At 71.6% G+C, this 112,605-nt stretch carries 107 protein-coding genes and 1 riboswitch (1 of these 108 only partly in view); of the genes, 53 read left to right on the top strand and 54 right to left on the bottom strand.

Annotated elements, in window-relative coordinates; all coding sequences use genetic code 11:
- Positions 1–591: 591 nt before the first annotated feature.
- A complete protein-coding gene (locus ACFVYF_RS00005) occupies positions 592–1,233 on the bottom strand; it encodes a DNA-3-methyladenine glycosylase (RefSeq protein ID WP_389448293.1) in 642 nt (213 codons plus the stop codon).
- A gap of 168 nt (positions 1,234–1,401) precedes the next feature.
- On the opposite strand from ACFVYF_RS00005, the gene ACFVYF_RS00010 reads away from it, so the two are divergent.
- The 3 genes from ACFVYF_RS00010 to ACFVYF_RS00020 all read left to right on the top strand — a co-directional run bounded on the left by ACFVYF_RS00010 (position 1,402) and on the right by ACFVYF_RS00020 (position 3,421).
- Positions 1,402–2,187, top strand: coding sequence for a sporulation protein (locus ACFVYF_RS00010; protein WP_389448296.1), 786 nt, complete (start codon positions 1,402–1,404; stop codon positions 2,185–2,187).
- 42 nt (positions 2,188–2,229) lie between these two features.
- The gene (locus tag ACFVYF_RS00015) at positions 2,230–2,769 is read left to right on the top strand and encodes a YbhB/YbcL family Raf kinase inhibitor-like protein (RefSeq protein ID WP_389448299.1); all 540 of its coding nucleotides are present in this window, start codon (positions 2,230–2,232) and stop codon (positions 2,767–2,769) included.
- Positions 2,770–2,914: 145 nt separating this feature from the next.
- Positions 2,915–3,421 carry an HNH endonuclease gene (locus ACFVYF_RS00020; protein ID WP_389448303.1) on the top strand — a complete coding sequence of 169 codons (507 nt, stop codon included), beginning with the start codon at positions 2,915–2,917 and terminating at the stop codon, positions 3,419–3,421.
- Between the two features lie 85 nt (positions 3,422–3,506).
- Here ACFVYF_RS00020 and ACFVYF_RS00025 read toward each other — a convergent pair whose 3' ends face one another.
- The 3 genes from ACFVYF_RS00025 to ACFVYF_RS00035 all read right to left on the bottom strand — a co-directional run bounded on the left by ACFVYF_RS00025 (position 3,507) and on the right by ACFVYF_RS00035 (position 5,943).
- Entirely contained in the window at positions 3,507–4,490 is a 984-nt protein-coding gene (locus tag ACFVYF_RS00025; protein WP_389448306.1) for an SPFH domain-containing protein, read from the bottom strand.
- Between the two features lie 129 nt (positions 4,491–4,619).
- Positions 4,620–5,051: an NfeD family protein gene (locus ACFVYF_RS00030; RefSeq protein ID WP_389448309.1), complete on the bottom strand. Its 432-nt coding sequence runs from the start codon at positions 5,049–5,051 to the stop codon at positions 4,620–4,622.
- 100 nt (positions 5,052–5,151) lie between these two features.
- The gene (locus ACFVYF_RS00035; RefSeq protein WP_383281036.1) at positions 5,152–5,943 is read right to left on the bottom strand and encodes an ABC transporter ATP-binding protein; all 792 of its coding nucleotides are present in this window, start codon (positions 5,941–5,943) and stop codon (positions 5,152–5,154) included.
- A gap of 121 nt (positions 5,944–6,064) precedes the next feature.
- Between ACFVYF_RS00035 and ACFVYF_RS00040 the strand changes: the two genes are divergently transcribed.
- Entirely contained in the window at positions 6,065–6,853 is a 789-nt protein-coding gene (locus tag ACFVYF_RS00040; protein WP_389448312.1) for a hypothetical protein, read from the top strand.
- 243 nt (positions 6,854–7,096) lie between these two features.
- On the opposite strand, the gene ACFVYF_RS00045 is transcribed toward ACFVYF_RS00040, so the two are convergent.
- The 4 genes from ACFVYF_RS00045 to ACFVYF_RS00060 form a co-directional block, all read right to left on the bottom strand.
- On the bottom strand, positions 7,097–7,336 hold the full coding sequence (locus ACFVYF_RS00045) for a chaplin (protein ID WP_389448315.1): 240 nt from the start codon (positions 7,334–7,336) through the stop codon (positions 7,097–7,099).
- Positions 7,337–7,532: 196 nt separating this feature from the next.
- The gene (gene chpE, locus ACFVYF_RS00050) at positions 7,533–7,781 is read right to left on the bottom strand and encodes a chaplin ChpE (RefSeq protein WP_389448318.1); all 249 of its coding nucleotides are present in this window, start codon (positions 7,779–7,781) and stop codon (positions 7,533–7,535) included.
- 206 nt (positions 7,782–7,987) lie between these two features.
- The gene (locus ACFVYF_RS00055; RefSeq protein ID WP_383281025.1) at positions 7,988–8,629 is read right to left on the bottom strand and encodes a response regulator; all 642 of its coding nucleotides are present in this window, start codon (positions 8,627–8,629) and stop codon (positions 7,988–7,990) included.
- Entirely contained in the window at positions 8,622–9,800 is a 1,179-nt protein-coding gene (locus ACFVYF_RS00060) for a GAF domain-containing sensor histidine kinase (protein WP_389448322.1), read from the bottom strand. Before ACFVYF_RS00060 ends, ACFVYF_RS00055 begins: the two co-directional genes overlap by 8 nt.
- 213 nt (positions 9,801–10,013) lie before the next feature.
- On the opposite strand from ACFVYF_RS00060, the gene ACFVYF_RS00065 reads away from it, so the two are divergent.
- The 3 genes from ACFVYF_RS00065 to ACFVYF_RS00075 all read left to right on the top strand — a co-directional run bounded on the left by ACFVYF_RS00065 (position 10,014) and on the right by ACFVYF_RS00075 (position 12,876).
- A complete protein-coding gene (locus tag ACFVYF_RS00065; protein ID WP_389448325.1) occupies positions 10,014–10,709 on the top strand; it encodes an SDR family NAD(P)-dependent oxidoreductase in 696 nt (231 codons plus the stop codon).
- Between the two features lie 8 nt (positions 10,710–10,717).
- Complete coding sequence (locus ACFVYF_RS00070) at positions 10,718–11,827, top strand: S-adenosylmethionine:tRNA ribosyltransferase-isomerase (protein WP_389450544.1); 1,110 nt, start codon at positions 10,718–10,720, stop codon at positions 11,825–11,827.
- A gap of 299 nt (positions 11,828–12,126) precedes the next feature.
- A complete protein-coding gene (locus ACFVYF_RS00075; protein ID WP_389448328.1) occupies positions 12,127–12,876 on the top strand; it encodes a transglycosylase SLT domain-containing protein in 750 nt (249 codons plus the stop codon).
- A gap of 95 nt (positions 12,877–12,971) precedes the next feature.
- On the opposite strand, the gene ACFVYF_RS00080 is transcribed toward ACFVYF_RS00075, so the two are convergent.
- The gene (locus tag ACFVYF_RS00080) at positions 12,972–15,503 is read right to left on the bottom strand and encodes an FHA domain-containing protein (protein WP_389448331.1); all 2,532 of its coding nucleotides are present in this window, start codon (positions 15,501–15,503) and stop codon (positions 12,972–12,974) included.
- Positions 15,504–15,743: 240 nt separating this feature from the next.
- Here ACFVYF_RS00080 and ACFVYF_RS00085 point away from each other — a divergent pair, with 240 nt between their 5' ends.
- Both ACFVYF_RS00085 and serB read left to right on the top strand, forming a co-directional pair.
- Positions 15,744–17,816 (top strand): streptophobe family protein, encoded by a 2,073-nt coding sequence (locus tag ACFVYF_RS00085; RefSeq protein WP_389448334.1) that lies wholly within the window; start codon positions 15,744–15,746, stop codon positions 17,814–17,816.
- 224 nt (positions 17,817–18,040) lie between these two features.
- A complete protein-coding gene (serB, locus tag ACFVYF_RS00090) occupies positions 18,041–19,252 on the top strand; it encodes a phosphoserine phosphatase SerB (RefSeq protein ID WP_389448337.1) in 1,212 nt (403 codons plus the stop codon).
- Between the two features lie 97 nt (positions 19,253–19,349).
- Here serB and ACFVYF_RS00095 read toward each other — a convergent pair whose 3' ends face one another.
- From ACFVYF_RS00095 to ACFVYF_RS00110, 4 genes are all read right to left on the bottom strand, one after another.
- Entirely contained in the window at positions 19,350–19,868 is a 519-nt protein-coding gene (locus ACFVYF_RS00095; RefSeq protein ID WP_389448340.1) for a SixA phosphatase family protein, read from the bottom strand.
- A gap of 348 nt (positions 19,869–20,216) precedes the next feature.
- A complete protein-coding gene (locus tag ACFVYF_RS00100; protein ID WP_389448342.1) occupies positions 20,217–20,429 on the bottom strand; it encodes a hypothetical protein in 213 nt (70 codons plus the stop codon).
- A 170-nt stretch (positions 20,430–20,599) separates the two neighbouring features.
- Complete coding sequence (locus tag ACFVYF_RS00105) at positions 20,600–20,716, bottom strand: SGM_5486 family transporter-associated protein (protein ID WP_358853437.1); 117 nt, start codon at positions 20,714–20,716, stop codon at positions 20,600–20,602.
- A 318-nt stretch (positions 20,717–21,034) separates the two neighbouring features.
- A complete protein-coding gene (locus ACFVYF_RS00110) occupies positions 21,035–22,372 on the bottom strand; it encodes a CynX/NimT family MFS transporter (RefSeq protein WP_389448345.1) in 1,338 nt (445 codons plus the stop codon).
- Between the two features lie 99 nt (positions 22,373–22,471).
- Between ACFVYF_RS00110 and ACFVYF_RS00115 the strand changes: the two genes are divergently transcribed.
- Entirely contained in the window at positions 22,472–23,179 is a 708-nt protein-coding gene (locus tag ACFVYF_RS00115; protein ID WP_389448348.1) for a FadR/GntR family transcriptional regulator, read from the top strand.
- A 64-nt stretch (positions 23,180–23,243) separates the two neighbouring features.
- Here ACFVYF_RS00115 and ACFVYF_RS00120 read toward each other — a convergent pair whose 3' ends face one another.
- The 3 genes from ACFVYF_RS00120 to fabG all read right to left on the bottom strand — a co-directional run bounded on the left by ACFVYF_RS00120 (position 23,244) and on the right by fabG (position 25,341).
- Complete coding sequence (locus tag ACFVYF_RS00120; protein WP_389448351.1) at positions 23,244–23,603, bottom strand: hypothetical protein; 360 nt, start codon at positions 23,601–23,603, stop codon at positions 23,244–23,246.
- Between the two features lie 245 nt (positions 23,604–23,848).
- On the bottom strand, positions 23,849–24,616 hold the full coding sequence (fabI, locus tag ACFVYF_RS00125) for an enoyl-ACP reductase FabI (protein WP_389448354.1): 768 nt from the start codon (positions 24,614–24,616) through the stop codon (positions 23,849–23,851).
- Positions 24,617–24,621: 5 nt separating this feature from the next.
- The gene (fabG, locus tag ACFVYF_RS00130) at positions 24,622–25,341 is read right to left on the bottom strand and encodes a 3-oxoacyl-[acyl-carrier-protein] reductase (RefSeq protein WP_389448357.1); all 720 of its coding nucleotides are present in this window, start codon (positions 25,339–25,341) and stop codon (positions 24,622–24,624) included.
- 227 nt (positions 25,342–25,568) lie between these two features.
- On the opposite strand from fabG, the gene ACFVYF_RS00135 reads away from it, so the two are divergent.
- Genes ACFVYF_RS00135 through tyrS form a run of 3 tightly spaced genes read left to right on the top strand, consistent with a single transcriptional unit; the run spans position 25,569 to position 29,809 of the window.
- The gene (locus ACFVYF_RS00135; protein ID WP_389448360.1) at positions 25,569–27,092 is read left to right on the top strand and encodes a TldD/PmbA family protein; all 1,524 of its coding nucleotides are present in this window, start codon (positions 25,569–25,571) and stop codon (positions 27,090–27,092) included.
- On the top strand, positions 27,089–28,483 hold the full coding sequence (locus tag ACFVYF_RS00140) for a metallopeptidase TldD-related protein (RefSeq protein WP_389448363.1): 1,395 nt from the start codon (positions 27,089–27,091) through the stop codon (positions 28,481–28,483). The genes ACFVYF_RS00135 and ACFVYF_RS00140 overlap by 4 nt, the downstream gene beginning before the upstream one ends.
- Before the next feature lie 57 nt (positions 28,484–28,540).
- Positions 28,541–29,809, top strand: coding sequence for a tyrosine--tRNA ligase (gene tyrS, locus ACFVYF_RS00145; protein WP_389448366.1), 1,269 nt, complete (start codon positions 28,541–28,543; stop codon positions 29,807–29,809).
- A gap of 171 nt (positions 29,810–29,980) precedes the next feature.
- On the opposite strand, the gene ACFVYF_RS00150 is transcribed toward tyrS, so the two are convergent.
- Positions 29,981–30,259 (bottom strand): GlsB/YeaQ/YmgE family stress response membrane protein, encoded by a 279-nt coding sequence (locus ACFVYF_RS00150; protein ID WP_389448368.1) that lies wholly within the window; start codon positions 30,257–30,259, stop codon positions 29,981–29,983.
- Positions 30,260–30,503: 244 nt separating this feature from the next.
- On the opposite strand from ACFVYF_RS00150, the gene ACFVYF_RS00155 reads away from it, so the two are divergent.
- Together ACFVYF_RS00155 and ACFVYF_RS00160 are read left to right on the top strand one after the other, a co-directional pair.
- Positions 30,504–30,902 carry a DUF3099 domain-containing protein gene (locus tag ACFVYF_RS00155; protein WP_389450547.1) on the top strand — a complete coding sequence of 133 codons (399 nt, stop codon included), beginning with the start codon at positions 30,504–30,506 and terminating at the stop codon, positions 30,900–30,902.
- 223 nt (positions 30,903–31,125) lie between these two features.
- Positions 31,126–31,362, top strand: coding sequence for a hypothetical protein (locus ACFVYF_RS00160; protein ID WP_389448371.1), 237 nt, complete (start codon positions 31,126–31,128; stop codon positions 31,360–31,362).
- 82 nt (positions 31,363–31,444) lie between these two features.
- On the opposite strand, the gene moaA is transcribed toward ACFVYF_RS00160, so the two are convergent.
- The 3 genes from moaA to ACFVYF_RS00175 form a co-directional block, all read right to left on the bottom strand.
- The gene (gene moaA, locus ACFVYF_RS00165) at positions 31,445–32,434 is read right to left on the bottom strand and encodes a GTP 3',8-cyclase MoaA (protein WP_389448374.1); all 990 of its coding nucleotides are present in this window, start codon (positions 32,432–32,434) and stop codon (positions 31,445–31,447) included.
- Between the two features lie 171 nt (positions 32,435–32,605).
- Positions 32,606–34,234, bottom strand: coding sequence for a cation acetate symporter (locus tag ACFVYF_RS00170; protein ID WP_389448377.1), 1,629 nt, complete (start codon positions 34,232–34,234; stop codon positions 32,606–32,608).
- Positions 34,231–34,587: a DUF485 domain-containing protein gene (locus tag ACFVYF_RS00175; RefSeq protein WP_389448380.1), complete on the bottom strand. Its 357-nt coding sequence runs from the start codon at positions 34,585–34,587 to the stop codon at positions 34,231–34,233. Before ACFVYF_RS00175 ends, ACFVYF_RS00170 begins: the two co-directional genes overlap by 4 nt.
- A 385-nt stretch (positions 34,588–34,972) precedes the next feature.
- Between ACFVYF_RS00175 and ACFVYF_RS00180 the strand changes: the two genes are divergently transcribed.
- From ACFVYF_RS00180 to ACFVYF_RS00190, 3 genes are all read left to right on the top strand, one after another.
- On the top strand, positions 34,973–36,496 hold the full coding sequence (locus tag ACFVYF_RS00180; RefSeq protein ID WP_389448383.1) for a S8 family serine peptidase: 1,524 nt from the start codon (positions 34,973–34,975) through the stop codon (positions 36,494–36,496).
- Between the two features lie 73 nt (positions 36,497–36,569).
- Positions 36,570–38,093, top strand: a complete 1,524-nt coding sequence (locus tag ACFVYF_RS00185) for a S8 family serine peptidase (RefSeq protein WP_389448386.1) — start codon at positions 36,570–36,572, stop codon at positions 38,091–38,093.
- A 698-nt stretch (positions 38,094–38,791) separates the two neighbouring features.
- The gene (locus ACFVYF_RS00190; RefSeq protein ID WP_389448388.1) at positions 38,792–39,802 is read left to right on the top strand and encodes a CopD family protein; all 1,011 of its coding nucleotides are present in this window, start codon (positions 38,792–38,794) and stop codon (positions 39,800–39,802) included.
- A 225-nt stretch (positions 39,803–40,027) separates the two neighbouring features.
- Here ACFVYF_RS00190 and ACFVYF_RS00195 read toward each other — a convergent pair whose 3' ends face one another.
- The 8 genes from ACFVYF_RS00195 to ACFVYF_RS00230 all read right to left on the bottom strand — a co-directional run bounded on the left by ACFVYF_RS00195 (position 40,028) and on the right by ACFVYF_RS00230 (position 47,997).
- The gene (locus ACFVYF_RS00195) at positions 40,028–41,071 is read right to left on the bottom strand and encodes a zinc-dependent alcohol dehydrogenase family protein (RefSeq protein ID WP_389448391.1); all 1,044 of its coding nucleotides are present in this window, start codon (positions 41,069–41,071) and stop codon (positions 40,028–40,030) included.
- 38 nt (positions 41,072–41,109) lie between these two features.
- A complete protein-coding gene (locus ACFVYF_RS00200) occupies positions 41,110–41,805 on the bottom strand; it encodes a lysoplasmalogenase (protein WP_389448394.1) in 696 nt (231 codons plus the stop codon).
- The gene (locus ACFVYF_RS00205) at positions 41,802–42,674 is read right to left on the bottom strand and encodes a sterol desaturase family protein (RefSeq protein ID WP_389448396.1); all 873 of its coding nucleotides are present in this window, start codon (positions 42,672–42,674) and stop codon (positions 41,802–41,804) included. Before ACFVYF_RS00205 ends, ACFVYF_RS00200 begins: the two co-directional genes overlap by 4 nt.
- Positions 42,675–42,819: 145 nt before the next feature.
- Positions 42,820–43,530 (bottom strand): VIT family protein, encoded by a 711-nt coding sequence (locus ACFVYF_RS00210; protein ID WP_389448399.1) that lies wholly within the window; start codon positions 43,528–43,530, stop codon positions 42,820–42,822.
- 46 nt (positions 43,531–43,576) lie between these two features.
- Positions 43,577–44,857, bottom strand: coding sequence for an amidohydrolase family protein (locus ACFVYF_RS00215; protein WP_389448402.1), 1,281 nt, complete (start codon positions 44,855–44,857; stop codon positions 43,577–43,579).
- Positions 44,854–46,137 carry an amidohydrolase family protein gene (locus ACFVYF_RS00220; RefSeq protein WP_389448404.1) on the bottom strand — a complete coding sequence of 428 codons (1,284 nt, stop codon included), beginning with the start codon at positions 46,135–46,137 and terminating at the stop codon, positions 44,854–44,856. Before ACFVYF_RS00220 ends, ACFVYF_RS00215 begins: the two co-directional genes overlap by 4 nt.
- Positions 46,138–46,315: 178 nt before the next feature.
- Positions 46,316–47,200, bottom strand: a complete 885-nt coding sequence (locus ACFVYF_RS00225; protein ID WP_389448407.1) for an SDR family NAD(P)-dependent oxidoreductase — start codon at positions 47,198–47,200, stop codon at positions 46,316–46,318.
- The gene (locus tag ACFVYF_RS00230) at positions 47,200–47,997 is read right to left on the bottom strand and encodes an acetoacetate decarboxylase family protein (RefSeq protein WP_389448410.1); all 798 of its coding nucleotides are present in this window, start codon (positions 47,995–47,997) and stop codon (positions 47,200–47,202) included. The genes ACFVYF_RS00225 and ACFVYF_RS00230 overlap by 1 nt, the downstream gene beginning before the upstream one ends.
- A gap of 142 nt (positions 47,998–48,139) precedes the next feature.
- On the opposite strand from ACFVYF_RS00230, the gene ACFVYF_RS00235 reads away from it, so the two are divergent.
- From ACFVYF_RS00235 to ACFVYF_RS00260, 6 genes are all read left to right on the top strand, one after another.
- Positions 48,140–48,760, top strand: coding sequence for a TetR/AcrR family transcriptional regulator (locus ACFVYF_RS00235; RefSeq protein ID WP_389448412.1), 621 nt, complete (start codon positions 48,140–48,142; stop codon positions 48,758–48,760).
- A 364-nt stretch (positions 48,761–49,124) separates the two neighbouring features.
- On the top strand, positions 49,125–50,117 hold the full coding sequence (locus ACFVYF_RS00240; RefSeq protein WP_389448415.1) for a DEDDh family exonuclease: 993 nt from the start codon (positions 49,125–49,127) through the stop codon (positions 50,115–50,117).
- Positions 50,118–50,326: 209 nt separating this feature from the next.
- Positions 50,327–50,560: a hypothetical protein gene (locus tag ACFVYF_RS00245; RefSeq protein WP_389448418.1), complete on the top strand. Its 234-nt coding sequence runs from the start codon at positions 50,327–50,329 to the stop codon at positions 50,558–50,560.
- Positions 50,561–50,637: 77 nt separating this feature from the next.
- Positions 50,638–51,429 carry an SURF1 family protein gene (locus ACFVYF_RS00250; protein ID WP_389448420.1) on the top strand — a complete coding sequence of 264 codons (792 nt, stop codon included), beginning with the start codon at positions 50,638–50,640 and terminating at the stop codon, positions 51,427–51,429.
- A gap of 252 nt (positions 51,430–51,681) precedes the next feature.
- On the top strand, positions 51,682–53,466 hold the full coding sequence (locus ACFVYF_RS00255) for a glycoside hydrolase family 15 protein (protein WP_389448423.1): 1,785 nt from the start codon (positions 51,682–51,684) through the stop codon (positions 53,464–53,466).
- Between the two features lie 4 nt (positions 53,467–53,470).
- A complete protein-coding gene (locus tag ACFVYF_RS00260) occupies positions 53,471–54,226 on the top strand; it encodes an SDR family oxidoreductase (protein ID WP_389448426.1) in 756 nt (251 codons plus the stop codon).
- Positions 54,227–54,277: 51 nt separating this feature from the next.
- Here the strand turns inward: ACFVYF_RS00260 and amaP are convergent, their stop codons facing one another.
- Genes amaP through ACFVYF_RS00285 form a run of 5 tightly spaced genes read right to left on the bottom strand, consistent with a single transcriptional unit; the run spans position 54,278 to position 56,679 of the window.
- On the bottom strand, positions 54,278–54,856 hold the full coding sequence (gene amaP, locus ACFVYF_RS00265) for an alkaline shock response membrane anchor protein AmaP (protein WP_389448429.1): 579 nt from the start codon (positions 54,854–54,856) through the stop codon (positions 54,278–54,280).
- Positions 54,857–54,867: 11 nt separating this feature from the next.
- Positions 54,868–55,578, bottom strand: a complete 711-nt coding sequence (locus ACFVYF_RS00270; RefSeq protein WP_389448432.1) for a DUF6286 domain-containing protein — start codon at positions 55,576–55,578, stop codon at positions 54,868–54,870.
- Positions 55,575–55,916: a hypothetical protein gene (locus tag ACFVYF_RS00275; protein WP_389448435.1), complete on the bottom strand. Its 342-nt coding sequence runs from the start codon at positions 55,914–55,916 to the stop codon at positions 55,575–55,577. The genes ACFVYF_RS00270 and ACFVYF_RS00275 overlap by 4 nt, the downstream gene beginning before the upstream one ends.
- 45 nt (positions 55,917–55,961) lie before the next feature.
- Positions 55,962–56,147, bottom strand: a complete 186-nt coding sequence (locus tag ACFVYF_RS00280) for a hypothetical protein (RefSeq protein ID WP_389448438.1) — start codon at positions 56,145–56,147, stop codon at positions 55,962–55,964.
- Between the two features lie 34 nt (positions 56,148–56,181).
- Complete coding sequence (locus ACFVYF_RS00285; RefSeq protein ID WP_389448441.1) at positions 56,182–56,679, bottom strand: Asp23/Gls24 family envelope stress response protein; 498 nt, start codon at positions 56,677–56,679, stop codon at positions 56,182–56,184.
- A gap of 87 nt (positions 56,680–56,766) precedes the next feature.
- Between ACFVYF_RS00285 and ACFVYF_RS00290 the strand changes: the two genes are divergently transcribed.
- Entirely contained in the window at positions 56,767–57,528 is a 762-nt protein-coding gene (locus ACFVYF_RS00290) for a nucleopolyhedrovirus P10 family protein (RefSeq protein WP_389448444.1), read from the top strand.
- Between the two features lie 16 nt (positions 57,529–57,544).
- Here ACFVYF_RS00290 and ACFVYF_RS00295 read toward each other — a convergent pair whose 3' ends face one another.
- The 4 genes from ACFVYF_RS00295 to ACFVYF_RS00310 form a co-directional block, all read right to left on the bottom strand.
- Positions 57,545–58,336 (bottom strand): enoyl-CoA hydratase/isomerase family protein, encoded by a 792-nt coding sequence (locus ACFVYF_RS00295; protein WP_389448447.1) that lies wholly within the window; start codon positions 58,334–58,336, stop codon positions 57,545–57,547.
- Between the two features lie 132 nt (positions 58,337–58,468).
- Positions 58,469–58,690 (bottom strand): helix-turn-helix domain-containing protein, encoded by a 222-nt coding sequence (locus ACFVYF_RS00300; RefSeq protein ID WP_006123601.1) that lies wholly within the window; start codon positions 58,688–58,690, stop codon positions 58,469–58,471.
- Positions 58,691–59,064: 374 nt separating this feature from the next.
- On the bottom strand, positions 59,065–60,663 hold the full coding sequence (locus ACFVYF_RS00305; RefSeq protein ID WP_389448449.1) for an ABC-F family ATP-binding cassette domain-containing protein: 1,599 nt from the start codon (positions 60,661–60,663) through the stop codon (positions 59,065–59,067).
- Positions 60,664–60,754: 91 nt separating this feature from the next.
- Positions 60,755–61,588 carry a hypothetical protein gene (locus tag ACFVYF_RS00310; protein ID WP_389448452.1) on the bottom strand — a complete coding sequence of 278 codons (834 nt, stop codon included), beginning with the start codon at positions 61,586–61,588 and terminating at the stop codon, positions 60,755–60,757.
- Between the two features lie 189 nt (positions 61,589–61,777).
- Here ACFVYF_RS00310 and ACFVYF_RS00315 point away from each other — a divergent pair, with 189 nt between their 5' ends.
- Positions 61,778–62,668, top strand: coding sequence for a neutral zinc metallopeptidase (locus tag ACFVYF_RS00315; RefSeq protein ID WP_389448455.1), 891 nt, complete (start codon positions 61,778–61,780; stop codon positions 62,666–62,668).
- Positions 62,669–62,815: 147 nt separating this feature from the next.
- The gene (locus tag ACFVYF_RS00320; RefSeq protein WP_389448458.1) at positions 62,816–63,229 is read left to right on the top strand and encodes a VOC family protein; all 414 of its coding nucleotides are present in this window, start codon (positions 62,816–62,818) and stop codon (positions 63,227–63,229) included.
- A gap of 8 nt (positions 63,230–63,237) precedes the next feature.
- On the opposite strand, the gene ACFVYF_RS00325 is transcribed toward ACFVYF_RS00320, so the two are convergent.
- From ACFVYF_RS00325 to ACFVYF_RS00335, 3 genes are all read right to left on the bottom strand, one after another.
- Positions 63,238–64,632 (bottom strand): hypothetical protein, encoded by a 1,395-nt coding sequence (locus tag ACFVYF_RS00325; RefSeq protein ID WP_389448461.1) that lies wholly within the window; start codon positions 64,630–64,632, stop codon positions 63,238–63,240.
- 348 nt (positions 64,633–64,980) lie between these two features.
- The gene (locus ACFVYF_RS00330; RefSeq protein WP_389448464.1) at positions 64,981–66,108 is read right to left on the bottom strand and encodes an alpha/beta hydrolase; all 1,128 of its coding nucleotides are present in this window, start codon (positions 66,106–66,108) and stop codon (positions 64,981–64,983) included.
- Positions 66,109–66,550: 442 nt separating this feature from the next.
- A complete protein-coding gene (locus tag ACFVYF_RS00335; protein ID WP_389448467.1) occupies positions 66,551–67,306 on the bottom strand; it encodes a class II aldolase/adducin family protein in 756 nt (251 codons plus the stop codon).
- Between the two features lie 199 nt (positions 67,307–67,505).
- On the opposite strand from ACFVYF_RS00335, the gene ACFVYF_RS00340 reads away from it, so the two are divergent.
- The 10 genes from ACFVYF_RS00340 (at position 67,506) to cobI (ending at position 81,157) form a co-directional block, all read left to right on the top strand.
- Positions 67,506–68,258, top strand: coding sequence for a lysozyme (locus ACFVYF_RS00340; RefSeq protein WP_389448470.1), 753 nt, complete (start codon positions 67,506–67,508; stop codon positions 68,256–68,258).
- Positions 68,259–68,434: 176 nt separating this feature from the next.
- Positions 68,435–69,700: an anion permease gene (locus ACFVYF_RS00345; RefSeq protein WP_389448473.1), complete on the top strand. Its 1,266-nt coding sequence runs from the start codon at positions 68,435–68,437 to the stop codon at positions 69,698–69,700.
- A 12-nt stretch (positions 69,701–69,712) separates the two neighbouring features.
- A complete protein-coding gene (locus ACFVYF_RS00350) occupies positions 69,713–69,934 on the top strand; it encodes a hypothetical protein (protein ID WP_389448476.1) in 222 nt (73 codons plus the stop codon).
- 147 nt (positions 69,935–70,081) lie between these two features.
- Positions 70,082–70,225: riboswitch (cobalamin riboswitch) on the top strand.
- Between the two features lie 99 nt (positions 70,226–70,324).
- Complete coding sequence (locus ACFVYF_RS00355; RefSeq protein WP_389448479.1) at positions 70,325–71,275, top strand: cobalamin biosynthesis protein; 951 nt, start codon at positions 70,325–70,327, stop codon at positions 71,273–71,275.
- The gene (locus ACFVYF_RS00360) at positions 71,272–72,804 is read left to right on the top strand and encodes a cobyric acid synthase (protein WP_389448481.1); all 1,533 of its coding nucleotides are present in this window, start codon (positions 71,272–71,274) and stop codon (positions 72,802–72,804) included. The genes ACFVYF_RS00355 and ACFVYF_RS00360 overlap by 4 nt, the downstream gene beginning before the upstream one ends.
- On the top strand, positions 72,801–76,454 hold the full coding sequence (gene cobN, locus ACFVYF_RS00365) for a cobaltochelatase subunit CobN (protein ID WP_389448484.1): 3,654 nt from the start codon (positions 72,801–72,803) through the stop codon (positions 76,452–76,454). Before ACFVYF_RS00360 ends, cobN begins: the two co-directional genes overlap by 4 nt.
- On the top strand, positions 76,451–78,472 hold the full coding sequence (locus ACFVYF_RS00370; RefSeq protein ID WP_389448487.1) for a putative cobaltochelatase: 2,022 nt from the start codon (positions 76,451–76,453) through the stop codon (positions 78,470–78,472). Before cobN ends, ACFVYF_RS00370 begins: the two co-directional genes overlap by 4 nt.
- Entirely contained in the window at positions 78,472–79,071 is a 600-nt protein-coding gene (cobO, locus tag ACFVYF_RS00375) for a cob(I)yrinic acid a,c-diamide adenosyltransferase (protein WP_389448490.1), read from the top strand. The genes ACFVYF_RS00370 and cobO overlap by 1 nt, the downstream gene beginning before the upstream one ends.
- Positions 79,071–80,429 carry a cobyrinate a,c-diamide synthase gene (locus tag ACFVYF_RS00380; RefSeq protein ID WP_389448493.1) on the top strand — a complete coding sequence of 453 codons (1,359 nt, stop codon included), beginning with the start codon at positions 79,071–79,073 and terminating at the stop codon, positions 80,427–80,429. Before cobO ends, ACFVYF_RS00380 begins: the two co-directional genes overlap by 1 nt.
- Positions 80,426–81,157, top strand: coding sequence for a precorrin-2 C(20)-methyltransferase (gene cobI, locus ACFVYF_RS00385; protein ID WP_389448496.1), 732 nt, complete (start codon positions 80,426–80,428; stop codon positions 81,155–81,157). Before ACFVYF_RS00380 ends, cobI begins: the two co-directional genes overlap by 4 nt.
- Positions 81,158–81,219: 62 nt before the next feature.
- Here the strand turns inward: cobI and ACFVYF_RS00390 are convergent, their stop codons facing one another.
- Positions 81,220–81,948 (bottom strand): ZIP family metal transporter, encoded by a 729-nt coding sequence (locus tag ACFVYF_RS00390; protein WP_389448499.1) that lies wholly within the window; start codon positions 81,946–81,948, stop codon positions 81,220–81,222.
- 169 nt (positions 81,949–82,117) lie between these two features.
- On the opposite strand from ACFVYF_RS00390, the gene cobM reads away from it, so the two are divergent.
- From cobM to cobC, 6 genes are read left to right on the top strand one after another with little or no spacing between them, the layout of a single operon-like run.
- Positions 82,118–82,936 (top strand): precorrin-4 C(11)-methyltransferase, encoded by an 819-nt coding sequence (gene cobM, locus ACFVYF_RS00395; RefSeq protein ID WP_389448502.1) that lies wholly within the window; start codon positions 82,118–82,120, stop codon positions 82,934–82,936.
- Positions 82,933–84,192 carry a precorrin-6y C5,15-methyltransferase (decarboxylating) subunit CbiE gene (cbiE, locus tag ACFVYF_RS00400; protein ID WP_389448505.1) on the top strand — a complete coding sequence of 420 codons (1,260 nt, stop codon included), beginning with the start codon at positions 82,933–82,935 and terminating at the stop codon, positions 84,190–84,192. The genes cobM and cbiE overlap by 4 nt, the downstream gene beginning before the upstream one ends.
- A complete protein-coding gene (gene cobJ, locus ACFVYF_RS00405; protein ID WP_389448509.1) occupies positions 84,189–85,880 on the top strand; it encodes a precorrin-3B C(17)-methyltransferase in 1,692 nt (563 codons plus the stop codon). Before cbiE ends, cobJ begins: the two co-directional genes overlap by 4 nt.
- Positions 85,877–86,515 (top strand): precorrin-8X methylmutase, encoded by a 639-nt coding sequence (locus ACFVYF_RS00410; protein WP_389448512.1) that lies wholly within the window; start codon positions 85,877–85,879, stop codon positions 86,513–86,515. Before cobJ ends, ACFVYF_RS00410 begins: the two co-directional genes overlap by 4 nt.
- Positions 86,512–87,444 carry a sirohydrochlorin chelatase gene (locus ACFVYF_RS00415; RefSeq protein ID WP_389448515.1) on the top strand — a complete coding sequence of 311 codons (933 nt, stop codon included), beginning with the start codon at positions 86,512–86,514 and terminating at the stop codon, positions 87,442–87,444. Before ACFVYF_RS00410 ends, ACFVYF_RS00415 begins: the two co-directional genes overlap by 4 nt.
- Positions 87,434–88,525, top strand: a complete 1,092-nt coding sequence (gene cobC / locus ACFVYF_RS00420) for an Rv2231c family pyridoxal phosphate-dependent protein CobC (protein ID WP_389448518.1) — start codon at positions 87,434–87,436, stop codon at positions 88,523–88,525. Before ACFVYF_RS00415 ends, cobC begins: the two co-directional genes overlap by 11 nt.
- Before the next feature lie 105 nt (positions 88,526–88,630).
- Here the strand turns inward: cobC and ACFVYF_RS00425 are convergent, their stop codons facing one another.
- From ACFVYF_RS00425 to ACFVYF_RS00445, 5 genes are all read right to left on the bottom strand, one after another.
- Positions 88,631–89,536: an SCO1860 family LAETG-anchored protein gene (locus tag ACFVYF_RS00425; RefSeq protein ID WP_389448521.1), complete on the bottom strand. Its 906-nt coding sequence runs from the start codon at positions 89,534–89,536 to the stop codon at positions 88,631–88,633.
- A 359-nt stretch (positions 89,537–89,895) separates the two neighbouring features.
- The gene (locus ACFVYF_RS00430) at positions 89,896–90,987 is read right to left on the bottom strand and encodes an amidohydrolase family protein (protein WP_389448524.1); all 1,092 of its coding nucleotides are present in this window, start codon (positions 90,985–90,987) and stop codon (positions 89,896–89,898) included.
- A gap of 159 nt (positions 90,988–91,146) precedes the next feature.
- A complete protein-coding gene (locus ACFVYF_RS00435) occupies positions 91,147–91,959 on the bottom strand; it encodes an amino acid ABC transporter ATP-binding protein (RefSeq protein WP_389448527.1) in 813 nt (270 codons plus the stop codon).
- A complete protein-coding gene (locus tag ACFVYF_RS00440) occupies positions 91,956–92,789 on the bottom strand; it encodes an amino acid ABC transporter permease (protein ID WP_389448530.1) in 834 nt (277 codons plus the stop codon). Before ACFVYF_RS00440 ends, ACFVYF_RS00435 begins: the two co-directional genes overlap by 4 nt.
- Entirely contained in the window at positions 92,786–93,634 is an 849-nt protein-coding gene (locus ACFVYF_RS00445; RefSeq protein WP_389448533.1) for a transporter substrate-binding domain-containing protein, read from the bottom strand. Before ACFVYF_RS00445 ends, ACFVYF_RS00440 begins: the two co-directional genes overlap by 4 nt.
- A gap of 345 nt (positions 93,635–93,979) precedes the next feature.
- Here ACFVYF_RS00445 and ACFVYF_RS00450 point away from each other — a divergent pair, with 345 nt between their 5' ends.
- From ACFVYF_RS00450 to thpD, 5 genes are all read left to right on the top strand, one after another.
- Complete coding sequence (locus tag ACFVYF_RS00450; protein WP_389450550.1) at positions 93,980–95,089, top strand: pyridoxal-phosphate-dependent aminotransferase family protein; 1,110 nt, start codon at positions 93,980–93,982, stop codon at positions 95,087–95,089.
- 470 nt (positions 95,090–95,559) lie between these two features.
- Positions 95,560–96,105: a diaminobutyrate acetyltransferase gene (gene ectA / locus ACFVYF_RS00455; protein WP_389448535.1), complete on the top strand. Its 546-nt coding sequence runs from the start codon at positions 95,560–95,562 to the stop codon at positions 96,103–96,105.
- A gap of 100 nt (positions 96,106–96,205) precedes the next feature.
- A complete protein-coding gene (ectB, locus tag ACFVYF_RS00460) occupies positions 96,206–97,480 on the top strand; it encodes a diaminobutyrate--2-oxoglutarate transaminase (protein WP_389448538.1) in 1,275 nt (424 codons plus the stop codon).
- 51 nt (positions 97,481–97,531) lie between these two features.
- Positions 97,532–97,936: an ectoine synthase gene (locus tag ACFVYF_RS00465; protein WP_383280807.1), complete on the top strand. Its 405-nt coding sequence runs from the start codon at positions 97,532–97,534 to the stop codon at positions 97,934–97,936.
- Positions 97,937–97,940: 4 nt separating this feature from the next.
- Positions 97,941–98,828 carry an ectoine hydroxylase gene (gene thpD, locus ACFVYF_RS00470; RefSeq protein ID WP_389448541.1) on the top strand — a complete coding sequence of 296 codons (888 nt, stop codon included), beginning with the start codon at positions 97,941–97,943 and terminating at the stop codon, positions 98,826–98,828.
- A gap of 211 nt (positions 98,829–99,039) precedes the next feature.
- On the opposite strand, the gene ACFVYF_RS00475 is transcribed toward thpD, so the two are convergent.
- From ACFVYF_RS00475 to ACFVYF_RS00490, 4 genes are all read right to left on the bottom strand, one after another.
- Positions 99,040–100,089: an aminotransferase class V-fold PLP-dependent enzyme gene (locus tag ACFVYF_RS00475; RefSeq protein WP_389448544.1), complete on the bottom strand. Its 1,050-nt coding sequence runs from the start codon at positions 100,087–100,089 to the stop codon at positions 99,040–99,042.
- Between the two features lie 123 nt (positions 100,090–100,212).
- Entirely contained in the window at positions 100,213–100,932 is a 720-nt protein-coding gene (locus tag ACFVYF_RS00480; RefSeq protein ID WP_389448547.1) for a DsbA family oxidoreductase, read from the bottom strand.
- A 96-nt stretch (positions 100,933–101,028) separates the two neighbouring features.
- Complete coding sequence (locus ACFVYF_RS00485) at positions 101,029–101,535, bottom strand: GNAT family N-acetyltransferase (protein ID WP_389448550.1); 507 nt, start codon at positions 101,533–101,535, stop codon at positions 101,029–101,031.
- Positions 101,532–102,527 (bottom strand): GlxA family transcriptional regulator, encoded by a 996-nt coding sequence (locus ACFVYF_RS00490; protein ID WP_389448553.1) that lies wholly within the window; start codon positions 102,525–102,527, stop codon positions 101,532–101,534. The genes ACFVYF_RS00485 and ACFVYF_RS00490 overlap by 4 nt, the downstream gene beginning before the upstream one ends.
- A 272-nt stretch (positions 102,528–102,799) precedes the next feature.
- Between ACFVYF_RS00490 and ACFVYF_RS00495 the strand changes: the two genes are divergently transcribed.
- Complete coding sequence (locus ACFVYF_RS00495; RefSeq protein WP_389448556.1) at positions 102,800–104,209, top strand: MFS transporter; 1,410 nt, start codon at positions 102,800–102,802, stop codon at positions 104,207–104,209.
- A gap of 121 nt (positions 104,210–104,330) precedes the next feature.
- Here ACFVYF_RS00495 and ACFVYF_RS00500 read toward each other — a convergent pair whose 3' ends face one another.
- A complete protein-coding gene (locus ACFVYF_RS00500; RefSeq protein ID WP_389448559.1) occupies positions 104,331–104,939 on the bottom strand; it encodes a DUF1349 domain-containing protein in 609 nt (202 codons plus the stop codon).
- Positions 104,940–104,965: 26 nt separating this feature from the next.
- Complete coding sequence (locus tag ACFVYF_RS00505) at positions 104,966–106,495, bottom strand: aldehyde dehydrogenase (NADP(+)) (RefSeq protein ID WP_389448561.1); 1,530 nt, start codon at positions 106,493–106,495, stop codon at positions 104,966–104,968.
- Between the two features lie 143 nt (positions 106,496–106,638).
- Here ACFVYF_RS00505 and ACFVYF_RS00510 point away from each other — a divergent pair, with 143 nt between their 5' ends.
- The 3 genes from ACFVYF_RS00510 (at position 106,639) to ACFVYF_RS00520 (ending at position 109,540) form a co-directional block, all read left to right on the top strand.
- The gene (locus ACFVYF_RS00510; protein ID WP_383280781.1) at positions 106,639–107,412 is read left to right on the top strand and encodes an IclR family transcriptional regulator; all 774 of its coding nucleotides are present in this window, start codon (positions 106,639–106,641) and stop codon (positions 107,410–107,412) included.
- Between the two features lies 1 nt (position 107,413).
- Positions 107,414–107,902 (top strand): GNAT family N-acetyltransferase, encoded by a 489-nt coding sequence (locus tag ACFVYF_RS00515; protein WP_389448564.1) that lies wholly within the window; start codon positions 107,414–107,416, stop codon positions 107,900–107,902.
- 186 nt (positions 107,903–108,088) lie between these two features.
- On the top strand, positions 108,089–109,540 hold the full coding sequence (locus tag ACFVYF_RS00520; protein ID WP_389448567.1) for a peptidoglycan D,D-transpeptidase FtsI family protein: 1,452 nt from the start codon (positions 108,089–108,091) through the stop codon (positions 109,538–109,540).
- A gap of 125 nt (positions 109,541–109,665) precedes the next feature.
- On the opposite strand, the gene ACFVYF_RS00525 is transcribed toward ACFVYF_RS00520, so the two are convergent.
- Both ACFVYF_RS00525 and ACFVYF_RS00530 read right to left on the bottom strand, forming a co-directional pair.
- A complete protein-coding gene (locus tag ACFVYF_RS00525; RefSeq protein ID WP_389448569.1) occupies positions 109,666–111,117 on the bottom strand; it encodes an NCS2 family permease in 1,452 nt (483 codons plus the stop codon).
- Between the two features lie 193 nt (positions 111,118–111,310).
- Positions 111,311–112,105: an HAD family acid phosphatase gene (locus ACFVYF_RS00530; RefSeq protein WP_389448572.1), complete on the bottom strand. Its 795-nt coding sequence runs from the start codon at positions 112,103–112,105 to the stop codon at positions 111,311–111,313.
- Between the two features lie 226 nt (positions 112,106–112,331).
- On the opposite strand from ACFVYF_RS00530, the gene ACFVYF_RS00535 reads away from it, so the two are divergent.
- Positions 112,332–112,605 carry the 5' portion of a hypothetical protein gene (locus ACFVYF_RS00535; protein ID WP_389448575.1) on the top strand. Its footprint extends 107 nt past the window's final position, so 274 of the gene's 381 nt are visible here — the first part of the coding sequence; the start codon lies at positions 112,332–112,334; the stop codon falls past the right edge of the window.

Here is a 112,605-nt window from a genome sequence, read left to right on the forward strand (position 1 = left end):
CAGCGTTCGTCCTGAGCCAGGATCAAACTCTCCGTGAATGTTGTCCCGTAATCGGGAAACCATCACGAGAGCGGAACCCCCCGAGGAATAATCGGGAGATTCACAGCGTCCTCGCTGATGTGCCCACCAGGCAGAACCTGATAGGACTTTTTCAAAGGAACCTCGCCCCAGTCCGTAATGGACTGGAGACGGGGTATCAACATATCTGGCGTTGATTTTTGGCACGCTGTTGAGTTCTCAAGGAACGGACGCTTCCTTTGTACTCACCCTCTCGGGCTTTCCTCCGGGCGCTTCCCTTCGGTCTTGCGTTTCCGACTCTATCAGACCGTTTCCGGCCCGATTCCCTGTCGGAGGGTTTGTCTTTGGCCTGAGACTTTCCGTCCCGCGGCCTTTCGACATTCACTACGTTAGCCGATTCCCAGCGCAACTCATAATCGAGTCCGCGAGTTCGAAATTCGGCATGCGAACATGACGAATTCGCCCCCGCTGAGGGGAAGTCGTAGGTAGTGGTTTGGCCGCTTCCGGCTGCTGGCTGAAGGCCGTACCCGGTTCAAGCGGCTTGGGCCACGTTACGGATCCAGTGCAAGCGAGTCAAGTTGAGCGGCGACGGGGAGTATGGGCCCGATAAGGGCTGACGGTCGGGTCGTTGGCGATCCAGAAGCGCCAGGGGTGGACGCCCCCTTCACCGGCCACGCCGGTCCGGGGACCACTGCGTAGCTGGTCGGGGGGTGCCGGTGTACCCGTCAGCACGCGGAACGGCCCGTCCTCGGGGCCGCAGGCGTCCGCTCCGTCCAGGGCTCGGTCCACCCCCAGGGCCGTGGCCAGCCGGGCAGGCCCTTTGGCCAGTTCCTTGTCATTTCGGGCCGAGAGTCGACGTTTGCGGGCGAGCTCGACCCCTTCGGTGATCTCGCCGGCCCGCAGCAGCACCCCGCTCGCGCTCCCCTCAGGGCCGCAGACGAAGTTCATGCAGTGCCACATGCCGTAGGTGAAGTAGACGTACACATGGCCGGGCGGACCGAACATCACGGTGTTGCGTGCCGTGCGGCCGCGGTAGGCGTGGGAGCCGGGGTCGCCCGGGCCGTCGTAGGCCTCGACCTCGGTGAGGCGCACTTCGATCGGCCCGTCCGGGGTCGCGCGCACAAGGGTGCGACCCAGGAGGTCCTGGGCGACGTCCAGGACAGGGCGGTCGAAGAAGTCCCGGCTGAGGGGCGTACGGTCAGGGGCCGCGATCATGGCGTACGAGCGTAGTCGAGACCCGCTGTCTGTCAGCGGGGTGGTCAGGGGGCGCCTCGCTTGGAAGGGTGAGGGCGCGGAACCGACCGCGGTCGGATCGCGTTTGTAGGGATCAAGGAATGCAGACGGCATCAGGACGTAACAGGCGTTGCCTGGGGAGGAAGTGACATGGGGTTCAAGCGGCTGCTTGCGAGCATGGGAGCCGGTGGGGCTTCGGTCGAGACGGTGCTGACGGAGGTCAACACCGTTCCGGGCGGCGTCGTCCAGGGCGAGGTGCGGATCCAGGGCGGATCCGTGAATCAGGCGATCGAGGGTCTGTCGGTCGGCCTGCAGGCCCGGGTCGAGGTCGAGGGCCACGACGACCAGGAGCACAAGCAGGACATCGAGTTCACCAAGGTGCGGCTCGGCGGGGCCTTCGAGCTGCAGGCCGGCGCGGTGCACGCGGTGCCGTTCGGGCTGGAGATCCCCTGGGAGACGCCGGTCACGACGATCGACGGACAGCCGCTGCGCGGGATGAACATCGGTGTGACCACCGAGCTGGAGATCGCGCGTGCGCTGGACTCCGGTGACCTGGACCCGATCAATGTGCACCCGCTGCCGGCGCAGCAGGCGATCCTGAACGCGTTCCTCCAGCTGGGCTTCCGCTTCAAGAGCGCCGACATGGAGCGCGGCCACATCCGGGGTACGCGGCAGAAGCTGCCGTTCTACCAGGAGATCGAGTTCTTCCCGCCGTCGCAGTACCGCGGGCTGAACCAGGTCGAGCTGAGCTTCGTCGCCGACGAGCGTGAGATGGACGTCATCCTGGAGATGGACAAGAAGCCGGGGCTGTTCAGCGAGGGCAGCGACTCGTTCCGCGCCTTCAAGGTGGGTCTGAACGACTACCAGGGCACGGACTGGGCCGCGTACCTGAATCAGTGGCTGTCGGAGGTCGGCAGCAAGCGCAGCTGGTTCTAGGCTCGGCCGGGAACCATCGCAGACAGATCAGGAGGTACTGAGGTGTCCGAGCTGAAAAGGCCGCCGCTCCCGCATGACTTCCATCCGCCCGTGCCGTCCTTCTCGGTGACGAGTGAGGACGTCGAGCCGGATGCGGTGCTGAAGGACGCTCAGGTCCAGGCGGCCGGGAACACCTCGCCTCAGCTGCGCTGGGAGGGGTTTCCGCCGGAGACCAAGAGCTTCGCCGTGACCTGCTTCGATCCGGACGCCCCCACGGGGAGCGGTTTCTGGCACTGGGTCGTGTTCGACATTCCGGCCACGGTGACGGAGCTGCCGACGGGCGCGGGCACCGGCAAGTTCGAGGGGCTGCCCGAGGGCGCCGTCCAGGCGCGTAACGACTACGGGTCCAAGGACTTCGGTGGGGCCGCGCCGCCACCCGGGGATCCGGCGCACCGCTATGTCTTCACGGTGTACGCGGTGGATCAGGAGAAGCTCGGTCCGGACTCGGACGCGTCGCCCGCGGTGGTGGGCTTCAACCTGCGGTTCCACACGCTCGCGCGGGCCCAGTTGCTCGGTGAGTACGCGGCTCCCGCGGGAGACTGACGTTCACTGAACGTTTGCCCGCCCCTGGTCTTGGAATTGATCAGGGGCGGGCACTTTTTTATTGCGTTGTCCATCTCGGCGTGCCCGGCCAGAGTTGATCCAAGCCCGCCAGGGAGTGGGCCGGTGCGCAGGGGAGGTGGGCTGGATGCGGGACACGCTGGTGCTGAACGCGAGCTTTGAGCCGCTGTCGACGGTGACGTTGAACCGAGCCGTCGTTCTGGTGCTGCAGGACAAGGCCGTCGTCGAGCAGGCCCACCCCGAACTGCGTATGCGCGGAGCCGCGCTCGACATACCCGTGCCCCGGGTGATCAGGCTCTGCCGCTATGTACGGGTGCCGTTCCGAAGACAAGCGCCGTGGTCGCGGCGGGGTGTCCTGGTGCGGGACCGGCACAGGTGCGCGTACTGCGGCAGGCGGGCGACGACCGTGGACCACGTGGTGCCCAGGGCGCAGGGCGGCCAGGACTCCTGGCTGAACACGGTCGCCTCGTGCGCGCAGGACAATCACCGCAAGGCCGCTCGTACGCCTGAGCAGGCGGGGATGCCGCTGCTCAGGCAGCCGTTCGAGCCGACGCCCGCGGACGCGATGCTGCTGGCCCTCGGCCAGGACGACTTCGAGGCGCTGCCGGAGTGGCTGGGACAGCCCGCCGCCTAGGCCTTACGTGACTGGGGCCCGCCTTCGTCGGAAGGCGGGCCCCAGTCACGTACACGGTCAGTCGGTTGGTCAGTCGGTCAGTCGGTCAGTCGGTGATGGACGGCTTCTCGCGGCGCTCGGTCCCGCCGGAGCCGGAGCCGGAGCCGCCGGAGGAACCGCCACCGCCCGAACCGCCACCGCCCGAACCGCCGCCGAGTCCGCCGAAGTTGCCGAAGGCTCCCGACAGGCCCTTGAGGGCGTCGCCGATCTCGCTGGGCACGATCCAGAGCTTGTTGGCGTCGCCCTCGGCGATCTTCGGGAGCATCTGGAGGTACTGGTAGGAGAGGAGCTTCTGGTCCGGGTCGCCGGCGTGGATCGCCTCGAAGACCGTACGGACGGCCTGGGCCTCGCCCTCGGCGCGCAGGGCAGCTGCCTTGGCCTCACCTTCGGCGCGCAGGATCGCGGACTGCTTCTCGCCCTCCGCGGTAAGGATCTGCGACTGGCGGATGCCCTCCGCGGTGAGGATGGCAGCGCGCTTGTCACGGTCGGCGCGCATCTGCTTCTCCATCGAGTCCTGGATGGAGGTGGGCGGTTCGATGGCCTTGAGCTCGACGCGGTTGACGCGGATGCCCCACTTGCCGGTGGCTTCGTCGAGGACGCCGCGCAGGGCCGCGTTGATCTCCTCACGGGAGGTGAGGGTCCGCTCCAGGTCCATGCCACCGATGATGTTGCGCAGCGTGGTGACGGTGAGCTGCTCGATCGCCTGGATGTAGCTGGCGACCTCGTACGTGGCGGCGCGGGCGTCGGTGACCTGGTAGTAGATGACCGTGTCGATGTTGACGACCAGGTTGTCCTGGGTGATCACCGGCTGCGGCGGGAACGGGACGACCTGTTCGCGCAGGTCGATGCGGTTGCGGATGGTGTCGATGAAGGGGACGACGATGTTCAGGCCCGCGTTGAGTGTCCGCGTGTAGCGGCCGAAGCGCTCGACGATGGCGGCACTGGCCTGCGGGATGACTTGGATGGTCTTGATCAGGGCGATGAAGACCAACACCACCAGAATGATCAGGACGATGATGATCGGTTCCATCGTTGCTCCCCGTACCCTTCTCGCCTCGGTGTTTCCGGAAGATCTTATGTATGTTGAAGATCTTGCTGGTGAGTCTGACAGACCGTCGTCTGCCGCGTAGGGCGTTCGGTTCACTTGCGTCGTACGAGGTCACATGACGATCGCGGTGGCTCCTTCGATCTCCACGACGTCCACTTCCTGGCCCACCTCGTAGGCCTGTCCGGCGTCGAGGGATCGGGCCGACCAGACTTCTCCGGCGAGCTTGATCCGGCCGCCCGCGCCGTCGACGCGTTCCAGAACGAGGGCCTGTTTGCCTCTCAGGGCGTCCACGCCCGTGGCCAGTTGGGGCCGCTGCGCGCGATGGCGGGCCGCGATGGGGCGTACGACACCGATGAGGGCGACCGAGACGGCGGCGAAGACGAGTACCTGGAGTACGACGTCGCCGCCGAGCCCCGCCGTGCCGGCCGCGGCGACGGCGCCCACGGCGAGCATTCCGAACTCCGGCATCGCCGTCACCACGAGCGGGATTCCGAGCCCGACCGCGGCGATCAGCCACCACACCCATGCGTCGATGTCGTCCACATGGTCATGGTAGGACCGCGGCTCACCGGCGGACAGGGCGCGATCACGTCCGTACGCGCGGCCGCGCACGGACCGGACGTCGGCGGAGGCGGATCGGGCGTCAGGAGAGCGGCAGGCCGTGCGCCGTCCAGCGCTCGCCGACCTGCTCGACGACGAGCGGCAGGCCGAAGCAGAGCGAGAGGTTGCGCGAGGTGAGTTCGAGTTCCAGGGGGCCGGCGGCGAGCACCTTGCCCTGCCGGATCATCAGGACATGGGTGAAGCCGGGGGCGATCTCCTCGACGTGGTGCGTGACCATGATCATGGAGGGGGCGATCGGGTCGCGGGCCAGCCGGCCGAGGCGGCGGACGAGGTCCTCGCGGCCGCCGAGGTCGAGGCCGGCGGCCGGCTCGTCCAGGAGGAGCAGCTCGGGGTCGGTCATCAGCGCGCGGGCGATGAGGGTGCGCTTGCGCTCGCCCTCGGAGAGGGTGCCGAACTTCCGCTCCAGGTAGTCGCTCATGCCGAGGCGGTCGAGGAAGGCGCGGGCGCGCTGCTCGTCGATGTCCTCGTACTCCTCCTGCCAGCCGGCTGTCATGCCGTACGCGGCGGTGAGCACGGTCTGCAGGACGGTCTGGCGCTTGGGGAGCTTCTCGGCCATCGCGATGCCGGCCATGCCGATGCGCGGGCGCAGCTCGAAGACGTCGACCTTGCCGAGGGTGTCGCCGAGGACGGTGGCGGTGCCCGAGCTGGGGAAGAGGTAGCTGGACGCGATGTTCAGGAGGGTCGTTTTTCCGGCGCCGTTGGGGCCGAGGATGACCCAGCGCTCGCCCTCCTTGACCGACCAGGAGACCTGGTCCACCAGAGCCCGGCCCTCTCGGACCACGGATACGTCCTCAAGCTCCAGAACATCGCTCATGAGCGCGCTGTCTCCCATTGCAGTCTCGGCCGTCGCTTACGTCTGTGGACGCAGCCCCCAGGGAAAACCTACGCCACCGGTCGGGCGGTCCCATCCATCGGTCGGTCCTTAGGCTGGGGGCATGCTCTCGGAACCACGCTCAGGACGCCTGGCCGCATGGGGAAATGCCCTTTTGGCCGGACTTGTTTCGCCGGACGACGCCGTACTCACCATCGTTGGTGAGGACGCCGTGCACCGGGTCGAGGGACTGCCCGGTGAGGCGGGGCCCGTCGGACTCACGCTCGCCCTCGGCCGGCTGCGCGCGCTCGGCGTGACCGGGCTGCGGGTGGCGCTGCCCGCGCCGGGCCATCCGCTCGGGCTGAGCGGGCCGCCCGAATTCAACGCGCGAGCCCTCGACGCCGAGGAGGCAGTGGTCTGCCACGGTGCCGGGCTCGGGCTGGTGCCGGAGGTGTACGAGGTGGGCCCGGACGGCGATCTGCATGTCGAGGTCCTCTGGCACTGCCTCGCCGTGCGGGAGGCGCCGCCCGCCGATGTGCCGTCCCTCGGCGAGGCCGAGCGGGAACTGGCGGAGGCGCTGCGGGAGGCGACGGAGGTGTTGTCCCGGCTGGACGTGGCCGGGTCGGGACCGGTCGCGGAGGCCGCCGTCGAGGCGTACCGGGCACGGGCCGAGGTGGGACGCGAGGTACTGGCGCCCGGCTATCCGCCGCGTGCGGTACGGGTGTTGGAGCTCGCCCAGCGGGTCGGGTTGCTGATCTCGGTCGCCTACGAGAACGGGCACGGCGGTGCGGTGAGCGCCTCGGAGATCGCCGCGAGGTCGCTGGCGCTGCGGCCGGTGGAGCGGACGGCCCGGCGGGCGCAGGTGGCCGCGTACAACGCGTTCGTGGAGGAGCGGGAGCGGGGCGTGCGGTGAGGCTCGCCACCTGGGCGCCGGGGTTGGGCCCGGGGTGACTCTTCGAGGTGGGGTGCGCCGAAGCTGAACGCGGGACAGCTGTCGGCCGGGGGTGCGGCGGTCCTCCCGCCCTCGGTCCGGGTGGGGCGCCTCACCTCCGGGTGCCTTGAGGGGCAGCTGCTGGCAGGCGCCCCTGCCGGAGCCGGGTACGGAAGCGCCCCCGCGAACCGGAGGGTTCACGGGGGCGTCGACCGGTCGAGCGTGTCAGTCGTTGGCGTTCAGGTTGCCGAACGTCGGGTTCAGCAGGCCGATGACATTGGCGCTGAGGCCCGAGACCGTGACCGGGACGTGGAGCGGGACCTGTGCGACGAGGCCCGAGCCGACGCCCGGCGACTTCACAGCAGCGCCGTCGGCTTCCGAGTCGGCTACAGCCGCGCCGGCGGAAGCGCCTGCGGCGATACCGGCAACGGTCAGGGCCACGGCGGCCTTCTTGGCGATGTTCATGAAAAGCGTTCCTCCTGGTATGGCGGGTCCGACCCGGCCGCGGGTCGTACGTAGAGGAACGCCTTGAAGATCGCTGATGGCACGGAGGGCCGCGGTGAAGGGCCCGTTCGGGCCATTGCGATGATCGGCCGACAACCTGACCGGCCCCCCAGGAGTGCCTGGGAGGCCGGTGGTCACCGCGAGGTCCGGACGGACGTCAGCGGTTGACGCCCAGGTTGCCGAAGGCGGGGTTCAGGACTCCGATGACGTTCACGCTGTTGCCCACCGCGTTCACCGGGATGTGGATCGGGGCCTGCACGAGGTTGCCCGAACCGACACCCGGGGAGCCCACGGCCTTGCCTCCGGCACCCGCGCCGCTGTCCGTGGCGGAGGCCATACCGGCACCGGCGGCGACGAGGCCGCCCGCCACCATCGCGACAGCCGTGGCCTTCTTCAGCTTCTTCACTTCTCAAGCCCTCCCTAGCGATCACCGCGGCAAATCGCCGCAGCACGCACTGAAGAACGGCCCGGGGTCGCGGAGGATGCGCCATCTGGGGGACATCCACACGACGGTATGAATCTCAGCCCGGAGCGGAACCCTCCGCATTGCCGTGCGCCGGCCACTCCCGAGGGGTGCGCCGGAGTGCGGATCAACAGGTAATCAGCTGGTGATCAGCCTGCCGCCCCATGCCGTACGGCCCACAGGGCGGCCTGGGTACGGTCGGCGAGGTCGAGCTTCATCAGGATGTTCGACACGTGCGTCTTGACGGTCTTTTCGGAGAGGACGAGCGCGCGTGCGATTTCCCGGTTGGAGCGGCCGTCGGCGATCAGGCCGAGCACCTCGCGCTCCCGCTCCGTGAGCGAACCACCCCTCCCCTGGCTCGAGTTGGCCTCCTCCTGGGACAGCAGGGCGCCCGCGACCTCGGGCTGGAGCAGGATGTGCCCGGCGTGTACCGAGCGGATGGCACCGGCCAGGGCGTCCGGGTCCACGTCCTTGTACACGTACCCGGCGGCGCCCGCGCGCAGGGCCGGGACCACCGTGCGCTGCTCGGTGAAGCTGGTGACGATCAGCACGCGTGCGGGGTTGGCCAGTTCGCGGAGCTTGCGCAGCGCCTCGACGCCGTCCATGCCCGGCATCTTGACGTCCATGAGCACGACGTCGGGTTTCAACTCCTCGGCGCGGGCGACTCCTTCGGCGCCGTCGGACGCCTCTCCCACCACTTCGATGTCGTCCTGCACTTCGAGGAAGGTGCGCAGGCCCCGGCGGACCACCTGGTGGTCGTCGACCAGCAGCACCTTGATTGCGTCAGCCACCAGGGACCTCCATCTCGATCGTCGTGCCCTTCCCGGGTGCCGATTCCACCGCGAGTGTGCCGCCGACGCCACTCGCCCGGTCCCGCATGGAGACCAGGCCGAGGTGGCGACCCGCGCTGCGTATCGCGTGCGGTTCGAAGCCGCCGCCGTCGTCGGTGATGCGCAGGACGGCGCCCGGGCCGCGCTTCAGCAGGATCACGTCGACCTGGACCGCTCCGGAGTGGCGCAGCGCGTTGTGCAGGGCTTCCTGGGCGACGCGCAGCAGGGCCTCCTCCTGCGCGGCCGGCAGGGCGCGGATCCCGCAGCTGGTGAAGGTCACGCGCGCGGAGTGGGCCCGGTCGAGGACCTGGACATGGGTGCGCAGCGTGGCGACCAGGCCGTCCTCGTCGAGTGCCGCGGGGCGCAACTCGACGACGGCGGCGCGCAGTTCGTCGGCGGCTTCCGCGGCGAGCGCGGCCACCTGCTGGAGCTCGCCCTTGGCGCGCGTGGGGTCACGGTCGACGAGGGCGGCGGCGGCCTGCGCGGTGAGGCGCAGCGAGAAGAGCTTCTGGCTCACCGCGTCGTGCAGTTCATGGGCGAGCCGGGAGCGCTCCTCGGCGATCGTGAGCTCGCGGCTGCGCTCGTAGAGGCGGGCGTTGGTCAGGGCGATCGCGGCGTGCTGGGCGAGGATCGTGAGCAGCTCCTCGTCCTCCTCGGTGAAACCGCAGCGGCCGCCCCCGCGCGAGCCCCCGGAGTCGGTGGCCTGTGCGCCGGCCGGCCGCACCTTGTTGGCGAGGAACAGGGCGCCCATGACCTCGTCGCCGTCCCGGATGGGCAGGCCCAGGAAGTCGGACATGTTGGGGTGAGCCGGGGGCCAGCCCTCGAAGCGGGGGTCCTTGCGCACGTCGGCCAGGCGCTCGGGGCGCGCCTCGTGCAGCATCGCGGCGAGGATGCCGTGCTGGCGCGGGAGCGGGCCGATGGCCTTCCACTGGGCATCGCTGACGCCGTCGACGACGAACTGCGCGAAGCCGCCGTGGTCGTCCGGGACGCCGAGCGCCGCGTACTCGGCGTCGAGCAGCTCGCGGGCCGAGGCGACGATCGTCTTGAGGACGTCGCGCACCTCCAGATGCCTGCTCATGGCCAGCAGCGCGGAGCTCACCGCGTACAGGCCGGACCTGGGGCCTTGACTCATGACCTCAAGGTACCGGCGGGGTGTGACAGTGCGTATCCGACCTGTGGGGGCGGCCGCCTAGGCCGCTGGCCCTAGGTCCTGCGGCGGTCGGCGGTCCTAGGGCGAAGGGCCCCGGGTCATTGCGGCCCGCGCACGACGCGGCCAGGGCGTCCCGGTCCCTACGTTGAGGACACCCGCCGGAATCGGCGGTGGCGCGACGAGGGGACGGATGTCATGCCGGTAGCGATCATCACAGGGGCTTCGAAGGGGCTGGGACGTGCGCTGGCGGCGGCCCTGGCGGAGCGCGGCTGGGATCTGGTGCTCGACGCCAGAACGGCGGAGGTACTGAAGGAGACGGCGAAGGACCTGTCCGCCTACGGGACGCGGGTGGAGGCACTGGCCGGGGATGTCACGAACGCCGGGCACCGCGCCGAGCTGGTGGCGGCGGCCCGGCGGCTCGGAGGCGTGGACCTGCTGGTGAACAACGCGAGCGCGCTGGGCGCCGAGCCGCTCGTGCGGCTCGAGGACCTGACGCTGGACGGGCTGCGGCGGGCCCTGGAGGTGAACGTGGTGGCCGCGCTGGGCCTGATCCAGCAGGCACTGCCGGCGCTGCGGGAGGCGGAGGCGGGAGCGGTCGTCGGCATCAGCTCGGACGCGGGGGCCGAGGCGTACGAGACCTGGGGTGGTTACGGGGCGTCCAAGGCGGCGCTGGACCAGCTGTCGGCGGTGCTCGGGGAGGAGGAACCCGGGCTGCGGGTCTGGGTGGTCGACCCCGGCGACATGGGCACGGACCTGTACGCGGCGGCCGTACCGGGCGACGACGATCCACGGCCGGCGCCCGCCGAGGTGGTCCCGGCGTTTCTGCGGCTGCTCGACGCGCGCCCGGCCAGTGGCCGCTATGGCGCTCAGGCCCTGCTGGAGGCGCGGTGACGACCGCGATGGGGGTGCCGCCGTTCGAGGGCAGCCGGGCGCGGGCAAAAGTTCCGCAGGAGCTGTCGGCCCGGGTGCCGGCCGAGCAGCGGGGGCCCGGTCTGGAGCGCGACGCGGTGCGCCTCCTCGTCTCGCACGGGACCCGGGTGTCGCATCACGACTTCGTCGAGCTGCCCGGGCAGCTCAGGGCCGGGGACCTGCTCGTCGTGAACACGTCTCCCACGCTGGCCGCCGCCGTCGACGGGCATCTCGGGCACGCGCGCGTGGTGGTGCATTTCTCCACGTGGGGCGATGACGGGCGGTGGGCCGTCGAGCTGCGGGATCCGGACGGGCGGGGCACCACGCGCGCGCGTGCGGGTGGGCCCGCGGGGACGGAGGTGCGCCTTCCCGGGGACGTACGCCTGGTGCTGGAGGAGCCGCTGGCGGCGCGGAGTGAGCGGCTGTGGTGGGGGCGGGTGTCGGATCCCGATGTGCCGGGGCTGCTGCGACGGCACGGGCGGCCCATTCGCTACTCCTATACAGAGAGGGATCAGCCCCTGTCGGCGTACCAGACGGTGTTCGCGCTGTCCTGCGGTGACGGTGCGGGCAGCGCGGAGATGCCGAGCGCGGCGCGGCCCTTCACCGCGCGCCTGGTGGCGGAGCTGGTGAGCCGGGGTGTGCAGTTCGCGCCGGTCACCCTGCACACGGGGGTGGCGTCGGTCGAGGCGCACGAGCCGCCGTATCCGGAGAGGTACGAGGTGCCGGCGACGTCGGCGCGTCTGGTCAACGCGGCGAAGGCGGCCGCCGGGCGGATCATCGCGGTCGGTACGACGGCGGTGCGGGCCGTCGAGTCGGCGGCCGGGCCGGACGGAGTGGTCCAGGCGCGGCGGGGCTGGACCGGTCTCGTGGTCACTCCGGAGCGCGGGACACGCGTGGTCGACGGGCTGCTGACCGGGCTGCACGAGCCGGAGGCCTCGCATCTGCTGATGCTGGAGGCGGTCGCCGGGCGGGCGGCGATCGACCGCGGCTACGACGCGGCGCTGCGCGGGCGCTACCTCTGGCACGAGTTCGGGGACGTGCACCTCATACTTCCGGACGACTCCCCTCACACAGAGCATTGCTCCAGCAACTGCTGGTGAGACCGTTACCCGGCCGATGTGAGCCCGCGCATAGGACGCACATCACGTACGAACGGGCATAGGAGATAAAGGGGACCTTGTGAGCGGGGCAGACGTAGTGTTCTGCCCCATTTTGCCCCTCTGTGCTCCACTACCTGGCTTCGTACGTCACACCTTTGCCTCAAGTTTTTGCTGCCGCTAAGAATGGCTGCCGTCGCTCAACGCCGCGGGTTCCGCCCCGCGGCGTTTGTTCCGGAAAAACACTCTGTCCCCACCGGACCGAGAGCGACCTCCGCGCTATTCGAAGAGGTCCATCAGTCATGCCCAAGAACATCAACACTCCTGGTCATAGTCCCGCGCTGACCAAGACCCACAAGCTTTCGATCGCCGGTGTCGCGGCCCTCGGTGCCGCCGCCCTCGCGTTCACCGTGGTGCCCGCCAACTCGCACACCACAACCACCGACGCCGCCGCCTCCTCCGCCTCCGTGGCCTACAGCGAGGGGCAGATCAAGGACGTCAAGGCCAGCGTCACCGACCAGCTGGCCGGCGCCAGCCTCAAGGCCGAGGCCGTCGCCGCGAAGAAGAAGGCCGCGGACGACGCGGCCAAGAAGAAGGCTGCCGACGCGGCAGCGAAGAAGAAGGCCGAGGACGCGGCCGCCAAGAAGAAGGCCGAGGACGCGCGCAAGGCGCAGGCCGCGAGCCGCTCCGCCGCGCGCCCCCAGGTCAAGGCCGTCGCCGCGAAGACGTACACGAACAACCTCGACGGCTGGATCCGTCAGTCGCTCGACATCATGAAGCAGAAGGGCATCCCGGGCTCTTACAACGGGCTGTACCGCAACATCATGCGTGAGTCCTCGGGCAACCCGAACGCCATCAACAACTGGGACGTCAACGCGATCAACGGCATCCCGTCCCAGGGTCTGCTCCAGGTCATCCCGCCGACCTTCAACGCGTACCACGTCTCCGGCACGTCGACGAAGATCACCGACCCGGTCGCGAACATCACGGCCGCCGCCAACTACGCGGCCGACAAGTACGGCTCGATCGACAACGTCAACAGCGCCTACTGAGTCTCGCGGGCATCGCGCGGACCTCTGAGGGTCTCGGTACAGACGCGGAAGGGCGGCACCCCGGTGGGGGTGCCGCCCTTCAGTCGCGCGTGCGGCTACTTGCGCATGACCTCGGGCTCATGGCGGCGCAGGAAGCGGGCCACGAAGAACCCGCAGAGCGCGCCGAGGGCGAGCAGGGCCACCATGTCGATGCCCCAGGCTCCGGCGTCGTGGTCCCAGAGCGGGTCCGTGCTGCCCGGGTCGTCCGCGTTCGGACTGATGTTGTTGAAGTCCAGCGTGGCACCGGCGGCGCCGACCGCCCAGCGGGACGGCATCAGATACGAGAACTCGTTGACGCCGACCGTGCCGTGCAGGATGAACAGACAGCCGGTGAACACGACCTGGATGATCGCGAACATGACCAGCAGCGGCATGGTCTTCTCGGCGGTCTTCACCAGCGAGGAGATGATCAGGCCGAACATCATCGAGGTGAAGCCGAGCGCCATGATCGGGATGGAGAGCTCGAGCAGCACCGCCGCCTTGCCCTCGCCCAGGATCAGGCCCTTTTCGGGGATGGTGCGGCTGGAGAAGCCGATCGCGCCGACCATGGCGCCCTGGAGCACCGTGACCGTGCCGAGCACGATCACCTTGGACATCAGATACGCGGAGCGTGACAGGCCGGTCGCCCGCTCCCGCTCGTAGATCACCCGTTCCTTGATCAGTTCGCGGACGGAATTGGCGGCGCCCGCGAAGCACGCTCCGACCGCGAGGATCAGCAGCACGGTGGTGGCCGTGCCGTTCGGGATGTGCGCGCCGGTCTTCGGGTTCACCGCCGGGTTCACCAGCAGGGTCTTGTCCGGGTCGATGAGCAGGCTCACCGCGCCGAGCACGGCCGGCAGGATCACCGTCAGGGCGAGGAAGCCCTTGTCGGACGCGATCACCGAGACATAGCGCCGGATCAGGGTCATCAGCTGCGAGCCCCAGCCCTGCGGCTTGGGCGGCTTCATCGCCTGCGGCGGCGGCATGTGCACCGATTGCGGAGCGACGGCGTCGATGTCCGCGGCGTACATCTGGTAGTGCTGCGAGCCCTTCCAGCGGCCCGCCCAGTCGTAGTCGCGGTAGTTCTCGAAGGCGGAGAAGACGTCGGCCCAGGTGTCGTAGCCGAAGAAGTTCAGCGCCTCCTCGGGGGGACCGAAGTAGGCCACCGAACCGCCGGGCGCCATCACCAGGAGCTTGTCGCAGATCGCCAGCTCGGCCACGGAGTGCGTGACGACGAGGACCGTACGGCCGTCGTCGGCGAGGCCGCGCAGCAGCTGCATGACATCGCGGTCCATGCCCGGGTCGAGACCGGAGGTCGGCTCGTCCAGGAAGATCAGCGACGGCTTGGTGAGCAGCTCCAGAGCCACCGAGACACGCTTGCGCTGGCCACCGGAGAGGGAGGTGACCTTCTTCTCCTTGTGGATGTCCAGCTTGAGCTCGCGCAGCACCTCGTTGATACGGGCCTCGCGCTCCTGCCCCGTGGTGTCCGCGGGGAAGCGCAGCTTGGCCGCGTACTTGAGGGCCTTCTTGACGGTCAGCTCCTTGTGCAGGATGTCGTCCTGCGGGACCAGACCGATGCGCTGGCGCAGCTCGGCGAACTGCTTGTACAGGTTCCGGTTGTCGTAGAGGACGTCACCCTGGTTGGCGGGGCGGTAGCCCGTGAGTGCCTTCAGGAGCGTCGACTTGCCGGAGCCGGACGGGCCGATGACCGCGATGAGCGACTTCTCCGGGACGCCGAACGAGACGTCCTTGAGGATCTGCTTGCCGCCGTCGACCGTGACGGTCAGGTGGCGGGCCGAGAAGGAGACCTCACCGGTGTCGACGAACTCTTCGAGGCGGTCCCCGATCAGGCGGAACGTCGAGTGACCGACACCGACGATGTCGTTCGCACCGAGCAGCGCCGAGCCGCCCTTGGTGATCGGCTGGCCGTTGACGTACGTGCCGTTGTGCGAGCCGAGGTCACGGATCTCGTAACGGCCGTCGGGGGTCGCGTGGAACTCTGCGTGGTGCCGCGAGACCTGGAGGTCGGAGACGACCAGTTCGTTCTCCAGCGCACGGCCGATGCGCATCACACGGCCGAGGGAGAACTGGTGGAACGTGGTCGGGCTGCGGTCGCCGTAGACCGGCGGCGCCCCCGCGCCACCACCGGGTCCCTGCTGCTGCGGAACGCTCGCGGCCGCCTGCGGCGACTGCGGCCAGCTCTGCTGCGGCGCCTGCTGCTGCGGCGGTGCCTGCTGGGCCCAGCCGGGTGCCGCGCCCTGTGACGCGTACGGCTGCTGCTGGGGCTGCGCCTGCTGCGGTGCCGCGACCGCCGCGGCGGAACCCGAGAGGTTCACGCGCGGGCCGTCGGTCGCGTTGCCGAGGTGTACCGCCGAGCCCGGACCGATCTCCATCTGATGGATCCGCTGGCCCTGCACGAAAGTGCCGTTGGTGCTGCCGTGGTCCTCGATGACCCAACTGCGGCCGCCCCAGCTGATCGTGGCGTGACGCCAGGACACCCTGGCGTCATCGAGCACGACGTCCCCCTGCGGATCACGTCCGAGGGTGTATGGCCTGGACGCGTCGAGCGTCCAGGTCCTTCCATTCAATTCCAGTACGAGTTCAGGCACTCCATGCCCCACTGAGTTGTCCCCCGAAGTTCCCCCATCACAGGGAGTCTAGGGATGTCGAACATCGTGGGGAACTATTTCAGTAGGAGCCCCCTGACCGAAAGTCGGGCCCTGTGAAGACTGGGTACGGGCGGCTTGTCCGTTCCCGTTGACGGGGTTGAAACCGGCCCGGAGAGTGGTAATCCCACGCGAGGGGGACATCCGCGGTGGATCGCCGCGGCGCGGACCGGGGGGCTGACGATGGGCATCGAGACCGCGTGGCACGGCAGGGGGGTGCCGTGGGGAGACGTTCTGTTGTCCGCGGTCGCCGCGGTGAGCTGGGCACTGATCGGGATGGCGGGTACGGCCGCGCTGGGCCTGCATCTGCTGGAGGCGGACTCGGCCGGCTCGCTCGGACCGATGACCGCGGCGGTGGTGGCCCTGGGGGCGGGCGGTTCGGTGACACCGTCCGGGGACGTCTCCGCCTTCGGACTGAAAGGGGCGGAGGCCACGACCGCCCTCCAGATCACGCCACTGGGCGTGGGTCTGGTGGGGGCGCTCCTGCTCTCCTGGTTCTTCCTGCGCTCCTTGCGCGGAGCGGGAGTTGTGATCGCGCCGTCCGAACTCCTCGCGCGCGGGGGCGCCGTGGTCGCCCTGTTCGTGGCGACCCTCGGCGGGCTCGCCTGGGCCGGTCACGACGTCATCACGATCGACGGCGGAAAGCTCGAGCTCGACAAGGTGCCGGACGGCGGCCTGGGTGACATCACGGACAAACTGCCCGGCGGACTCGGTGACATCGGCGGGCTGCTGCCCGACAGGATCGGCGATCTCGTGAACGCGGAGGCGGCCGTCGGCTTCACCGTCGACACGGCGCGCACGCTGCTCGGCGGTCTGATCTGGGCGGTCGGAGTACTGGTGATCGCCCTGCTCGCCTCCCGCCGCACTCCCCTGCCGCGCGGCTGGGAAGCGGTGCACCGGACGGTGCGGCCGGCCGCGTCCGCGCTGGTGGCGGTCCTGCTCATGGCGGTCGTGGCGGGGCTCGCGGCCGCGGCGTACGCGGCCGTCGGCGACGACCATCCGAAGCGGATCGCCGGCGCCGCGCTGCTCGGCGCGCCCAACGGAGTGTGGCTGGGCATTCCGGTCGGCCTCCTGGTGCCGTGGGACGGCAAGGCCACGGGCGAACTGGCGAAGCTGCTGCCCGACCCCCTCGACGAACTGCTGAGCGTGCGGTCGGACCAGCCCGTCACCCTGGGCCGGCTGGCCGAACTGGACGGCCGGGTCTGGCTGTTGGGCGTCGCGGCCGCGGTCATGATGCTGTTCGCGGGGGTGCTCGCGGCGACGCGTACGCCTCTTGTACGTCGTGTACGGGACGCGGGCGCCGGCGAGCCCGGGGTGCCGGTCGTACGCGGGCCGGGCGCCCTTCCCTTCGCTGGGCGCTGTGCCCTGCGGCTGGCAGTCGTCACGGCGTTGGCCCTGCCGCTGCTCGCCCGGCTGACCGACGTGTCGGTCGACGCCTCGCTGTCCGTCCTGGGGTTCGACGCCTTCGGCGCCGGGATAGAACTGCACGGGCACCTGGCCATGGCGCTGCTGCTCGGTGCCGCGTGGGGTGCGGGTGCGGGGGCGGCGGGGGCGCTGCTCGCGTACGTGAGTGGGGCCGCCGGTCGGCGGGTGGCACCCCTGGCACAGCCGGTGGCACTCGGTGACGCCGGCGTACTGGTCCCTGAGGCGTTCCCGGAACAATCCGCGGCGTTCCCGGAACAGTCCGGGGAGCCGGGGCCATACCACCCCGCCCAGCCTTTCCGCCCGGCCAACCCCGACACCAATCCCTATCTGCGGGTGCCCGACGAACTACGGGAGCCGGAGGACGCGCGTCCGGCGGAGGGGTCGGGGTGGAGCGGGAGGGGGCGGGGGCAGCCCGGGGGGTCCGGTGGTCGGACGGGGCCCACGCGAGGGTCGAGTTCACCGGAGGGCTCGGGGGCGGAGGGCGAGGCGAGGGCCGGACAGGGGTCCGGGAGCGGGCAGAGGTCCGGGAGCGGACAGGGGTCCGGGAGCGGGCAGAGGTCCGGGAGCGGGCAGGGGTCGGGGAGTGGGCAGGGGTCGGGGCCCGGCGCGCGGCCGCCGCTCGACGTGTACGGGGCGCCCACTGTGATCGGGCCGGTCTCCCCGGCGCCTCGGCCGCCGCGGCAGCGGCCCGGGGCACGAGGCGGGGACACACCTCCGCCTCCCCCACCGCCACCGCCACTGCCACCGCCACCGCCACCGCCACCGCCACCGCCACCGCCACCGCCGGAGGAGGGTCCGCCTCCGCCAAAGGGGCGCCGGGGGCGGGAGTGACCTTGGTGCAGGGCGCGGGGCGCGCGGCGCCGGGCGCGGGATGCGGGGCGCCGGGCGCGGGATGCGGGGCGTACCGAGCCCGGGCAAGTACCCGGCCTGCAGAACGCCCCGGCGCTTCGCCGGTGATCAAGGTGGGTGTCATACGCGCGTCACACAGAGTTCCCTGTCCGCCAGCCGGACCTCAGGGGCGAAAGGCACTGGGTGCCGGATACGGTGGGAGCACCATGAGCGCTTCGCAGACCTCTGACGTTCCCACTCTCCTCGTCAAGATCTTCGGCAAGGACCGGCCCGGAATCACGGCCGGACTCTTCGACACCCTCGCCGCCTTCTCCGTCGACGTGGTCGACATCGAGCAGGTCGTCACCCGTGGCCGGATCGTGCTGTGCGCGCTCGTCACCGAGCCGCCCCCCGGACTCGAAGGTGATCTGCGGGCCACCGTCCACAGCTGGGCGGAGTCGATGAAGATGCAGGCCGAGATCATCTCCGGCCACGGCGACAACCGGCCGCGTGGCCTGGGGCGTTCACTCGTCACGGTCCTCGGGCATCCGCTGACCGCGGAGTCGACGGCCGCGATCGCCGCCCGGATCACGGGCACCGGCGGCAACATCGACCGTATCTTCCGGCTCGCCAAGTACCCCGTGACGGCGGTCGAGTTCGCCGTGTCGGGTACGGAGACCGAGGCGCTGCGCACCGCTCTGGCCACCGAGTCCGCGGCGCTCGGCGTCGATGTCGCGGTGGTCGCGGCCGGGCTGCACCGGCGGGCCCAGCGGCTGGTGGTCATGGACGTGGACTCGACGCTCATCCAGGACGAGGTGATCGAGCTCTTCGCCGCGCACGCCGGGTGCGAGAAGGAGGTCGCCGAGGTGACGGCGGCCGCCATGCGCGGCGAGCTGGACTTCGAGCAGTCGCTCCACGCGCGCGTGGAGCTGCTCAAGGGCCTGGACGCCTCGGTGGTCGACAAGGTGCGCAGCGAGGTACGCCTTACCCCCGGAGCGCGCACCCTGATCCGTACGCTCAAGCGGCTCGGCTTCCAAGTCGGCGTCGTCTCGGGCGGGTTCACCCAGGTCACGGACGATCTGAAGGAACGGCTCGGGCTCGACTTCGCGCAGGCCAACACGCTGGAGATCGTCGACGGGAAGCTGACCGGCAAGGTCACCGGCGAGATCGTGGACCGCGCGGGCAAGGCGCGTCTGCTGCGCCGGTTCGCCGCCGAGGCGGGCGTCCCGCTGAGCCAGACCGTGGCGATCGGGGACGGCGCCAACGACCTCGACATGCTCAACGCCGCTGGTCTCGGGGTCGCGTTCAACGCCAAGCCGGTCGTCCGCCAGGCCGCGCACACGGCAGTGAACTTTCCGTTCCTGGACACCGTCCTGTATCTCCTCGGGGTCACCCGTGAAGAGGTCGAGGCGGCCGACACGCACGACGACGCCCGCTGACCGGTCCCCTGTACGACGCCCATCGGCTCGTGCCCCATACGTCGACGGGGGCCCAGCACCTCCGTGGTGCCGGGCCCCCGTCCTGGTCAGGGGTGGGTTACTCCGACGGCGCCCAGTAGTCGGCCAGGGTGGCGACACCGGGCTCCAGGGTTTTCCAGGAGCCGGTGAAGGTGAGGACCGCGAAGGCGGCGGTGGGGAAGCCCCGGCTGTTCATCCGGGCGCGGGCATCACCCTCGGAGGGGCCCGCCAGGATGTCGGCGAGGCCCTGGGCTCCGGGGTTGTGACCGATCAGGACCACGTTCTGCGCGTCGTCCGGCGTTTCGTTGAGCACGGCGATCAGCTCGCCCGGCGAGGCCTCGTAGAGCCGCTCCTCATAGACCGTTTTCGGCCGGTGAGGGAGCTCGTGGACGGCGAGCTTCCATGTCTCGCGGGTCCGGGTCGCGGTGGAGCAGAGGGCCAGGTCGAGGGCGATGCCCGTATCGGCCAGCTTGCGTCCGGTGGTGGCGGCGTCCAAGCGGCCCCGGTCAGCGAGCGGCCGCTCGTGGTCGGACACCTGGGGCCAGTCGGCTTTCGCATGCCGGAAGATGACAATCCTGCGGGGTTCTGCGACGCTCATACGTCCCAGCTTCGCATGAAACACGCCATGGGGCGCAGGGAGTTGACCCGCTCCGACGACAGGGTTGACGGGACCCCCGCAGGCCGCCGCCGAACCGCGCGGACGCCACGGGCGCGGAGTCCGTACGGGCCGCGTCCTCCCCGCTCCGGCTCAGTGCTTCCTTCCACGCTCGCCGACCGTCGCGCCTCGCGCCAGCCGGGGGACTCCGACCTCCACGGTCCGGCACCAGCCGCCACGGCCCGATCCCGGCAAGGCGGCTCTCCTCACCCAGGCCAGGTCGGCCCAGGCCGGACCAGGTCAGGTCAGGTCAGGTCAGGTCAGTTCAGGTCAGTTCAGATACAGCTCAGGTCAGATCCAGCTCAGCACCGTCTGCTGGATGTGCTCGACGACGCGGGAGATCAACGGGTCCCCGGCCGCGGCGTGCGCGTCCGAAGGGTTCGCTATCAGTGCCAGGAGCACGATGAAGGCGAGGGCGGGAAGGGCCAGGGCCCACCAGGGCAGTCGGCTGTCTACGCCGCCCGTGGTCGCCGGGAGGGGCGGGGTGTGCGTGGGGGCCGGCATGACGCCTCCGTGAGTCTCCGAGTGGTCCGTGGACCGCGTCCTCGCGACCACATCTCGAAGCTACGGAATCCGCGGCCCTCAACCCATCCGGAGATCCACCCACTTGACCCTGACACTCGCCCCCTAGGGGATGGGGGGCTAACCCCACCATCGACGGCGGCGGCCGGGGCCTACGGTGAGGCGATCGACGCGATGACGCCGATGATCACGGTGATGGCCAGCATCGCGCCGAGCACGAGCAGCAGCTTCTTCTGGCCGTTCTGGGGATTCGGATCGAGCACAGGCATGCGGCCAGTCTCGCACCCCCGGTACGCCCCACCGCCGCCGGGGCCGGGTACCGCCAGGCCTCGGCGGGCCACCGATCCATTGGCCTCAGGCCACGCTCCGCTCGGTCCGGCCCACCGGTCTCAGGCCGCGGTATCGGCCGTGGTCTGCTCGGGTCCGGCCCACCGGTCTCAGGCCGCGGTATCGGCCGTGGTCTCCTCGGTCCGCCCCACCGGCCTCAGGCCGCGGTCTCAGTCCGCCTGGTCTGGTCCGGTCGACCGTCGACCGGACCAGGCGCCCCGCCAAGTCCCCGGCTCCGGTCCCCGCCCGCCGGCCCGGCCTCAGGCCGCCGCCTCGTCCTCCACCGTGCGGTTGCGGCCCGCGAAGACGCCCACCACGATCTGCGGGACCATCAGCCCGGCCATGAGGGCGATCGGCAGTCCCCAGCCGCCGCTGTGCTGGTAGAGCACGCCCACCAGGAGCGGGCCGGGGATCGAGATCAGATAGCCGGTGCTCTGGGCGAAGGCCGACAGCTTGGCGACGCCCGCGCCGGTCCTGGCCCGCATGCCGACCATCGTGAGAGCCAGCGGGAAGGCGCAGTTGGCGACACCGAGGAGGACCGCCCAGGCCCAGGCGCCCCCCGCCGGCGCGAGGTACAGGCCGGCGTATCCGGCGAGGCCGCTGACGCCGAGCACGACCACGATCGGCCCCTGGTGCGGCAGCCGGGTGGCGAGGCGCGGAATGACGAACGCCAGCGGCACGCCCATCACCATCGTGACGGCTAGGAGCAGCCCCGCGGTGCCAGCCGGGACACCCGCGTCACGGAAGATCTGCGCCATCCAGCCCATCGTGATGTACGCGGCGGTCGCCTGGAGCCCGAAGAAGACGGCGAGCGCCCAGGCGGTACGGCTCCGGGTGATCCGCAGCCCGTCGGGCTCGGCACCCACGGCCGCACCGGCAGTCGTACCAACCGCCTTCCCTGCCCCACCAGCGGCACCGGCACCACCGAACGCACCGCTCACGTTCTCACCGCGCCGAGCACGCAGCAGCGCGATCCACGGCAGTACGGCGACCCCCGCGAGGGCCGCCCACACCGCGAGCCCGGACTGCCAGTTCCCGCCCAGGGCGTCGGTCATGGGCACGGTCACCGCGGCGGCGGCCGCGGTGCCGAGCGCGAGTGCCATCGAGTAGAGGCCGGTCATGGAACCGACCCGGTCCGGGAACCAGCGCTTGACGATCACCGGCATCAGTACGTTGCTGACCGCGATGCCCATGAGCGCCAGCGCGCTGGCGGCCAGGAAGCCGGCCGTGTTCCCCGCGTACGGCCGGATCAGCAGGCCCGCCGTGATGGCGACCATGCCGGCGCAGACGACCGCACCCGGACCGAACCGGCGGGCGAGGCGCGGTGCCATGACCCCGAAGACGGCGAAGCAGAGCGGGGGCACGGAGGTGAGCAGCCCGGCGACGCTGCCGCTCATCCCGAGCCCGGCACGCACCTCTTCGAGGAGGGCGCCGAGGCTGGTGATGGCCGGCCGCAGGTTGAGGGCCGTGAGGACGATGCCGGCGACCACCAGACGCGTCGTCCACGCGCGCGTGGGGGGCGTGACGCCCTCGGGCTCCGTGATCGCGGAGCTGCGTATCGGTGGGGACGACTTCGTTCGGGTCTCCTCGCTTGCCATGACGCCATCATAGAATCATGGGATGATTGGCTGTCCAATCCTGTTGCGTTAATCTCCGGAGCCTCCGGCCCCGCAGGAAGGCCCGTACGAAGGACCGTCATGCCGCTGAGCCACCCCCGCCGTTCGGCGCTGTCCGAGCAGGTCATCGCCGAGCTGCGGAACCAGATCACCTCGGGCGAGTGGCCGGTCGGCTCCCGCATCCCCACCGAACAGGAGCTGGTCGAGCTGCTGGGCGTCGCCCGCAACACGGTCCGCGAGGCGGTCCGCGCCCTCGCGCACAACGGCCTGCTCGACATCCGCCAGGGCTCGGGCACCTTTGTCGTGGCGACCAGTGAACTGGCGGGCGTGATGCACCGGCGGTTCGCGGACGCCGACCCGCGTCACATCGCCGAGCTGCGGTCCACGCTGGAGTCGAGCGCGGCCGAGCTGGCCGCGCGGCGCCGCACGGAGCGCGATCTGAAGCAGCTGGACGCCCTTCTCGTACGCCGCGAGGAGGCCTGGGAGTCGGGCGATGCGGAGGCCTTCGTGACCGCGGACGCGACCTTCCATCTGGCGGTCGTGGCCGCCTCCCACAACGACGCCATGACGGCGATGTACGCCGACCTGGGCGAGGTACTGCGCGACTGGCTGCGCGCGGACGTCGGCGAGAAGCTGACGCCGGAGACGTACATGGACCACGCCCGGCTGGTCGACGCGATCCGCGCGGGCGACGCGACGGCGTCCGCCAAGGAGGCCGCGAGCTATCCGTTCCAGTGCCGCCCGGGACGGTTCGAGGGGCGGACGCGCGAGGTCACGTCCGGCGACTGACGGGACGCGGCCGGATCACACGCACCCTGAGGCGGCTCCGGCGACCCGTCGCGGGCGCGCACCCTCACTTCTCGTGGCTGACCCAGACCGAGCGGATCTCCTTCCAGCACCGGCCCGTCAGCCGTACGGTCTCGGCGGGCCCGGCGCCGACGCGGGCGCCGTCGCTGTCCACGTCCCACCAGCGGTCGCACTCGACGTGCAGGCTGACGCGGTCGGTCTCCGGATACGGGTTGTGGCAGTAGGCGGTCACGTGCGATCCGTGGACCGCGGTACGGCAGGAGGCCCCGAACGGTCTCTTGTCGGGCACGCGCGCGTGGGGGCCCTTTACCGGATGGTGCGACGTCTGCGAGGCGGCGTCAGCGGGGAGCGCGACGAGGAGTACCAGCGCGGCCAGTACCGGGGCGGAGCGGGGGGACAGGCGCACAAGGGAGACCTCCTCGGCCGTGCTCGGGAGGGAAACGCGTCCTCAGTGCGGACTGAGTGCGTACGTGACGCGTACTCCAGAGTGCGCTCCCACCGGCCGCCTCCGCCCGGCCGGTGGGGCCGAACGGGTGACGCCCCGCTCACCGCGCGTGGCGGGAAACGGGGCGTCATCGGCGTACGGAGAGAACGCGTCGGCACGGCAGGAAGGCCGGGCCGGGCCGCCGGCGAAGGCGGGCCGGCCGGCGGCTACGCGCCGATCGCGTGCAGACCGCCGTCGACGTGGATGATCTCGCCGGTGGTCTTCGGGAACCAGTCGCTCAGCAGGGCGACGATGCCCTTGCCGGCCGGCTCCGGGTCCTTGAGGTCCCACTCCAGCGGGGAGCGGTTGTCCCACACGGAGGCCAGCTCGCTGAAGCCCGGGATGGACTTGGCGGCCATCGAACCGAGCGGGCCCGCGGAGATGAGGTTGCAGCGGATGTTCTGCTTGCCCAGGTCACGGGCGAGGTAGCGACTGGTCGCCTCCAGGGCCGCCTTGGCCGGGCCCATCCAGTCGTACTGCGGCCACGCGAACTGTGCGTCGAAGGTGAGGCCGACGACCGAGCCGCCGTTCTGCATCAGCGGCAGACAGGCCGTGGTCAGCGACTTCAGGGAGTACGCCGAGACGTGCATGGCGGTGGCGACCGACTCGAACGGCGTGTTGAGGAAATTGCCGCCGAGCGCGTCCGGCGGCGCGAACCCGATGGAGTGGACGACTCCGTCGAGGCCGCCGAGCTCCTCGCCGACGACCTCCGCAAGACGCCCGAGGTGCTCGTCGTTGGTGACGTCGAGCTCGATGACCTTGGTCGGCTTGGGGAGCTTCTTGGCGATGCGCTCGGTCAGCGTGGGCCGCGGGAACGCGGTCAGGATGATCTCGGCACCCTGCTCCTGGGCCTGCTTGGCGGCGTGGAAGGCGATGGAGGATTCCAGCAGCACACCGCTGATCAGGACGCGCTTGCCCTCGAGAATTCCGCTCATGGTGATCAGTGACCCATTCCCAGTCCGCCGTCAACCGGGATGACGGCTCCAGTGATGTACGAGGCGTCGTCGGAGGCGAGGAACCGCACCGTCGCGGCGATCTCCTCCGGCTGCGCGTACCGGCCCAGCGGGACCTGCGACACGATGTTCTCGCGCTGCTCGTCGTTGAGCGCCTTGGTCATGTCGGTGTCGACGAAGCCGGGCGCGACGACGTTGAAGGTGATGTTGCGCGACCCGAGCTCACGGGCGAGCGAGCGCGCGAAGCCGACCAGGGCTGCCTTGGAGGCGGCGTAGTTCGCCTGGCCCGCGGAGCCGAGCAGCCCGACGACCGACGAGATCAGGACGACGCGGCCCTTCTTGGCCCGCAGCATGCCGCGGTTGGCGCGCTTGACGACGCGGAAGGTGCCGGTGAGGTTGGTGTCGATGACCGAGGTGAAGTCCTCCTCGGACATCCGCAGCAGGAGCTGGTCCTTGGTGATGCCCGCGTTGGCGATCAGCACCTCGACCGGACCGTGCTCGGCCTCGATCTCCTTGTAGGCCTGCTCCACCTGCTCGCTGTCGGTGATGTCGCACTTGACGGCGAGGCAGCCCAGCTCCGTGAGGGCGGCCGGCGGCTCACCGGAGCGGTAGGTGATGGCGACCTTGTCGCCGGCGTCGGCGAACGCGCGGGCGATGGCGAGGCCGATGCCCCGGTTGCCTCCGGTGACGAGAACCGAGCGGCTCAACGGATCACCCTTTCGATAGCGGACTTGAACCCCTGCAAGACAGGCGCCTTCTTCGAAAACCTATCGGTCCTCTCCGCCTCCCGGAGAATCGGGCACCGACAGTGGCTCGCTGCGGCTCCTGTCGGATCCCTACAGAATGCCGTGGTCACCGACAGAAAGGTGTGGTCCCCGGGCCGGTCGGCGCGACATGATCGGTACCCACAGGCCACGACAGCAGGGAGACCTCGGTGCCTCATTCCATCGACGAAGCCTTTACGGCGCTACCACTGCGCGCCCTGGCCGACGCGGCGCTCGCGCGGGCGCGCGCGCTGGGTGCCGACCACGCGGACTTCCGGTTCGAGCGGGTGCGCAGCGCGTCCTGGCGGCTGCGCGACGCCAAGCCCGCCGGCTCGTCGGACACGACGGACCTCGGCTACGCGGTGCGGGTCGTGCATGGCGGCACGTGGGGCTTCGCGTCGGGGGTGGACCTGACGATGGACGCCGCCGCGAAGGTCGCGTCACAGGCCGTGGCCATGGCGAAGCTCTCGGCCCAGGTGATCAAGGCGGCCGGTTCGGACGAGCGCGTGGAGCTGGCCGACGAGCCGGTGCACGCCGAGCAGACCTGGATCTCCGCGTACGACATCGATCCCTTCTCGGTGCCGGCCGAGGAGAAGGCCGGGCTGCTGGCCGACTGGAGCGCCGGGCTGCTGGCGGCCGACGGCGTCAACCATGTCGATGCCTCGCTGCTGACGGTGCACGAGAACAAGTTCTACGCCGACACCGCCGGGACCGTCACCACGCAGCAGCGGGTACGGCTGCATCCGCAGCTGACCGCGGTCGCCGTCGACGAGTCCAGCGGCGAGTTCGATTCGATGCGGACCATCGCTCCGCCGGCCGGGCGGGGCTGGGAGTATCTGACGGGCACCGGCTGGGACTGGGAGTCCGAGCTCGCGCGGATCCCGGAGCTGCTGGCCGAGAAGATGCGGGCACCGAGCGTCGAGGCGGGCGCGTACGACCTCGTCGTCGACCCCTCCAACCTGTGGCTGACGATCCACGAGTCGATCGGACACGCCACCGAACTGGACCGCGCGCTGGGCTACGAGGCCGCGTACGCCGGGACCTCCTTCGCCACCTTCGACCAGCTGGGCAAGCTGAAGTACGGCTCCGAGCTGATGAACGTCACCGGGGACCGCACCGCCGAGCACGGGCTCGCGACCATCGGGTACGACGACGAGGGCGTGGCCGGGCAGTCCTGGGACCTCGTCAAGGACGGGACCCTCGTCGGCTACCAGCTGGACCGGCGCATCGCCAGGCTGACCGGCTTCGACCGGTCCAACGGATGCGCGTACGCCGACTCCCCCGGGCATGTGCCCGTGCAGCGCATGGCCAACGTCTCGCTGCAGCCGGACCCCGCCGGGCTGTCCACGGAGGACCTGATCGGCAGCGTCGACCGCGGGATCTACGTCGTCGGCGACCGCTCCTGGTCCATCGACATGCAGCGCTACAACTTCCAGTTCACCGGGCAGCGGTTCTTCAGGATCGAGAACGGCCGGATCACCGGTCAGCTGCGCGATGTCGCCTACCAGGCGACGACCACCGACTTCTGGGGTTCGATGGCCGCCGTGGGCGGCCCGCAGACGTACGTCCTGGGCGGTGCCTTCAACTGCGGCAAGGCCCAGCCGGGCCAGGTCGCGGCGGTCTCGCACGGCTGCCCGTCCGCCCTCTTCAAGGGTGTCAACATCCTCAACACCACCCAGGAGGCCGGTCGATGAGCGCCCGTACGAACAAGCCGCACGAGATCGTCGAGCGCGCCCTCGCCCTGTCCCGCGCCGACGGCTGCGTGGTGATCGCCGACGAGCACTCCACCGCCAACCTGCGCTGGGCGGGCAACGCGCTGACCACGAACGGCGTGACGCGCGGACGCACACTGACCGTCATCGCCACCGTGGACGGCCGCGAGGGCACCGCGTCCGGTGTCGTCTCGCGCTCCGCCGTGACCCCGGACGAGCTGGAGCCGCTGGTGCGGGCCGCGGAGGCGGCGGCGCGGGGTGCGGGTCCGGCCGAGGACGCCCAGCCGCTCGTCTCGGGCGTGCCGGAGTCCCCCGACTTCGCGGACGCGCCCGCCGAGACCTCGTCCGCGGTCTTCACCGACTTCGCGCCGGCGCTCGGTGAGTCCTTCGCACGCGCGCGTGCCGGCGGCCGCGAGCTGTACGGGTTCGCCAACCACGAGGTCGTATCCAGCTATCTGGGTTCGTCCACGGGGCTGCGCCTGCGGCACGACCAGCCCAACGGGACGCTGGAGCTCAACGCCAAGTCGCCGGACCGTACGCGCTCGGCGTGGGCGGGGCGCTCCACCCGGGACTTCAAGGACGTCGACCCGGCGGCGCTGGACGCCGAGCTGGCGACGCGGCTCGGCTGGGCGGAGCGGCACCTCGACCTGCCCGCCGGGCGCTACGAGACGCTGCTGCCGCCGACCGCCGTCGCGGACCTGCTGATCTACCAGATGTGGTCGGCGGCGGCCCGGGACGCGGCCGAGGGCCGCACGGTGTTCAGCAAGCCCGGCGGCGGGACCCGCGTCGGCGAGCGGCTCACCGAGCTGCCCCTGACGCTGCGCAGCGACCCGCACGAGCCGGGCCTGGAGAGCGCCCCCTTCGTCCTCGCGCACTCCTCGGGCGACGACGCCTCGGTGTTCGACAACGGACTGCCGCTGACCGCGACCGAGTGGATCGGGGCGGGCGAGCTCAAGCATCTGTCGACCACCCGGCACAGCGCGGCCCTGACCGGTCTGCCGTTGGCGCCTTCGATCGGCAATCTGATCCTGGACGGGGGTGCGGACCGCTCGCTGGAGGAGATGGTCGCGGACACCGGCCGCGGTCTGCTGCTGACGTCCCTCTGGTACATCCGCGAGGTCGACCCGGCGACGCTGCTGCTGACCGGGCTGACCCGGGACGGCGTGTACCTCGTCGAGAACGGCGAGGTGGTGGGCGAGGTGAACAACTTCCGGTTCAACGAGTCACCGGTCGGTCTGCTGGGGCGGGCCACGGAGGCCGGGCGCACGGAAAAGACGCTGCCCCGCGAGTGGAGCGACTGGTTCACCAGGGCTGCGGCGCCCGCCCTGCGAGTGCCCGACTTCAATATGAGCTCTGTCAGTCAGGGCGTATAACCTCGTAGCTGGTTGTCACCCGACTGCCCGGACATCATCCAAGGAGATACGAGAACCGTGACGGACATCGTCGACGAGCTGAAGTGGCGCGGGCTGATCGCCCTCTCCACCGACGAGGACGCATTGCGCAAGGCGTTCGCGGACGGTCCTGTCACGTTCTATTGCGGCTTCGACCCGACCGCGCCCAGCCTGCACCTCGGCAACCTCGTGCAGATCCTGACGATGCGCCGGATCCAGCAGGCGGGCAACCGCCCACTGGGCCTGGTCGGGGGCGCCACGGGCCTGATCGGCGACCCGAAGCCGAATTCGGAGCGCACGCTCAACGCCCCCGAGATCGTGGCCCAGTGGGTGGAGCGGCTGCGCGCGCAGATCGCGCCGCTGCTCGACTTCGAGGGGCCGCACGCGGCGGTCATGGTCAACAACCTGGACTGGACCCAGGGCATGTCGGCCATCGAGTTCCTGCGTGACGTGGGCAAGCACTTCCGGGTCAACAAGATGATCGCGAAGGAGGCCGTCTCCCGGCGGCTCAACTCCGACGCGGGCATCAGCTACACCGAGTTCAGCTACCAGATCCTGCAGGGCATGGACTTCCTGGAGCTCTACCGCAGGTACGGCTGCACGCTGCAGACCGGCGGCAGTGACCAGTGGGGCAACCTCACCTCGGGCACCGACCTGATCCACCGGGTCGACCCGGAGGCCGCGGTGCACGCCCTGGGCACCCCGCTGATCACCAAGGCGGACGGCACCAAGTTCGGCAAGACGGAGTCCGGCACGGTCTGGCTCGACCCCGAGATGACCACGCCGTACGCCTTCTACCAGTTCTGGATGAACGCGGACGACCGGGACGTCTCCAAGTTCCTGCGGATCTTCAGCTTCAGGTCCCGCGAGGAGATCGAGGAGCTGGAGCGGCAGACCGAGGAGCGCCCGCAGGCCCGGGCGGCGCACCGCGCGCTGGCCGAGGAGCTCACGACGCTGGTGCACGGCGCCGACCAGACGGCCGCCGTGGTCGCCGCGTCCAGGGCCCTCTTCGGCCAGGGCGAGCTCGACGGCCTGGACGGGGCGACGCTGGCCGCGGCCCTCTCCGAGGTGCCGCACATCCAGGTCGCCGAGCTCGGCCCTGTGGTGGACCTCTTCGCCGAGGTGGGCCTGGTCGCCAGCAAGTCGGCCGCGCGGCGCACGGTGAAGGAGGGCGGCGCGTACGTGAACAACGTCAAGGTCGCCGCCGAGGACGCCGTCCCCGCCAAGGAGGAACTGCTGCACGGTCGCTGGCTGGTGCTGCGCCGGGGCAAGAAGAACCTGGCAGCGGTGGAGGTCACCGGCGGCTGAGCGGGCCGGGTCCCAGCGGCCCTGCGTCCGGACGCACGAAGGGGGCGGCCCCGTCACGGGCCGCCCCCTTCGCCATGCGGTGCACCGTTTCGCCGGCGGTCTGCGCTGCGCGGGTACGGTGCCCTGCGACCGGCGGAGGCTTGGCCCCTGCGCCGGCCGGTCGGCTCAGCCTCAGGCTCGTTGCCGCTTGTTGCCCCGTACGGCCATGTACAGCATGTCGCCGAGGAAGACGATGACGATCGCGGCCGCGAGCTGGAGGCCATGCCTGCCCCAGTCGATGCCCTTGGTCTCCGCGATCCCGATCGCACGGGCGATGGCGTTGCCGACGATGGCTCCGAGAATGCCGAAGATCGTGGTCAGCCAGAGCGGGCTGTGCTGCTTGCCCGGAATGATCGCCTTGGCCAGCAGGCCCAGCACGAATCCCACGATGATCGCCCACAACCAGCCCATCGCTGCCTCCTAGTACGGCTCCCAGCGAGCATTACGCCCAGTCTCGGGCGGTCCGCCATACGGCGCATGTCGGGCAGAGCCATACGCGGTACGGCGCAGCCGGTCCCCCGGACCGGGGGTGCCCCCGGTCTCGTGGACGGCGCAGCCGCGGCGTAACGTGGAGCGTGTTCGGGCCCTGGTCCCTGACCGGGTTCGGGCGGGCGCGGGCCGGGGAGAGTCCGATACAGGCGGGCGGTGGAATGTGCTGCGGAAGCAGAGCAAGGGCGAGGTCTTCCGGATCACAGGAGCCAGACAGGGACTCGACGAGGACGTGCGCGGCCGGCAGCGCCGCTACATCATCTCGATGAGCGTGCGCACGGTCGCGGTGGTGCTCGGCGCCGCCCTCTGGAACGTCGAACGGCACGTCGCACTGGTCGCCCTGGTGCTCGGGATGCTCCTCCCGTATGTGGCGGTGGTGATCGCCAACGCCGGGCGGGAGAACGCCCCTTCACTGCCGTCCACGTTCGTCGCAGCCCCGGTGCGCCCGATGATCGCGCCGCCCCGGGCGGAGGAGTTCGCGGAACCCGTCCCGGGGTCCGTGCCGCACGACGTGTGGACCGGGCCGGAGGCGGGTCGTCGGGGCGAACCGCGCGAGCGGACCTGACCCCGGCGGATCAGCCGAATCCGGATCCGTACGAGGTGGCAAGCCGTGTACCAAGCTCAAGAAAAGCTCAGATCAATCATGTTGTTCCGGTGCCGGGCACCGGGTCCCCCGTGACATACTTCGTACGCGCTCCGCATCCCCCGTCGGAGCGACGGACCGACGCCGGGCAGCTCCCCCCGTGGCTGCTCGGCGTCGCCCATGAGGAGCCGTTTAGGGTTGAGGCGTGACCTTCCCCCTCCCCGATTCTTCCCCCGCCACCGCGCAGTGCTCCGCCAAGGGCTGCCGTACCGACGCGGTGTGGGTCCTCGCCTGGAACAACCCGAAACTGCACACGCCCGAGCGCCGCAAGACGTGGCTCGCGTGTGAGGAACACCGTGAGCATCTCTCCCAGTTCCTGGGTGTGCGCGGGTTCCTGAAGGACGTGGTGCCCCTGGCCGAGTGGGAGTCTGCGGAGCGCTGACCGCCCGGCGGAATCCGACCGCCGTACGACAGAGCGCCGGTCCCGCCCGTCGGCGTCGCCCGCTCCGGCCGCAGCAGCGGCGTCAGCCGCCGATCGCCGACATCGGCCGCTCCGGCTGGAGGAACGACGGGTCGTCGAGGCCCGAGCCCGCCTTCTTGCCCCACATCGCGAGCCGCCAGATACGGGCGATCTCCTCGTCCGGGGCGTCGGACCGCAGCGCGGCCCGCAGATCGGTCTCCTCGGTGGCGAACAGACAGGTGCGGACCTGGCCGTCGGCCGTCAGTCGCGTGCGGTCGCAGGCCGAGCAGAAGGGGCGGGTGACCGAGGCGATCACGCCGACGCGGTGCGGGCCGCCGTCGACGAGCCAGCGCTCCGCGGGGGCGGAGCCGCGCTCGGTGGTGCCCTCCTCGGTGAGCTCGAAGCGCGTACGCAGTGAGGCGAGGATGTCGCCCGCGGTGACCATGCCGTCGCGCTTCCAGCCGTGCTGGGCGTCCAGGGGCATCTGCTCGATGAACCGCAGTTCGTAGTCGTGCTCGACGGCCCAGGCGAGCAGGTCGGGGGCCTCGTCCTGATTGAGGCCCGGCATCAGGACCGTGTTGACCTTGACCGGGGTGAGGCCCGCGTCGCGCGCCGCAGCCAGGCCCTCGATGACGTCCTTGTGGCGGTCACGGCGGGTGAGGGTCTTGAAGACGTCCGGGCGGAGGGTGTCCAGCGAGACGTTGACCCGGTCGAGGCCGGCCGCCTTCAGGGCGGTCGCGGTGCGCTTGAGGCCGATGCCGTTGGTCGTCAGGGACATCTGGGGGCGCGGTGCCAGAGCGGCGACCCGCTCGACGATGCCGACGAGGCCGGGGCGGAGCAGGGGCTCGCCGCCGGTGAAGCGGACCTCGGTGATGCCGAGGCTGGTGACGGCTATCCCGATGAGGCGGACGATCTCGTCGTCCGTGAGCAGGTCCGGCTTGGCCAGCCACTGCAGGCCCTCTTCCGGCATGCAGTACGTACACCGGAGATTGCAGCGGTCGGTCAGCGAGACACGCAGGTCGGTGGCCACCCGGCCATAGGTGTCAATGAGCACGTGGGCCCCCTCCCTCGATACCGGATCACATTCGTCTGACACCAGCGAGCCTACGTGACAGGGCTGACAACGGCGGCGGCCCGATCCCACGAGGTACGGCGAGGCCCCGTCGTAGAGACCTACTAGTGGTGATCCACCAGCGTCCACGACGGGGCCGTCGGGCGGGCGGCGTCAGTGCGCGCCGGTGCCCGTGAGCGAGCGGACCTCCAGCTCGGCGTACTTGCCGGTGTCGGGCTCCTCCTTGGACAGGATCGTGCCGAGCCAGCCCAGCAGGAAGCCGACCGGGATGGAGATGATGCCGGGGTTCTCCAGCGGGAACCAGTCGAAGTTCGCCCCCGTGAACATCGAGGTGGGCTTGCCCGAGACCACCGGCGAGAAGAGCACCAGGCCGACCGCCGTGATCAGACCGCCGTAGATCGACCACAGGGCGCCCTGGGTGGTGAACCGCTTCCAGAAGAGGCTGTAGAGGATCGTCGGCAGGTTGGCGGAGGCGGCGACCGCGAAGGCGAGCGCGACCAGGCCGGCCACGTTCAGGTCGCGGGCAAGGGCGCCGAGGCCGATGGACACCACGCCGATGGCGATCGTGGCGTAGCGGGCGGCCCTGACCTCCTCCTTCTCGGTGGCGGTGCCCTTCCTGATCACGTTCGCGTAGATGTCGTGCGCGAACGACGAGGACGAGGCCAGCGTCAGACCGGCGACGACCGCGAGGATCGTGGCGAAGGCGACCGCCGAGATGCTGGCGAGCAGGATCGCGCCCCAGGTCGAGTCGACGCCGCCGAGGTGCAGCGCGAGCAGCGGGGCCGCCGTGTTGCCCGCCTTGTTGGAGGCGATGATCTCTTCCGGCTTGATGAGGGCCGCGGCGCCGAAGCCGAGCGCGATGGTCATCAGGTAGAAGCCGCCGATGATGCCGATCGCCCAGTTCACGGACTTCCGGGCGGCCTTGGAGTCGGGGACCGTGTAGAAGCGGATCAGGATGTGCGGCAGACCCGCCGTGCCCAGCACCAGTGCGATGCCCAGCGAGATGAAGTCGATCTTGGACGTCGAGGTGGCGCCGTACTTGAGACCCGGCTCCAGGAACGCGCTGCCCTTGCCGCTGTTCTCGGCCGCCGTGCCCAGCAGGTCGGAGATGTTGAAGTGGAACTTCAGCAGCACCAGGAAGGTGATGAGGATGGTGCCGGCGATGAGCAGCACGGCCTTGATCATCTGCACCCAGGTGGTGCCCTTCATCCCGCCGATGGTGACGTACACGATCATCAGGACGCCGACCAGGGCCACGATACCGATCTTGCCGCCGTCGCTGGTGATGCCGAGGAGCAGCGAGACCAGGACGCCCGCGCCCGCCATCTGGGCCAGCAGGTAGAAGATCGAGACGACGATCGTGGAGGTGCCGGCCGCGGTGCGCACGGGGCGCTGGCGCATCCGGTACGCGAGGACGTCACCCATCGTGTAGCGGCCGGAGTTGCGCAGCGGTTCGGCGACCAGGAGCAGCGCCACCAGCCAGGCCACGAGGAAGCCGATGGAGTACAGGAAGCCGTCGTAGCCGAAGAGGGCGATGGCTCCCGCGATGCCGAGGAACGAGGCGGCGGACATGTAGTCGCCGGAGACGGCGAGTCCGTTCTGGAAGGCGCTGAACTGGCGCCCGCCCGCGTAGAAGTCGGCCGCGCTCTTGGTCTGCCGGCCGGCCCACACGGTGATGACGAGGGTGGCCGCGACGAAGACGGCGAACAGGGAGATGATCAGCGGCCGGTGCTCGCTGGCCTCTCCCGCCGCAAGCTGGAACTGGGTGATCGCGGGGCTCATGCGCCGCCCTCCATCCGGGATTTGATCGCCTCGGCCTTGGGGTCGAGCTGGGTGGCGGCGTGCCGCGAGTACCACCAGGCGATGAGGAACGTGGTGAGGAACTGGGCGAGACCGAGCACCAGGGCGACATTGATGTTGCCGAAGAGCTTGGTGCCCATGAAGTCGCCCGCGTAGTTCGAGAGCAGGACGTACAGCAGGTACCAGAGGATGAAGCCGACGGTCAGCGGAAAGGCGAACGACCGGTGGGCGTGGCGCAGTTCACCGAACTCGGCGCTCGCCTGGACCTCGACGAACTCCTCGGTGGAGGGGAGAGAGGGCTGGGGTTTCGAGGGGGGCGGTGCGTCGGTGGCCACGGAATCTCCTCGCATTGCGGGTGCGGTTGCGGACGGGGGCGGTGGGGGACGGTGGGGGGCTTGCCGAAGGTGACGGGGACGGACGGGGGACGGACATAGACGGCTCTGACCTCACATTGACGTGGATCACGTGAACCAGCGGCGGTGTCAGGGCCCCGGGGTGTGATCCGGCAGGGGCTCGATCGTGCTCGCGCTCCCTGCTCAAGGTCACGGCGCCACGCGTGGACCGGTTCAACTCACTGCATTTCTTTCGGAAGTCATCTCCGGATTTCATTGCTGGCCAGGTGGGACGGGGGATAGCTTCGCCCTGCACCACCCCGTCATGTACCTGCCCGAGCACCACCTGTGTTCGGGCAGTTCCGTTTTCGGATGATGTGGAGACCCCATGGTTCATCTGCGTTCCAGACGCCGCCTCGCGCTCGCCGTTCCGGTCGTTCTGTCGCTCACCGCCTCGCTCGGCTTCCTGCCGGCCGCCGCGTCCGCGGCCTCGGACACCCCGTCCGCCGTGACGAGCGCGGACGCTCCGACCGTGCCGTACGTGGTCAACACCAGGGCGGACCACCGCACGGTCGAGTCGGTGAAGAAGGCGATCGCCGCGGCCGGCGGCAGCGTGGTCTACGCGTACGAGAAGATCGGTGTGATCGTCGTCCAGTCGGCCAACCCGGACTTCGGCAAGCAGATACGCGCGGTGCGCGGGGTGCAGTCGGCGGGTGCGACGCGGACCGCGCCGCTGACCGCGGCGGGGACGACGGACGAGGGCGCCGCGCAGCCGCTGTCGGCCAAGGAGGCCGCCAAGGTCTCCGGGACGGCCGCCGCGGGCCAGGAACCGCTCGAGAACGAGCAGTGGGATCTGCGCGCGATAGGCGCCGACCAGGCCGCGCGGATCAACCCGGGCAGCCGCAAGGTGACCGTCGCCGTGATCGACAACGGCGTCGACGACACCCACCCGGACCTCGCCCCGAACTTCTCCGCGGCACAGTCCGCGAGCTGCGTGGGCGGCAAGGCCGACACCACGTACGGCGCCTGGCGTCCGGCGAAGCCCGAGCACTACCACGGCACGCATGTCGCCGGTGAGATCGCCGCGGCCCGCAATGACATCGGCGTCGCCGGTGTCGCCCCGAACGTCAAGGTCGCCGGCATCACGGTGGCCGACCCGGTCAGCGAGCTGTACTTCCCCGAGAGCGTCGTCTGCGCCTTCGTGTTCGCCGCCGACCACGGCGTCGAGATCACCAACAACAGCTACTACGTGGACCCGTGGCTGTACAACTGCATGGACGACCCCGACCAGCGGGCCATCGTCGACGCGGTGAACCGGGCCCAGCTGTACGCCCAGAAGAAGGGCACCCTCAACTTCGCCTCGGCGGGCAACTCCAACCACGATCTCGACTCGGACGCCATCGTCGACGACTCCAGCCCGGACGACACGACGCCGGTCCCCCGGACGATCGACCCGCACGAGTGCTTCGACGTGCCGACCCAGCTGCCGGGCGTGGTCACCGTCAGCGCGACGGGCGTGCAGAACCTCAAGTCGTACTACTCCTCGTACGGCGAGGGCGTCATCGACATCGCCGCGCCGGGCGGCGACCGGCTCTACCAGATCCCGGACACCCCGTCGAAGAACGGGCGGATCCTGTCCACCATGCCCAACAACGCCTACGGCTATCTGCAGGGCACCTCGATGGCGTCGCCGCACGCCGCCGGTGTCGCCGCGTTGCTGAAGTCCACGCACCCGTGGGCGACTCCGGCCCAGCTGCAGGCGCTGCTCAAGGCCCAGGCCGACAACCCGGGCTGCCCCGACTCGTACGACCAGAACGGTGACGGCACGCAGGACGCGGTCTGCGAGGGCGGCAAGCGTGTGAACGGCTTCTACGGATTCGGCATCGTCAACGCGCTGCGTGCGGTCAAGTAGCCGCGGCGCCACCCCCTTTGAGCCTCCCGCACGGCTCGTACCGCTCGTACCGCGAACGAACTGGAGATTTCTCATGAACGCGCCTCACCCGCGCTCCCGGCGCGCGATAGCGATCCCGCTGGGGATGGCCGTGGCGACGGCCCTCGCCTTCCTGCCGAACGTGAGCGCGTCGGCGGCCGACAGCGCCGCTCCGCAGGCCACGGCGGCGGACGCGACCGCGCTCAGCTACATCGTCAACGTCCGTCCCGGGCACGGTCCCTCGGCGCACGTGAAGAAGGCCGTGGCCCAGGCGGACGGCACGATCGTGGCGTCGTACGACCACATCGGCGTACTCGTCGTCCACTCGTCGAACGCCGACTTCGCCAAGACGATCCGTGACGTGCGCGGGGTGGAGTCGGCCGGTGCCACGCGCAACGCGCCGCTGCCCGCGCAGTCGACCACCGACGAGGGCACACCGAAGGCGCTCACCGCGCAGCAGGTCGCCGACGCCCAGTCCGCCGCCGGGCAGGACCCGTTGGAGTCCCTGCAGTGGGACCTGGCCGCCATCAAGGCGGACAAGGCGCACGAGAAGACACTGGGCAGCAGGAAGGTCACCGTCGCGGTGATCGACACCGGCGTCGACGACACCCACCCCGACATCGCGCCGAACTTCGACCGTGACGCGTCGGTCAACTGTGTGTCGGGCGCGCCGGACACGGCCGACGGAGCCTGGCGGCCCAGCGCCGCCGAGAGCCCGCACGGCACGCATGTCGCGGGCGAGATCGCCGCCGCCAAGAACGGCATCGGCATGACGGGTGTCGCACCCGGCGTGAAGGTCGCGGGCATCAAGGTGGCCAACCCGGACGGCTACTTCTACACGGAGGCGGTGGTGTGCGGCTTCGTGTGGGCCGCGGAGCACGGCGTCGACGTGACGAACAACAGCTATTACACCGACCCCTGGTACTTCAACTGCAAGAACGACCCGGACCAGAAGGCCCTGGTCGACGCGATCACCCGCGCCTCGCAGTACGCGGAGAAGAAGGGCGCGGTCAACGTCGCGGCGGCGGGCAACGAGAGCTACGACCTGGCGTCGGACGAGATCACGGACCCGTCGTCCCCGAACGACTCGACGCCGTCGGACCGGGTGATCGACCCGTCCGAGTGCTATGACATCCCGACCCAGTTGCCGGGTGTGGTCACCGTGGCGGCGACGGGCGCGAAGAACCTCAAGTCGTCCTTCTCCAACTACGGTCTGGGCGTCATCGACATCGCCGCACCCGGCGGCGACTCCACCAGCTACCAGCCGCCCGCCCCGCCCGCGACGAGCGGCCTGATCCTCGGCACGCTCCCCGGCGGCAAGTGGGGGTACATGGCCGGTACGTCGATGGCGGCGCCGCATGTCTCGGGGGTCGCCGCCCTGATCAAGTCGACGCACCCGCACGCCTCCGCCGCCCTGGTGAAGGCGCTGCTGTACGCCGAGGCCGACGGCACGCAGTGCACCGACCCGTACGACATCAACAACGACGGCAAGGTCGACGCCGTCTGCGAGGGCTCGAAGAACCACAACGGGTTCTACGGCTGGGGCACCGCGGACGCGCTGGACGCGGTGACGAAGTAACACCCGCACCGAAGACGGTGGTCAGGTGACACAGGGGCCGGGCGGCGGGGACCGCCCGGCCTCTGCGCTCCCCCGGCCCGGGTCGACATGTTGATTCAGCAACTGCACCCTCACCGGGCGGACCGAGGAGGGCGGGACACGGCTCATCCGGCCGGCACTGACACGGATGGCCGCATGGCGGCCGCACGCCTGCCCGGCCGGCACTGACACGGATGGCCGCATGGCGGCCGCACGCCTGCCCGGCCGGCACTGACACGGACGGCCGCATGGCTGCCGCACGCCTGCCCGGCCGGCACTGACACGGACGGCCGCATGGCTGCCGCACGCCTGCCCGGCCGGAGGATCCCGGGGGCGCGGCCTGTGCGGCGGCTTCCTGGCTCGCCGGGACCGACAGCGGGCTCGGACGGCTGCGGTACGCCCGGCCGCCGGTGTGCTTCGCGGGTGGGCCAGGCGACTGGTCCTGGCCGCCCGTGCTCTGGGGAGCGGATCCGGCGCGCTGGACCTGAGCCGCGCGGGCCGCCGGGAGCGTACGCAAGGCAGTTGCGGAGCGGCCAGATGCGTACAGCAGGACGAGCGGGGCGGTCCGCGGCGCACGGGGCCAACGAGGCGGCCGGACATTCGGGTTTGGGCAGAATGCCGTTCCCCCAGTTGTTTTCCTGGAGTTGCCCGGATCTGTGGCGTCTGGTGAAGATCTTGAGGTGACCTTGATACGACCGCCGTCCGAGGTGGGCGACGCGAGCGGTCCCGCGCGTCGCCCGGCCGCCGGGCGTGCCGTCGCCGTCCTCGTACTGGTGGCGCTGGCCGCGCTCATCCCGCTGCTCGGCCCGGCCGCCGCGCTGCGGGGCACCGGCGAGGCGGCCGCGCCCGGCGCGGGTGGCGTCGCCCTGCTGCGGACGGTCCTGTTCGGCGCGGTGTGCGTCGGCGCGGGCGAGCTGTTCGCCGCCGGGCTGGCCCGCCAGATACCGGGTGCGCCGCCGGTGGACCCGCCGCGCAGCTGGACTCCCTTCGCCGCGCTCGCCGGTTCCGTCGCCGCGCTGGGGCTCGCCTCCGTCGTGGCTACCGGCAATCTGGTGCCCCAGCACCTCGCGGACATCGACGTGGGCGGTCTGTACCGCACGCGGGAGGGCGCGCTGGCGCTGCTGGAGGTCAACGCGTTCGTGGTGGCCGGGCTGTGCGCCCTCTCGCGCCGGCCGGCCCGTCAGGTGTGGCCGCTGGCCGCGGTCGTCGTGGCGGAGGCACTGCGCGCCCATCCCCCGACGGAGCACAGCCCGCTGACCGGCTCGGCCCTGACGCTGGTCCACCTGGTCTGCGCGGCGGTGTGGGCAGGCGGACTCCTGAACGTGCTGCGGCTCCTGCGTGCCTGGCGCACCCCGGAGGCGGGCGCCGCCCTGCTCGGCCGCTACGCGCGCGTGGCGGCCGTCCTGCTCGCCGCGATCACCGCAACCGGGGTGTGCAGCACCCTGCGCCGGATGCCGCCGGGCACGGTCCTGGACCAGCTGACGACGACGGCGTACGGGCGCACCCTGCTCGCCAAGGTGCTCCTGGTGGCGGGCGTGGCCGTCCTCGCCCTGTGCGCCCGCCTCCGGCTGCGCCGCACCGCCGACCCGCTCAGCGCCTGCTCCCCCGCGCGGGCGGAGGTGGTGGCGCTGGGCGTGGTCGTCGCGGTCTCGGCGCTGCTCACGGCGGTGCCGCTGCCGATCCGGTGGTGAGCCACGGGGGCCGCCTGGTCGGGCCTGTCGGCCCGCGTGCGTCCGAGTCCGGGTCCGGGTCCGAGACCGAGTCCGGGTCCGGGTCCGAGTCCGGGTCCGTCCGGTGCAGGCCTCGCCCGTCGGGTGTGCGGCCTCGCCCGTCAGGCGTGAGTCCGGTCCGTCAGGCGTGCGTCCGGTCCGTCAGGCGTGCCGCCACGGCCGTCACAGGTGAACCCGCGTCCGGACTCAGTTGGCGACCATGACCTTGAGCGCGGTGCGCTCGTCCATCGCCCGGTAGCCCTCCGGTACGTCCTCCAGGGCGACGGTCCGGTCGAAGACGGGCGACGGGTCGATGGTGCCGTCCAGCACGTCGGGCAGCAGCTCGGGGATGTATGCGCGCACCGGCGCGACACCGCCGCGCAGGGCGATGTTCCGGTCGAACATGACACCGAGGTCGAGGCCGGTGCCGCTGCCGTGCGGGACGCCGACGAAGCCGATGGCACCGCCGTCCCGGGTGATGTTCACGGCCGTGCGCATGGACTGCTCGGTGCCCACCGCCTCCACGACGCAGTGCGCGCCCTGCCCGCGGGTGAGTTCACGTACGGCCTCCACCGCCGCGTCTCCCCGCTCGGCGACGACGTCCGTGGCGCCGAAGCGACGCGCGATGTCCGTACGCACCTCGTGGCGCCCGAGCGCGATGATCCGCTCGGCGCCGAGCCGGCTCGCGGCCAGCACCGCGCACAGCCCGACGGCACCGTCGCCCACGACGGCCACGGTCGCGCCGGGCCGCGCCCCCGCGCCGAGGGCGGCGTGGTGGCCGGTCCCCATGACGTCGGAGAGGGTGAGCAGGGCCGACAGCAGGTGGTCGTCGGAGGCCGCCTCCTTGGGCAGCCGCACCAGGGTGCCGTCGGCGAACGGCACGCGCACGGCCTCGCCCTGTCCGCCGTCGTACCCCACGGCGCCCCAGAAGCCGCCGTGCTCGCAGGAGGTGGTGAGCCCCTCCCGGCAGTAGTCGCAGACGCCGTCGGACCACATGAAGGGCGCGACGACGAGATCACCGCGCCGGACACCGGTCACGTCGGAGCCGGTCTCCTCGACGATGCCGAGGAACTCGTGCCCGATCCGCTGCCCCGGCTGCCGCTTCGCCTCACCGCGGTAGGCCCACAGGTCGCTGCCGCAGATGCAGGACCGCAGGACCCGTACGACCGCGTCGGTGGGCAACTGGACGAGGGGGTCGGGCACGTCCTCCACGCGCATGTCGAACGGGGCGTGGATGGTGGTGGCGCGCATGGCGAGGATCCTTCTCGGCTGATCGGCGACGGATGCGCTCAGGGGGTGGTCGAGCGCAGTTCACCGTACGCCGCCGTCGGTGCGGGTCGCTCGCCGAGGGCCCCCAGCACGCCGCGGACCAGCAGATACTGTGCCGCGGCATAGGTGAGCATGATCCAGAAGTCGGGCCGCGGGAGCTGCGGCCAGTCGGCGACGCCGGTCGCGATCAGGGTGTCCGAAAGCAGGAAGAGGGCACCGCCCGCTGCGGCCACGGGCCCGAGCCGGGTGGCTCCGTACGCCATCGCCGTCAGCAGCAGGCTGTAGCCGGCCACGGGCAGGCGCAGGCCGGCGGGGAGGCCGGGCCACAGCAGGGCGACGGTGCCGACGAGGAGGACGCCGTACGCGCCGGCGAGCCATGCTCCACGCGCGCGTGGAGCGCTTCTTGCGGACAGCCGCGCGGTCCTCCGGAAGAGCATGAGGTAGCACACGTGCCCCGCCGCGAAGGACGCCATCCCGGCGAGGAAGGCCGCGTCGGCGTCGAAGAGGAGCAGGATGTCGCCGGCCCACCCGAACAGCAGCGCCGCGACGAGCGGTGCGGGACCGCGCCGCACGGCGGCGTGGGCGGCGAGCAGGGGCATCAGCAGGGGCTTGGCGACGGTGTGTCCGGGGTCGTACCCGGCCGCCAGGGAGACGAGGTCCACGGCGGCCAGCAGGGCGAAGGAAGCGAGCAGCACACGCGCGTGGCGTGGGTTCACGCGACGGACTCCTTGACCGGCGGCTGCGCGGCGGCCGTCCGCGCGGGCTGCCAGCCGGGCCCCCGGAAGACCCGCCCGGCCCGCTCGCGCCAGCTCGCCGCCGCACGCAGGTCCCTGGCGATGGCGGCGTACTCATGGGTGGCCACACGCAGCGGGTTGTAGGTGGCGATGTTCTTGGTGAGCCCGTAGACGGGCCGGTCGGTCTCCGCGACGAAGGACCCGAAGAGCCGGTCCCAGACGATGAGGATCCCGCCGAAGTTGCGGTCCAGATAGCCGCCCTGGGAGGCGTGGTGGACGCGGTGGTGCGAGGGCGTGTTGAAGACGAACTCGAAGGGGCGGGGCAGCTTGCCGATGCGCTCGGTGTGGATCCAGAACTGGTAGACGAGGTTCGCCGAGGAGCAGAAGGCGAGCGCGGCGGGATGCACACCGAGGAGGATCAGCGGGACGTAGAAGGGCCAGACGGTGAGCGAGGTCCAGGGCTGGCGCAGCGCGGTCGTGAGGTTGAACTTCCGGCTGGAGTGGTGGACGACGTGGCAGGCCCAGAGGATGCGGATGACGTGATGCCCGCGGTGCGACCAGTAGTAGAAGAAGTCCTGGCCGAGCAGCATCAGCGGCACGGTCCACCACAGGACGGGCACGCGCAGCGGTGTCAGTTCGTACAGCCCCGTGTAGACCGCGACGATCGGGATCTTCCACAGGAAGTCGAAGACGAGACTCCCAAGACCCATGCCGACACTCGTCACGGCGTCCTTCGTCTCGTACCCCGCTTCCTCCTCGTCGGGGTGGAGCCGGACGCTCACGATCTCGATCACCGTGAGCAGCACGAAAGCGGGTATCGACCACAGCACGACATCGGGCAGGTTCGGCATGGGTGCACCGTAGGACGCCGGGTCGGCCGCGGCTAGACGTTGTTACTGACAAGTATTACCCGCGGTACGCGCTTGCTTCTTGGCGATCTCCACCAACGCCCGGCCCCGGCTGGGGCATCCTCTCGCCCCTCTCGGTCCCTGGGTCCTAGACCCCGGCCGCCCCCAGCAGGGCTCCCGCCGCGTAGGTCACCCCCATCGCGAGCGCCCCGCCTCCCACGTTGCGCAGGACCGCTCTCCCGGGGCCGGCCGCGCCGAGGCGGGCGCCGGACCAGCCGGTGAGGACCAGGGCGGCGAGGACCGACACCACGGTGACCGGCACCCGCCAGTCGCTCGGGGGCAGCACGATCGCGAGGAGCGGGAGCAGCGCGCCGACCGTGAAGGAGAGGAAGCTGGCCCAGGCCGCGTGCCAGGGGTTGGTGAGGTCGTCGGGGTCGATGCCGAGCTCCACGCTCGCGTGGGCCCGCAGGGCGTCCCGTTCCGTGAGCTGCTGCGCCGCCTCGAAGGCCACCGCGCGCGACAGCCCCCGCCCCTCCAGCAGCTCCGTCAGCTCCTCCAGTTCCGCCTCCGGCTCCTCCCGCAACTCGCGGCGCTCCGTCGCCAGCGCGGCCTTCTCGGAGTCGAGCTGGGTGGACACGGAGACGTACTCGCCGGCCGCCATCGACATGGAGCCGGCGAGCAGGCCCGCCAGCCCCGCCGTCAGCAGCGACCCGCGGTCACTCGTCGCGCCGGCCACTCCGACGACGAGTCCGGCGGTGGAGACGATGCCGTCGTTGGCGCCCAGGACCGCGGCCCGCAGCCAGTTCAGCCGCGAGCCGAGCGCGCCGCCGTGGGGCTCGTCGTGCGTGGATTCCGTCACACCGGGAGGATCGCACCCCGGGCGGCTTCCACCCGGTACCGACCCGTCACCAGACCCGTACCGAGCCGCCCCGCGCGAACACCGGGCTCGTCGCGTCGGCCGGCGGGGTGACGAGCGGTTCCGCCACCTCCTCCACTGTGGGCCCCACCTTCGCCGCGATCGGGTCCAGCAGGTCCAGGTCGAAGCCGTACACGCGGGCCGCGTTGCCGCCGGCCATCGCGGTGATCTCCTCGCGCGGCAGCCCCGCGTACGCGATCCGCAGTCCCTCGCGCGAGTAGGGGTAGGTGCCCTCGTCGTGCGGGTAGTCGCTGCCCCACATGATCTTGTCGAGGCCGATACGGCCGCGCAGCGGCACCTCGTGCGGGCGCATGAAGCTCGCGCCGACGAAGCAGTTGTCCCGCCAGACCTGCGAGGGCCCCTTGCCCATCGAGGCCGCGAGTCCCGCACCGAACTTCGACTCCGCCGTGGACGCCGCCGAAGCGGTGGACGGGCCCGAAGCGGTGGACGGGCCCGAAGCGGTGGACGCCTTGGTCGCGGCCGACACCAGGCGGCCGTGGTAGTAGTCCAGCATGTCCAGGACTCCGGGGATCCAGCCCGAGCCCTGTTCCGTCAGCACCAGTCGCAGGCCGGGGTGACGCCGGAACGCGCCGCCGAAGATCAGGTGCCACAGTGCCCGGTGCGAGAACCAGGTCGTCTCCACCATGAACACCGCCCGCGCGGCGGGTTCGTCGCCCAGGGGCGGCGACGCCGAGCCCGCGTGGTGGTTCACCGGCACCCCCAGCTCGGCACAGACCGCCCAGATCGGGTCGTACGCCGAGGAGTACAGCTCGGGCAGACCCGAACCCGGCGGCGTGCCCGGGAGCAACAGCCCGCCCCTGAGCCCCGCGTCCGCCGCCCAGCGGATCTCCTTCACCGCCTCGTCCACGTCGTTCAGCAGGATCTGGAACACGCCCGCCCGGCGGCCCGGCGCGGCGGCGCAGAAGTCCGCGAGCCAGCGGTTGTGGGCGCGCAGCCCCGCCCAGCGCCGCTCGAACTCCTCCGGGGTGGGCGCGGGCGCCATCAGGGAGGCCGACGGGAAGAACGGCGGAATCGTGTTCGGGAAGACCACCTCGGCGACGATCCCGTCCGCCTCCAGCTCCGCGAGGCGTCGCTCGGAGTTCCAGTTCTTGTCGGCCGTGTCGGCGAGGAGGTCCTCGTACGGATTGACGTAGCCGGCCGCCCACGCGTCGAACGCCTCGTGGTGCGCGCTCGCCAAGTACGGCCGGTAGTCCAGGAGATCGGCGCCCGCGTGGCAGTCCGCGGAGATCACCGTGTACCGGTCGGTCATGACGTGGTCCCCAGCACCGGGAAGTCGTGGTCCGTCAGCCAGTGCCGGCCCACCTCGCGCGAGCGGGCCCAGGACGCCTCGACGGCCGTCTGGTCCTCGGGCTGGCCGAGGTCGGCCGGGACGGGCCCGATGCGGCGGGCCAGCGGGGTGAGCGCGGCGACGTCGAAGCCGAAGACCTCCGCCGCGGCCAGGCCCAGCATGCGGCGGGTCTCGGGCACCGGGATGTCGTGGAAGGTCCGCGACAGCCACGCGCGCGTGTCGGGCCAGGTCCCCTCGGGATGCGGGAAGTCGCTGCCCCAGAGGATGTTGTCCACGCCGATCTCGTAACGCTGGGCCAGCTCACGGCGCTTGGTGTTGGTGGCGCAGATGAAGACCTGACGGTCCAGGTACTCGTGCGGGGGCCGTCGCAGCTCCGCGAAGGGCGACAGCTTCTTGCCCCCGTGCGCGCCGAGGTAGAGGCGGTCCATGAACCACAGGAGATTCGGCAGCCACCAGCAACCCGACTCCGCCACCCCGAACTTGAGGCCGGGGTGGCGCTCGAAGACGCCCGACCAGAGCAGGAACCAGAGGGGGCGGGCCGGCCACCAGGTGACCTCGGAGACGTAGATTCCGAGGTGGTCGCCGTACTCGTGGCGCGGGGCCGCGCCGGAGTGGGTGAGCACGGGCATCGCGCACTCGGCGGCCGCGGCCCACACGGGGTCGTAACGGCGGTCGTGGTACGGCTCCTTGTCGACCCACATGGAGGGGATCATCAGGGCGCCGAGGCCCGACTCCTTGGCTCGGTGGATCTCGGCCACCACGCGCGACGGCTCGGCCGTGACGGGCAACAGGGCGACCCCGCAGTGCCGTTCGGGGTGCTCACCGACGAACTCCGCGAGCCACCGGTTGTGCGCCTGGGCACCCGCCATGCCGAGTTCGGGGTCCTGGTCGCCGGAGAGGCCGAGGCCCACCCCGAAGGGTGCGGCGGTCCGGCTGTCCACGGCGTCGGCGTCCGGGAAGACGACCTCGGCGGCCACACCATCGCCGTCCAGTTCCTTGAGACGCTGAGCGGTGTCCCAGCCGCCGCGCAGCCCCTCCTCGTTGTCCTGGAACCACCGGTCAGCGAAGGCCTCGTTCCGGATGCCCAGGCGGGTCATCTCCTCGCGGCGCCGGTCGCGCCCCGCGAGGAACTCGTCGAAGTCCCGGTGGAACCGGGAGTCCAGATAGGGCCGGTACTCCTCGGTGGGCAGCCCGGCGTGGCAGTCGGAGGAGATGATCAGATAGGGGTCCCGGTCGGCCACCGTCGCACGCCCTTCGGTGCGTTCGGTTCCTGAAGCAGTCGTCGCACGTCCCTCGGTCCGGTCGGTTCCCGATGCGGTCGTCGCACGCCCCTCGGTGCGGTCAGTCCCTGATGCGGTCGTCGCACATCCCTCGGTCCGGTCAGTCCCTGATGCGGTCATCACACGCCCTTCAGTCCAGTCAGTCGAGGATGAAGTTCTCCAGGTACGACGGCTCGGCGCGGTCGAGCATCGACTGCGCCCGAGCCCGAATCTGCCGGTCGCTGTGCTCGCTCTCGGGCAGCAGCCAGAAGCGGTCCGCACGGATCCCCGCGGCGACCAGGTCGGCCACCTCCTCGACCGGGGTGAAGCTCACGTCCCGGCCCGCCTCCTGCATCGCGGCCTCCCACTGGCCGAGGCTGCGGTAGGGAGTCCTGCGCGGGTGCTGTTTCGCGTACCGCTCGGGGCGGTTGCGGTGCGACTCCCACAGGCCGGTGCGGAGCATGTGGGGCCCGGGGAAGAGGACGGAGGCGCCCACGCGCGCGTGCTCCGCCTTCAGATGCGCGTACAGGGACTCGGTCATCGTCACGACGGCCGCCTTGGTCACGGCGTACACCGACGCGGTGGGCAGCGGCGCGATCCCGCCGTCGCCCGACGACGTGTTGACGACATGGCCCGGCTCACCCGAGGCGAGCATCCGCGGTACGAAGGCCTGGATGCCGTGGAAGACGCCCCAGACGTTGACCGCGAAGGCCCACTTCCAGTCGTTCGGATCGTGCTCCCACATCCGGCCCTCGGCCCCCGAGCCGACACCCGCGTTGTTGCACAGCACGTGCACCGCGCCGTACGTCCCGTACGCCGACTCGGCCAGCGCGACGACCTGCTCGCGCTCGCCGACGTCGACCACGCGCGCGTGCACCTCGGCGCCCGCCAGCCGCAGTTCGGCGGCGGCCTTCTCCAGGGCGCCCTCCTCGACGTCCGCGAGGACCACCTTCAGGCCGTCGGCGGCGAACCGCCGGGCCATCGCGAGCCCGATCCCGCTCGCCGCGCCGGTGACGACGGCGACCTGTCCTGCGCCGAGTCGCATCAGGCACTCCCCCCGGGCGGTCCGTCGAGGATCTGCTGCGGATCGTCGTAGCGCTGGTGGATGTACGGCAGCAGGGCCTGCGCGCCGACCCGTTCCACGACCTCGCCCCGCTGGTCGGTGGTCTTCTCGGCGATCGTGATCCCCACCAGTTCCCGTACGGGGAGGTCGGCGACGGGGTCGTACATCGATTCGCGCAGTACGACGTCTCCGGTGATCCGCTCCAGCCGGCGCACCTTCTCGTTGCGCAGGCAGTGGACCAGGAAGGCATCGCCCTCCAGGCCCGAACCGTCCACCGCGGGAAGGAACTTGAAGTAGACGTCGGTCTTCGGCGCGGGCTCCGGGAGCGGCAGGTTCCCGCTGACCGCGCCGCGCACCTCGACGAACGCGATGCCGTGCCGGGCCAGTGCCGCCCGTACGACGAGACCCTCGCGCTCGACGGTCACCTCGCCGAGCTTCTTGGGTTCGCCGAAGACCTCGCGGCCGCCGGTGAGGGCCCGCTCATGGGTCATCGGCATGACCAGCGGGTACCAGCCCTCGACGCCGTCGTGCTGGGCCGCGACGGCGAACGAGCCCGCGCCGAGCGGATATCCGGTCAGGTCGACCTTGCTGATGTTCACCCGCACCAGTGGGCGCCCCGTGGGTTTGAGAGGCGGCGGCAGGACCGCCGCGACCGCGTCCGGATCGCTCTCCCAGAGGGCCACCACACCGGTGGACCAGATGTCGGGAAGCCTGGCGCCCACGGTGCGCGCGGCGGCGATCTCCGCCTCGGTCCGCGCCCCGTACCGCACTCGTGCCATGTCGTCGTACCGCCCTTCACTGATGAACCGTCAGGAGGGTGCTCTGTAACAGGGTTACAGCAGACCTCGTGAAGGGTAAATACGCATGCGTCAAACGGAATTGGGGATGCGCAGCGCCCTGGGCGCCGGGAGAGGGAGCACCGTGGGCAGACCGGCACTCACGCGCGACGACGTCCTGGAGGCGGCCGCCGGCCTCGTGAAGCAGCACGGACCCGGGGCCCTGACCATGCGCAAGCTCGCCGCCGAGCTGGGCACCGCGGTCACCTCGATCTACTGGCACGTCGGCAATCGCGAGTCCCTGCTCGACGCGCTCGTCGAACGGACCGTCGCCGACCTCGGCGAGATCCGGCCGGCCGGCCGCACGCCCGCGCAGCGCATCGTGTCCGTGGCCCGTATCCTGCGCCGGCGGTTGCGTGCCCATCCGCACCTGATCGCGATGGTGCACGAACGCGGCCTGACGGAACGGATGTTCCTACCCGCGCAGCAGGCCCTGGTGCACGAGGTGCACGCGGCGGGACTGCGGGGCTCGCGGGCCGCCGAGGTGGTACGCGCCGTCCACTTCCAGGTCGTGGGCCATGTCCTCGTGGAGCGCGCCCGCGAGCGCGCACCCGGCCGGCGACCGGGCGAGCCCGAGCTGTGGGAACCGGGTACGGCCGAGGGCGACTCCGCACTGGCCCGCGCCCTGGCCCGCCCGGCCGATCCCGAGCGGCTGTTCACGGCGTCCGTGCGGGCCCTGGTCGACGGTCTCCTCTCAGCGGAGTGAGGGAGGCCACTCCGAGGCCACTACGGGTGGACCGGACGGACGCCACGCGCCGGCGCCGGCAGCCCTGCCCGCACGGTCGGCGCCCACACACCGGCGGCCCGCCCACTCGACCGGCACACCTCCTCCGCAGCTCCTCCGCGCCGCCCCTCCGCAACTCCTCCGCGCCGCCCCTCCGCAGCTCCTCCGCGCAGCTCCTCCGTACAGTCGACACCCCGTCCGATTTCGCAGTAATTGCCCTGAGAATCCGTCAGAAAGGCGTGCGGGTACGGTCCTGCGGGCGCACCGCCTCTCCGTGGCAGCCGGTCGCGGCGCGGCGACGGGCCCGGGCCGTCACTGTCCGAGGCGCCCCGTATCCTCATGGACCATGCTCGAAGACCTCACGACCGCAGCGTCCCCAGCCCCCTGGCCGGCCGCGTATCCGAAGGGATACGCGGTCGTTGACGTGGAGACCACCGGGCTGGCCCGGGACGACCGGATCATTTCGGCCGCCGTCTACCGGCTGGACGCACGCGGCGAGGTCGAGGACCACTGGTACACGATGGTCAACCCGGAGCGGGATCCGGGCCCGGTGTGGATCCACGGTCTGACGAGCGAGATGCTCGAAGGCGCACCGCTCTTCCCGGACATCGCCGAGGAGTTCGCGTCCCGCCTCGCGGACCGGGTGCTCGTCGCGCACAACGCCGTCTTCGACTGGTCCATGATCGCCCGTGAGTACGCGCGCGCGGAGAGCGAGGCGCCGGTCCGTCAGCGCCTGTGCACCATCGCCCTGTCCAAGGAACTGCGGCTGCCGCTGCCCAACCACAAGCTGGAGTCGCTGGCCGCGCACTTCGGCGTCGTACAGCAGCGGGCGCACCACGCGCTGGACGACGCGCGTGTGCTCGCCGAGGCGTTCCGGCCGAGCCTGCGGGCCGCCGCGCGCGACGAGGTCCGGCTGCCCCTCCTCGAGTGCCGGCCGCTCACCGAGTGGTCCGGCGCGCCGCGGATCGGACAGCAGTCGACCGGCGGCCTGTCCTCCGGGGGCTACGGGTCGGGCAGTTGGCGGCCCTCCCGCAAGCGCCCCGCCTGCCCGTACCCCAACCCGGGCCGGTACGAGGACGGAAAATTGCTCAAGCAGGGCATGCGGGTCGCGTTCTCCGGGGACACCTCGGTCGACCGTGAGCTGCTGGAGGACCGCGCCGTCGAGGCCGGTCTGCACATCGCGACGAGCCTGTCCCGGCTCACCAGCCTGCTCGTCACGAACGACCCCGACTCGGGCACGTCCAAGGTGGTCAAGGCCCGGCAGTACGGGACGCCGGTGATCGACGAGGCCGCGTTCGGACAGCTGCTGCGGGACGTGGAGCCGGCCTCGGGGGCGTGAGCACCCTCGACCCGGCCCGTCTCAGGAGCGTCAGCACCCTCGACCATCGCCGCGGCCCCGGCCGCCCCGAGGCGTGAGCACCCTCGCCCCGGCCGGCCTCGCCCGTGGGGCCGCACCCGCCCGCAGGCCCGACGTCAGACGGGTGATTGCCGGGCGACTCGCCCACCGCCCGCTCGCCCGATCCGCGTCGGCGCCCCACCCTGTGGCGCATGGCGAGATGTGAAGTATGTGGCAATGACTACGGTATGACGTTCGAAATCCATGCACAGGGCTCGGTGCATGTCTTCGACTGCTTCTCCTGCGCGATTCACCGCATGGCCCCCATCTGCGAGCACTGTCGCGTCCAGATCATCGGCCAGGGAGTGGAGGTCGAGGGCCACTGGTACTGCGGCGCCCACTGCGCCCGCGCGGAGGGAAGGGTGGGCATCATCGACAAGGTCTGAGCCGGGCCGGGCCCGGCCGCGGCCCCTGCCGGGACCCTCCCGGCGGGGGCCGATTCGTGCGGGGTAACGTCATTGGGGTGTACCGCTTCCTGTTGTCCCGGCAGTGGGTGATTCTCACCCTTCTGATGCTCGCGCTCATCCCGACCATGATCGAGCTGGGCTTCTGGCAACTGCACCGCCACGAGCACAAGGTGGCGCTGAACACCGTGATCTCCAACTCGCTGGCCGCCGAACCGGTGTCCGCCGAGTCGCTGACCGGGCCGGGCCGGCACGTCAGACACGACGACCTGTACCGCCGGGTCACCGCGAAGGGCACCTTCGACACCGCGCACGAGGTCGTGGTGCGCCGCCGTACGAACTCCGACGGCGAGGTCGGCTTCCACGTCCTGACCCCCTTCGTCCTGGACGACGGGCGGGTGCTGGTGGTGAACCGGGGCTGGATCCCCGCGAACGGCGTACAGACCGCGTTCCCCAAGGTCCCCGCGCCCGCGAAGGGCGAGATCACCGTCACCGGCCGGCTGATGGCCGACGAGACGACCGCCGACAGCGGCATCAAGAACGTCCAGGGGCTGCCGGACCGTCAGGTCATGCTGATCAACAGCGCCCAGGAGGCGAAGCGGCTCGGCAAGCAGGTCCTCGGCGGCTACATCGAGCAGACCTCGCCGGCCCCCAGGGGCGGCTCCCCCGAGCTGATCCCCGACCCGGAACACAGCGACATCGGTCCGCACATGGCGTACGCCATCCAGTGGTGGCTGTTCTCCGCGGGCGTCCCCGTGGGCTGGGTCGTCCTCGTCCGCCGTGAGCGCCGGGACCGGGCGGAGGCCGCCGCGAAGGAGACCACGCCGGAGGCGACCCCGGCCGCCGTGTAGACCCCTGGCCCCCTCGACCCGTACACCCGTACACCCGTACACCCGTAGACCCGTACGGCCCGGACGACCGCAGCCGGCGTGCAGACCCGCAGCGCCATACGGCCCGGGGCAACCCCGGCCGCCGTAAAGACCCCTACGGGCCAGGGCAGTCCCCGTCGAGACCCGCCGCCCCACCCCACCCGCACCCCTTCGGCTGCTCACGCCACTCCGGCGGCCCGATTGGCGGTCGTTCGCTTCGGGAACCCGTCCACCGTGCAACGACGCATCGAGGACTACGCGCTCATCGGCGACGAACAGACGGCCGCCCTGGTGGGGCGCGACGGCTCGGTCGACTGGCTGTGTCTGCCACGGTTCGACTCGCCCGCGTGCTTCGCGGCGCTGCTCGGCGGCGACGACCACGGCCACTGGCGCCTCGCGCCCAAGGGCGCGGGCCCGTGCACCCGCCGCGCGTACCGGCCCGACACACTGGTGCTGGACACGGAGTGGGACACCGAGGAGGGCTCGGTGCGCGTCACCGACCTGATGCCGCAGCGCGAGCACGCCCCCGATCTCGTACGCGTCGTCGAAGGGCTCAGCGGCCGGGTGACGATGCGCGGCACCCTCAGGCTGCGCTTCGACTACGGCTCGGTCGTGCCGTGGATGCGCAGGTCGGACGGCCAGCGCGTGGCCGTGGCGGGGCCGGACGCGGTGTGGTTTCGCAGCGAGCCGCCCGTGCGCACCTGGGGCAAGGACTTCCGCACGCATTCGGAGTTCACCGTGGAGGCCGGCGAGAAGGTGGCCTTCGTGCTCACCTGGCACCCCTCGCACCGGCCGCGCCCGCCGCTCTGCGATCCCTTCGACGCGCTGCGCTCCAGCGTCGAGGACTGGCAGGAGTGGGCGGCGCGCTGCCGCTACGAAGGGCCGCACCGGGACATCGTCGTACGGTCGCTGATCACCCTGAAGGCCCTCACCTACCAGCCGACCGGCGGCATCGTGGCCGCTCCCACCACCTCGCTCCCCGAGGAGCTGGGCGGCATCCGCAACTGGGACTACCGCTACTGCTGGCTGCGCGACGCCACGCTCACCCTCGGCGCGCTGCTGTCCGTCGGGTATCAGGAGGAGGCCGAGGCCTGGCGTGACTGGCTGCTGCGAGCGGTCGCGGGCGACCCGGCGGACCTGCAGATCATGTACGGCCTCGGCGGCGAGCGCCGCCTCACCGAGTACGAACTGCCGTGGCTGCCCGGCTTCGCGGACTCCGCACCGGTCCGGGTCGGCAACGACGCCGTGGAGCAGTTGCAGCTGGACGTCTACGGCGAGGTCATCGACTCGCTCTCGCTGGCCCGGCGTGCGGGGCTGCCCATGAAGCCGCACATGTGGCGGGTGCAGGTCGCCCTGATGGAGTTCCTGCGCACCGCCTGGCGGCAGCCGGACGAGGGACTGTGGGAGGTGCGCGGGCCGCGCCGGCACTTCGTGCACTCGAAGGTGATGGCGTGGGTGGCCGCCGACCGCGCGGTCCGGACGCTGGAGTTCGACCCGAAGCTCACCGGCGACCTGGAGGGCTGGCGGGCGATGCGGGACGAGGTGCACCGGGAGGTGTGCGAGCACGGCTACGACGCCGAGCGGAACACCTTCACGCAGTCCTACGGTTCCCGCGAACTGGACGCCTCGACGCTGCTCATCCCCCGCGTCGGTTTCCTGCCTCCCGACGATCCACGGGTGATCGGCACGATCGACGCGATCCGCGACGAACTCGGCCACAGCGGTTTCGTGCGCCGCTACAGCACCGACGAGACCGACATCGACGGACTGCCGGGTGACGAGGGCACGTTCCTCGTCTGCTCGTTCTGGCTCGCGGAGGCGCTGCACATGACGGGCCGCGCCGACGAGGCGCGGGACCTGTTCGAGCGGCTGGTGGGACTGGCCAACGACGTGGGACTGCTCTCCGAGGAGTACGACCCCCTCGCCGGGCGCCAGCTCGGGAACTTCCCGCAGGCGTTCAGCCATATCGGTCTGGTGACCACCGCCCTCGCCCTGTTCGGGGACGAGAGGGCAGGATAGGGGCATGGATCTTGGACTGAAGGACCGTGTGTACGTCGTCACGGGAGCCACCCGTGGCCTGGGCAACGCCGCCGCGCGTGAGCTCGTCGCCGACGGCGCGAAGGTGATCGTCACGGGGCGGGACGAGAAGCGGGTGGCCGAGGCCGCCGCGGAGCTCGGCCCGAACGCCGTCGGTGTGTCCGCCGACAATGCCGACCCGGCGGTCGGTGACCGGCTGATCGGCGCCGCCCGTGAGCACTTCGGCGGGTTCGACGGCATTCTGATCAGCGTCGGCGGGCCGCCGCCCGGCTTCGTCGCCGACAACACGGACGAGCAGTGGACGGCCGCGTTCGAGTCCGTCTTCCTCGGTGCGGTACGGCTGGCCCGCGCGGCCGCCGCGGAGCTCGGCGAGGGCGGTGTCATCGGCTTCGTGCTCTCCGGCTCGGTGCACGAGCCGATCCCGGGGCTGACAATCTCGAACGGGCTGCGGCCCGGCCTCGCGGGCTTCGCCAAGTCGCTGGCGGACGAGCTGGGCCCGCGCGGCATCCGCGTCGTCGGCCTGCTTCCGGCCCGCATCGACACGGACCGGGTCCGCGAGCTCGACTCCCTCTCCGCCGACCCGGAGGCCACCCGCGCGGCCAACGAGTCCCGCATCCCGCTGCGCCGCTACGGCTTCCCGGAGGAGTTCGGCCGCGCGGCCGCGTTCCTGCTGTCGCCGGGGGCGTCGTATCTGACGGGCATCATGCTGCCGGTGGACGGCGGCATGCGGCACGGGTTCTGACCAGCTCCGGACCGCCGGCGTACGGGACGCCCGTGTACGGGACGCCCGTGCTCAACTGACGCGTTCGGCCCGGTGCTTGGCCGCGCCGAGACGGACCTCCGCGGGCAGCGTCGCGAGGCCGGCCGAGTCCCGGGCGTGCGCCAGTGCCTCGGCCGTCAGCAGGTGCAGCGTCTCCCGGGGGTCGGCGTGCGGCTGCAACTGGAGCTGCACCCGCGCCTCCGGGGCGCTGCGCCGCCCGGTCAGCAGGACCCGCGCCCGCTCGACGCCGTCCAGCCCCTCCGCCTCGCCGGCCAGTACGCCCTCCAGGGCCCGGCCGCGCAGCAGCGCGCCCTCGCCGTCGCCGGTGTCGACGAGGACCTCGGCGAGCCGGCGCCGCCGCAGCACGGCCGACAGCCACCACAGGGCGAGCAGCAGCAGGACGGCGAGCCCGGCGATGACGGCCGGCCACCACCAGCTCTCGTCCCGCCAGCGGGCCCGGTCGGCGTCGCTGAGCAGCACATCGTGCCGCCCGTCATGGATCCACCAGGAGGGCGGCTTCGCGCCGAGCCCGATGGCGAGCACGGAACCGCCGAGAACGACCAACACGAGTCCGGCGAGCCCCAGCAGCACCCGGTTGACGACCCTCAGCACGGACCTCACCCCTACCCTTTCCGGCCGGGACGGCCGACGTGCACCGACAGGGCGTGGCGCCGGGCGAGCCCGAGCCCTCTGATCCCGTCGGTGAGTGTGGCGTCCAAGTCGGCGCGTACGTCGTCGAGTTCACGGAAGTGCGAGAGGGCCCGGACGTCGACCTTCCGGCGCCCCACCCGGACCCGGACCGCGCGCACCCCGGAGACCTCCATGGCCCGGTCGCGCAGCACCAGGGCCGCGGCGCCGCGGTGCAGACCGGCCCGGACCTCGGCGTGCGGGCGCCGCATCGGCAGCACATCGCGCAGACCGGGGGTGACGGCGAGGACGACCAGCCAGAGCCCGAGGGCCACGGCGACACCGGCGCCGACGAGCACCCAGGTGTCGTCGAGGGGCCGTTCGGCGAGCTGCCGGGCGAGCCACTTGCGCCAGGCCAGGGCGGAGTGGTCGGCTCGTACGGCGGCAATGTCGTACAGCAGGACGCCCGCGGCCGCGAGGACCAGCAGCGCGACGAGGCCCGCCGGGACGCGGCGCACCGACCAGAAGCGGCCCTGTCCGTCGCCCTCGTCGTCGAGGGTGGGCAGGGGTTCGTACGCCGCGGCGGAGGCGGACTGGCCCAGTTCGCTCTCGGGCCCTTTCTCCATGACCTCCACGACCGGCAGCCGCTGGGTGCCGCCGCCTTCGGAGGTGCTCAAGGTGCTCTTCTCGTCCCGGGGCTCGCTCACTGCGTCCTCCCCTGTGCCGCGCCGGGCGCCTGTGCCAGGTGCAGCCGCTCCACCTGAACGGCCACCTCCGGTACTTCCATCCCCGCCAACGCCTTTACCCGCTGGGCGACATGACGACGCACCGCAGTGCACTGGCCACCGATGTCGGAGGGGTAGGCGAGGTCGAGGCTGACGCGGACCCGGGCGGTGTTGTGGCGCACCACGACGGTGGCGTGCGGGGCCGGGGCGTCCGCGGGGCGTGTCTCCAGCGTCTCGCGGGCGGCCTGCGCGGCGATCTTCGCGACGACCCGGTCGGCGATCCGGGTCGCACCGCGCTCTCCCGCCGGGACGGCCGTCACGGGCCGCCGCGTCTCACCGAGCCGGCCGGCCTGCGGCGCCACGCGTCACCGCCGCCGGTCGTCGCGGGAGCGGAAGAAGTCGCCGAGGTCCAGATCACCCTCCAGGAACCGCCCGACGACGAAGCCGACGGCCCCCAGGGCCGCCACCAGCACAAAGGCACCGAATCCACCGAAGTAGCCGGCGAAGCCCAGCGCCATTCCGGCGATCATGCCGATCACGGCCAAGCTCATGGTGCGCTCCTCCACAGTCCGGGTCGTCCGGTGGTCACTGGAGCCGTGACTCCGGCTCCTCGTCCTCTTCGTCCGGCAGCTTCACGTCGCTGACGGCGATGTTGACCTCGACGACCTCGAGCCCGGTCATGCGCTCGACGGCCGCGATCACGTTCTCGCGCACATCGCGGGCGACGTCCGCGATCGACACCCCGTACTCGACGACGATCTCCAGGTCGAGTGCGGTCTGCACCTCGCCGACCTCGGCCTTGACGCCGCGCGAGACGGACTTGGTGCCACCGGGCACCCGGTCCCGCACCGCTCCGAAGGTCCGGCTCAGCCCGCTGCCCATGGCGTGGACGCCGAGCACGTCCCGGGCGGCGAGCCCGGCGATCTTCTCCACCACTCCGTCGGCGATCGTGGTCCGCCCGCGCGTGGCCGGGTCTCCGCCGCCGCGCTTGGTCGTGCCGGTCCTGCGGGTCTGCGTGGTGCCGGGCAGTTCCTGTTCGCCCACAGGGTTATCCGGCCGCTTCCGCTCACTCATGTCGGTCATCGCCGTACATCCCTTCCGGTCGTCCTCCTTTGCTCACAGTAAGCGGGGTTGCGTGGTCTCGCGCCGGGGATGGGGCAGGCTGGAGCAATGACGGCGGACCGGTGGACACAGGCTGTACGGAATCAGTTGCGGCTCGGCAGACTGCTGCCTCTGGGTGACGCGCGCGACGGCGCGTGGATCACGGAGGAGGCGGCCGGCTCGGTCCTTCGGTACGCGGCCCATGCCCTACGCGGCATGCGTCTGGGCGCGCTCAGAGTCGCCCTCGCCGCCCCGGACCGGCTGGACGAGCCCGCGGTGCCGCCGCCGCCCAGCGCGTTGCCGCCCGGTCCGCTCCGGCTCACCGGGGAATTCACGGCCTCCGCGGACCCCACCGCTCAGGGCGCGGAACCACTGCCCACGACCGCGGCCCGGCTGCGGGACGCCCTGATCACAGCGGCGACGGGGCACCTCGGCCTGCGGATCACGGAGGTGGATCTGCGGGTGACGGACCTCCTGGGCCCGGACGAGACCCCCGACGCCGTACGCCCCACCGGTGCGGCGCCGGCCGAGATGCCGACCGGAGCCGAGGAGACACGGGTCGCCGCGGCCGCGTTGTCCGTCCCGGACGTCACCCGTCTGACCGACGCCATGGGCCAACCGGTCCACATCGAGGACCGCCCGGGGGACGGCGCGGGCGGCGGAAGTGCACTGCCGCGGCGCCATGTCCGCGTCGAGTTCGCCGTGTCGGCGGACGCCCGGGCCGTGGACGTGGCCCGCGCGGTCCGCGCGGCCGTGGCCAAGGCCCTGCCCGAACGGCCTTCCGTGGCCGTCGTCGTCACCGCGGTGGACAGACACCCCGTGATGTTCTGAACGGGGCGGGGAGGGACTACTCGCCGACCCCGGCGAGGTCGCGCAGGCGACGCGCCTGGGCGGCACGCTCAGCGGTGCGCTGCTCCTCGTAAGAGCGGTCCTGCGCCCCGCGGAGCAGGGCCTTGGTCTCGATCACCGCGTCGCGCGGGGCCGAGAGCAGGGCACCGGCGAGGTCCCGGACCGTGTCGTCGAGCTGGTCCGCGGGCACCGCGAGGTTGGCGAGCCCGGTGCGCTCGGCCTCTTCCGCCGTCACGAAGCGCCCGGTCGCGCAGATCTCCAGCGCACGGGCGTATCCCACGAGGCTCACCAGTGGATGGGTCCCCGTGAGGTCGGGCACGAGTCCCAGGCTGGTCTCGCGCATGGCGAACTGCACGTCGTCGGCGACGACGCGCAGGTCACAGGCGAGCGCGAGCTGGAAACCCGCACCAATGGCGTGTCCTTGCACGGCGGCGATGGACACGATGTCGCTGCGCCGCCACCAGGTGAACGCCTCCTGGTATTCGGCGATGGTCGCGTCGAGCTCGGTGTCGGAGCCGCGCGCGAGGTCGATGAACGACGGCTCGCCGTCGAAGCCCTCGGTCGTGAAGGCCTGCCGGTCGAGGCCCGCCGAGAAGGACTTGCCCTCGGCGCGCAGCACCACCACCCGGACGGAGCCGGGCAAAGACCGTCCGGCCTGCGTCAACGCCCGCCACAGCGCGGGACTCTGGGCGTTGCGCTTGGCCGGGTTGGCCAGTGTCACCGTGGCGATCGCGTCGTCGACGGTGAGCTGTACGCCGTCCTTGTCGATGAGCGGGTCGAGCGAAGCCATGGCAAGCCTCCGATGCGTGCGGTCACAGGAGATGCCGTACGACGGCATCCTTAAGTGACTGCACAGTAACCACCCGGTCGGTCAGCCGACCGCCCGGGTGGTCACCACCGAAGCCGATGGGGACGTCCGGCCTCAGGCCGAGGCGGCCTTCTTGCCGCGCGTCGCTCCGCCACGCCCACGGAGCGTGACTCCCGACTCGCTGAGCATCCGGTGCACGAAGCCATACGAGCGGCCGGTCTCTTCGGCCAGCGCTCGGATGCTCGCACCGGAGTCGTACTTCTTCTTCAGGTCTGCCGCGAGCTTGTCGCGCGCGGCGCCGGTTACCCGGCTGCCCTTCTTCAGAGTCTCGGCCACCCGTGCCTCCTCATGGGAAGTGCGCTCTGGACTTCTCATGATCACCCCTCCCGGGCCTCATGGCCACCCATTCGGCAAGGTCGGTAAGACAAGGTTTTGACGACAGGAGCCCGTCCCCACGAGTGGAATCCAGAATTCCGCACCGTGCTTTCCGTACGGCCGAACGGGTTCCTCCGCGAAGCGCCAGGTCAGCGACGCGAGACGGCCGAGCCCTTGGGAACCAAGGACTCGGCCGCGAAATCGATGTAGGACACACCTCGGTATGAGGAGATCTCACACAGATGATGGATCACGGATCGGCCGAATGATCCATACGCAGTGGATCAGTCATTCGATCACGCCCGGCTGACGCCCCCGCGGGCCCGGGCCGGGACTTATGCCAGCGCGACCAGATCCGCGTAGTCCGCGCCCCACAGGTCCTCGACGCCGTCGGGCAGCAGGATGATCCGCTCCGGCTGGAGCGCCTCGACGGCGCCCTCGTCGTGGGTGACGAGCACGACCGCGCCCTTGTAGGTGCGCAGCGCGCCGAGGATCTCCTCACGGCTGGCCGGGTCGAGGTTGTTGGTCGGCTCGTCGAGGAGGAGGACGTTCGCGGAGGAGACCACCAGGGTCGCGAGCGCGAGACGGGTCTTCTCGCCACCGGAGAGCACACCGGCCGGCTTGTCGACGTCGTCACCGGAGAAGAGGAACGAGCCGAGCGTCTTGCGCACCTCGACCAGGTCCAGGTCGGGGGCGGCGGAGCGCATGTTCTCCAGGACCGAGCGCTCCGGGTCGAGGGTCTCGTGCTCCTGCGCGTAGTACCCGAGCTTGAGGCCGTGTCCCTCGATGACCTCACCGGTGTCGGGCTTCTCGGCGCCGCCGAGCAGCTTCAGCAGGGTCGTTTTTCCGGCACCGTTCAGACCCAGGATCACCACGCGTGAGCCCTTGTCGATGGCCAGGTCGACGTCGGTGAAGATCTCCAGCGAGCCGTACGACTTCGACAGCCCCTCGGCCATGAGGGGGGTCTTGCCGCAGGGCGACGGCTCGGGGAAGCGCAGCTTGGCGACCTTGTCGGACTTCCGCTCGGACTCCAGGCCGGCGAGCAGCTTGTCGGCGCGACGGGCCATGTTCTGCGCGGCGACGGTCTTGGTGGCCTTGGCGCGCATCTTGTCCGCCTGCGAGTGCAGCGCGGCGGCCTTCTTCTCGGCGTTCTGCCGCTCGCGCTTGCGGCGCTTCTCGTCGGCCTCGCGCTGCTGCTGGTAGAGCTTCCAGCCCATGTTGTAGAAGTCGATCTCGGCGCGGTTGGCGTCCAGGTAGAACACCTTGTTCACGACCGTCTCGACCAGGTCCACGTCGTGGGAGATGACCACGAAGCCACCGCGGTAGGTCTTCAGGTAGTCGCGCAGCCAGACGATCGAGTCGGCGTCGAGGTGGTTGGTCGGCTCGTCCAGGAGCAGCGTGTCGGCGTCCGAGAAGAGGATCCGGGCCAGCTCGATACGGCGGCGCTGACCACCGGAGAGCGTGTGCAGGGGCTGGCCGAGTACCCGGTCGGGCAGATTCAGCGCGGCGGCGATGGTGGCGGCCTCGGCCTCGGCGGAGTACCCGCCCTTGGTGAGGAACTCGGTCTCCTGGCGCTCGTACTGCCGCATGGCCTTCTCGCGGGTGGCGCCCGAGCCGTTGGCGATGCGCTGTTCGTTCTCGCGCATCTTGCGGATCAGGGTGTCCAGGCCGCGGGCGGACAGGACGCGGTCGCGGGCCAGCACGTCGAGGTCGCCGGTGCGCGGGTCCTGCGGGAGATAGCCGACCTCGCCGGAGCGGGTGACGGTGCCGCCGGCGGGGACGCCCTCACCGGCGAGGACCTTGGTGAGGGTGGTCTTTCCCGCGCCGTTGCGGCCGACCAGGCCGATGCGGTCGCCCTTGGCGATACGGAAGGTGGCGGACTCGATGAGGACACGGGCGCCGGCGCGCAGCTCGATACCGGAGGCGGAGATCACGGACAGACTCCAGGGCGGGATGGATGACGGGGTGGGCGGCTGAGGACGTTCCCGCCGTCTAATGCGCGAGGAGAATGGCCATGGGCCAAGTCTAACGGGGCCGTGCAACCACTTTTCCTGTGTGCGGGCGTTCGGGACTGTGACGCTCGTTGCCCAGCGGGGTGCGGGACGGGGTGATCCGGCCGAGATCGTCCACACCGATGATCTGGGCGGTCCACGGCTCGCCGGCCGCGCACGGCTGCGCCAGCAGCAGCGCCCCGCCCCGGCGCACGGCACGCTCGGGCACGAAGGCGCACCCGCCATGGGCGGGCAGCACCCAGCGCAGATCGCCGTCCGCGGTGCGATAGGCGGCGATACGGCCGGGGGTGACCACGGCGAGCATGCGCTCCCCGCGACCGAGCAGCCGCAGGACGCCGCCTCCCCCGTGGGCGGCGAGCCAGGGCGCGGCCCCGGGCAGTGCGCGGTGCCAGCGGACCGTGCGGCCGTCGGCCGCGGTGTCGGTGACCAGCCCGTCGTCCCAGAGCGCGAGTGCGTGCACGCGCGCGGGGAGCACGGCCAGCGGGCGCCGTCCCTCGCGGGCGTAGCTCCAGCGGACACGGCCGGTCGCCGCGTCGTACGCCTCGACGGCGGCCCCTCTCGTCCGCAGCCGGCCCGGCGTCGCGTGCTCCACGCGCGCGGGGGCGGAGAGGTGATCACCGTAGGGGGCGGGGCGGACGTGGCGGGCGGTGGCCAGGAGGGGGGCCGCCAGCAGGACGGCGAGGGCCGCGGGGAGCAGCCGGCCCAGGGCCCGGGAGCGGACGTGGGGCGCGCTCCGGGGCGGCGCGGGCCGGGTGGCCGGGGCGTTCGCCGGGGCCTCGGTGACGGCCGGCCCGGGACGCGGGGCGGCCGGGACCGGCTGTGGTCCCTCGACCGGCAGTACGACCATCCTTGCCCCCCCTGCGGTTGCCCGCCCATGGATCAGGCGCAGAGCGTAGGCGGGCGGGGCGAGCGGGGCGCCGGGACACGGCGGGCGGGCGGGTCGCGTCCCCCGTTCGGACCTTCGCCCGGCGCCGCGGGCGGGGCGCCGTAGAAGGATGGCGGTCACGGACCGACGTACGCAGAGGGTGGTGCGCCCATGCAGTTCGACGACGACGCCGACCTGGACACCTCCGAGGTGCAGGATGTGCGCGGCAGTCGGATCCCCGGCGGCAGGGCGACCGTCGGCGGCGGCGTCGCCGGACTGATCGCACTGCTCCTGGGCCTGTTCTTCGGAGTGGGCCCCGATCAGCTGGGGCTCTCCTCCGGCAACGACGATCCCGCGCCGACCGCGTCCTCCCTGGCCCAGGTCCAGCAGACCTGCCGCACGGGACAGGACGCGAACACCAAGGAGGACTGCCGCATCGTCGCGGTGGTCAACAGCGTGCAGGACTACTGGCGGCAGGAGTTCAGGCGTCGCAGCGGTACGTACACGCAGTCGCCGACGGTGTTCTTCAGTGGCCGGGTCGGTACCGCGTGCGGGACGGCGACGTCGGCTGTCGGGCCCTTCTACTGCCCCGGTGACCGCAAGGTCTATCTGGACCTCGGCTTCTTCGACGAGCTGCGGACGAAATTCGGCTCCAGCGGCGGGCCGTTCGCGCAGGCGTACGTGGTGGCCCACGAGTACGGCCACCATGTGCAGGACCTGATGGGGACCCTGGGCAGGGCGCAGGACGGGCGGACCGGCGCGAACAGCAACGCGGTGAAGGTGGAGTTGCAGGCCGACTGCTACGCGGGGGTGTGGGCGCACAACGCGACCACCGCCAAGGACGAGACGACCGGCAAACCGCTGATCACGAGCCTCACGGACGCCGACATCCGCGACGGCCTGGACGCGGCGGCCGCCGTCGGCGACGACCGGATCCAGGAGAAGTTCCAGGGCCGGGTGACGCCGGAGTCCTTCACCCACGGCTCGGCCGCACAGCGGCAGCAGTGGTTCCACCAGGGCTACCGCACCGGCGACATGGCCCAGTGCAACACGTTCCGCTGAGCGTCCTACGGCGTCGGTCCCGGGCCGGCCGGTCCCCGCTCCCGCTCGGCCGGGCCGTTGTCAGTGGCCGGTGCAAGACTGTGGAGCAGGTCACATTCCGCCGACGGGGCCGGGCGGAATCCGACAGGACCAGAGGGAGTGATCGGCATGGCAGGCACGGACGGCAAGCGCCCGAGCACCTACCCGACGCTGCTGTACGCGGACGCGAAAGCGGCGATCAGGCAGCTCACGGAGGCCTTCGGCTTCACCGAGCTGTCGGTGTACGAGGGCGAGGACGGCGCGGTGATGCACGCCGAGCTGATGCAGGGCAACGGCGCTGTGATGCTCGGCTCCAAGGGCCGCGGCGGCGTCTTCGACACGGCGATGAAGGGCGCAGGACCCACCGGGGTGTACGTGGTGGTGGACGACGTGGACGCCCACCACCAGCAGGCCGTGGACCACGGCGCCGAGATCCTGATGCCCCCGACGGACCAGGACTACGGCTCGCGGGACTACATGGCCCGGGACATCGAGGGCAACATCTGGAGCTTCGGGACGTACGCCCCCGAGATAGGGGCGTAGGGCACCCGTCAGCTCCCTCCGGTGTGCACCTGGAAGGCCGCTCTGCGGACGGCCTTGGCGAGTGCCGGGTCCGGGTGCGCCGCGGCGAGCGCCACCAGGACCTGCACGGTGCGGGGGTGCCCGACCGCGCGCACCTCGTCGAGCAGCGCGGGCACGGTGGGCTGCACGGCGGACTCCAAGTGCCGTACGAGGAGCGGGGCTTCGCCGTGGTCGGCGACGGCGGCCGCGGTGTCCACCCACAGCCAGGTCGCCTCTTCACGGGTGAGCACCTCGTGGACGTCCTCCGGGTCGTGGCCCTCGTGCTCGGCGAGCCACAGCAGGGCGTAGGGCCGCAGCGGGGTCCGGTCGGCCACGGCGCGGACATCGGGCTCCGCGGGGGCGCCGACCACCCGCAGCGCCTCGAAGGCCAGGCCGCGCAGCAGGGCGTCCTCACCCCGGGCGGCGTCGAGGAGTTCGGTGACGGCGCTGCCGACGGGACGGGCGGCGAGCCAGGCGCGGTACTCGGCACGGGCCGCGTTCGGGCGCAGCTGCGCGCAGCCGCGGAGCATGGCCTCGGCGGACTGCTCGATGTTCCCCGCGGGGCTCTGCGCGGCGACGCAGATCTGCTCCAGCTTGACCCAGACCGCCCAGCTGCCGAGCGGCGTGAGGGTGGCCTGCCCGTCGGCGCAGGTCAGGGCGCCGACGGCGGCGAGGGCATGCAGGGCCCAGTCGAGGAGCGGCGGCAGCGGGGTGTCCGCCGGCTCGACGGCGGGGTCTGGCTGGGGGCCGTACGGGATCTCGCAGCGCTCGGTGCGCAGTTCCGTGACGCGCTGTTCGAGGAGGTCCAGGAGCTGCTCGACGGGGACGGGCCCGGCGGACAGCTGGAGGAAGGAGAGCACCTGGGGCATCGCGGAGACGACCTCGGCGACGGCGGCGGGCTCGCGGTCCGCGGGCTCCGGATAGGCGAGCGACCAGGCGTCGAAAAGGGCGACCCAGCCGCGCAGTACGGCGCTGTCGTCGCGGTTCCAGGCGCGCAGCCGCCAGCCGGGGCGCGCGGTGTCGCCGTGCACCTCGACGAGGCCGGCCAGCCGTGCGGTGTCCCAGTCGGCACGGACCTGAGCCGGGGTCAGTCCCAGTTCCTGCGCGGCCCGTTCGGCGGTGGCGTCGGAGAGGGCGCCCTTGCCGTCGGGGGTCGCGCCGTCGCGCCCGGGACGGAGTGCGGAGTCGGACCAGCGGGCGACACGGGCCGCGCCGGCCAGGCCGGAGCGTGCCATACGCGCCAGTTCCGAGGGCGCCGGTGTGCCCTCGGGGGGCCGGGGGGCGGGGCGGCGTGAGCGGCGTTGGGTCACCGCTCGGGAAGCGGCGGCAAGAGGCCGCGGGCGGACGAGTCGGAGCCTGGAGTCGCGCGGGTTACGGGACGTCACAGGTGCAGTCTTCCGGTTGACAGTCCGAAAACCCAAACGGAATGGGACGGCGGGCGGCCCGCGCGAGGGGCGCGCGCGTCTCGGCGGACGCCCGACACCCCTGAGCCGCCTCTTCCGCGAGGCCGAAACGGAAGGAGCGCCGCCGCCGCGCCGAAGCGTTTCCGCGGACGGCCGCGGGGGCGGTTTGGAGCCGTCCGGGGGGCCCGAGTCGTCGGCGGGCGGACCGGTCGGAGGACGTCGGGCCGTCGGCGGACAGTGGCCCGGAGGATGGTCGGCCGACCCCGGCGTGGACCGCCGTCCCCTGGGATGGGATACAGCTGCCGTCCGCCGTATGCCCGTCCGGGCGGGCTACATCAACGGGGTGAGGAAGCGGCGCAGCGCCTCCTCGTAGTCCGCCGGGCCGGCATTCCACATGGCGCCGTGCGGAGCGTGCGGGACGGTGTGCAGGGTGACCAGGTCCGGGCGCCGGGCGGCGAGTCTGCGGGAGAAGTCCCAGGGGGCGATCGTGTCGTCGGGGCCGTGCAGCAGCAGCACCGGCACCTTCAGCCGGCCGGGGTCGGCGGCCTCCACGATGCGGTCGCCCTGCAGGCCCGTTCGCCCCTGGGCGGCGCGGACCGCGAGGGGCAGCAGCGCGGCGGGCGTGCGCCGGGCCGAGGCCAGCGCGCGCAGCGTCGTCTCCCAGCTGAGCACGGGCGAGTCGAGGACGAGCCCCGCGATGCGGTCGCGCACCGCGGAGTGCGCGGCGGCGCGCAGCGCCATGGTGGCGCCGGTGGACCACCCGTACAGGACGATCCGTTCGGCGCCGTAGCGCACGGCGTAGCGCAGGGCGGCGTCCAGGTCGCGCCACTCGGTCTCGCCGAGGTGGTTCAGGCCGTCCTGGGGGCGGGGGGCGCCGAGGTCGCCGCGGTAGGCGAGGTCGAGGACGGGGAGCCGCTGGCGGTGCAGGAACTCCATGACGTTCATGGGGTGTTCGCGGGTGGCGCCGAGACCGTGCACGGTGATCACCCAGGTGTCGCGGGTGCCGGGCACGAACCAGGCGGGCAGGGCACCGAGTTCCCCGGGGACGTTGACGTCGGCGTGGTCCAGGCCGAGCGCGGTGCTCGGATCGCCCACGTGGAGGTTCGCGGTCAGCCACACGCTGTCGCCGCGCTTGAGGGCGCCGTGGGTGACGCGCTCAAGACGGCGTACGACCGTGTCGGCGGGGTGCGGGGCGGAGTCCAGGACGGGTCCCACGACCGCGTGGGAGCCGTCACCGCTCAGGCCGTACGTTCCCGGCCGCAGCGAGGCCAGGTCGCGGGTGAGGGTGATCTGGCCGGCGGCCGTGGAGTGCACGGTGAGGCGCGGCTCGGTGGGCAGTGGCCGGCCCGGGGGCGCCTTCAGCGCGGCATCGCTGGCGTACCGGCCGGCGGCAATGGAGGCCGCGCCGGCGGCCAGGGCAACGGTGACGGCGGCGGCCGTCGCTTTGACAGTGCGCACCGGTCCAGTCTCCCGGGGGAGCCCGCTGTCGGCCAGCGGGAGGGCGGACGGGAGCCTGCCTTTCCCGTCCGGACCGGGGACCGCATCTTCCGGATGCGCGTGCTCGGTGCTGCGGTGCCGAGCACGTCACGGGCGGGCGCCGCCGCGGCCCCGGCGCCGATCCGAGGCGTGCTCGGCACCGCAGCACCGGCACGTCTCGGACAGGCGCCGCCGCAGACCCCCCGACCGTCCGCCGATACGTCTCGAACGGCCGCCGCCACGGCCCCGGGGCCGATCCACCGGCGCGTCTCGAACGAGCGCCGCCGCCCCCGGCCGATCCACCGCCACGTCTCGGACGGCCGCCGCCTCCAGGCCGATCCACCGGCACGTCACGAACGGCCGCCACCGCGCCGATCCACCGGCACATCTCGAACGGCCGCCACCGCCGCCGACCCCAGGCTGCTCAGAAGCTGACGCCCCGGCCCGGCTGGCCGTACCCCCGCAGTCGCTCCCCCGCCCGTGCCGCCTGTTCCTGGGTGAGGAGGTTCGGGGTCAGGCCCGGTACGGAGGACGCCGTGAGCCAGACGCGGCACATCCACTCCAGCTGGGCGGTGCGGTCGTAGGCCTGGCTGAGGCTGGTGCCGTAGGTGAGGGTGCCGTGGTTCTGGAGGAGGCAGCCGGAGCGGTCGGCGAGGGCCCGGAGCATGTTCTCGGCCAACTCCTGGGTGCCGTAGGTCGCATAGGGGGCGACCCGGACCGGTCCGCCGAGCGCTCCGGACATGTAGTGGATCAGCGGGAGTTCCGGTACGAGCGTCGAGACGGCCGTCGCGTGAACGGCGTGGGTGTGCACGACAGCGCGCGCGCCGGTGGTGCGGTAGACGGCGAGGTGCATGGGCAGTTCGCTCGTCGGTACCAGCGTGCCGCGCACCTGCCGGCCGTCCAGGTCGACGGCGACGAGGTCCGCGGGCGTCAGCCGGTCGTAGGGCACTCCCGACGGCGTGACCAGGACCGTGTCTCCGACGCGGACCGACACATTGCCCGACGTACCGACGACCAGCCCGTCGGACACGGTCCGGCGCGCTGTCGTAACGAGCTCCTCCCACGCGCCCTCGACCGCCCCCGGGGCACCCGGCGCACCACGCTCGCGCGCGCCCTGCGCGTCCTCCCGCCCGGCCCGCTCGTCCCCGTCGTCCCCTGTGTCCCGCCGCTGTTCAGCCATGGCGCGATCCTGCCAGGAGGAGCGCGCGTCAACGCCGTGCCGGGCGGGGGCACTTCAGAGGGCGACGCGTGCTTCCGCCGGAGCACATGCAGCCACACACCGCCCGGGCCGTGCGACTGGCCGGTGAAGGACCGGAACCCGGTGATCTTCCAGTAGCCTCTGCTGGATTTGTCTGGCACGTCGCCATTCGGGGGGAAATATGGGCCATGATCACCAACCGTTCCGCCCTCGCGCCTGCGCCGTCGCGGCCTCCGCGGCGGCGCTGGCCGTAGCGGGGACCCTGCTGGCCGGGATTCCGGCCTCGCGGGCGGCCTCGGGGGCGGCCGCACCACGCGGACACGACGTCTCCTCGCACCAGAAGAACGTCGACTGGCCGAAGGCGCAGGCGAAGGGCGCCCGGTTCGTCTACGTCAAGGCGACCGAGTCCACCACCTACCGCAACCCCTACTTCAGCGGGCAGTACGACGGTTCGCGCGCCGCGGGCCTGCTGCGGGGCGCCTATCACTTCGCGCTGCCGGACAGGTCCTCCGGCGGGGCGCAGGCCGCGTACTTCGTGCGCAACGGCGGCACCTGGCGCGCGGACGGCTGGACGCTGCCGCCCGCGCTCGACATCGAGTACAACCCGTACGGCAAGAAGTGCTACGGCCTGAGCAGGACCGCGATGGTGAAGTGGATCAAGGCGTTCAGTGACGGGGTCAGGCGGGCGACCGGCCGCCGGCCGGTGATCTACACGACCACGCACTGGTGGGACGACTGCACCGGCGCCAGCCGTGCCTTCGCCTCGAACCACGCCCTGTGGCTGGCCCGCTACGACTCGGCCGACCCGGGAGCGCTGCCCGCGGGCTGGACGTTCTGGACGTTCTGGCAGTACGACAACAGTGGCAGCCTTCCTGGTGACCAGAATCTCTTCAACGGATCCATGGCGCGGCTGAAGACCTTCGCGAGGGGATAGCAGGCACGCCGGAGCCCGATATTCCGGCTCTGTTCGACACACGAGCCGCCGCTTCGACACAAGTGGAATGGCGACACGCCGATTGGGTCACTCCACCGCCCGCCCCAGTTCATCTTCCGTTCACCCAGGTTGCCTACGGTCCTTGTGCCACTGACGTCAAACAGAAGCCTGGGTAAATGGAACACATCACGCTTCTCCTCGGGATCGTGATCGTCACCGCTCTCGTGTTCGATTTCACGAACGGTTTCCACGACACTGCCAACGCGATGGCGACGACCATCTCGACCGGCGCTCTGAAGCCCAAGACGGCGGTGGCCATGTCCGCCGTGCTGAACCTGGTCGGTGCTTTCCTCTCCGTGGAGGTCGCCAAGACGATCTCCGGCGGCATCATCAACGAAGAGGGCATTCGCACCGAGGTGATCTTCGCGGCGCTCGTCGGCGCCATCCTCTGGAATCTGCTGACCTGGCTCCTGGGTCTGCCCTCCAGTTCCTCCCACGCACTCTTCGGCGGCCTCATCGGCGCCGCGGTCATGTCGGCCGGCTGGTCGTCGGTGAACGGCTCGACCGTCATCACCAAAGTCCTGATCCCCGCGGTCGCCGCTCCCCTGGTGGCCGGCCTGGCCGCACTGCTGGCCACGCGCCTGTCGTACGTCATCGGCCGTCGCGCCGACCAGAAGGCGACCGCGAAGGGCTACCGCGCCGGCCAGATCGCCTCCGCGGGCCTGGTCTCGCTGGCCCACGGCACCAACGACGCGCAGAAGACCATGGGCATCATCACCCTCGCCCTGGTCACCGGCGGTGTGATCGCCCCGGACTCCAACCCGCCCACCTGGGTCATCGTCTCGGCCGGTATGGCCATCGCGCTCGGCACCTACCTGGGCGGCTGGCGCATCATCCGCACGATGGGCAAGGGCCTCACCGACCTCGCCCCGCAGCAGGGCTTCGCCGCCCAGACCAGCGCGGCCACGGTCATCCTGGCCTCCTCGCACCTGGGCTTCTCGCTCTCCACCACCCAGTCCTGCTCCGGCGCGGTGATGGGCGCCGGCCTCGGCCGCAAGGGCGGTGTCGTCCGCTGGTCGACCGCGACCCGCATGTTCGTCGCCTGGGGTCTGACGCTGCCGGCCGCCGGGCTCGTCGGCGCCGGCGCCGAGTTCCTCACCCGGCAGGGCACCTGGGGCATCGTCGTCACGGGGGCGCTGCTCCTGACCGGAGCCGGTGTCATCTGGACGCTGTCCCGCCGCAAGCCGGTCACCATCGACAACGTGAACGACGTCGACGCCGAGCCCGCGGGCGTCGTCACCACCGCGATCATCGCTGTCACCCCGCCCCCGGCGGGCCCGATCACCACGCTCGGCGCCGACCTCGACGCCGAACTGAAGACGACCATCCCGGCGCCGGACCCCGGCCCCTCCGCCGAGCCCACCCGCCCGGCCACGGTCTAAGGAACGAACAGCATGCACATCGACTGGGCAGCTCTCGGCTCCGTCTTCGGAGTCAGCCTCGTGGCCACCGTGACCCTCGTCGGCCTCTTCACCCTGGGCGTCGTCGGCCTCGCGAAGCGCGAGTCCGCCTCGGCACAGGGCGGTTCGGCCGCCGTCGCGGTCACCGGCGCGTACGCCTGCTTCGCCGCCTGCGCGGCGGCGGTGGCGTACGGCATCTATCTGATCGTCGCCTGACACCCGGCAGGAGTCGGGAGCCGGGTACTCAAAACCGGCGAAAAGCGCATCACTTGACGTGGGGTGCGGGACGGATCGACGTCCCGCACCCCACGTGCGTGTGGGCCTTCGCACACTCTCCCTTCGCAGGTCAACAGCAAGTTGACGGGTGTTCTCACCCCGTGGTGGACTGCCGGAGCCAAGTACGGCGGCAGGAGAGGAAGCCGGTGCGAATCCGGCGCGGTCCCGCCACTGTCACCGGGGAAGAACATCCCCGGGAGCCAGGAACTCTCACCGCCGGTCTCGTCGAACCAGGGCGCGGACACCCTGAGTGAGGACATATCGCCATGCGCGGCTGCCCCAGTGCGTTGAGTACCCCGGTCCAAGCCGACGTTCCGGTCGGCTGAACCGATGCGTGCCGATCGCGTCTTCGCGTACGGCACCGCCGCCGGCCTCCTCGGTGACCTGCTCCTCGGCGATCCCCGCCGCGGGCACCCGGTCGCCGTCTTCGGGCAGGCCGCGGGTGCTGTGGAGCGGACGTTGTGGCGCGACCACCGCGGGTGGGGCGCACTGCACACCGCCGTCTGCGCGGGTGGCGTTGCCGGGCTCGCCGCCCTCGCGAGCCGTTCCCTGCGCAGCTCCGGTGCCACCTCCCTCGCGCTGACCGCCACCGCCACCTGGGCCGTCGTGGGCGGAACCTCCCTCGCCCGGGAGGCCCGGGCGATCGGCGGTGCGCTGGCGGCCGGGGACATCGAGGTGGCCCGGGAGCGGCTGCCGCATCTGTGCGGGCGGGATCCTCAGGCACTCGACGCGGACGGGATCGCGCGTGCCGTCGTCGAGTCCGTCGCCGAGAACACCTCCGACGCCGTGGTGGGAGCGCTCGTGTGGGGCGCCGTGGCCGGCGTGCCCGGGCTGGCCGGCTTCCGGGCCGTCAACACGCTGGACGCCATGGTCGGGCACAAGTCCGCCAAGTACCGCCGCTACGGCTGGGCTTCGGCGCGGCTCGACGACGTCATGGGGTGGCCCGGGGCCCGGCTGACCGCCGTACTCGCCGCCGTCGCGGGCAGCGACCCGCGCGGCGCCGTCCGCGCCTGGCGCGGCGACGCCGGCCGGCATCCCAGCCCGAACGCCGGTCCCGTCGAGGCCTCGTTCGCGGGCGCGCTCGGCGTGCGGCTCGGCGGCACCCTCTCGTACGGGGGCCGGGTCGAGCACCGGCCCGTCCTCAACGAGACCGGACGGGCCGTCGAGGTCGCTGACATCGAGCGGGCCGTCCGGCTGTCGCGGCGGGTGAGCGCGCTCGCGCTGGGCGTGTGTGCCGCCGGACGGCTGCTGTTCAGGAGCAAGAGGGGGGCCGCGTCATGAGCGGCGGACTGCTGATCGCCGGCACGACCTCCGACGCCGGCAAGAGCGTCGTGACCGCCGGGATCTGCCGGTGGCTGGTGCGCCAGGGGGTGAAGGTCGCGCCCTTCAAGGCGCAGAACATGTCCCTGAACTCGTTCGTCACGCGCGAGGGCGCCGAGATCGGGCGGGCCCAGGCCATGCAGGCCCAGGCCGCCCGGGTGGAGCCCACCGCGCAGATGAACCCCGTGCTGCTGAAGCCGGGCAGTGACCGCAGCAGCCAAGTGGTGCTGATGGGCAGGCCGGTGGGCGAGATGAGTGCGGGCGGCTACCACGGCGGACGCCAGGAGGCGTTGCTCGGGACCGTCCTCGACTGTCTGGCCGCGTTGCGGGGCACGTATGACGCGGTGATCTGTGAAGGAGCCGGCAGCCCGGCCGAGATCAATCTGCGGCGGACCGACATCGTGAACATGGGGATCGCGCGGAACGCGCGGCTGCCCGTGCTCGTGGTCGGGGACATCGACCGTGGGGGCGTCTTCGCGTCCTTCTTCGGGACGGTCGCGCTGCTGAGCCGCGCGGACCAGGAGCTCGTCGCCGGGTTCCTGGTCAACAAGTTCCGCGGTGACGTCTCCCTGCTGGAACCGGGGCTCGACATGCTCCACGGCCTCACCGGACGGCCCTCGTACGGCGTGCTGCCGTTCCGGCACGGTCTGGGGATCGATGAGGAGGACGGGCTGCGGGTGTCGCTGCGCGGGACCGTGCGCGAGTCCGTCGTGGCTCCCCCGGTCGGCGAGGACGTGCTGCGCGTCGCCGTCTGCGCGGTCCCGCTGATGTCCAACTTCACGGACGTGGACGCGCTGGCCGCCGAGCCGGGTGTCGTCGTGCGGTTCGTGGACCGGGCCGAGGAACTGGCCGACGCGGACCTCGTCGTCCTCCCGGGGACCCGGGGGACGGTGAAGGCGCTGGAGTGGCTGCGGGAGCGCGGGCTCGCCGACGCGGTCGCGCGACGGGCCGCCGAGGGGCGGCCGGTGCTCGGGATCTGCGGCGGCTTCCAGGTCCTCGGCGAGCACATCGAGGACGAGGTCGAGTCGCGGGCGGGACACGTCGACGGACTCGGACTGCTGCCGGTACGGGTGCGGTTCGCGCGGGAGAAGACGCTGACCCGGCCCGTCGGGGAGGCGCTCGGCGAAGCCGTCGAGGGATACGAGATCCACCACGGGGTCGCCGAAGTGACCGGCGGAGAAGCGTTCATCTCTGATGACAATGGGCACAGCTTGGACGGCTGCCGGGTCGGCGCCGTCTGGGGTACGCACTGGCACGGCTCGTTGGAGTCGGACGGGTTCCGGCGTGCCTTTCTGCGCGAGGTGGCGGCCGCCGCGGGGCGTCGCTTCGTGCCGGCCGCCGACACGTCGTTCGCGGCGCTGCGCGAGGAGCAGCTGGACCGGCTCGGCGATCTGATCGAGGAACACGCGGACACGGACGCGCTGTGGCGGCTCATCGAGTCGGGCGCGCCGCAAGGACTGCCTTTCATTCCACCGGGAGCGCCCGCATGAGCACAGTGTTGTTGTTGTCGACCGCCGATACGGATCTGCTGGCGGCCCGGGCCTCCGGCGCCGCGTACCGGATCGGCAATCCGACCCGCGTGGATGTCGCGGAGGAGCTGCCCGCCCTCGTCACGGGGGCGGACATCGCCGTCGTACGACTGCTCGGCGGCAAGCGGGCCTGGGAGGACGGGCTCGCCTTCCTGAAGACGTCCGGCATCCCGACCGTGCTGCTGGGCGGAGAGGCCGTCCCCGACGCCGAGTTGATGGCCGAGTCGTCGGTACCGGCCGGTGTCGTCGCGGAGGCGCTGCGCTATCTCGTGGAGGGCGGCCCGGAGAACCTCACCGAGCTGACGCGTTTCCTCTCGGACACCGTGCTGCTGACCGGCGAGGGCTTCGAAGAACCGCGGAAGATGGCGGAGTACGGCGTGAGCGGCGAGCGCCCGTTCGTCGAGGGCCGGCCGACGGTCGGCGTGCTCTTCTACCGGGCGCACGAGCTGTCCGGCAACACCGCCTTCGTCGACACGCTCTGCGACGCGATCGAGGCCCGGGGCGCCAACGCCCTTGCCGTGTACTGCGGTTCGCTGCGCGGCGCCGACTCCGGTCTGTACGAGATCCTCGGGAAGGCCGACGCGCTGGTCGCCACCGTGCTCGCCGCGGGCGGCACCCACGCCTCGCAGGCGTCGGCGGGCGGTGACGAGGAGGCCTGGGACATCGGGGCGCTCGCCGACCTCGACATCCCGGTCCTGCAAGGCCTCTGCCTGACCTCCTCGCACGCCGCGTGGGAGGCGTCGGACGCCGCGCTCTCCCCCATGGACGCGGCGATGCAGGTGGCGATTCCGGAGTTCGACGGGCGGCTCATCACCGTCCCCTTCTCCTTCAAGGAGCAGGGCCCGGACGATGTCCCGGTGTACGTCGCCGACCCCGAGCGGGCCGCGCGCGTCGCCGGCATCGCCGTGCGGCACGCCCGGCTGAAGCACAAGCCGAACGCGGAGAAGAAACTCGCGCTCGTCTTCACCGCCTACCCGACCAAGCACTCCCGGGTCGGCAACGCGGTGGGCCTGGACACGCCCGCCTCGGCGGTACGGGTGCTCGACGCGCTGAAGGGCGCCGGGTACGCCCTCACCGAATACCCGGACAACGGCGACGAGTTGATCCACCGCCTCATCGCGGCGGGCGGCCACGACGTCGAGTGGCTCACCGAGGAGCAGCTCGCGTCGGCCCCCGCACGCGTGCCGCTGGCCGACTACCAGGCGTGGTTCGAAAAGCTCGAACCCGAGCTGCGCAACGGCATGTTGGAGGCGTGGGGCGAGCCGCCGGGCAATCTGTACATTGACGGCGACGACATCGTGCTGGCCTCCCTCCAGTTCGGGAACGTCGTCGTGATGATCCAGCCGCCGCGCGGCTTCGGCGAGAACCCGATCGCGATCTACCACGACCCGGACATGCCGCCGTCGCACCACTACATGGCGGCGTACCGGTGGCTGGAGAACTCGTTCGGCGCCGACGCGGTCGTCCACATGGGCAAGCACGGCACGATGGAGTGGCTGCCGGGCAAGGGACTCGGCCTCAGCAGCGGCTGCGCGCCCGACGCGGTGCTCGGTGAACTCCCCTTGGTCTACCCCTTCATCGTCAACGACCCCGGCGAGGGCACCCAGGCCAAGCGCCGCGGGCACGCCACGGTCGTCGACCACCTCGTACCGCCGATGGCGCGCGCCGACACGTACGGCGACCTGGCGAAGCTGGAGCAGCTCCTCGACGAGTACGCGCTCGTGTCCGACCTGGACCCGACGAAGGCCCCGGCCGTCCGCGCGCAGATCTGGACGCTGGTCAAAGCGGCCGAGCTGCACCACGACCTGCATGTCGACGACCAGCCGGACGACGACGACTTCGACTCGTTCGTCATGCACATCGACGGCTATCTGTGCGAGATCAAGGACGTGCAGATCCGCGACGGCCTGCACATTCTCGGGGGTGGCCCGGAGGCCGAGCCGCGGGTCAATCTCGTACTGGCCGTCCTGCGCGCCTCCCAGGTGTGGGGCGGCGCGGCGAACGCGCTGCCCGGTCTGCGGGCCTGCCTCGCCGAGCACTTCGGGCTGGTCGAGAAGGAGTTGCTGGGCGAGCCCGGTGCGCCGGTGAAGGTGCCGGACGGGCTGTCCTCGCTGGTCGAGGGGCCCGCCCGGACGGGCGCGGACGCGATCGACCTCCTCGAGCAGCTGTGCCGCCGGTTCGCGGAGGGCATGGAGGAACGCGGCTGGGACACGGCGGCCGTGCCCGCTCTCGTCCGCGAGGTGGTGGGCGTCGAACTCCCGGACGCCGTCGCCGTGCTGGAGTTCGCGTGCCGTGAGGTCGTGCCCCGGCTGGCCCGGACGACGGACGAGATCACCCACATCCTCAAGGCACTTGACGGCGGTTACATCCCGGCGGGTCCGTCGGGCTCCCCCACCCGCGGGCTCGTGAACGTCCTGCCGACCGGCCGCAACTTCTACTCCGTCGACCCCAAGGCGATCCCGTCCAGGCTGAGTTGGGAGGTCGGGCAGTCGCTCGCGGACTCGCTGATCCAGCGGTACCTGAGCGACACCGGCGCGTACCCGACGTCCGTCGGCCTCACGGTGTGGGGCACCTCGGCCATGCGCACCCAGGGCGACGACATCGCGGAGATCCTCGCGCTGCTCGGCTGCCGCCCGGTGTGGGACGACGCCTCGCGCCGGGTGACCGGTTTCGAGATCGTGCCGCCGGCCGAGCTGGGCCGGCCGCGCATTGACGTCACGGTCCGCATCTCCGGCTTCTTCCGGGACGCGTTCCCGCACGTCGTCGGGCTGCTCGACGATGCCGTACGGGCGGTCGCCGAGCTGGACGAGCCCGCCGACCGCAACTACGTCCGCAAGCACGCCGACGAGGACACCGCCGAACACGGCGACCGGCGGCGCGCGACGGCCCGTATCTTCGGCTCCAAGCCGGGCGCGTACGGCGCGGGTCTGCTGCCGCTGATCGACGCGCGCAACTGGCGCTCCGACGCGGACCTCGCCGAGGTGTACGCGGTGTGGGGCGGTTACGCCTACGGGCGCGGGCTCGACGGCCGGGCCGCGCGCGGTGACATGGAGACGGCGTTCAAGCGCATCGCGGTGGCGGCGAAGAACGTCGACACCCGCGAGCACGACCTCGTCGACGCGGACGACTACTTCCAGTACCACGGCGGCATGGTCGCCATGGTCCGCCATCTGACGGGCACGAGCCCCGAGGCGTACGTCGGCGACTCCGCCACACCCGACCAGGTGAAGACCCGCACCCTCGGCGAGGAGACGCACCGCGTGTTCCGCGCCCGGGTCGTCAACCCCCGCTGGATGGCGGCGATGCGGCGGCACGGCTACAAGGGCGCCTTCGAGATGGCGGCGACCGTCGACTACCTCTTCGGGTACGACGCCACGGCCGGGGTCGTCGACGACTGGATGTACGAGAAGCTCAGCGCGGAGTACGTCTTCGACCCGGAGAACCGGGACTTCATGAAGAAGTCCAACCCCTGGGCGCTGCGCGGAATCACGGAACGGCTGCTCGAAGCGGCCGACCGCGGGCTGTGGGCCGAGCCGGACGCGGACACGCTGGAGCGGCTGCGCGCCACCTATCTGGAGCTCGAAGGCGATTTGGAGGGCGACGACCAGTGAGTACCCCGTTTCCGTTCACGGCCGTGGTCGGCCAGGACGACCTGCGGCTCGCGCTGCTGCTGAACGCCGTGTCGCCGGCGGTGGGCGGTGTGCTGGTGCGCGGCGAGAAGGGCACCGCCAAGTCCACGGCCGTACGCGCCCTTTCGGCTCTCGTGCCGGAGGTGGACGTCGTCGCCGGGTGCCGTTTCTCGTGTGCGCCCGGCTCCCCCGACCCGGCATGCCCGGACGGGCCGCACGAGGCCGGGCCCGGTGTCCAGCGCCCCGCGCGGATGGTCGAGTTGCCGGTCGGCGCGTCCGAGGACCGGCTGGTGGGGGCGCTCGACATCGAGCGGGCGCTCGCGGAGGGCGTGAAGGCCTTCGAGCCGGGCCTGCTGGCCGACGCGCACCGCGGGATCCTGTACGTCGACGAGGTCAACCTGCTGCACGACCACCTGGTCGACCTGCTGCTGGACGCGGCCGCGATGGGTGCCTCGTACGTGGAGCGCGAGGGTGTGTCCGTACGGCATGCCGCGCGGTTCCTGCTCGTCGGGACCATGAACCCCGAAGAGGGCGAGCTGCGGCCGCAGTTGCTCGACCGGTTCGGGCTGACGGTCGAGGTCGCGGCCTCGCGGGAGCCCGACCAGCGGGTCGAGGTCGTCCGGCGCCGGCTCGCCTACGACGACGACCCGGAGGGCTTCGCCGCCCGCTGGGCCGACGAGGAGTCCGCCGTACGGGCGCGGATCGTGGCCGCCCGGGAGCTGCTGCCGTCCGTGCGGCTCGGGGACGGGGCGCTGCGGCAGATCGCGGCGACCTGTGCGGCCTTCGAGGTCGACGGGATGCGGGCCGACATCGTGATGGCGCGGACGGCGACCGCGCTGGCCGCCTGGGACGGACGGACCGAGGTGCTCGCCGAGGACGTGCGGCAGGCGGCGCTGCTGGCGCTGCCGCACCGGCGGCGCCGGAACCCCTTCGACGCGCCGGGGCTCGACGAGGACAAGCTCGACGAGACGCTGGAGGAGTTCGGCGGGCAGGACGGCGACGGGGACGACGATCCGGATCCGGACGGGCCCGGTGGTGGCGGCCGGCCGCCGCAGGACGGGCCGGACGACGGGCCCGAGGACGGTTCCGCACCGCAGGCGCCGGGTGACGTCCCCGCGCAGGCCGAGTCCGGTGAGGGCGGGCAGCCGCAGCCGGGCGGCGAACAGTCCCCCGTGCGTGCCGCCGAGCCCTTCCGTACGAAGGTGCTGAGCGTGCCCGGTCTCGGTGAGGGCGCGGCGGGCCGGCGCTCGCGGGCGCGGACCGAGCACGGCCGGACGACCGGCTCGCGAAGGCCCCAAGGGGCGCTCACCAAGCTGCACTTGGCGGCGACCGTGCAGGCGGCGGCGCCGCATCAGCTGGCGCGCGGGCGCTCCGGCCGCGGTCTCGTCGTACGGCGGGACGATCTGCGCCAGGCCACCCGCGAGGGGCGTGAGGGCAACCTCGTGCTCTTCGTCGTGGATGCCTCCGGGTCGATGGCGGCGCGGCAGCGGATGAGTGCCGTGAAGGGCGCGGTGCTGTCGCTGCTGCTCGACGCGTATCAGCGGCGGGACAAGGTGGGGCTGGTGACCTTCCGCGGGTCGGCGGCCGAGGTGGCGCTGCCGCCGACCTCGTCCGTGGACGCGGCGGCGGCCCGGCTGGAGACGCTGCCCACCGGCGGCCGTACGCCGCTGGCGGCCGGCCTGCTGCGCGCGCACGACGTGCTGCGGGTCGAGCGGCTGCGGGACGCGGCCCGGCGGCCCCTGGTCGTCCTGGTGACGGACGGGCGGGCCACGGGCGGTCCGGAGCCGGTGACCCTCGCCGGGCGTGCGGCGCGGCTCTTCGCGGCCGACGGCATCGCCTCCGTCGTCGTCGACTGCGAGGCGGGGCCGGTACGGCTGGGGCTCACGGGACAGCTCGCGGGTGAGCTGGGCGGGACGGCCGTGACGCTGGACGAGCTGCGCGCCGACTCGATCGCCGGTCTGGTCAGGGATGTGCAGGGGACTTCGAGGAGGGCCGCGTAGTGCCGCAGGGACAGCCGAGTGTCGTACCGGACGACGGGCTGACGACGCGTCAGCGCCGGAACCGGCCGCTGGTCGTGGTCCACACGGGCGTGGGCAAGGGCAAGTCCACCGCCGCGTTCGGGCTCGCGCTGCGTGCCTGGAACCAGGGGTGGCCCATCGGGGTGTTCCAGTTCGTCAAGTCGGCGAAGTGGAAGGTCGGCGAGGAGAACGCGCTGCGCGTGCTGGGTGCGTCCGGCGAGGGCGGGTCCGTCGACTGGCACAAGATGGGCGAGGGCTGGTCGTGGGTGCAGCGCGACTCCCAGATGGACAACGAGGAGAAGGCCCGCGAAGGCTGGGAGCAGGTCAAGCGGGACCTCGCCGCCGAGACGTACCAGCTGTACGTGCTGGACGAGTTCGCCTACCCGATGCACTGGGGCTGGGTCGACGTCGACGAGGTCGTGGCCGTGCTGCGGGACCGGCCCGGGACCCAGCATGTCGTGATCACCGGGCGCAACGCCCCGGAGAAGCTGGTGGACTTCGCCGATCTGGTCACCGACATGTCCAAGGTCAAGCATCCGATGGACGCGGGCCAGAAGGGCCAGAGGGGCATCGAGTGGTGATGTCCGTCCCCCGGCTGGTCATCGCCGCGCCCTCCTCGGGCAGCGGCAAGACCACCGTTGCCACGGGGCTGATGGCGGCCTTCGCCTCGCGGGGGCTCGCCGTGTCCCCGCACAAGGTGGGGCCCGACTACATCGACCCCGGGTATCACGCGCTCGCCACCGGGCGCGTGGGCCGGAACCTCGACTCCTATCTGTGCGGGGCGGAGTTGGTCGCGCCGCTGTTCGCGCACGGTGCCCGCGGCTGCGATCTCGCCGTCGTCGAGGGTGTGATGGGGCTGTTCGACGGGGCCGCGGGACAGGGCGAGCTGGCGTCCACGGCCCATGTCGCGAAGCTGCTGCGGGCACCGGTGGTGCTGGTCGTGGACGCCTCGTCGCAGTCGCGGTCCGTGGCCGCGCTGGTGCACGGGTTCGCCTCCTGGGATCCCGGGGTGCGGATCGCGGGGGTGATCCTCAACAAGGTGGGGTCCGAGCGGCACGAGGCGTTGCTGCGGGAGGCGCTGGACGAGTCCGGGGTGCCTGTTCTCGGGGTGCTGCGGCGTGCTCCGCAGGTGGACACGCCGTCGCGGCACCTCGGGCTGGTGCCCGTTGCCGAGCGGCGGCCGGCGGCTGTCGAGGCGGTGGCGGCGATGGCCGCGCAGGTGCGGGAGGGGTGTGACCTCGATGCGCTCCTTGCGCTGGCGCGCAGCGCCCCTGCGGTGTCGGCCACGGCTTGGGATGCGGCTGAGGCCGTGGGCCCCACGGCGGAGCCGCCGCAGGATGCGGTGGTCGCCCTTGCCGGAGGGCCCGCGTTCACGTTCTCCTATGCCGAGCATGCCGAACTGCTGGCCGCCGCCGGGGCCGAGGTCGTCGCCTTCGATCCGCTGCGGGACGAGCAACTTCCGGACGGGACAAGCGGGTTGGTCATCGGGGGCGGGTTCCCCGAGGTGTACGCGCCCGAGCTGTCGGCCAATGAGCCGTTGCGGAAGGCCGTCGCCGGTCTGGCGCTCAGCGGGGCTCCTGTCGCCGCCGAGTGCGCCGGACTGCTGTATCTGTCCCGTGAGCTCGACGGACAGCCCATGTGCGGCGTCCTCGACGCGAAGGCCCGGATGAGCGAGCGGCTCACCCTGGGCTATCGGGACGCCGTCGCCGTGTCGGAGAGTGTGCTCGCGGAGGCGGGAGCGCGGCTGCGCGGGCACGAGTTCCACCGGACCGTGCTCGAGCCGGGCGCGGGGGCGGCTCCCGCGTGGGGTGTCCGCGCCCCGGCGCCGCGGGTCGAAGGTTTCGTACAACAAGGTGTGCACGCGAGTTATCTGCACACGCACTGGGCGTCCGCGCCCGGTGTCGCCCGTCGGTTCGTGGAGAGGTGCCTGACGTCATGAGCAGCAAGCTGATCGGAGTCGGGGTCGGCCCCGGGGACCCGGAGCTGGTCACCGTCAAGGGTGTCAACGCTCTGCGGGCGGCCGAGGTCGTGGTCGTGCCCGTGATGGACACCGGTGAACGCGGGCGCGCCGAGGCGACCGTCCTGCACTACGTCCCCGAGGACAAGGTCGTACGGGTGGTGTTCGCGCTCAACGAGCGGACCGACCGGGCGCGGCGGGAGGCCGCGTGGGACGCCGCCGGGCAGCGGGTCGCCGCGCTGCTCGACCGGCACGCCACCGTCGCCTTCGCCACCATCGGCGACCCGAACGTGTACTCCACGTTCACCTATCTCGCCCACACCATCGGGGAGTTGGTCCCGGGCACCGTGGTGGAGACCGTCCCGGGCATCACCGCCATGCAGGACCTCGCCGCCCGCTCGGGGGCCGTCCTCACGGAGGGGACCGAGCCGCTGACCCTGGTGCCGGTGACCGCCGGGGCCGCCGTGCTCAAGGACGCGCTGCACGGGCCCGGCACGGTCGTCGCGTACAAGTTCGGGCGGCAGGCGCTGGAGGTCGCGGCGGCGCTGCGCGAGACCGGCCGCCTCGACGACGCCGTGTGGGGGTCGGCGCTCGGGCTGCCCGAGGAGTCCATCCGGCCGGCCGCCGAGCTCGACGGCGGCCCGCTGCCCTACCTCTCCACGCTGATCGCGCCCGCCCCGCGCGACGGCGGACGCGGCGGGAAACTGTGAACGCGGGGAGAGGGCGGGTACCGGCCCGCCGCACCCACCGTCAGCGGCATGTACGGCGGGGGTCAGCCCGCCAGGCCCACCACCAGCCAGATGAAGGCCACGCCCGCGACCGTGCACAGCAGGGTCGAGCGGGCCGGGTGCTCGTGGTGGGCCTCCGGGAGGATCTCGGCCGCGGCGAGATACAGCAGGACGCCGCCGAAGAGGCCCAGATAGGCGCCGAGCGCCTCCTCCGGGATGGTGAGGAACAGCGTCGAGGCGGCGCCGGCCACCGGGGCCACCGCATCCGCGACGAGCATCGTGATCGCCTTGCGGCGGGCGTTCCCGTACAGGCTGGTGATCGTGTACGTGTTGAAGCCGTCCGCGAAGTCATGGGCGATCACGGCGAGCGCGACCGCGAGGCCCATACCGCCGCCCACCTGGAACGCGGCACCGATCGCAACGCCGTCCATCGCGCTGTGCCCGACCATCGCGGCCGCCGCGGTCAGGCCCACCTGGGGTGCCCGGCCGTCGTGCTCGTCGCCGCCGTGCGCGGCCTGCCGGGTGGCGAGCAGCCGTTCCACCAGATGGGCCAGCAGGAACCCGGCCACGAACAGGAGCAGCGCGGCGGGGACGCCGAAGACGTCCCGGCCCGCAGCGGCGATCGCCTCCGGGAGCAGATCGAGGCCGACCACGCCGAGCATCAGGCCGCCGGCCAGGCCCAGGACCAGATGACGACGGTCGGTCACCCGCTGCGCCGTCCAACCGCCGGCCAGCGTCATCAGGAACGCGCCGAGCGCGACGAAGACCGCCATATGCCCTTGCTATCCGATCACCCCCGGTTCACGCACGTCCGACGGCTGTGCGCGCACTGACTTTTCGCGGATCCGGGGCCTTGCGCGGCACCAGAGCTTCACGGCACCAGAGCTTCGTCACACCAGAACCTCGCAGAACCAGAGTTTTCGTAGGAGAGGACCGATTTCCATGGCCGATGCCCACGCCGGCAAGGTGACCTTCGTCGGTGCCGGCCCCGGCGCCGCCGATCTGTTGACGTTCCGCGCCGCGCGCGCCATCGCGGACGCGGACATCGTGATCTGGGCGGCCAGCCTGGTGCAGGCGGAGGTCCTCGACCACGCGCGCGAGGGTGCGGAGGTGCTGGACTCCGCCACGATGTCCCTGGAGGACGTCGTCGCCGTGTACGAGCGCGCCGCCGAGGACGGGCTGAAGGTGGCCCGCATCCACTCCGGCGACCCGGCCCTGTGGGGCGGTACGCAGGAGCAGGTCGACCGCTGTGCCGACATCGGCGTCGAGACGGAGATCGTCCCCGGGGTCTCCTCGTTCTCCGCCGTCGCCGCCCTCGCCCAGCGCGAGCTGACGATCCCCGAGGTCGCGCAGTCCGTGATCCTCACCCGGCTCGGCGGCGGCAAGACGCCGATGCCGCCCGGCGAGGAGGTGCGGGAGTTCGCCCGGCACGGGACGACCATGGCGCTCTTCCTGTCGGCCGCCCGCAGCGGACAGCTCGTACGGGAGCTCCTGGAGGGCGGCTATCCGACCTCGACGCCGGTCGTCGTCGCGTACCAGGCGACCTGGCCGGAGGAGCTGATCGTGACGTGCACGATCGAGACGCTGGAGGAGACCGTCAAGGAGCACAAGCTCTGGAAGCACACGCTCTTCCTGGTCGGCCCGGCACTCGGCGCGAGCGGCACCCGCTCGCACCTCTACCACCCCGGGCACTTCCACGGCTTCCGCAAGGCCGACCCCGAGGCCCGCAAGGCCCTGCGCGCGCGAGGTGCGAAGCCGTGATCACCGTCATCGGTACGGGGACGGGCGCGGCCCTCTCCGCGGACGCCGAGGCGGCGCTGGCCGGGGCGGCCCTCGTGGTCGGTGCCGGACGCCATCTGACGGCCGCGGGGCTGCCGGACACCGCCGCGCGGATCGTGCTGGGGGCGCTCGCACCCGCCCTGGACGCGGTCGAACGGCACCTGGAGAAACACGCCGACGAACAGCCCGTCGTCGTGCTCGCCTCCGGTGACCCCGGGTTCTTCGGGATCGTCCGGGCGCTGGCCGAGCGGTTCGGCCCGGAGCGGCTGCGGGTCGACCCCGGGGTCTCGTCCGTCGCCACCGCCTTCGCGCGGCTCGGGCTGCCCTGGGACGACGCGGTGGTGGTGAGCGCCCACGGGCGTGATGTGCGCACCGCCGTCAACGTCTGCCGGTCGCATCCGAAGGTGGCCGTGCTCACCGGCCCCGGCGCCGGACCCGCCGAGCTGGGCGCCGCGCTCGCCTACCGCTCCGGCGAACGCGTCCTCGTCGTGGCGAGCGCGCTCGGCGACCCCGGGCGCGAGCGTGTGGAGCGCGTGACACCGGCCGAGGCCGCGTCCCGCGAGTGGGGTACGGCGGTGAGTGTCGTGCTGTGTCTGGACGAGACGCGGGCTCTCGCGCCCCTGCGCACCGTGGCCGGACCGCCGCTCGGCCCCACCCGATGGGCCCTGGGCGAGAGCGAGTTCGCGCACCGCGACTCGATGATCACCAAGTTCGAGGTACGGGCACTCGCGCTGGCCCGGCTGGGTCCGCGGCTGGGCGACCTCGTCTGGGACGTGGGCGCGGGCTCCGGCTCCGTCGCCGTCGAGTGCGCGCGGTTCGGTGCCTCGGTCACCGCGATAGAGAAGACGCGGGACGGGGTGGACCGCATCCGCGCCAACGCCGGCGCGCACGGCGTGGACGTCCGGGTGGTGCACGGCGCGGCGCCCACCGTGCTGTCCGACCTGGACGATCCGGACGCCGTCTTCATCGGCGGCGGGGGCCGCGAGCTGCCCGCCATCGTCGCGGCCTGCGCGCGGCGGGCCCGGCGGGCCGTGGTGGTCGCGATGGCCGCGCTCGACCGGGTGCCGGCGGTCCGGGAGGCGCTCACCGCCGCGGGGTTCGACTGCGACGGGGTGCTGTTGCAGTCCTCGCGGCTCGCGCCGCTGCCCGGCGATGTCACCCGGCTCGCGGCGACCAATCCCGTCTTTCTGCTGTGGGGCGCCAGGCCTCCGGCCCGTACCGAAGGAGTCCCCCAGTGATCGGCCTGATTTCCGCCACGGCGGCCGGGGCGGCTGCCCGTGACCGGCTGGCCGCGTCCTGGCCCGACCGGACGCGGGTGTACGACGGACCCGTCGCGGACGCCGTACGGCGGGCCTTCGCCGAGTGCGACCAGCTGGTGTGCTTCCTCGCCACCGGAGCCGTGGTGCGGCTGGTCGCGCCGCTGCTCTGCGGCAAGGCGGCCGACCCGGGGGTCGTGTGCGTCGACGAGGCGGGGCGGTTCGCCGTGTCCCTCCTGGGCGGCCATGGCGGCGGCGCCAACGAACTCGCCCGTGAGGTGGGCGAGTTGCTCGGGGCCGAGCCGGTGGTGACGACGGCGACCGACGCGGTGGGGGTACCGGGTCTGGACACGCTCGGATTCCCGGTGGAGGGCAATGTCGCCGGGGTCACCCGGGCCCTGCTCGACGGTGAGCCCGTGAGCCTGCACACCGACGTGCCCTGGCCCCTCCCTCCGCTCCCGGTCGCGCCGGGAGGCACGTACGCGATCCGGCTCACCGACCGCGCCGTCGAGCACACCGAGCACGAGGTCGTCCTCCGGCCGCCCTCCCTCGTCGTCGGCGTCGGCGCGTCCAAGGGCGCTCCGGTGGACGAGGTGCTCGGCCTGGTCGAGGGCGTACTCCGGGAGGCCGGCCTCTCCGCGCAGTCCGTCGCGGAACTGGCCACCGTGGACGCCAAGGCGGACGAGCCGGGGATCATCGGCGCGGCCGAGCGGCTCGGGGTGCCCGTGGTGACGTACAGCGCGGCGGAGCTGGCGGCGGTCGAGGTGCCGAACCCCTCGGACGCGCCGCTCGCGGCGGTCGGCACGCCGTCCGTGGCGGAGGCCGCGGCGCTCGTCCGCGGGGGTGAACTCCTCGTCCCCAAGCGGAAGTCGGAGCGAGCGGACGGGCAGCCGGCGCGGGCGACCTGCGCGGTCGTACGGCGCGCGGCGCGCGGCCGGCTGGCCGTGGTCGGGCTCGGACCGGGGGCACGCGATCTGCTCACCCCGCGCGCCAAGGAGGAGCTGCGGCGGGCCTCCGTGCTCGTCGGACTCGACCAGTACGTCGACCAGATCCGCGATCTGCTGCGGCCCGGCACCCGGATCCTGGAGTCGGGGCTCGGCGCCGAGGAGGAGCGGGCGCGGACGGCGGTGGCCGAGGCCCGGCGCGGGCAGGCCGTCGCGCTGATCGGCAGCGGTGACGCGGGGGTGTACGCGATGGCGTCGCCGGCACTGGCCGAGGCGTCCGACGACATCGACGTGGTCGGAGTGCCCGGTGTGACGGCCGCGCTCGCGGCCGGCGCGATCCTGGGCGCGCCGCTGGGCCACGACCATGTGTCGATCAGCCTCTCCGACCTGCACACGCCGTGGGAGGTCATCGAGCGGCGGGTACGGGCCGCCGCGGAGGCCGACATCGTCGTGACCTTCTACAACCCCCGCAGCCGGGGCCGCGACTGGCAGCTGCCGAAGGCGCTCGCGATCCTCGCGGAGCACCGGGAGCCGACAACGCCGGTGGGCGTCGTACGGAACGCCTCGCGCCCGGACGAGAGCCGCCTTCTCACCACGCTCGCCGGTCTCGACCCGGCCGTGGTGGACATGATGACCGTCGTGACCGTGGGCAACACGGCGACCCGGGAGATCGCCGGGCGCATGGTGACACCGCGCGGCTACCGCTGGCAGGAGGAGCCCAAGTGAGCCCGACGAGCCGGGTGTTCCCGGAGCCCCGGGTCGTGCACCCCATCGAGCAGGAGTCCTTCCGGCGGCTGCGGGCCCGGCTGGACACCTCGCACTTCCCGCCGCTGACGCGCGCGGTCGTGGAGCGCGTGATCCACTCGGCGGCCGACCTCGGGTACGCCGACGATCTCGTCATGGACGAGGACGTGCTGGAGAAGGCCCACGCCGCGCTGCACGCCGGTGCGGCCGTCGTCGTGGACGTGGAGATGGTCGCGGCCGGCATCACCCGCCGCGACACTGTCTGCCGGCTCAGGGACGCCAAGTCCGGTCCTGGGCTGACCCGTTCGGCACACGCGATCCGGCTCGCTTACGAGGACGTGGGGCCCGGCGCGCTGTGGGTGATCGGCAACGCGCCGACCGCACTGGAGGAACTGCTCACCCTGAACGCCGATCCGGCGCTCGTCATCGGTCTGCCCGTCGGCTTCGTTGGCGCGACCGAGTCCAAGGCCGCGCTGCGCGAGAGCGGGCTGCCCGCGGTCAGCAACGTGTCCGAGAAGGGCGGTTCGGCCGTCGCCTCGGCCGCGCTCAACGCCCTGCTGTACCACCCCGTCGTACCGGCCGCCGAGGCCGCACCGTCCGTCAAGGAGACATCGTGACCACCCCTGCCCCCGCCCTGCTCATCGCCGGACACGGCACCCGGGACGCGGCCGGAGCCGAGGCCTTCCGCGCCTTCGTCGGGGAGCTCGGGCGCCGCCATCCCGAACTGCCCGTCGCGGGCGGGTTCATCGAGCTGTCGCCGCCGCCGCTGACCGAGGCGGTGGGCGAGCTCGTGGCGCGGGGGGTACGGCGTTTCGCCGCCGTACCGCTGATGCTGGTGTCCGCCGGGCACGCCAAGGGGGACATCCCGGCGGCGCTGACCCGCGAGAAGGAGCGGCACCCCGGGATCTCGTACACCTACGGACGTCCGCTGGGCCCGCACCCGTCGCTGCTGGCCGTACTGGAGCGGCGCCTGGACGAGGCCCTCGGCGGTACGGCCCGGACGCCCGAGGACCGCGCCGACGTCACCGTGCTGCTCGTCGGGCGCGGCTCGACCGACCCGGACGCCAACGCGGAGGTGCACAAGGCGGCGCGGCTGCTGTGGGAGGGCCGGGGCTACGCGGGCGTGGAGACGGCCTTCGTCTCGCTGGCCGCACCCGACGTGCCGTCCGGGCTCGACCGCTGCGTGAAGCTGGGCGCGCGCCGGGTCGTCGTCCTGCCGTACTTCCTGTTCACCGGGATCCTCCCGGAGCGGGTACGGCAGCAGACCGAGGGCTGGGCGACCGCGCACCCGGAGGTCGAGGTGCGGTCCGCCGATGTCATCGGTCCCGAGCCGGAGCTGCTCGACCTGGTGATGGAGCGCTACCGGGAGGCGGTCGCGGGCGATCTGCGGATGAACTGCGACTCCTGCGTCTACCGGATCGCGCTGCCGGGCTTCGAGGACAAGGTCGGGCTCCCGCAGCAGCCGCACTTCCACCCGGACGACGACGGCGATCACCACGGGCACCACCACGGTGGCCACACGCACTCGCACTCCCATGCCCACTGAGGACGCGTCCGGGACCGGGCCGGCAGGTCCGGGGCACGATCTGCGGCACCACGGTGACGCCGAGATGCGTGACGAGGGCGCCACGCTCACCGATCTCGCCGTGAACGTCCGCTCCGGTACGCCCCCGGTGTGGCTGCGCGAGCGGATCGCCGAGTCGCTGACCGGGCTGGCCGCCTACCCGGACGGACGTGCCGCGCGGGCCGCGGTGGCGGCGCGGCACGGGCTGCCGGTGGAGCGGGTACTGCTCACCGCCGGGGCGGCCGAGGCCTTCGTCCTCCTCGCCCGGGCCCTGAAGGTCCGTCACCCCGTCGTCGTGCACCCGCAGTTCACGGAGCCGGAGGCCGCCCTGCGGGACGCCGGACACACGGTGGAGCGGGTGCTGCTGCGTGAGGAAGAGGGGTTCCGGCTCGATCCGGCGGTGGTCCCCGAGGCCGCCGATCTGGTCGTGATCGGCAACCCGACCAATCCGACGTCCGTCCTCCACCCGGCCGCCCTGATCGCCGGACTCGCCCGTCCCGGGCGGACGTTGGTGGTCGACGAGGCGTTCATGGACGCGGTGCCCGGCGAGCGCGAGGCGCTCGCCGGACGGGTGGACGTCCCCGGGCTCGTGGTGCTGCGCAGCCTCACGAAGACGTGGGGGCTGGCCGGGCTGCGGATCGGGTACGTCCTGGCCGCTCCCGAGACGGTCGCGGAGCTGGAGCGTGCCCAGCCGCTGTGGCCGGTGTCCACGCCCGCGCTCGCCGCCGCGGAGGCCTGCGTGTCCTCCCAGGCCCTCGCGGAGGCCGCTCACGCGGCCCACCGCATCGCCGCGGACCGGGCCCATCTGGTCGCCGGGCTCAGGGAGTTCGGGCCCGACGGGCTGCGGGTCGCCGAGCCCGCCGAGGGTTCGTTCGTGCTCGTACGGCTGCCGCGGGCAGCCGCCGTCCGCCGGCACCTGCGGGACCTCGGCTTCGCCGTGCGCCGCGGGGACACCTTCCCGGGACTGGGAGAGGACTGGCTGCGGCTCGCGGTGCGGGACCGGGCGACGGTGAACGGCTTTCTACAGGCACTGGACCGGGCGGTGACGCTGGCCGGGAGTTGAGGTGCGGGGTGTTTCCCAAGGGGGTTTCGCCCCCGCCGCCCCGCTCCTCGAACGCCGGAAGGGCTGAACTTCCGTCCGGCGTTCGAGGGCGGGCGCCTCGCGTCGTCAGCCCCGGCCGCGCCGGGCCAGCAACACCCCTCCCCCGCCCACCGCGAGCAGCACCATCGCGCCACCCGCGATGTACGGCGTCATCGAGCTCCCGCCGGTCTCGGCGAGGCCCGCCTCCGCCGGCGCCCCCTGAGGCTTCACGTCGGACACGGGGTCCGTGCTCGGCGCGGACTTCACCGGCTCGGCCGGCGACTCGCAGGTGGCGCGCGCGAGGGTCAGCGTGCCCTCGACCTCGGCGACGTTCAGCTTCAACGGGTTGATGGAGACCTTGAGTTCCAGCGCGGAGGCGGCGGCCGTGCGGGACGTGGTCCGCGTCGTGGAGAGGTCGAGGCTGACCTCGCCGACACCCGGGACGCTCACCTGCGTGGGACCGCCGGCGGACAGCGTCACCTTCTTGCCGAGGACGGTCACCGAGCCGAGCAGGTTCGAGGAGGCCACCGGCTTCTTGCCCGCGACGCAGGTCGCCCTGGACGTGACCTGTTCGACCTCGATGAGGGAGAGCAGCGGCAGACCCGGTACGTGCAGTTTGGCGTGCGCGAGGTTCGTGTATCCCTCGGCCTTCGTCGCGGAGACCGTCGCCCGGGCCGTGGCGACGTCCGCGCGCAGCACGCTGAACGGGCGTCCGCCGTCGACACCGTCCAACTCGGCGGTGAGCGCGGTCTTCTGGGCGCTCCGCGGCGCCTGGACTTCGTTGAGGGAGACCGCGAGCGGGACGTTCACGGTCTTGTTCAGGAGGGACACGTCGAGCCCGGTGCGCAGCACGACGGCACTCGCGCGGCCGTGGTCGGCGGTCGCGTGAGCGGAGCCCGCGCCGGCCAGGACCGCGGGACCTGCGGCCAGGACGGAGGCCGCCGCGGTGGCGGCGAGACGGCGTGCGGGCATGCGGAACTTGTTTCCGTTCAAGGTGGTGGGACCCCCAGTAGAGAACAGACTTGGGACCCGGCAAGAATTACGCACTGAGAGTGAACAGTCAGCAACCTGGCGTGACTTCACTCCAACGTGGGGTTTCCGTGCGTTCTTTCGAATCCCGGGGCACGGTTGTTCCCTCCGGTCACCCACTCGACTCCCCTTGTGCGAACACGCCGGTTGACGCCCCGGAGCACGAAAAGGAGTGCACAACGAGCCGAGTTCAGGAAGCGTCACGCTGCGTCAACCGGGAGCCGCGCCCCGGCACAGCGCCCGGGAGTCATGTCTGGGGGCATGCCCGCGAGTCGTACCTGAGAGCCGCCCCGAGAGTCGCCGCCGGGAGTCGCGCCCGGGAGTCAGCCGGTGACCCGGCCGTTCAGCACCACCCGGCGCGGCGCGGCCAGCACCCGCACGTCCGCGCGCGGGTCCTCGTCGTACACCACGAGGTCGCCGGGCGCTCCCTCGTCCAGTCCCGGCCGCCCCAGCCAGCTGCGGGCGCCCCACGCGGTGGCGGACAGCGCGTCGAGGGGCGGGATGCCCGCGGTGACGAGCTCGGCGACCTCGGCCGCGACGAGGCCGTGCGGGAGGGTGCCGCCCGCGTCGGTGCCGACGAACACGGGGATCCCCGCGTCGTAGGCGGCGCGCACGGTGTCGTAGCGCCGCTCGTGCAGTCGCCGCATGTGGGCGGACCAGGCCGGGAACTTGGCCTCGCCGTCCGCCGCGAGCTGGGGGAACAGGGCGATGTTCACGAGCGTCGGGACGATGGCGACGCCGCGCGAGGCGAAGAGCGGGATGGTGTCCTCGGTGAGACCGGTCGCGTGCTCGATGCAGTCGATGCCCGCCTCGACCAGGTCCCGCAGGGAGTCCTCGGCGAAGCAGTGCGCGGTGACACGGGCGCCCAGGCGATGGGCCTCGGTGATGGCCGCCTCGACGGCGTCCCGGGGCCAGCAGGCGCCGAGATCGCCCGTGCCGCGGTCGATCCAGTCGCCCACCAGCTTGACCCAGCCGTCGCCGCGCCGGGCCTCCTGGGCGACGTACGCCACGAGGTCGCCGGGTTCGATCTCGTGGGCGAAGTTGCGGATGTAGCGGCGGGTGCGGGCGATGTGGCGGCCCGCCCGGATGATCTTCGGGAGGTCCTCGCGGTCGTCGGTCCAGCGGGTGTCGGAGGGCGAGCCCGCGTCCCGGATCAGCAGGGTGCCGGCCTCGCGGTCGGTCAGCGCCTGCTTCTCCGCGACGTCCTCCGGCACCGGCCCGTGCGCGCCGAGCCCGACATGGCAGTGCGCGTCGACGAGACCGGGCAGCGCCCAGCCCTCGACGGTGCGCACGTCACGGGCGCCGGCGGGGCGCTCGTACGAGATCCTTCCGCCGACGACCCAGAGTTCGTCCCGGACGTCGTCGGGCCCGACGAGCACCCGCCCCTTCACGTGCAGCACCGTGCGATCGCTCATGCACGGCACCTTAATTCGTGCACCGGGGGCGGGCGCCAGAGCCCCTTTCCGAGGGCCCCGCACCGCCGGGCCAGGGCCCCTTTTCGACCACCCGCGCCCGCCGGGACAGGGCCCGCACCCGAGACCCGCAGCCCCCTCGTAGGGGGCCCTGTCGGGGCGTCAGAGCCCCTTGTCGAGAGGCGTGTCCGGCGTCGTGGCCGTCCCCTCCTCCACGTCCGCCATCGCGGGGTCGAGGAGCCGGGACAGGAAGTGGCGCGTCCGCTCGTGGCTCGGGTTGCCGATGACCTGCGCCGGGGCGCCCTCCTCGACGATCACGCCGCCGTCCATGAAGACGACCCGGTCGGCGACCTCGCGCGCGAAGGACATCTCGTGGGTGACGACCATCATGGTCATGCCCTCGTCGGCGAGCATCCGCATGACCGCGAGGACGTCGCCGACGAGCTCCGGGTCGAGCGCCGAGGTCGGCTCGTCGAAGAGCATCACCTGCGGACCCATGGCCAGCGCCCGGGCGATCGCCACCCGCTGCTGCTGGCCGCCGGAGAGGGAGCCGGGGTAGGCGTCCGCCTTCTCGGAGAGGCCCACGCGCTCCAGGTTCTCGGCGGCCACCCGGGCGGCTGCCGCCTTGTCACGGCCGAGGACCCGGCGCTGCGGCAGGGTCAGGTTGTCGGTCACCGACAGGTGCGGGAAGAGGTTGAACTGCTGGAAGACCATGCCGATCCGGCGGCGTACGGCGTCGATGTCGACGTCGGGGTGCGTGACCTCCGTACCGCCGACGAAGACCTCGCCCTTGCTGGGTTCCTCCAGGAGGTTCACACAGCGGAGCAGGGTCGACTTGCCGGAGCCGGACGGGCCGATGACGCACACGACCTCGCCGGTCCCCACCTCCAGGTCGATGCCGCGCAGCACCTCGTTGTCGCCGAAGGACTTGTGCAGGCCCTTCACCTGGATCTCTGGTGTCTGCGGCGTGCTCACTTGGTGGCCTCCCCGGCCTTCGCCTCAAGGCGGCGTACGACGAATCCGAGCGGCACGGTGACCAGCAGATAGCACAGGCCCGCGACCAGGATCGGTGTGGAGTTGGCGGTCTGGCTCGCCAGGTCACGGCCGAACTTGGTGAGTTCGCGCTCCTCCAGCGTGACACCGAGGAACAGCACCAGCGAGGAGTCCTTGAAGAGCAGGACGAGTTCGTTGGTGAGCGGCGGGATCACGACGCGGAACGCCTGCGGGATGACGATCGAGACCATGGCCCGCGCATGCGAGAAGCCCAGCGAACGGGCCGCCTCCATCTGCCCCTTGGGCACGGCCTGGATGCCCGCCCGGATCGTCTCGGCCATGTACGCGGCCGAGACCAGTCCGAGCGCGAGCGCCACCTTGCCGTAGGTGCCGCCGGGGATCTCCGTGCCCGGGAACGCCAGCGGTACGGCGACGCCCACGAAGACGAAGATCAGCAGGGCGGGCAGGCCACGGAAGATCTCGATGTAGATGCCGGCGACCCAGCGGTAGGGGCCCACCGAGGACAGCCGCATCAGGGCGATGACCATGCCCAGCACGAGGCCGAAGACGAAGCCGGACATCGTGTAGAGGACGGTGTTCTTCAGCGCCAGCGTGATGACGTCCGGGAACATCTGCTGGACCAGGTCCCACTGCGCGAACTGGTTCTTCAGCTGCCCCCAGTCGGCGGTGAGCGCGAGGGCGATCACCGCCGCGACGAAGAGGGCGTACTGCGCCCCGCGTGACAGGGCGCGCTTCTGACGCCGGGTCAGGCCGGACTTGCGGGGCTGGGCCGGTGCGTCGGCACCACTCATGAGGCGGAGGGGGAAGCGGAGGCGGCGGCGTCGTAGGGGCCGATCCACTTCTCGTACAGCTTCTTGTACGTGCCGTCGGCCTTCGCGTCCTTGATCGCCTTGTTGATGGCGGCGAGGAGCTTGGTGTTGCCCTTCTTCACCGTGAAGCCGTACTGCTCACCGGTGTTGAGGTTGTCCACCACCTTGAAGGCGGCCGCGTTCGCCTTGTCCTTCAGCCAGCCCTGGACGACCGGGTAGTCGATGATGACGGCCTGGACCTGACCGGAGCGCAGTCCGTTGAGCACCGCGTCGGAGGACTCGAAGGAGACCGGGTCGAAGCCCTGCTTCTTCGCGTAGTCCTCGCCGGTGGTCTGGGCCTGCGACCCGAGCTTCTTGCCCTTGGACTTGACGTCCGCGAGCGAGTTGACGCCGCTCTTCTTGTCGACCAGGACGGCCTGCGTGGCGTTGAAGTACGGGTCGGAGAAGTCGACGTTCTTCTTGCGCTCCTCGGTGATCGTCATGCCGGCCGCGGCGAGGTCGCACTGGCCGGAGTTGAGGAACGCGCCGGTCTTGAAGTTCTCGAACGGCGTGTCGACGAAGTCCTGCTTCACGCCGAGATCCTTGGCGACCAGGTCGATGAGGGAGACGTCGAAACCCTGCACCTTGCCGTCGATCTCCGACTGGAAAGGCGGGTACGGAAGGTGGGTGCAGGTCGTGAGCTGACCGCCCTTGACCAGCGTGACTCCACCCGCGGTGGTGGTCTTGCCCCCTCCGTCGTCCGAGGAGCAGCCGGCCACGAGCAGCAGCCCGGCCGTCGCGGTGGTGGCGGCCAGAATGCGGGTCCGGCGTCCTTGGACCGAGTTCACGAGGACCTCCTGTCGGGGAACTGAGGGTTCCGATTATAAGGAAAGGTTTGACTCACTCAAATCAATCCGATGGTCCGCATCCTGCCCGGCCTCGGAAACCGGCGGCGGCCGCCCCGGCGGGGCTCACGTCACGAGCTTTCGCGACAGCGCCCGCCCCCGCACCTCGTCCGGATCCCGCGGGCGCCTCGTCCGGATCCCCCGCGCACCTCGTCCGGATCGCCCCCGCGCCTCGTCCGGATCGCCCTCGCGCCTCGTCCGGATCGCCCGCGGGAGCGCCGGTTACGCTCGAATCCCGCGTATCCGCGCGTCCGCGTACTGGAACCCGTGAGCGAAGAGAGCACCGCCGTGACCCACCCCTTCCTGGACCTGGCCCCGCTGAGCGCGGCGCACTTCGCGGAGATCGAGGACCGTGTGGCGCGGCTGCTCTCCACCGAGCAGGATGTCGTGATCATGCAGGGCGAGGCACTGCTTCCGCTGGAAGGGGCCATTCGCGGGGCGGCCGGCCCCGGCACGACCGCGCTCAACGTGATCACCGGCCCCTACGGGCAGACCTTCGGGGACTGGCTGCGCGACTGCGGTGCCACGGTGATCGACCTCGCGGTGCCCTTCCACACGGCGGTGACGGCCTCGCAGGTGCGGGAGGCGTTCGCCGCGCACCCGTCGATCGACTTCGTCTCGCTGGTGCACGCGGAGGCGGCGACGGGGAACACCAACCCGGTCGCGGAGATCGGCGACGTGGTGCGGGAGCACGGCGCGCTGTTCTACCTGGACGCGGTGGCGTCGATCGGCGCGGAGCCGGTGCTGCCGGACGCCTGGGGTGTGGACCTGTGCGTGATCGGCGCACAGAAGGCGATGGGCGGCCCCGCGGGCGTGTCGGCGGTGTCCGTGAGTGAGCGGGCCTGGGCGCGGATGGCGGACAACCCCGCGGCGCCCCGGCGCTCGTACCTCTCGCTCCTCGACTGGAAGCAGCGGTGGATCGACGGCGGCCGCAAGGCGCTGCTGCACGCACCGGCACAGCTGGAAATGCTGGCCCTGGAGGCGTGCGTCGAGCGCATCGAGGCGGAGGGGCCGGCCGCGGTGATGGCCCGCCACGCCTCCGCCGCGGCGGCCACCCGGGCGGGCGCGCTCGCCCTGGGCGGCGGGCTTGAGCCGTACGTGTACGAGGCGGCGGACGCGGCGCCCGTGGCGACGACGCTGCGCGCCCCCTCGGGGATCGACGCCGCGGAGCTGGTCGCGCGGGCGCTGGCGGCGGATCCGGTGCTTCCGCTGGCGGCGGGCGGGGGCGCGCTCGCCAAGGAGATGATCCGGGTGAACCACTACGGGCCGGACGCCACGCGTGGTGTCGTACGGGTGTGTCTCACGGCGCTGGGCTCCGCGCTGGGGGAGCTGGGCGTCGCGGTGGACCTGGAGGCGGCGGGCCGGGCGGTGGGGGACGTCTGGGGCACGGGGGCCTGAGCCGGGCCGCGGGGGCGTGAGCCGGGTTCCGTTCCCGTCGGCGCCCGGTCTCGTCCCCGTCGGCCGTACTGGGGCCGCCCCGGGCCTCCACTGTCGCGCCGCGTGCTCTTCCTCAAACGCCGGACGAGCTGAAGCGGGAATTCCCGGGGCCACCAGTCGCTTTTATGGGCCGCTTATTCGGATACTATTTCCGAGCAGCTTCCCGTAGTTCTTCTGCCCGCTTTTTTTGAGGCTAAACGCAAAGATTGCGCGAACGACAACCGACGTAATTCGGATAGATCACGCGGCGATTACACGGCTGTGACACACTCCACAACGCGTCCCTTTCCTCCCCTATTATCCGGGCAAGATCGGGCATAACGCACCGGATAGGAGTGATCGATCGCGCCCGCGCGATAACATACGGATGGCTCATTCGTAACCCCGACCGACGATGCAATCTGAACTTTCGATCGGTAAATTCACTCCGCATGACCGCCGCACCAACAGACCTGCAAGCGGAATTCCTGGAAATGCCGGACGGACTTCGGATCGACCGCCCGGAGGTGGCCGACGGGGCCGCCCTCTGGCGCATCGCCAAGGACTCCGTAACCCTCGACCTCAACTCCTCGTACAGCTACCTCCTGTGGTGCCGTGACTTCGCCGGTACGTCGGTGGTGGCGCGCGACCCGGAGGGCAAGCCCGTCGGTTTCGTGACCGGGTACATCCGGCCCGAGCGTCCGCACACCCTGCTCGTGTGGCAGGTGGCCGTCGACGCCGCGTACCGCGGGCGAGGACTCGCCGGGGCACTGCTCGACGGGTTGACCGCGCGGGTCGCCCGGGACAGCGAGCACGGGCTGAGGGCGGTCGAGACGACCATCACCCCGGACAACGCCGCCTCCGATCGCCTGTTCACCTCGTACGCCGCACGGCACGGCGCGAGCGTCGAGCGCGAGGTGCTGTTCGACGCCGGACAGTTCCCCGACGGCTCGCACGACCCCGAGGTGCTCTACCGCATCGGGCCGCTGTCCTTCTGACCGGCCCGGCGTCCGGCCCGACCGGCCACCGCGTCCGGCACCCCACGACTTTCCCTTCCCGGACCCCCCACGACTTTCATCTCCCAGGAGGAGACCCGCAGTGACCATCGCCCAGCCCGACCTGAGCGTCTTCGAGACCCTGGAGTCGGAGGTGCGCAGCTACTGCCGCGGCTGGCCCACCGTCTTCGACCGCGCGCAGGGCAGCCGCATGTACGACGAGGACGGCCACGAGTACCTCGACTTCTTCGCCGGCGCCGGGTCTCTCAACTACGGGCACAACAACCCCGTGCTCAAACGCGCCCTCATCGACTATCTGGAACGCGACGGCGTCACCCACGGTCTCGACATGTCGACGACCGCCAAGCGCGCCTTCCTCGAGTCCTTCCAGAACCTGATCCTGCGGCCGCGCGATCTGCCGTACAAGGTCATGTTCCCGGGCCCGACGGGCACCAACGCCGTCGAGTCCGCGCTGAAGCTGGCCCGCAAGGTCAAGGGCCGCGAGGCGATCGTGTCCTTCACCAACGCCTTCCACGGGATGTCCCTGGGCTCGCTGGCCGTCACCGGCAACGCGTTCAAGCGGGCCGGCGCCGGCATCCCGCTCGTGCACGGCACCCCGATGCCCTTCGACAACTACTTCGAGGGCCAGATCCCGGACTTCCTGTGGTTCGAGCGGCTGCTCGAGGACCAGGGCTCCGGCCTCAACAAGCCCGCCGCGGTGATCGTCGAGACCGTGCAGGGCGAGGGCGGCATCAACGTCGCGCGCCCCGAGTGGCTGCGCGCCCTGGCCGACCTGTGCGAACGCCAGGACATGCTGCTGATCGTCGACGACATCCAGATGGGCTGCGGGCGGACGGGAGCGTTCTTCTCCTTCGAGGAGGCGGGCGTCACCCCGGACATCGTGACCGTGTCCAAGTCCATCAGCGGCTACGGACTTCCCATGTCCCTGTGCCTGTTCAAGCCCGAGCTGGACATCTGGGAGCCGGGCGAGCACAACGGCACCTTCCGCGGCAACAACCCCGCGTTCGTGACCGCCGCCGCGGCCCTGCAGACGTACTGGGCCGACGGGTCGGCGATGGAGAAGCAGACCCGTGCCCGCGGCGAGCAGATCGAGCAGGCGCTGATCTCCATCACCGAGGAGAACCTCGCCGACATCAAGGAGTACCGGGGACGCGGTCTCGTCTGGGGCCTGGAGTTCAAGGAGAAGGAGCGCGCGGGACGCGTCGCGCACCGCGCCTTCGAACTCGGGCTGCTCATCGAGACCTCAGGCCCCGAGAGCGAGGTCGTCAAGCTGCTTCCGGCACTGACGATCACGCCCGACGAGCTGGACGAGGGTCTGCGCACCCTCGCCCGCGCCGTCCGCGAGACGGTCGTCTAGAGACGTCGTCACGAACCACCGAGCACCGAGCAGGAAAGGCAGCGAGACACCGTGATCGTCCGATCGTTCAAGGACATCGAGGGAACCGACCGTCATGTGAAGGCGAAGTCCGGCACGTGGGAGAGCAAGCGCATCGTGCTCGCCAAGGAGCAGGTCGGCTTCTCTCTGCACGAGACGACTCTGTACGCGGGTACCGAGACGTCGATGTGGTACGCGAACCACATCGAGGCCGTCCTCTGCGTGGAGGGCGAGGCCGAACTGACCAATGACGAGACCGGCGAGAAGCACTGGATCACGCCCGGCACGATGTACCTGCTGAACGGTCACGAGCGCCACACCATGCGCCCCAAGACCGACTTCCGGTGCGTCTGCGTCTTCAATCCGCCCGTCACCGGACGGGAGGACCACGACGAGAACGGCGTATACCCGCTGCTGACCGAGCCCGAGGAGGTCTGAGCAGATGACCACGATCACCGATCTGTACCCGAGCCGCGGCGCCACCGAGGTGTCCGTGCCCCGCCAGGACCCCGTCGTGTGGAGCGCGCCGGGCGAGCGGGGCCCCCTCTCGGTGCCCGAGCTCCAGTCGTACGAGCGCGACGGCTTCCTGCCCGTCGAGGAGCTCATCACGGCGGACGAAGTCGCCGTCTATCACGAGGAGTTGGAGCGGCTCATCGCCGATCCGGCGATCCGGGCCGACGACCGCTCGATCATCGAGCCGCAGTCCCAGGAGATCCGCTCGGTCTTCGAGGTCCACAAGATCAGCGAGGTCTTCGCCCGGCTGGTGCGCGACGAGCGGGTGGTCGGCCGGGCCCGGCAGATCCTCGGCTCGGACGTCTATGTCCACCAGTCGCGGATCAACGTCAAGCCGGGCTTCGGTGCCAGCGGCTTCTACTGGCACTCGGACTTCGAGACCTGGCACGCCGAGGACGGCCTGCCGAACATGCGCACGGTGTCCGTCTCGATCGCGCTGACCGAGAACCACGACACCAACGGCGGCCTCATGATCATGCCGGGGTCGCACCACACGTACCTCGGGTGCGCGGGGGCCACGCCGAAGGACAACTACAAGAAGTCGCTGCAGATGCAGGACGCGGGCACGCCGTCCGACGAGGCGCTCACCGACTTCGCGAGCCGGCACGGCATCAAGCTCTTCACGGGCAAGGCCGGTTCGGCGACCTGGTTCGACTGCAACTGCATGCACGGCTCCGGGGACAACATCACCCCGTTCCCGCGCAGCAACGTCTTCATCGTGTTCAACAGCGTGGAGAACACGGCGGTGGAGCCGTTCGCGGCGCCGGTGCGGCGGCCGGAGTACATCGGGGCACGGGACTTCACACCCGTGCGGTAGTCGTGACCGCGTGACACGGCGTGGGGGGGGGGGACCCAAGGGGGGCCCGCCCCCCCCCGGGGCGGGGGGGGGGGGGCAGGGGAAACCGGCCCGACCGGCAGCAGCCGGGGGACGGCGGCGGGGGGGGTGTGGCGGCCCCGCGCCCCGGGGGGGGCCCCGCCCCCCCCGGGGGGCCCCCCCCCCACGCCGTGTCAGGGTGCGGGGACGCAGGTCAACCGGACAGGACGTCCAGCAGCCGGTCGACGTCGGCGGGCGTGTTGTACAGATGGAAGGCCGCCCTCAAGTTGCCTGCGCGGTCGGAGACTTCGACCCCCGCACGGCTCAGGTCCGGCTGCCGGCCGCCCAGTCCGGGCACGGAGACGATGGCCGACCCGGGTGCCGGGACCGGCGCGTGGCCGAGCTCCTGAAGCCCCGCGCGGAAGCGGTCCGCCAGCGCGAGGTCATGGGCCCGTACGGTGTCCACGCCCAGTTCCGCGATCAGTTCGAGGGAGTGCCGGGCGCCGGCGTACGAGAAGAGGCTCGGGCTCTCGTCGAACCGCCGTGCGGAGTGGGCGAGTTCCTCGACCGGGCCGTAGCAGCTGTCCCAGGGACGCTCCCCCGCGACCCAGCCCGCGAAGAGCGGGGTGAGTCCCCCGAGGTCCTCCGGGACGACCAGGAAGGCCACCCCCCGCGGGCAGACGAGCCACTTGAAGGCGACGGAGGAGACGAAGTCGTACGCGTCCGCGTCCACCGGCAGCCAGCCGGCGGCCTGGGACACGTCGATGTACGTACGGGCCCCGTGCGTCCGCGCGGCCTCGCGGATCGCCGGCAGATCGGCGATCCGGCCGTCCGCCGACTGCGCGGCGCTGACCGCGACCAGCGCCGTGCCGGGCCGCACCGCGTCGGCGATCCGCTCCAGCGGCACCGTGCGCACCTTGAGGTCCCCGCGCACGTGGAAGGGGTTCACGACGGAGGTGAAGTCGGCCTCGGCGGTGAGGACCTCGGCGCCGGCCGGCAGCGAGCCCGCGATCAGGCCGGTGTAGACGGCGACCGAGGCCCCGGCCGCGACCCGGCGCCCGGACACCCCGACCAGCCGGGCGAAGGCGGCCCGGGACGCTTCCACGTCCGCGAACATGTCCTGCGGCTGCCCGGCCGCCACGGATTCGACGCCGGCCCGCATGGCGTCCACGGCGCGGACCGGGAGCAGCCCGGTACTCGCGGTGTTCAGATAGGTGTTCTTCGGGGCGAACTCGGCTCGTACGAGGGTCTCGAAGGTCTCCATGGCACCACTCTGCGGCCCCGGGATCTCCCCGTCCATTGCCAATTTCTGCGTGGATCAGCCAAGGAGCGCTTATACGTGCCCTCCGACCTGGCTTTTCCCCGCCGGCCGCACCGGGTCGCTGCCTCAGTTCTGCGGTACGGCGCAGCCGTCCGGACCGCACGCCTCCGCGTCCCCGCCGGGCTCCTGGATCAGCTGCAGCGGGGAGCGCTCGCCCCACGCCTGGGTCAGGGCCTGGGTGAACACCTCGGCGGGCTGGGCGCCCGAGACGCCGTACTTCCGGTCGAGGACGAAGAAGGGCACGCCGGTGGCGCCCAGCTCGGCGGCCTCGCGCTCGTCGGTCCGCACGTCGTCGGCGTACGCGGCCGGGTCGGCGAGGACCTTGCGGGCCGCGTCCGCGTCGAGTCCGGCGGCCACGGCCAGCTCCACGAGCCGCTCGTCGTCGTCGAAGACGGACCGCTCCTCCGCGAAGTTCGCCCGGTAGAGCAGGCCGACCAGTTCGTCCTGGCGGCCGTGCTCCTTGGCGAGGTGCAGCAGCCGGTGCATGTCGAAGGTGCTGCCGTGGTCACGGCCCTCGGTGCGGTACTCCAGGCCCTCGGCGGCGGCGCTCTCGCCGAGCCGGTCCTCGGCGGCCCGCGCCTGCGCCTCGCTCATCCCGTACTTCTTGGCGAGCATCGGCAGCACGAGTCCGGTGTCCCCCTTGGCGCGGCCCGGGTCGAGCTCGAACGAGCGGTGCACCACCTCGACCTCGTCGCGATGCGGGAAGGCGTCGAGCGCCTTCTCGAAGCGGGCCTTGCCCACGTAGCACCACGGGCAGGCGATGTCGCTCCAGATCTCGACGCGCATGTCTTCGGCTCTCTCCAGGTCGCAGGGGCACGGAGGCACGCTCCGCCGGTACGGAGCCCTCCTCCGCCCACTGTGTGAACGTTCAAGCGGGCAGGCTCATTCCCTGGTCACCGCGTAACGCAGGTACAGATGGTGGTCCCCCTCGGCGTACGGGTTCTCCGGGTCGGGCACCCAGCCCTGGCGGGCGTAGAAGGCCTGGGCGCGCCGGTTGTCGATGTGCACGTCGAGCGTGGCGGTCCGCTTCCCGTCGGCCCGCCACTCCTCGACGCAGGCCGCGTGCAGCGCGGTGCCGATGCCGGAGCGCCAGTGGTCGGGGTCGACGTGGAACTGGAAGAGCTTGACGGTGTCGGCGGGGGCGCCGTCGGCCGTGCGGAAGGAGGCGATGCCGGTGATCCGGCCGTGCTCGACGGCACACAGCACATGTCCGTCCGGCCGCTCGACGGCGGTGCGCCAGGCCCCGAGCCAGTCCGTGCCGTCCTCCGGCACTCCGTCGGGGTAGTACGTCGCCCGGGCACGGGCGTGCAGGGCGGCGACGGCCGGGGCCTCGGCAGGCAGAGCGGTCCTGAGCACCCGGTTCACATGGCTCACACGGTCCTCGATCATGCAGCGGAGGACGTCTCGGGCGATCCCGTGGTTCCGATGCGGGTGAACTGGGCGCGGTACGCGCTCGGGGTGAGTCCGGTGCGGCGGACCAGGTGACCGCGGAGGGAGTCGGCCGTGCCGAGCCCGCAGGCGCCGGCGATCCGGTCCATGGGCAGGGTGGTCGTCTCCAGGAGTTCCTTCGCGCGTTCGATGCGCTGGTGCAGGAGCCACTGGAGGGGGCTCACCCCGCTCTCGGCGTGGAAGCGGCGGGTGAGGGTGCGCACGCTGACTCCCGCGTGCCGGGCGAGGTCGGTGAGGGTGAGCGGCTTGTCGAGATTGCCCATGGCCCAGCCGCGGGTGTCGGCGCAGAAGGTGCCCCGCTCGGGCGGCAGCGGGGTCTGGGTGAACTGGGTCTGGCCGCCGGGCCGTACGGGGGCGACGAGGGCGAGCCTGGCCACCCGGTTGGCGACGGCGGCGCCGTAGTCGGTGCGGATGATGTGCAGGCACAGGTCGATGCCGGCGGCGTACCCGGACGAGGTCATGATCTGGCCGTCGTGCACGTACAGGACGTCGGCCTTGAGGTCGAGCGCCGGGTACCGCTTGCCCAGTTCCTCGGCCAGTTCCCAATACGTCGTGACCGGGCGGCCGTCGAGAAGTCCGGCCTCGGCGAGCGCGAAGGCGCCGCTGCAGATGGACGCGACCCGCTTGCCGGCGCCGGCGGCCTCGCGGACGGCGGCCACCGTGCGCGGATCGGGCACGTAACGCTGCCCGGTGCCCGCGACGAGGACCGTGTCGGCCTCCCGTACGGCGTCGAGTCCGTGCCGCACATGGAGGTCGAGGCCGCCGGTGGTGGGCACCGGGCCCGGCTCCGGGGCGCAGATCACCACCTCGTAGCCCGGACCGCCGTCCACCTCGACCTTCGTGAACAGCAGCTCGGGGATGGCGAGGTTGAACATCGAGACGGGGGACGCGGCCACGACGGCGACGCGGCGGACACCCTGCGGGCGGGTCATGGCCAGAACCTCCGGATGTATGGCGTTCGGGCCACTACTGTACGCCGCCGGTCATCCGCAGCATGGAGGGCATGTCAATGAACACGACGCCCGGGACACCTGCCGCGGACGGCCGAATCCCGTGCGGGGGCGCGGAGTCGCGGTCCGGGAAACAGGCGGGACTCCCTGGCGGGGGCGCGGAGTCGCGGTCCGGGAAACAGGCGGGACTCCCTGGCGGGGGCGCGGAGTCGCGGTCCGGGAAGCAGGCGGGACTCCCTCGCGAGGACGCGGAGTTGGGACGCCCCGTGCACGCCGAGCGCCCCGCGCATCCCGTCTCGCCCGTCTCGCCCGCCTCGCCCGCCTCGCCCGTCTCGCCCGTCTCGCCCGCCCTCACTCTCGTGGCCGCCCTGCTGGGCTTCGCGCTGATCACCCTCGACGCGTCCGTCGTGAACGTGGCCCTCCCCTCGATCGGTTCGGTGCTCGGCGGCGGGATGTCGGGGCTCCAGTGGGTGGTCGACGCCTACACCCTGGCCTTCGCGGCGCTGATGCTCTCCACCGGTGCCTTCTCGGACCGGGCCGGGGCGAGCCGGGCGTACGGCATCGGGATCGCGGTGTTCACGCTGGCCTCCGTGGCCTGCGGCCTCGCCCCGGACCTGCCGGTGCTGATCGCGTCCCGCGTGGTGCAGGGCGCGGCCGCGGCCGTGGTGCTGCCCGCCTCGCTCGCGCTGGTCCGGCAGGCGTACGCGGACGCCGCCGGGCGGGCCCGCGCGGTGGCGCTGTGGGCGGCTGGCGGCTCGATCGCGGTGGCGCTCGGACCCGTGGCGGGCGGTGCGCTGACCACGGTGTGGGACTGGCGGGGCATCTTCTTCATCAACGTGCCGCTGGGCGCGGTGGCACTCGCGCTGCTGCTGCGGGCACCCCGGTCCCCGCGCCGGCCCGCACCGCTCGATCTGCCGGGCCAGCTCACCGCGGTCGTCGCGCTGACGGCGCTGACGTTCGCGGTGATCGAGGGCGGCGCGACGGGGTTCGTGGCACTGGCCGTGGCGGTGGGGGCGGCCGTCGTCTTCCTCCGCGTGGAGGCACGGCAGACGCATCCCGTCGTACCGCTCGGGCTGTTCCGCAGCCGGGAGGTGAGCGTGGTGGTCGCCGCGGGGGCCGCGTGCAGCGTCGCCTTCTACGGAGTGGTGTTCCTCTTCTCGCTCTTCTTCCAGCAGGTGCAGGGGCGTTCGGCGCTGTACGCCGGGCTGATGTTCCTGCCGATGACCGGGCTGATCGCGGTCACCAACATCCTCGCGGGGAAGCTGGCGGGGCGCTTCGGTCCCCGGCTGCCGATGCTGGTCGGCCAGTCGCTGGCCTCCGTCGGGCTGCTCGTCCTCCTGTACGTCGACAGCGCGACGCCGTCCGGACTGGTGGCCGTCCTTCTCGTCCCGCTGGCGCTCGGGTGCGCGCTGACCATTCCGCCGCTCACCGCGGCGATGATGGACGCGGTGCCCGCCGATCGGGCCGGGCTGGCGGCGGGGGTCCTGAACTCCGCCCGCCAGGTGGCGGGCGGCCTCTCCATCGCCGCCTTCGGCACCCTCGTCTCCGGGGGCTTCGCATCGGGGATGCGTGTGGGTCTCGCCCTGAGCGCGGCCCTCCTCGCCGCGACGGCCGCGGCGACGGTCGGTCTGCGGGCAGCTGGATCAAGCCCGTCCGGCGATTGAGGACGAGCGCGTCAGCGCGATACGGGGGTCTGGGGGCGGAGCCCCCAGGTACGGGACGGGTAGGGGCGGCGGGGGCGAAAACCCCGTAGGGACACCCACCCGCACCCGCCCGCCCCCGGGTTCACGACCCGTCGCGCAGCCCGTCCGGCCAGGAATCCCGGTACTCGACGTGGTCGTACGTGACCACGCACCCCTCACCGACCGGCGACTGCGCGAGAAACCCGACGAGCGCGGCGGAGGTCTCCTTCTCACCGGCGAGGGTGAAAAGCCGGACGAAGGTCCAGTGGACCCCGTCGCGGGAGGCGTGGAAGGCGAAGGCACGCCCGGTGCGACTGACCCGAAGCCACACGGAACTGCCGTCCACGGCAAAGGAGTTGGCGTCGTCGGAGTGCCCCCGGGTGACCACCGTGCAGACGGTGGGCACGTCCGGGGAGTACTCCAGACACAGCTTCGCCCACGCCCGCTCCCCCACGTGGACATACAGCACTCCCGCATCGAAGGAGGCCGCAAAGCCCACCGTGACCCGGGCGATGAGCTGGAAGTCCCCTTCGGGGGCGCCCAGCAGCCGGGGCGCGTCGGACGCGGGGTCCAGGGCCTCGCCGGTGGGCGCGACGAAGCGGTCCTGCCGCGCACCCGCCCAGCCGGAGAGCACCCCGTCCTCGTACACCCAGTGGCCGTCAGGCCCGTACGTGCGGAGCGGAAAAGGGAGTTCGGGGAGTTCGACGTCCATCCGCCGAGTGTCCCAGGCCCCGGTGATCAGCGTTCCAGCCGGCCGTCGTAACGGCGGGGCAGCCCCAGCGGGTTGTCGTCGCGCAGCTCCGGCGGCAGCAGCGCCTCCGGCGCGTTCTGGTACGCCACCGGCCGCAGCCAGCGCTCGATGGCCGTGCCGCCGACGGAGGTCGAGGTGGACGTCGTCGCCGGGTAGGGGCCGCCGTGGTGCTGGGCGGGCGCGACGGCGACGCCCGTCGGCCAGCCGTTGACCAGAACCCGGCCGGCGAGCGGGGTCAGCTCGGCGAGGATCTCGGCGCCGCGTCCCTCACCCGCGGCCTCCTCGGTGGAGAGGTGCACGGTCGCGGTGAGGTTGCCGGGGAGGCGGGAGAGGACCGCGCCGGCCTCGGCGTCGTCCTCGTAGCGGGCGACGACCGTGAGCGGGCCGAAGCACTCCTCCAGGAGCAGGTCGTGCTCCCCCTCGGCGGCGAGCCGCTGCGCGGGCACGGTCAGGAAGCCGGGGCTCACCGTGTGGTCGCTGCCCGCGCCCGGGGTCACCGGGGCGTCCACGTCCGGGAGTCCGGCGCGCTCGGCGACTCCGGCGACGAAGTTGTCGCGCATGCGGTGGTCCAGGAGCACCCCCGCGTCGGTGTCGCTGACGGCGTCCGTCAGGGACTTGACCAGGCGGTCGCCGGCCGCCCCCGCGGGCGCCAGCACGAGGCCCGGCTTCACGCAGAACTGGCCCACGCCGAGCGTCATCGAGCCGGCGAGTCCGGCGCCGATCGCCTCGGCGCGCTCGGCGGCCGCGGCCTCGGTGATGACGACGGGGTTGAGCGAGCCGAGCTCGCCGTGGAAGGGGATCGGCACGGGCCGGGCGGCCGCCGCGTCGAAGAGGGCCCGGCCGCCTCGTACGGATCCGGTGAAGCCGGCCGCAGCGACCAGCGGGTGCTTGACCAGCTCGACACCGGCCTCGAAGCCGTGGACCAGGCCGACGACGCTCGCCGCGATGCCGTGCTGGGCCGCGGCCCGGCGCAGCACGGACGCGACCAGCTCGGAGAGCCCCGGGTGGTCGGGGTGGGCCTTGACCACGACCGGGCAGCCGGCCGCCAGCGCGCTCGCGGTGTCGCCGCCGGGCACCGAGAAGGCGAAGGGGAAGTTCGAGGCGGAGTAGACGGCGACGACGCCCAGCGGCACCTTGTAGCGGCGCAGGTCCGGGATCGGCGGGGTGGCCGTGTCGTCGGGGTGGTTGATCACGACGTCGAGGAAGGCGCCTTCGTCGACGATGTCCGCGAAGGTACGCAACTGGTAGCAGGTGCGCGCGAGTTCACCGGTGAGCCGGACCGGCCCTAGCGCGGTCTCGGCGTCCGCGGCCTCCACGAGGTGGTCCTTGGAGCCTTCGAGCAGGTCCGCGGCCGTGCGCAGGAACGCCGAGCGCACCACGCGGTCGGCGAGGGACCCTCTGGCGGCGTGCGCGGCGCGGACGGCCTCGTCCACCTCCTGGGCTGTGGCCTCCACCGCAACCTGCTCGCGCTGCTTCCCGGTTCGGGGGTCGACACTCCAGACTGGTGCTGCTGCCACCGCGGGTCCCTCCAGATGTGTTGCCGCAGTTCTTCACCGCAGTTCTTACGTCACCACCAGGCCCGTTCGATATACTGAACGCTGTCTCTGCTGGTGAATATGATGCGGAGACTATTTCCCGTCGAACGAAGGGGTCAAGGGCGATGTCGGCAGTCGAGACAGGCGGCGGGGCACAGGTCAAGTCCGCGGTGCGGACCGTGGAATTGCTCGAGTACTTCGCCGGCCGCCCCGGTATGCACTCCTTGGCCGCGGTGCAGGAAGCCGTCGGCTATCCGAAGTCGAGCCTGTACATGCTGCTGCGCACGCTCGTGGAGCTCGGCTGGGTCGAGACGGACGCGACGGGCACGCGGTACGGCATCGGCGTACGCGCCCTGCTGGTCGGCACGTCGTACATCGACGGCGACGAGGTGGTGGCCGCGGCCCGGCCCACGCTCGACCGGCTGTCGGACGACACCACCGAGACGATCCACCTGGCGCGCCTGGACGGCACGAACGTCGTCTATCTGGCCACCCGCCAGTCGCAGCACTATCTGCGCCCCTTCACCCGGGTCGGCCGCCGCCTCCCCGCGCACTCCACCTCCCTCGGCAAAGCGCTGCTCGCCACCCACACCGACGAGCAGGTCCGCAAGATGCTCCCGGAGACGCTTCCGGCGCTCACCGAGCACACCATCACCGACCGGGAGAAGCTCATCGAGGAGCTGCGCCAGGTGCGGGAGCAGGGGTTCGCCGTGGACCGCGAGGAGAACACGCTGGGCCTGCGCTGCTTCGGCGTGGCGATCCCGTACCGCACGCCGGCCCGTGACGCGATCAGCTGCTCGGTGCCGGTGGCCCGCCTCACCCCGGCGCACGAGCAGATGGTCAAGGACGCCCTGTTCGACGCCCGCGACCGGCTCACGCTGGCCACCCGGAGGCTCTGAGGTGGAGGTGGCCCTGCGCCCGGTCCACGACAGCGACCTGCCGGTCTTCTTCCGCCAGATGAACGACCCCGAGGCGTACCTCATGGCCGCGTTCACCTCGGCCAGGGACCCCGCCGACTGGGACCTCTTCGCCGCCCACTGGCAGCGCGTCCGGACCTCGTCCGACGTGGTCCCGCGGACGATCCTGGCGGACGGTGACGTGGTCGGCCACGCGGCGGTGTACGGCGACCCCGGCGAGCGCGAGGTCACGTACTGGATCGACCGCACGTACTGGGGCCAGGGCATCGCGACCTCGGCGCTGCGCACCCTGCTGACGCAGGTCCCCGAGCGACCGCTGTACGCCCGGGCGGCGGCGGACAACACGGCGTCCCGCCGGGTACTGGCGAAGTGCGGCTTCCGCGAGACGGGCCGGTCCCGCGGCTACGCGCCCGCCCGGGGCGCGGACACGGACGAGGTGGCCCTCGTCCTGGACAGCCCTTCCACGGAGTGAGAACCCGGGCCCGGCCGTGCACACGCCGCGCACCCGGGTTCCGCGAGGGTCCCGCGCGCTCCCTGGCTCCATGAAGGGGAGCTCCCCCGCTCCATGAAGGGAGAGCTCTCCCGCTCCATGAACGGGAGATGAGAAATCCGGGCGGAAGGGAACGATTCGCGCCGGTCCGCTCGTCCTCAGAGCGGGATGAACAAGACGATCAGGCGTGCCGCCGTCTTCACGCTGCTGCTGGTGCTCTCCCTGCTGATCAGGGCGACCTGGGTGCAGTTCTACGACGGAAAGGCACTGGCGGACGACAAGGACAACCGACGGAACGCGATCGAGCAGTACGCGAACCCGCTCGGGAACATCATCGTGGCCGGTGACGCCGTCACCGGCTCCGCGCAGACGAAGGGCGGCGACCTCAAGTACAAGCGCACGTACACGGACGGCAGTCTGTACGCGGCCGTCACGGGCTACAGCTCGCAGGTGTACGGGGCGACGCAGCTGGAGGGCATCTACCAGAACCTCCTCGACGGCACGGATCTCCAGCTGAAGAACCCGCTCGACACGCTCACCAACAAGCGCGCCGCCCCGGGTGACGTCGTCACGACGATCGACCCGGGCGTCCAGAAGGCCGCGTTCGACGCGCTCGGGGACAAGAAGGGCGCAGCCGTCGCGATCGACCCGAGGACCGGCAGGATCCTCGCGGTCGTGTCCACGCCGTCGTACGACCCGGGGCAGCTCAGCACCGGCGACAACGACGCCTGGAAGAAGCTGACCACGGACGCGGACAAACCGATGACGAACCGGGCCCTGCGCCAGCCGCTGCCGCCCGGGTCGACGTTCAAGCTGGTCGTCGCGGCCGCCGCCCTGGAGGACGGCCTGTACGCGGACGTGGACGCGAAGACGGACAGTCCGAACCCGTACACCCTGCCGAACACGACCACCGTCCTGAGGAACGAGAGCGCGTCCGCGCCGTGCGAGAACGCCTCGATCCGGGTCGCCCTGCAGTACTCGTGCAACAACGTCTTCGCGAAGATGGCCGTCGACCTGGGCCAGGACAAACTGCGGGCGACGGCCGAGAAGTTCGGGTTCAACGACAAGACCCAGGACGTGCCGGTGCGGGCGTACCCGAGTGTCTATCCGTCGGACATGGACAAGTCGTCCACGGCGCTCACCGGAATCGGGCAGTTCGACGTGACCGCGACGCCGCTCCAGATGGCCATGGTGTCGGCCGCCATAGCCAACGACGGCAAGCTGGTCTCGCCCCATATGGTGTCGCAGACCAGTGACTCCGGCGGCACTGTGCTGAAGAACTACGACGACAGCACGGAGACCAAGGAGATCGTCAGCTCGTCCACGGCCCGGCAGCTCCAGTCCGCCATGCAGACGGTCGTCACGGACGGCACGGGCACCAACGCCCAGATCCCCGGCGCGACCGTCGGCGGCAAGACCGGCACGGCGCAGCACGGCGAGAACAACAGCAAGACGCCGTACGCCTGGTTCACGTCGTACGCGAAGTCCGACTCCTCGGACAAGGAGGTCGCCGTCGCGGTCATGGTCGAGCAGTCCGACGCGGCCCGCTCGGAGGTCAGCGGCAACGGCCTGGCCGCGCCGGTCGCCAAGGCGATGATGCGGGCGGCGCTCAAGAACTGACCGCCGCGGGCAGGACCGAAGGGCCGTCCTCGCGCCCCGGAGGACGGCCCTTCGTACGGCACGAGCCCGGGTTCCCGTACCTGGTTCCGTACGGGATGAGCCCTGCTTCTCGTACGGGACGAGCCCTACTTCACGCCCAGCACCTGCTCGATCGGGTCGATCGCGAAGTACACCAGGAACAGCACGGACGCACCCCACAGCAGCCAGTGGATCTCCTTCGCCCTGCCGAGGACCGCCTTGATCACGACGTAGGCGAGGAAGCCCGCGCCGATGCCATTGGTGATCGAGTACGTGAACGGCATCACGGCGATGGTGAGGAACGCGGGGATCGCGATCTCGTAGCGGTCCCAGTCGATGTGCTTGACCTGCGTCATCATCAGGAAGCCCACGGCGACCAGGGCGGGCGCGGCCGCCTGGAGCGGGACGATGGTCAGCAGCGGGGTCAGGAAGAGCGCGAGCGCGAACAGCCCGCCGGTGACCAGGTTCGAGAACCCCGTGCGTGAGCCCTCGCCGACGCCGGCCGCCGACTCGATGTACGAGGTCGAGGAGGAGGCCGAGGCCGCGCCGCCCGCGACCGCCGCCGCGCCGTCGATGAGCAGCACCCGGCCGAGGCCCGGCACCTTGCCCTCCTCGTCGAGCAGCCCCGCCTCGGCGCTGATGCCGACGACCGTGCCCATGGTGTCGAAGAAGTCGGACAGGATCAGCGTGAAGACCAGCAGGACGACCGTGATGGCACTGGTCTGGCCGAAGGCGCCGAACAGGCTGAAGTGACCGAGCAGCCCGAAGTCCGGCGAGGCCACCACGTCGTCCGGGACCTTCGGCGTGGTCAGACCCCAACTCTTGATGTCCGCGGCCGAGTTGATGATGATCGCCACGATCGTCATGGTCACGATGCTGATCAGGATCGCGCCCTTGACCTTGCGTGCGAGCAGGCCGATGGTCAGCAGCACCCCGAGACAGAAGACGAGGACGGGCCAGCCGCCCAGCGCGCCCGTGCCGCCGAGCTGCACCGGCACGGTGGTGTTCGCGGCGTCCGGGATCCGGCTGACGAACCCGGCGTCGACGAAGCCGATGAAGGCGATGAACAGGCCGATGCCGACACTGATCGCCTGTTTCAGCGGCTGCGGGATCGCGTGCATGACGGCCTCGCGCAGTCCCGTCACCACCAGCACGCAGATGAGCAGGCCTTCGAGGACGATCAGGCCCATCGCGTCGTCCCAGCTCATCAGCGGGGCGATCTGGAAGGCGACGACCGCGTTGAGGCCGAGGCCCGCGGCGAGGGCGAGCGGGAGGTTGCCGCCGACGCCCATGATGACCGTCATGACCGCGGCCACCAGGGCGGTGGCGGTGGTCAGTTGGACGGTGTCGAGCTGGTGGCCGAACTTGTCCTTGGCGCTGCCCAAGATGATGGGATTCAGGACAAGGATGTAGGCCATGGTGAAGAACGTGGCGAGGCCGCCGCGTATCTCCCTGCCGAAGGTGGAGCCCCGGGCGGAGATCTTGAAGAACCGGTCGATGCTGTTCGCCGCTGGGGGCGGGGCACTTGGCCGGTCGGCCACCTTCTGCGGTTCGGACATGGCGATGCTCCTCGGGCCTGGACGCCGGGTGGGCGGATGCTGGCTGGATTGTTCCCGCGCCGCACCGGTTTCAGGTTTTCTCCGTGTTACGGAATCAGCTTCGGCCGACCGGAGGCCGTCCGGAGTCCCGCGCGCCTCCATCGACATGCGGATGGGCCGGTCCGCCCCGTGCGGACCGGCCCATCACCACCGGCTAGCTCACGTAGTACGTGGGGTTCGGGAGCTTGTACGTCTTGTCGGCGTAGCCCCCTTCGAGGTCGGAATACTGGTCGCCGAAATTGGCGACGATCTCGTACCCGAGGGACTCGATGTGCTTGCGGGTACCGGACTTGTACTGCACGGTCGTGCAGGTCCAGGCGGCGGCCGTGGCGCAGGAGCTCAGATACGCCGGCGGGTTGGCCGCGTCCTTGAGGAACACGTGGTCGGTGTCGAGGTTGATGTCGGCGCCGACCTTCTTCAGGTTCTCGACGGCGGCCGAGCGCTGCGACTCCTTGAGACCGGAGTTGTAGAAGACCTCGACACCCTTGGACTCGGCGTACTCGACGAGTTCGGGGGTGCCGAAGACGGCCGGACGGTCCGCCTTGGCCACGTACTCGGCCCAAGTGGCCGAGTTGTACGTGTAGTTGGTCTTCTTCTCGTAGTCGAGGGAGAGCAGCAGCGTGTCGTCGATGTCGAAGACGACCGCCGGCTTCTCGTGCCGGTGCTCGGCCTGGGCGGCCGCGCGCTTGATGTACTTCTTGGCGTCGGCCTCGATGCGCGCCAGGTCCTTGGCGTACTGGCTGTCCTTGGACGCCTGGTACACGCCGGAGCTGTCGGCCTTCGTGCCGTAGTACGAGTCGATCTCCTGGACGAGGAGCCCGATGTTGTGGGGCTCCGCCGTCGTCTTCGCCGTCGTCTGGCCGGCGGTGGCCGCGCCGGTGCCGTACAGGGCTATGCCGGCGATGGCACAGGCGGTGCCGACGGCGGCCGCTCTGATGGACTTCCGCATGGATTCTCCGGATCTGGGGTGAGTTGGGTACCAAGTCGTTCCGTACCAGGCCAGGGAATGTCTACGCGCATCACGCATCCCCGCGCGAGAGGCTTTATCCGATCGATACGCGATCCAGGGACCGGCCAACCGCCCCCGCATTGCCCACCCATGAGCCCGGGATGACCTCCCCTTTAACCGCCTCACCTAGGGTCGTGACCCGTGTGTTCGAACGGGGAGGCCGGCCATGGCTGACGGCAATGACGACGGCAAGGTCCTGGACATCAAGACCGCCGACCTGAAGCGGTCGGCACCCGACTTCCACGAAGGTGCCAAGAACCTGAGCACGGCACTCACCACGCTCGTCACCACCCTGGACAACCTGGGCAAGCCCTGGGGCGACGACGAACAGGGCAAGCAGTTCGGCACGTCCTACTCGCCGCTCCAGAAGAAGATCGAGAGCGCGGCGGGCACGCTTGTGCTCGGCCTGACGAGCATTCATGAGGCGATGGTCGACATGA

It is taken from the genome of Streptomyces sp. NPDC058274 (assembly GCF_042881375.1).
Lineage (GTDB): Bacteria > Actinomycetota > Actinomycetes > Streptomycetales > Streptomycetaceae > Streptomyces.

Coding starts and splice junctions, on each gene's coding strand:
- ACFVYF_RS00260 (WP_389448426.1), top strand. CDS start 53,471: ATGGATCTTGGACTGAAGGACCGTGTGTACGTCGTCACGGGAGCCACC.
- ACFVYF_RS00035 (WP_383281036.1), bottom strand. CDS start 5,943: ATGAGCGATGTTCTGGAGCTTGAGGACGTATCCGTGGTCCGAGAGGGC.
- ACFVYF_RS00215 (WP_389448402.1), bottom strand. CDS start 44,857: ATGACCGACCGGTACACGGTGATCTCCGCGGACTGCCACGCGGGCGCC.
- ACFVYF_RS00140 (WP_389448363.1), top strand. CDS start 27,089: ATGAGCGCCCGTACGAACAAGCCGCACGAGATCGTCGAGCGCGCCCTC.
- ACFVYF_RS00525 (WP_389448569.1), bottom strand. CDS start 111,117: ATGTCCGAACCGCAGAAGGTGGCCGACCGGCCAAGTGCCCCGCCCCCA.
- ACFVYF_RS00340 (WP_389448470.1), top strand. CDS start 67,506: ATGGGCCATGATCACCAACCGTTCCGCCCTCGCGCCTGCGCCGTCGCG.
- ACFVYF_RS00005 (WP_389448293.1), bottom strand. CDS start 1,233: ATGATCGCGGCCCCTGACCGTACGCCCCTCAGCCGGGACTTCTTCGAC.
- ACFVYF_RS00480 (WP_389448547.1), bottom strand. CDS start 100,932: ATGCGCGTCGAGATCTGGAGCGACATCGCCTGCCCGTGGTGCTACGTG.
- ACFVYF_RS00530 (WP_389448572.1), bottom strand. CDS start 112,105: ATGCGGAAGTCCATCAGAGCGGCCGCCGTCGGCACCGCCTGTGCCATC.
- ACFVYF_RS00310 (WP_389448452.1), bottom strand. CDS start 61,588: ATGGTCGTACTGCCGGTCGAGGGACCACAGCCGGTCCCGGCCGCCCCG.
- ACFVYF_RS00230 (WP_389448410.1), bottom strand. CDS start 47,997: ATGGCACGAGTGCGGTACGGGGCGCGGACCGAGGCGGAGATCGCCGCC.
- ACFVYF_RS00110 (WP_389448345.1), bottom strand. CDS start 22,372: ATGGCAAGCGAGGAGACCCGAACGAAGTCGTCCCCACCGATACGCAGC.
- thpD (WP_389448541.1), top strand. CDS start 97,941: ATGACCACGATCACCGATCTGTACCCGAGCCGCGGCGCCACCGAGGTG.
- ACFVYF_RS00205 (WP_389448396.1), bottom strand. CDS start 42,674: ATGCCGAACCTGCCCGATGTCGTGCTGTGGTCGATACCCGCTTTCGTG.
- ACFVYF_RS00105 (WP_358853437.1), bottom strand. CDS start 20,716: ATGCCTGTGCTCGATCCGAATCCCCAGAACGGCCAGAAGAAGCTGCTG.
- ACFVYF_RS00075 (WP_389448328.1), top strand. CDS start 12,127: ATGCCCAAGAACATCAACACTCCTGGTCATAGTCCCGCGCTGACCAAG.
- ACFVYF_RS00355 (WP_389448479.1), top strand. CDS start 70,325: ATGCGTGCCGATCGCGTCTTCGCGTACGGCACCGCCGCCGGCCTCCTC.
- ACFVYF_RS00150 (WP_389448368.1), bottom strand. CDS start 30,259: ATGGGCTGGTTGTGGGCGATCATCGTGGGATTCGTGCTGGGCCTGCTG.
- ACFVYF_RS00020 (WP_389448303.1), top strand. CDS start 2,915: ATGCGGGACACGCTGGTGCTGAACGCGAGCTTTGAGCCGCTGTCGACG.
- ACFVYF_RS00180 (WP_389448383.1), top strand. CDS start 34,973: ATGGTTCATCTGCGTTCCAGACGCCGCCTCGCGCTCGCCGTTCCGGTC.
- ACFVYF_RS00100 (WP_389448342.1), bottom strand. CDS start 20,429: ATGCCGGCCCCCACGCACACCCCGCCCCTCCCGGCGACCACGGGCGGC.
- ACFVYF_RS00510 (WP_383280781.1), top strand. CDS start 106,639: ATGTCGGCAGTCGAGACAGGCGGCGGGGCACAGGTCAAGTCCGCGGTG.
- ACFVYF_RS00245 (WP_389448418.1), top strand. CDS start 50,327: ATGGCGAGATGTGAAGTATGTGGCAATGACTACGGTATGACGTTCGAA.
- ACFVYF_RS00360 (WP_389448481.1), top strand. CDS start 71,272: ATGAGCGGCGGACTGCTGATCGCCGGCACGACCTCCGACGCCGGCAAG.
- ACFVYF_RS00380 (WP_389448493.1), top strand. CDS start 79,071: ATGTCCGTCCCCCGGCTGGTCATCGCCGCGCCCTCCTCGGGCAGCGGC.
- ACFVYF_RS00225 (WP_389448407.1), bottom strand. CDS start 47,200: ATGCGACTCGGCGCAGGACAGGTCGCCGTCGTCACCGGCGCGGCGAGC.
- ACFVYF_RS00315 (WP_389448455.1), top strand. CDS start 61,778: ATGCAGTTCGACGACGACGCCGACCTGGACACCTCCGAGGTGCAGGAT.
- ACFVYF_RS00280 (WP_389448438.1), bottom strand. CDS start 56,147: ATGAGCTTGGCCGTGATCGGCATGATCGCCGGAATGGCGCTGGGCTTC.
- fabI (WP_389448354.1), bottom strand. CDS start 24,616: ATGAGCGGAATTCTCGAGGGCAAGCGCGTCCTGATCAGCGGTGTGCTG.
- serB (WP_389448337.1), top strand. CDS start 18,041: ATGAGCGCTTCGCAGACCTCTGACGTTCCCACTCTCCTCGTCAAGATC.
- ACFVYF_RS00185 (WP_389448386.1), top strand. CDS start 36,570: ATGAACGCGCCTCACCCGCGCTCCCGGCGCGCGATAGCGATCCCGCTG.
- ACFVYF_RS00295 (WP_389448447.1), bottom strand. CDS start 58,336: ATGGCTTCGCTCGACCCGCTCATCGACAAGGACGGCGTACAGCTCACC.
- ACFVYF_RS00065 (WP_389448325.1), top strand. CDS start 10,014: ATGCCGGTAGCGATCATCACAGGGGCTTCGAAGGGGCTGGGACGTGCG.
- ACFVYF_RS00350 (WP_389448476.1), top strand. CDS start 69,713: ATGCACATCGACTGGGCAGCTCTCGGCTCCGTCTTCGGAGTCAGCCTC.
- ACFVYF_RS00290 (WP_389448444.1), top strand. CDS start 56,767: ATGACGGCGGACCGGTGGACACAGGCTGTACGGAATCAGTTGCGGCTC.
- cobM (WP_389448502.1), top strand. CDS start 82,118: ATGGCCGATGCCCACGCCGGCAAGGTGACCTTCGTCGGTGCCGGCCCC.
- cobN (WP_389448484.1), top strand. CDS start 72,801: ATGAGCACAGTGTTGTTGTTGTCGACCGCCGATACGGATCTGCTGGCG.
- ACFVYF_RS00520 (WP_389448567.1), top strand. CDS start 108,089: ATGAACAAGACGATCAGGCGTGCCGCCGTCTTCACGCTGCTGCTGGTG.
- ACFVYF_RS00045 (WP_389448315.1), bottom strand. CDS start 7,336: ATGAACATCGCCAAGAAGGCCGCCGTGGCCCTGACCGTTGCCGGTATC.
- ACFVYF_RS00490 (WP_389448553.1), bottom strand. CDS start 102,527: ATGACCCGCCCGCAGGGTGTCCGCCGCGTCGCCGTCGTGGCCGCGTCC.
- ACFVYF_RS00040 (WP_389448312.1), top strand. CDS start 6,065: ATGCTCTCGGAACCACGCTCAGGACGCCTGGCCGCATGGGGAAATGCC.
- cobI (WP_389448496.1), top strand. CDS start 80,426: ATGAGCAGCAAGCTGATCGGAGTCGGGGTCGGCCCCGGGGACCCGGAG.
- ACFVYF_RS00070 (WP_389450544.1), top strand. CDS start 10,718: ATGGGGGTGCCGCCGTTCGAGGGCAGCCGGGCGCGGGCAAAAGTTCCG.
- ACFVYF_RS00010 (WP_389448296.1), top strand. CDS start 1,402: ATGGGGTTCAAGCGGCTGCTTGCGAGCATGGGAGCCGGTGGGGCTTCG.
- ACFVYF_RS00335 (WP_389448467.1), bottom strand. CDS start 67,306: ATGGCTGAACAGCGGCGGGACACAGGGGACGACGGGGACGAGCGGGCC.
- ACFVYF_RS00240 (WP_389448415.1), top strand. CDS start 49,125: ATGCTCGAAGACCTCACGACCGCAGCGTCCCCAGCCCCCTGGCCGGCC.
- ACFVYF_RS00170 (WP_389448377.1), bottom strand. CDS start 34,234: ATGAGCCCCGCGATCACCCAGTTCCAGCTTGCGGCGGGAGAGGCCAGC.
- ectA (WP_389448535.1), top strand. CDS start 95,560: ATGACCGCCGCACCAACAGACCTGCAAGCGGAATTCCTGGAAATGCCG.
- ACFVYF_RS00430 (WP_389448524.1), bottom strand. CDS start 90,987: ATGAGCGATCGCACGGTGCTGCACGTGAAGGGGCGGGTGCTCGTCGGG.
- ACFVYF_RS00085 (WP_389448334.1), top strand. CDS start 15,744: ATGGGCATCGAGACCGCGTGGCACGGCAGGGGGGTGCCGTGGGGAGAC.
- ACFVYF_RS00440 (WP_389448530.1), bottom strand. CDS start 92,789: ATGAGTGGTGCCGACGCACCGGCCCAGCCCCGCAAGTCCGGCCTGACC.
- ACFVYF_RS00320 (WP_389448458.1), top strand. CDS start 62,816: ATGGCAGGCACGGACGGCAAGCGCCCGAGCACCTACCCGACGCTGCTG.
- ACFVYF_RS00285 (WP_389448441.1), bottom strand. CDS start 56,679: ATGACCGACATGAGTGAGCGGAAGCGGCCGGATAACCCTGTGGGCGAA.
- ACFVYF_RS00475 (WP_389448544.1), bottom strand. CDS start 100,089: ATGGAGACCTTCGAGACCCTCGTACGAGCCGAGTTCGCCCCGAAGAAC.
- ACFVYF_RS00500 (WP_389448559.1), bottom strand. CDS start 104,939: ATGGACGTCGAACTCCCCGAACTCCCTTTTCCGCTCCGCACGTACGGG.
- ACFVYF_RS00195 (WP_389448391.1), bottom strand. CDS start 41,071: ATGCGCGCCACCACCATCCACGCCCCGTTCGACATGCGCGTGGAGGAC.
- ACFVYF_RS00095 (WP_389448340.1), bottom strand. CDS start 19,868: ATGAGCGTCGCAGAACCCCGCAGGATTGTCATCTTCCGGCATGCGAAA.
- ACFVYF_RS00390 (WP_389448499.1), bottom strand. CDS start 81,948: ATGGCGGTCTTCGTCGCGCTCGGCGCGTTCCTGATGACGCTGGCCGGC.
- ACFVYF_RS00345 (WP_389448473.1), top strand. CDS start 68,435: ATGGAACACATCACGCTTCTCCTCGGGATCGTGATCGTCACCGCTCTC.
- ACFVYF_RS00115 (WP_389448348.1), top strand. CDS start 22,472: ATGCCGCTGAGCCACCCCCGCCGTTCGGCGCTGTCCGAGCAGGTCATC.
- cobC (WP_389448518.1), top strand. CDS start 87,434: ATGCCCACTGAGGACGCGTCCGGGACCGGGCCGGCAGGTCCGGGGCAC.
- ACFVYF_RS00060 (WP_389448322.1), bottom strand. CDS start 9,800: ATGAGTCAAGGCCCCAGGTCCGGCCTGTACGCGGTGAGCTCCGCGCTG.
- ACFVYF_RS00025 (WP_389448306.1), bottom strand. CDS start 4,490: ATGGAACCGATCATCATCGTCCTGATCATTCTGGTGGTGTTGGTCTTC.
- ACFVYF_RS00485 (WP_389448550.1), bottom strand. CDS start 101,535: ATGATCGAGGACCGTGTGAGCCATGTGAACCGGGTGCTCAGGACCGCT.